79 protein-coding genes, 4 tRNA genes, 1 rRNA gene, 1 pseudogene and 1 riboswitch are annotated in these 86,507 nt (G+C 42.1%); of the genes and pseudogenes, 56 read left to right on the top strand and 29 right to left on the bottom strand.

The window, feature by feature from the left end:
* Positions 1-28: 28 nt before the first annotated feature.
* From rrf to E0H82_RS14125, 3 genes and pseudogenes are all read left to right on the top strand, one after another.
* Positions 29-143: ribosomal RNA gene (rrf, locus tag E0H82_RS14135) — 5S ribosomal RNA — on the top strand.
* A 167-nt stretch (positions 144-310) separates the two neighbouring features.
* Positions 311-569, top strand: a pseudogene (locus tag E0H82_RS16705) (aromatic acid/H+ symport family MFS transporter); the annotation flags it as partial.
* 756 nt (positions 570-1,325) lie between these two features.
* Positions 1,326-1,823, top strand: a complete 498-nt coding sequence (locus E0H82_RS14125; RefSeq protein WP_131265389.1) for a hypothetical protein — start codon at positions 1,326-1,328, stop codon at positions 1,821-1,823.
* A gap of 160 nt (positions 1,824-1,983) precedes the next feature.
* Here the strand turns inward: E0H82_RS14125 and E0H82_RS14120 are convergent, their stop codons facing one another.
* Complete coding sequence (locus tag E0H82_RS14120) at positions 1,984-2,523, bottom strand: NADPH-dependent FMN reductase (RefSeq protein ID WP_131265388.1); 540 nt, start codon at positions 2,521-2,523, stop codon at positions 1,984-1,986.
* A gap of 246 nt (positions 2,524-2,769) precedes the next feature.
* Here E0H82_RS14120 and E0H82_RS14115 point away from each other — a divergent pair, with 246 nt between their 5' ends.
* The 3 genes from E0H82_RS14115 to E0H82_RS14105 all read left to right on the top strand — a co-directional run bounded on the left by E0H82_RS14115 (position 2,770) and on the right by E0H82_RS14105 (position 7,697).
* The gene (locus E0H82_RS14115) at positions 2,770-4,143 is read left to right on the top strand and encodes an MFS transporter (protein WP_131265387.1); all 1,374 of its coding nucleotides are present in this window, start codon (positions 2,770-2,772) and stop codon (positions 4,141-4,143) included.
* 273 nt (positions 4,144-4,416) lie between these two features.
* Positions 4,417-6,828 carry a YgiQ family radical SAM protein gene (locus tag E0H82_RS14110; protein WP_131265386.1) on the top strand — a complete coding sequence of 804 codons (2,412 nt, stop codon included), beginning with the start codon at positions 4,417-4,419 and terminating at the stop codon, positions 6,826-6,828.
* Positions 6,829-7,151: 323 nt separating this feature from the next.
* Positions 7,152-7,697, top strand: a complete 546-nt coding sequence (locus E0H82_RS14105) for a DUF2726 domain-containing protein (RefSeq protein WP_131265385.1) — start codon at positions 7,152-7,154, stop codon at positions 7,695-7,697.
* A 40-nt stretch (positions 7,698-7,737) separates the two neighbouring features.
* Here E0H82_RS14105 and E0H82_RS14100 read toward each other — a convergent pair whose 3' ends face one another.
* The 4 genes from E0H82_RS14100 to mdtD all read right to left on the bottom strand — a co-directional run bounded on the left by E0H82_RS14100 (position 7,738) and on the right by mdtD (position 11,942).
* A complete protein-coding gene (locus E0H82_RS14100) occupies positions 7,738-8,094 on the bottom strand; it encodes a RidA family protein (RefSeq protein ID WP_131265384.1) in 357 nt (118 codons plus the stop codon).
* 420 nt (positions 8,095-8,514) lie between these two features.
* Positions 8,515-9,570 carry a DNA polymerase IV gene (dinB, locus tag E0H82_RS14095; RefSeq protein ID WP_131265383.1) on the bottom strand — a complete coding sequence of 352 codons (1,056 nt, stop codon included), beginning with the start codon at positions 9,568-9,570 and terminating at the stop codon, positions 8,515-8,517.
* 133 nt (positions 9,571-9,703) lie between these two features.
* A complete protein-coding gene (locus E0H82_RS14090; protein ID WP_131265382.1) occupies positions 9,704-10,474 on the bottom strand; it encodes a GH25 family lysozyme in 771 nt (256 codons plus the stop codon).
* 76 nt (positions 10,475-10,550) lie between these two features.
* Positions 10,551-11,942: a multidrug transporter subunit MdtD gene (mdtD, locus tag E0H82_RS14085; protein WP_131265381.1), complete on the bottom strand. Its 1,392-nt coding sequence runs from the start codon at positions 11,940-11,942 to the stop codon at positions 10,551-10,553.
* A 324-nt stretch (positions 11,943-12,266) separates the two neighbouring features.
* Between mdtD and E0H82_RS14080 the strand changes: the two genes are divergently transcribed.
* Complete coding sequence (locus tag E0H82_RS14080) at positions 12,267-13,232, top strand: hypothetical protein (RefSeq protein WP_131265380.1); 966 nt, start codon at positions 12,267-12,269, stop codon at positions 13,230-13,232.
* Positions 13,233-13,306: 74 nt separating this feature from the next.
* Here the strand turns inward: E0H82_RS14080 and E0H82_RS14075 are convergent, their stop codons facing one another.
* Positions 13,307-13,927, bottom strand: coding sequence for a TIGR00730 family Rossman fold protein (locus E0H82_RS14075; RefSeq protein ID WP_131265392.1), 621 nt, complete (start codon positions 13,925-13,927; stop codon positions 13,307-13,309).
* 330 nt (positions 13,928-14,257) lie between these two features.
* On the opposite strand from E0H82_RS14075, the gene E0H82_RS14070 reads away from it, so the two are divergent.
* The 6 genes from E0H82_RS14070 to E0H82_RS14045 all read left to right on the top strand — a co-directional run bounded on the left by E0H82_RS14070 (position 14,258) and on the right by E0H82_RS14045 (position 22,934).
* Positions 14,258-15,841: a TerC family protein gene (locus E0H82_RS14070; RefSeq protein ID WP_131265379.1), complete on the top strand. Its 1,584-nt coding sequence runs from the start codon at positions 14,258-14,260 to the stop codon at positions 15,839-15,841.
* 73 nt (positions 15,842-15,914) lie between these two features.
* Positions 15,915-16,382: a YchJ family protein gene (locus E0H82_RS14065; RefSeq protein ID WP_131265378.1), complete on the top strand. Its 468-nt coding sequence runs from the start codon at positions 15,915-15,917 to the stop codon at positions 16,380-16,382.
* Between the two features lie 63 nt (positions 16,383-16,445).
* Entirely contained in the window at positions 16,446-17,090 is a 645-nt protein-coding gene (locus tag E0H82_RS14060; RefSeq protein WP_131265377.1) for a trimeric intracellular cation channel family protein, read from the top strand.
* A 214-nt stretch (positions 17,091-17,304) separates the two neighbouring features.
* Positions 17,305-18,624, top strand: coding sequence for an MFS transporter (locus E0H82_RS14055; protein ID WP_131265376.1), 1,320 nt, complete (start codon positions 17,305-17,307; stop codon positions 18,622-18,624).
* A gap of 262 nt (positions 18,625-18,886) precedes the next feature.
* On the top strand, positions 18,887-21,106 hold the full coding sequence (parC, locus tag E0H82_RS14050) for a DNA topoisomerase IV subunit A (RefSeq protein ID WP_131265375.1): 2,220 nt from the start codon (positions 18,887-18,889) through the stop codon (positions 21,104-21,106).
* Between the two features lie 151 nt (positions 21,107-21,257).
* On the top strand, positions 21,258-22,934 hold the full coding sequence (locus tag E0H82_RS14045) for an AMP-binding protein (protein WP_131265374.1): 1,677 nt from the start codon (positions 21,258-21,260) through the stop codon (positions 22,932-22,934).
* 53 nt (positions 22,935-22,987) lie between these two features.
* Here E0H82_RS14045 and E0H82_RS14040 read toward each other — a convergent pair whose 3' ends face one another.
* Positions 22,988-23,374: a hypothetical protein gene (locus E0H82_RS14040; protein WP_131265373.1), complete on the bottom strand. Its 387-nt coding sequence runs from the start codon at positions 23,372-23,374 to the stop codon at positions 22,988-22,990.
* A gap of 108 nt (positions 23,375-23,482) precedes the next feature.
* Here E0H82_RS14040 and E0H82_RS14035 point away from each other — a divergent pair, with 108 nt between their 5' ends.
* Together E0H82_RS14035 and ppa are read left to right on the top strand one after the other, a co-directional pair.
* On the top strand, positions 23,483-23,881 hold the full coding sequence (locus tag E0H82_RS14035) for an MAPEG family protein (protein ID WP_131265372.1): 399 nt from the start codon (positions 23,483-23,485) through the stop codon (positions 23,879-23,881).
* A 112-nt stretch (positions 23,882-23,993) separates the two neighbouring features.
* Positions 23,994-24,518: an inorganic diphosphatase gene (ppa, locus tag E0H82_RS14030; protein ID WP_131265371.1), complete on the top strand. Its 525-nt coding sequence runs from the start codon at positions 23,994-23,996 to the stop codon at positions 24,516-24,518.
* A gap of 103 nt (positions 24,519-24,621) precedes the next feature.
* Here the strand turns inward: ppa and E0H82_RS14025 are convergent, their stop codons facing one another.
* Positions 24,622-25,908, bottom strand: a complete 1,287-nt coding sequence (locus tag E0H82_RS14025; RefSeq protein WP_131265370.1) for an OprD family outer membrane porin — start codon at positions 25,906-25,908, stop codon at positions 24,622-24,624.
* A 1,239-nt stretch (positions 25,909-27,147) separates the two neighbouring features.
* On the opposite strand from E0H82_RS14025, the gene E0H82_RS14020 reads away from it, so the two are divergent.
* On the top strand, positions 27,148-27,918 hold the full coding sequence (locus tag E0H82_RS14020) for a TorF family putative porin (RefSeq protein WP_131265369.1): 771 nt from the start codon (positions 27,148-27,150) through the stop codon (positions 27,916-27,918).
* 72 nt (positions 27,919-27,990) lie between these two features.
* Here E0H82_RS14020 and E0H82_RS14015 read toward each other — a convergent pair whose 3' ends face one another.
* Positions 27,991-29,478, bottom strand: a complete 1,488-nt coding sequence (locus tag E0H82_RS14015; protein WP_131265368.1) for a YifB family Mg chelatase-like AAA ATPase — start codon at positions 29,476-29,478, stop codon at positions 27,991-27,993.
* A gap of 66 nt (positions 29,479-29,544) precedes the next feature.
* Entirely contained in the window at positions 29,545-29,772 is a 228-nt protein-coding gene (locus E0H82_RS14010; RefSeq protein WP_131265367.1) for an accessory factor UbiK family protein, read from the bottom strand.
* A 278-nt stretch (positions 29,773-30,050) separates the two neighbouring features.
* Here E0H82_RS14010 and glnK point away from each other — a divergent pair, with 278 nt between their 5' ends.
* From glnK to E0H82_RS13975, 7 genes are all read left to right on the top strand, one after another.
* Positions 30,051-30,389, top strand: coding sequence for a P-II family nitrogen regulator (gene glnK, locus E0H82_RS14005; RefSeq protein WP_016168502.1), 339 nt, complete (start codon positions 30,051-30,053; stop codon positions 30,387-30,389).
* 58 nt (positions 30,390-30,447) lie between these two features.
* Entirely contained in the window at positions 30,448-31,851 is a 1,404-nt protein-coding gene (locus tag E0H82_RS14000) for an ammonium transporter (RefSeq protein ID WP_131265366.1), read from the top strand.
* Positions 31,852-31,991: 140 nt separating this feature from the next.
* Positions 31,992-32,453, top strand: a complete 462-nt coding sequence (nrdR, locus tag E0H82_RS13995; RefSeq protein ID WP_116762406.1) for a transcriptional regulator NrdR — start codon at positions 31,992-31,994, stop codon at positions 32,451-32,453.
* A gap of 8 nt (positions 32,454-32,461) precedes the next feature.
* A complete protein-coding gene (gene ribD / locus E0H82_RS13990; RefSeq protein ID WP_131265365.1) occupies positions 32,462-33,547 on the top strand; it encodes a bifunctional diaminohydroxyphosphoribosylaminopyrimidine deaminase/5-amino-6-(5-phosphoribosylamino)uracil reductase RibD in 1,086 nt (361 codons plus the stop codon).
* Positions 33,544-34,833 (top strand): DNA adenine methylase, encoded by a 1,290-nt coding sequence (locus E0H82_RS13985; protein WP_131265364.1) that lies wholly within the window; start codon positions 33,544-33,546, stop codon positions 34,831-34,833. The genes ribD and E0H82_RS13985 overlap by 4 nt, the downstream gene beginning before the upstream one ends.
* 27 nt (positions 34,834-34,860) lie before the next feature.
* Positions 34,861-35,520, top strand: a complete 660-nt coding sequence (locus E0H82_RS13980) for a riboflavin synthase (RefSeq protein ID WP_131265363.1) — start codon at positions 34,861-34,863, stop codon at positions 35,518-35,520.
* 108 nt (positions 35,521-35,628) lie between these two features.
* Positions 35,629-36,177, top strand: coding sequence for a VTT domain-containing protein (locus E0H82_RS13975; RefSeq protein ID WP_131265362.1), 549 nt, complete (start codon positions 35,629-35,631; stop codon positions 36,175-36,177).
* Positions 36,178-36,223: 46 nt separating this feature from the next.
* Here E0H82_RS13975 and E0H82_RS13970 read toward each other — a convergent pair whose 3' ends face one another.
* The 4 genes from E0H82_RS13970 to E0H82_RS13955 all read right to left on the bottom strand — a co-directional run bounded on the left by E0H82_RS13970 (position 36,224) and on the right by E0H82_RS13955 (position 39,078).
* Positions 36,224-36,442, bottom strand: a complete 219-nt coding sequence (locus E0H82_RS13970) for a hypothetical protein (RefSeq protein WP_131265361.1) — start codon at positions 36,440-36,442, stop codon at positions 36,224-36,226.
* Positions 36,443-36,571: 129 nt separating this feature from the next.
* The gene (locus tag E0H82_RS13965) at positions 36,572-37,207 is read right to left on the bottom strand and encodes a hypothetical protein (protein WP_228258668.1); all 636 of its coding nucleotides are present in this window, start codon (positions 37,205-37,207) and stop codon (positions 36,572-36,574) included.
* A gap of 22 nt (positions 37,208-37,229) precedes the next feature.
* On the bottom strand, positions 37,230-37,637 hold the full coding sequence (locus tag E0H82_RS13960) for a DNA polymerase III subunit chi (RefSeq protein ID WP_131265359.1): 408 nt from the start codon (positions 37,635-37,637) through the stop codon (positions 37,230-37,232).
* Entirely contained in the window at positions 37,630-39,078 is a 1,449-nt protein-coding gene (locus E0H82_RS13955; RefSeq protein ID WP_131265358.1) for a leucyl aminopeptidase, read from the bottom strand. Before E0H82_RS13955 ends, E0H82_RS13960 begins: the two co-directional genes overlap by 8 nt.
* Before the next feature lie 159 nt (positions 39,079-39,237).
* Between E0H82_RS13955 and lptF the strand changes: the two genes are divergently transcribed.
* The 4 genes from lptF to E0H82_RS13935 all read left to right on the top strand — a co-directional run bounded on the left by lptF (position 39,238) and on the right by E0H82_RS13935 (position 44,269).
* Positions 39,238-40,338: an LPS export ABC transporter permease LptF gene (gene lptF, locus E0H82_RS13950; protein ID WP_131265357.1), complete on the top strand. Its 1,101-nt coding sequence runs from the start codon at positions 39,238-39,240 to the stop codon at positions 40,336-40,338.
* Position 40,339: 1 nt separating this feature from the next.
* Positions 40,340-41,410, top strand: a complete 1,071-nt coding sequence (lptG, locus tag E0H82_RS13945; protein ID WP_131265356.1) for an LPS export ABC transporter permease LptG — start codon at positions 40,340-40,342, stop codon at positions 41,408-41,410.
* A gap of 121 nt (positions 41,411-41,531) precedes the next feature.
* The gene (gene gpmI, locus E0H82_RS13940; RefSeq protein WP_131265355.1) at positions 41,532-43,079 is read left to right on the top strand and encodes a 2,3-bisphosphoglycerate-independent phosphoglycerate mutase; all 1,548 of its coding nucleotides are present in this window, start codon (positions 41,532-41,534) and stop codon (positions 43,077-43,079) included.
* 23 nt (positions 43,080-43,102) lie between these two features.
* Positions 43,103-44,269, top strand: a complete 1,167-nt coding sequence (locus tag E0H82_RS13935) for a S41 family peptidase (RefSeq protein WP_131265354.1) — start codon at positions 43,103-43,105, stop codon at positions 44,267-44,269.
* Here the strand turns inward: E0H82_RS13935 and E0H82_RS13930 are convergent, their stop codons facing one another.
* Genes E0H82_RS13930 through E0H82_RS13920 form a run of 3 tightly spaced genes read right to left on the bottom strand, consistent with a single transcriptional unit; the run spans position 44,270 to position 47,935 of the window.
* The gene (locus tag E0H82_RS13930) at positions 44,270-45,679 is read right to left on the bottom strand and encodes a sigma-54-dependent transcriptional regulator (protein WP_165492960.1); all 1,410 of its coding nucleotides are present in this window, start codon (positions 45,677-45,679) and stop codon (positions 44,270-44,272) included.
* A gap of 24 nt (positions 45,680-45,703) precedes the next feature.
* On the bottom strand, positions 45,704-47,263 hold the full coding sequence (locus E0H82_RS13925) for a sensor histidine kinase (protein ID WP_131265352.1): 1,560 nt from the start codon (positions 47,261-47,263) through the stop codon (positions 45,704-45,706).
* A 36-nt stretch (positions 47,264-47,299) separates the two neighbouring features.
* On the bottom strand, positions 47,300-47,935 hold the full coding sequence (locus E0H82_RS13920) for a response regulator (protein ID WP_131265351.1): 636 nt from the start codon (positions 47,933-47,935) through the stop codon (positions 47,300-47,302).
* 218 nt (positions 47,936-48,153) lie between these two features.
* On the opposite strand from E0H82_RS13920, the gene pbpG reads away from it, so the two are divergent.
* From pbpG to E0H82_RS13905, 3 genes are all read left to right on the top strand, one after another.
* Complete coding sequence (pbpG, locus tag E0H82_RS13915; protein WP_131265350.1) at positions 48,154-49,212, top strand: D-alanyl-D-alanine endopeptidase PBP7/8; 1,059 nt, start codon at positions 48,154-48,156, stop codon at positions 49,210-49,212.
* A gap of 150 nt (positions 49,213-49,362) precedes the next feature.
* Positions 49,363-49,983: a DUF6915 family protein gene (locus E0H82_RS13910; protein ID WP_131265349.1), complete on the top strand. Its 621-nt coding sequence runs from the start codon at positions 49,363-49,365 to the stop codon at positions 49,981-49,983.
* 27 nt (positions 49,984-50,010) lie between these two features.
* Positions 50,011-50,793 carry a hypothetical protein gene (locus tag E0H82_RS13905; RefSeq protein WP_131265348.1) on the top strand — a complete coding sequence of 261 codons (783 nt, stop codon included), beginning with the start codon at positions 50,011-50,013 and terminating at the stop codon, positions 50,791-50,793.
* A gap of 62 nt (positions 50,794-50,855) precedes the next feature.
* Here the strand turns inward: E0H82_RS13905 and thrC are convergent, their stop codons facing one another.
* The 4 genes from thrC to xerD all read right to left on the bottom strand — a co-directional run bounded on the left by thrC (position 50,856) and on the right by xerD (position 55,335).
* A complete protein-coding gene (thrC, locus tag E0H82_RS13900; RefSeq protein WP_131265347.1) occupies positions 50,856-51,995 on the bottom strand; it encodes a threonine synthase in 1,140 nt (379 codons plus the stop codon).
* A 65-nt stretch (positions 51,996-52,060) separates the two neighbouring features.
* Positions 52,061-53,365 carry a homoserine dehydrogenase gene (locus E0H82_RS13895; RefSeq protein WP_131265346.1) on the bottom strand — a complete coding sequence of 435 codons (1,305 nt, stop codon included), beginning with the start codon at positions 53,363-53,365 and terminating at the stop codon, positions 52,061-52,063.
* Positions 53,366-53,489: 124 nt separating this feature from the next.
* Entirely contained in the window at positions 53,490-54,305 is an 816-nt protein-coding gene (locus E0H82_RS13890; protein WP_131265345.1) for a DsbC family protein, read from the bottom strand.
* Positions 54,306-54,417: 112 nt separating this feature from the next.
* Positions 54,418-55,335 carry a site-specific tyrosine recombinase XerD gene (gene xerD / locus E0H82_RS13885; RefSeq protein ID WP_131265344.1) on the bottom strand — a complete coding sequence of 306 codons (918 nt, stop codon included), beginning with the start codon at positions 55,333-55,335 and terminating at the stop codon, positions 54,418-54,420.
* A 171-nt stretch (positions 55,336-55,506) separates the two neighbouring features.
* Here xerD and E0H82_RS13880 point away from each other — a divergent pair, with 171 nt between their 5' ends.
* The 5 genes from E0H82_RS13880 to ftsW all read left to right on the top strand — a co-directional run bounded on the left by E0H82_RS13880 (position 55,507) and on the right by ftsW (position 60,624).
* A complete protein-coding gene (locus tag E0H82_RS13880) occupies positions 55,507-55,770 on the top strand; it encodes a FeoA family protein (protein WP_131265343.1) in 264 nt (87 codons plus the stop codon).
* Positions 55,767-57,623, top strand: coding sequence for a ferrous iron transporter B (gene feoB, locus E0H82_RS13875; protein WP_131265342.1), 1,857 nt, complete (start codon positions 55,767-55,769; stop codon positions 57,621-57,623). The genes E0H82_RS13880 and feoB overlap by 4 nt, the downstream gene beginning before the upstream one ends.
* A 20-nt stretch (positions 57,624-57,643) precedes the next feature.
* Positions 57,644-57,898, top strand: coding sequence for a DUF6587 family protein (locus E0H82_RS13870; RefSeq protein ID WP_131265341.1), 255 nt, complete (start codon positions 57,644-57,646; stop codon positions 57,896-57,898).
* A 159-nt stretch (positions 57,899-58,057) separates the two neighbouring features.
* Entirely contained in the window at positions 58,058-59,404 is a 1,347-nt protein-coding gene (gene murD / locus E0H82_RS13865; RefSeq protein WP_131265340.1) for a UDP-N-acetylmuramoyl-L-alanine--D-glutamate ligase, read from the top strand.
* A gap of 23 nt (positions 59,405-59,427) precedes the next feature.
* Positions 59,428-60,624 carry a putative lipid II flippase FtsW gene (gene ftsW, locus E0H82_RS13860; RefSeq protein WP_131265339.1) on the top strand — a complete coding sequence of 399 codons (1,197 nt, stop codon included), beginning with the start codon at positions 59,428-59,430 and terminating at the stop codon, positions 60,622-60,624.
* A gap of 92 nt (positions 60,625-60,716) precedes the next feature.
* On the opposite strand, the gene gluQRS is transcribed toward ftsW, so the two are convergent.
* The 6 genes from gluQRS to E0H82_RS13830 form a co-directional block, all read right to left on the bottom strand.
* Entirely contained in the window at positions 60,717-61,637 is a 921-nt protein-coding gene (gene gluQRS / locus E0H82_RS13855) for a tRNA glutamyl-Q(34) synthetase GluQRS (RefSeq protein WP_171458299.1), read from the bottom strand.
* A 2-nt stretch (positions 61,638-61,639) separates the two neighbouring features.
* Positions 61,640-62,167 carry an RNA polymerase-binding protein DksA gene (dksA, locus tag E0H82_RS13850; RefSeq protein WP_131265337.1) on the bottom strand — a complete coding sequence of 176 codons (528 nt, stop codon included), beginning with the start codon at positions 62,165-62,167 and terminating at the stop codon, positions 61,640-61,642.
* 211 nt (positions 62,168-62,378) lie between these two features.
* The gene (gene cpdA / locus E0H82_RS13845; RefSeq protein ID WP_131265336.1) at positions 62,379-63,188 is read right to left on the bottom strand and encodes a 3',5'-cyclic-AMP phosphodiesterase; all 810 of its coding nucleotides are present in this window, start codon (positions 63,186-63,188) and stop codon (positions 62,379-62,381) included.
* A 10-nt stretch (positions 63,189-63,198) separates the two neighbouring features.
* On the bottom strand, positions 63,199-63,819 hold the full coding sequence (locus E0H82_RS13840; RefSeq protein ID WP_131265335.1) for an NUDIX domain-containing protein: 621 nt from the start codon (positions 63,817-63,819) through the stop codon (positions 63,199-63,201).
* Positions 63,820-63,894: 75 nt separating this feature from the next.
* Positions 63,895-65,790, bottom strand: coding sequence for a phosphomethylpyrimidine synthase ThiC (gene thiC, locus E0H82_RS13835; RefSeq protein ID WP_131265334.1), 1,896 nt, complete (start codon positions 65,788-65,790; stop codon positions 63,895-63,897).
* A gap of 108 nt (positions 65,791-65,898) precedes the next feature.
* A riboswitch (TPP riboswitch) is annotated at positions 65,899-66,017 on the bottom strand.
* A gap of 119 nt (positions 66,018-66,136) precedes the next feature.
* Positions 66,137-67,195: a hypothetical protein gene (locus tag E0H82_RS13830; protein ID WP_171458298.1), complete on the bottom strand. Its 1,059-nt coding sequence runs from the start codon at positions 67,193-67,195 to the stop codon at positions 66,137-66,139.
* 249 nt (positions 67,196-67,444) lie between these two features.
* Here E0H82_RS13830 and E0H82_RS13825 point away from each other — a divergent pair, with 249 nt between their 5' ends.
* Together E0H82_RS13825 and phoU are read left to right on the top strand one after the other, a co-directional pair.
* The gene (locus E0H82_RS13825; protein WP_131265333.1) at positions 67,445-68,767 is read left to right on the top strand and encodes a TolC family outer membrane protein; all 1,323 of its coding nucleotides are present in this window, start codon (positions 67,445-67,447) and stop codon (positions 68,765-68,767) included.
* A gap of 107 nt (positions 68,768-68,874) precedes the next feature.
* Positions 68,875-69,597 carry a phosphate signaling complex protein PhoU gene (gene phoU, locus E0H82_RS13820; RefSeq protein WP_131265332.1) on the top strand — a complete coding sequence of 241 codons (723 nt, stop codon included), beginning with the start codon at positions 68,875-68,877 and terminating at the stop codon, positions 69,595-69,597.
* A 447-nt stretch (positions 69,598-70,044) separates the two neighbouring features.
* On the opposite strand, the gene E0H82_RS13815 is transcribed toward phoU, so the two are convergent.
* Positions 70,045-70,317: an oxidative damage protection protein gene (locus tag E0H82_RS13815; protein WP_131265331.1), complete on the bottom strand. Its 273-nt coding sequence runs from the start codon at positions 70,315-70,317 to the stop codon at positions 70,045-70,047.
* Between the two features lie 11 nt (positions 70,318-70,328).
* On the bottom strand, positions 70,329-71,759 hold the full coding sequence (gene argH / locus E0H82_RS13810; protein ID WP_171458297.1) for an argininosuccinate lyase: 1,431 nt from the start codon (positions 71,757-71,759) through the stop codon (positions 70,329-70,331).
* Here argH and E0H82_RS13805 point away from each other — a divergent pair.
* From E0H82_RS13805 to E0H82_RS13715, 19 genes are all read left to right on the top strand, one after another.
* Positions 71,750-72,871 (top strand): sensor histidine kinase, encoded by a 1,122-nt coding sequence (locus E0H82_RS13805; RefSeq protein ID WP_131265330.1) that lies wholly within the window; start codon positions 71,750-71,752, stop codon positions 72,869-72,871. The two genes, argH and E0H82_RS13805, sit on opposite strands and share 10 nt — an antisense overlap.
* Positions 72,872-72,927: 56 nt before the next feature.
* Entirely contained in the window at positions 72,928-73,665 is a 738-nt protein-coding gene (locus E0H82_RS13800) for a LytR/AlgR family response regulator transcription factor (protein ID WP_131265329.1), read from the top strand.
* 105 nt (positions 73,666-73,770) lie between these two features.
* Positions 73,771-74,688 carry a hydroxymethylbilane synthase gene (gene hemC / locus E0H82_RS13795; protein WP_131265328.1) on the top strand — a complete coding sequence of 306 codons (918 nt, stop codon included), beginning with the start codon at positions 73,771-73,773 and terminating at the stop codon, positions 74,686-74,688.
* Between the two features lie 3 nt (positions 74,689-74,691).
* On the top strand, positions 74,692-75,471 hold the full coding sequence (locus E0H82_RS13790; RefSeq protein ID WP_131265327.1) for a uroporphyrinogen-III synthase: 780 nt from the start codon (positions 74,692-74,694) through the stop codon (positions 75,469-75,471).
* Positions 75,468-76,322 (top strand): hypothetical protein, encoded by an 855-nt coding sequence (locus E0H82_RS13785; protein ID WP_131265326.1) that lies wholly within the window; start codon positions 75,468-75,470, stop codon positions 76,320-76,322. Before E0H82_RS13790 ends, E0H82_RS13785 begins: the two co-directional genes overlap by 4 nt.
* A gap of 1 nt (position 76,323) precedes the next feature.
* The gene (locus E0H82_RS13780; protein WP_131265325.1) at positions 76,324-77,517 is read left to right on the top strand and encodes a heme biosynthesis protein HemY; all 1,194 of its coding nucleotides are present in this window, start codon (positions 76,324-76,326) and stop codon (positions 77,515-77,517) included.
* An 8-nt stretch (positions 77,518-77,525) separates the two neighbouring features.
* On the top strand, positions 77,526-77,954 hold the full coding sequence (locus E0H82_RS13775; protein WP_131265324.1) for an acyl-CoA thioesterase: 429 nt from the start codon (positions 77,526-77,528) through the stop codon (positions 77,952-77,954).
* A 152-nt stretch (positions 77,955-78,106) separates the two neighbouring features.
* Positions 78,107-78,433: an H-NS family nucleoid-associated regulatory protein gene (locus tag E0H82_RS13770; RefSeq protein WP_116763490.1), complete on the top strand. Its 327-nt coding sequence runs from the start codon at positions 78,107-78,109 to the stop codon at positions 78,431-78,433.
* A gap of 165 nt (positions 78,434-78,598) precedes the next feature.
* The gene (gspN, locus tag E0H82_RS13765) at positions 78,599-79,342 is read left to right on the top strand and encodes a type II secretion system protein N (protein ID WP_131265323.1); all 744 of its coding nucleotides are present in this window, start codon (positions 78,599-78,601) and stop codon (positions 79,340-79,342) included.
* Positions 79,342-80,172 carry a type II secretion system protein N gene (locus E0H82_RS13760; RefSeq protein WP_131265322.1) on the top strand — a complete coding sequence of 277 codons (831 nt, stop codon included), beginning with the start codon at positions 79,342-79,344 and terminating at the stop codon, positions 80,170-80,172. The genes gspN and E0H82_RS13760 overlap by 1 nt, the downstream gene beginning before the upstream one ends.
* A gap of 42 nt (positions 80,173-80,214) precedes the next feature.
* Positions 80,215-82,473 (top strand): type II secretion system secretin GspD, encoded by a 2,259-nt coding sequence (gene gspD / locus E0H82_RS13755; protein ID WP_131265321.1) that lies wholly within the window; start codon positions 80,215-80,217, stop codon positions 82,471-82,473.
* 74 nt (positions 82,474-82,547) lie between these two features.
* Positions 82,548-83,219: an FHA domain-containing protein gene (locus E0H82_RS13750; protein ID WP_131265320.1), complete on the top strand. Its 672-nt coding sequence runs from the start codon at positions 82,548-82,550 to the stop codon at positions 83,217-83,219.
* 70 nt (positions 83,220-83,289) lie between these two features.
* Positions 83,290-83,961, top strand: coding sequence for a phosphoglycolate phosphatase (locus E0H82_RS13745; RefSeq protein WP_131265319.1), 672 nt, complete (start codon positions 83,290-83,292; stop codon positions 83,959-83,961).
* A 115-nt stretch (positions 83,962-84,076) separates the two neighbouring features.
* Positions 84,077-85,570 carry an anthranilate synthase component I gene (trpE, locus tag E0H82_RS13740; protein ID WP_131265318.1) on the top strand — a complete coding sequence of 498 codons (1,494 nt, stop codon included), beginning with the start codon at positions 84,077-84,079 and terminating at the stop codon, positions 85,568-85,570.
* A 99-nt stretch (positions 85,571-85,669) separates the two neighbouring features.
* Positions 85,670-85,745, top strand: a tRNA-Thr gene (locus E0H82_RS13735).
* A gap of 54 nt (positions 85,746-85,799) precedes the next feature.
* Positions 85,800-85,883, top strand: a tRNA-Tyr gene (locus E0H82_RS13730).
* A gap of 36 nt (positions 85,884-85,919) precedes the next feature.
* Positions 85,920-85,995, top strand: a tRNA-Gly gene (locus E0H82_RS13725).
* Positions 85,996-86,007: 12 nt separating this feature from the next.
* Positions 86,008-86,082, top strand: a tRNA-Thr gene (locus tag E0H82_RS13720).
* Between the two features lie 147 nt (positions 86,083-86,229).
* Positions 86,230-86,507 (top strand): GTP-binding protein (locus E0H82_RS13715; protein ID WP_131265317.1); only part of this gene is annotated, 278 nt, incomplete at its 3' end.

Here is an 86,507-nt window from a genome sequence, read left to right as displayed (position 1 = left end):
ACCATAACGAATAGTCATAAACAGTTGTGCTGGCGACAATAGCAAGAGTGAACCACCTGATCCCTTCCCGAACTCAGAAGTGAAACCTCTTAGCGCTGATGGTAGTGTGGGGTTACCCATGTGAGAGTAAGTCATCGCCAGCTCATTATTCAAACACCCCCTAACCAACGTTAGGGGGTGTTTCTTTATTACACATTATAAAATAATGGATGATCAAAGTTTCTTTTAAAATAAATGATATTTTAAATTCGTTTAATTAGACTAATGTTGGGTTTTTATGACTCTATTGTCGGCGGTGGTATGTTAGCGGATTGTTATGAGCTTAATCGGCTTGCAGTTGAATCAATTGCTACTTTATATTTTAGTGTTCTTGGCTGGTGCAGCATCCATTGGCTCGTAAATGTTTCTAGCTCAGTACTATCCACTTACTGTGCATTCTACAGGGACTACCGACACTCATTATTGCAATTGCTGTAGCTTTAATTATGGATGAAGATGAGTCAGAAAAAATTAGCGCAAATAATCCAGTGGTAGTTCAAGCCCAATTTTTAAATCTAGAGTTATGCTGAGTATGAATATGTCTATCTAGGTGTTCAGCCTATTTTGTGATACCCCTAACCATTCAGTTCGGGGTATTTTTTAATAGACTATTTGGTTTTTATAAGCGCTAAGTTTTAAAAATAGTGTTTAAAATGTAAACAAATTTAAAATAATACCGTCAATTATAGGGTCATACGGCATATTTTATCTATGTTGATAGGTATAGATCACAGATATATCCAAAACCTAGTCATGGTCTGACTTTGACTCCATTATACCTGCGTTCTATAGTAATTTTATCTTGATTAAAAGGTAGACAATTTAAGCAATTCTGAGAGGAAATAGTTCGATTATAAGTATGGTTAGAACTTCAATCTTTAAGGAGGCAAGCCTGTCATCTAACAGAAAAACCTAAAATTAACATCGTAATTATCTGAGTTTGTAGACATCAATTAAATTTAGTAATTGACTCAGATTCAGGGTAAATGATGATTTGGTCATTCGTTCAGGAGGATGTGGTAGGATCAAAAAAAAATTAAAAATCTAAGATTAATTGGTCATGCTTCATGAGACGAAGGAGGTAAAGTTCTATTTTAATTCAAAATTTTTCTGTACGTAATTTTAAAAATTTAATACATGAGTTCCTTATTATTGAATCACATTATTGTTTAAGAGGTCATGCCGTCATGACCTTTTAAACATCAACTTAAGGAGTTGGTTATGAGACGATATGTACTTTCTTTAAGGATTTTAGTATTTGAAATCAGTAAGGTGAGGCTATTCCCATGGGCACAACATTAACACTAAATTCAAGATTACTCGCGATTATCGCACAGCGAAATCCTAGCATTTATGACATTGTTATACCGCGTTTTACTTATCCATCTGCTGAACCTTGGATCATCGGTAAATATTCTCCAGTTGCAGTGAATCCGCAACCGCTGCCACCTTCTGAATTGGGTGCACTCGTTGCCTCTGAATTTATACAGATGGTTTGGTTTGCAAACCGTTTTGGCTTGGATGCCAGCTTTATTTTGGATGATCTGGATGATTGGTGTCCGACCTATCCAAAGTGGCCAAAAAAAATACCATGGTTAACACCTCAGATTGATCTCCCAAGACAACCTTTTCCAGAACCTCCGCCAGACTGGCTGTTAGATTTTCATCTCGGATTTGCCGCAAGGTTAGCCACAGCTCAACTAGAAGAGAGCATGATTAGTGAGATCGTAACTAAAGCATTCGAACGATCTGCTGCAGTGATTGAATCTGAAAAAATTATGTAAAAATTATGGTGAAGTCACGCTCAATCTCATTCACTTTTTATAATCCTTTAACGTTTTAGAAGTATGTATATTCTGTGGTGTACTCTCCAAGAAATCCTGTTGGGTGCAGGGTTTCTTGGATGTGAAAAACACCATGAAGCACAGATGATCATGCTGTGCTTCATAATTGATAGTTGATGAGTTTATTGATCATTAACTTCAAACCATCTATTTCAAATTCATTGGCTGCAAATGTTTCTTCTTTATTGCGTTTAAAAATATCGCGAATTTCGAGCACTGCATTGGGATCAACCATGCCTAAACTTGAGGTCACTTGACGAATTTGACTGATAGAGCGAGAGCCATTGGTAGATCCATAACCGATAAAAGCGGCGGGTTTACTCTGCCACTCTTTACCAAGATAATCCAAGGCATTCTTAAGGGCGGGGCTATAGCCATGATTATATTCAGGGCTAATAAAAATAAAGGCATCGGCTAAGGCAATTTTATCTGCCCATTGTTGTTGTTTGGGTTGATCATAAATACCTGTGGCAGGAGGATGCGAACCTGAAAACAAAGGTAAATCCCAATGTTTTAAATCAATGAGTTCGATATCAATGTCATGCAGGGCAAAATCAGAAATACAATCTGTGATCCAGTGGGCGACTTTAATGGCTGTGCGGCCTTCTCGGATACTACCAACAATAAGATATATAAGCATGAGGGTTCCATTTTTTATTCTTGTATTTAAATTAACCATTTATGGCATGTTTTCCCAGTCAAACTTTGTTAAGACCTGGTATATGGTTTGAATGCTTATATCTTAAAGATGATAAAAGCATGAATAATGAAGTAATTGCATACCTTTGTGGCATATCTATATATGCAATCGGTTTTGGACAATAAAGCAGCTTTACCGCATTGTGTAAATCTATTTTAGGATGATTTCACAAGTTGGAGGTGAAGCGTGAGCACACAAACTTTAAATATAAATACGGTGGTCGATGAAGCCAAATTTACTCCTTTTCATTGGAGTGTTTTGATTTGGTGTTTACTGATTATTATTTTTGATGGTTATGATTTGGTCATTTATGGCGTTGCCTTGCCTTTATTGATGCAAGAGTGGGGGCTGAGCGCGGTACAAGCAGGTTTACTCGCCAGTACGGCATTGTTTGGTATGATGTTTGGTGCCATGAGTTTTGGTACGTTGTCTGATAAATTAGGTCGTAAAAAAACCATTATGATCTGTGTAGCAATCTTCAGTGGGTTTACCTTTTTAGGCGCTTTTGCTTCCTCACCTGTTGAATTTGGCATTTTAAGATTTCTTGCTGGGTTGGGTATAGGGGGGGTCATGCCAAATGTGGTTGCCTTGATGACTGAATATGCACCAAAACGTATTCGTAGCACTTTGGTTGCCGTCATGTTTAGCGGATATGCGATTGGTGGGATGACTTCCGCTTTATTGGGGGCATGGCTGGTGACAGATTACGGCTGGAAAATCATGTTCATTATTGCAGGGATTCCATTCGTGGCTTTACCTATTATTTGGAAGTTTTTACCCGAATCTTTAATGTTCTTAACCCAAAAAGGTGAAACTGCACAAGTGGCGCAGATTGTGCAAAAAATCAGCCCTGAACAAAACATACATACAGAAACACGCTTTGTATTGAATGACGTCATCGCAGGCGATGAAGCACCCTTACGTGCCTTGTTCCAACAAGGTCGCATGTTCAGTACTCTGATGTTCTGGGTCGCCTTTTTCATGTGCTTACTGATGGTTTATGCACTGGGTAGTTGGTTGCCAAAATTGATGATTCAAGCAGGCTATTCACTCGGTGCGAGTATGTTGTTCCTGTTTGCCTTGAATATTGGTGGCATGGTCGGTGCGATTGGTGGTGGAGCTTTGGCTGATCGTTTTCATCTTAAACCTGTATTGAGTATTATGTTTACTGTAGGCGCTTTAGCCTTGATTTTACTTGGTTTTAATAGCCCACAGGCGGTGTTGTACACGTTGATTGCACTGGCAGGTGCAGCAACCATTGGTTCACAAATTTTACTCTACACCTTTGTAGCACAGTTCTACCCAACCGCAGTACGTTCTACAGGTATGGGCTGGGCATCAGGAATTGGGCGTATTGGCGCAATTGTGGGACCTATTTTGACAGGTGCATTATTGACCTTGCAGTTGCCGCATCAAATGAACTTTATGGTGATTGCAATTCCCGGCATTATTGCTGCCTTAGCGGTATTTATGGTGAACCTAAAAGCTTCTGTCGATGGTAGTACACAACAAGAACAGCCAAACCTAGAGACAGCAAAGCGTTCAATCACAAGCTCATGACCTAAGCTGCATAAAAGAAAAGCTGATTTTAAACACCACCTGATCGAAGCCAAGGCGATAGAAAGGGTGGTGTTTTAATGATCTCAGGCAGCCGCATCAACATGCAGATGTTTAATCTGCATGATTTTGATTTCACAATAAACATAAATTTTTAGATGCTTGTTTTTGTATATATTTTAATCAAGCAAGATGAGTGAAATTCATGGTAAAATGATCGGCTTTCATCTTTGATCTATTTTGGATCTTCCATCTGCCAGCCGAGAATTGCTAGCCATGTCTACTGCTTATACTATGCAGACTGCGCCAAAAGCGTTGTTTGATTACGACAAATATTGGGCGTCATGTTTTGAACCTGCGCCATTTTTGCCGATGTCGCGTGAGGAAATGGATCAACTCGGTTGGGATAGCTGCGACTTTATTTTGGTGTGTGGTGATGCTTATATTGATCATCCCTCATTTTGTTCGGGCATTATTGGTCGTACTCTAGAAGCACAAGGTTTTCGTGTCGGCATTATTTCGCAACCTGATTGGACCAATGCTGAAGCATTTCGCGTTTTGGGTAAACCGAATATCGCTTGGGGTGTGACCGCAGGGAATATGGATTCGATGATCAACCGTTATACGGCTGACCGTAAAATCCGTTCGGATGATGCCTATTCACCAGACAATGTGCCGAATAAACGTCCAGATCGTGCAGCGACAGTCTATTGCCAACGTGTGCGTGAAGCATTTCCAGATGTGCCTGTTTTATTAGGTGGCATTGAAGCCTCTTTGCGTCGTATTGCCCATTATGATTATTGGTCAGACAAAGTCCGTCGTTCAGTATTAATGGATTCTAAAGCGGATTTATTGATGTATGGTAATGGTGAGCGTTCAATCACTGAAGTGATGCATCGTTTAGCCAAAGGTGAAAAAATCCACGAAATTACTGATGTTCGTGGCACGGCATTTATTATTAATAAGCATAACCGCGCATCTAAAGCTAAATTTGTCGAAATTGCATCGAATGATGTGGATGCCATTGGTCGTGTTGATCCGATCATCAATCCTTATGTCATGACTGAAGATTTAGATGGCTGTGAAATTGAAAAAGATAAGGGTAATTCTTTAACCCAATACCAAAATTTTCAAAAAGAACTGGTTGCCAACCCGATTATTCGTGAAGGCGATCAGTTGGATGTAGATACGCAAATTGTCCAGTTAAAAGCAGCACCATCTAAAGCGATTAAGCACAAATTACCACCGCGTGAGTTGGCTGTGATTCGTTTACCTGCATTTGAAGAGGTGGCAGACGATCCTGTTTTATATGCACATGCCAACCGTATTTTGCACTTGGAAACCAATCCGGGCAATGCACGTGCTTTGGTACAAAAGCATGGCGAGCGTGATGTTTGGTTAAATGCACCACCAATTCCGTTAACCACGGAAGAAATGGACTATGTGTTTGATTTACCGTATGCACGTTTACCACATCCGGTGTATGGTGATGCGCGTTTCCCTGCATTTGACATGATCAAGTTTTCTGTGAACATCATGCGGGGCTGTTTTGGTGGTTGTACCTTCTGTTCTATTACAGAACACGAAGGACGCATCATTCAAAACCGTTCAGAAGAATCAATTTTACGCGAAGTTGAAAAAATTCGTGATACCGCACCGGGCTTTACTGGCATCATTTCTGACTTGGGTGGGCCAACAGCAAACATGTATCGTTTGCATTGTAAAGACCCTGAAATTGAAAAGAACTGTCGTAAACCATCGTGTGTTTATCCAGGTGTATGCCAAAATTTACACACAGACCATGCACCTTTAACGCAGTTATATCGTAAAGCACGTGCCATTAAAGGCATCAAAAAGATTCTAATTGGTTCGGGTCTGCGTTATGACTTAGCGGTACTGAATCCTGAATACGTCAAAGAGTTAGTGACACATCACGTAGGTGGTTACTTAAAGATTGCACCTGAACATACCGAAAAAGGTCCATTGTCTAAGATGATGAAACCGGGAATCGGGACCTATGACCGTTTCAAACAAATGTTTGATCGTTTCAGTAAGGAAGCGGGTAAAGAGCAGTATCTCATTCCGTACTTCATTGCTGCACATCCGGGTACAACCGAATACGATATGATGAACTTGGCAATTTGGTTGAAAAAGAATGGTTTCCGTGCCGATCAGGTACAGACCTTCTATCCATCTCCAATGGCTACTGCAACGACCATGTATCACACAGGTAAAAACCCGTTGGCCAAAGTGGCGCGTTATACAGAAAACGTTGATATTGTGAAAGGCGAAAAGCGTCGTCGTCTGCACAAAGCATTCTTGCGTTATCATGATCCAAACAACTGGCCGCTACTTCGCGATGCTTTAAAAGAGATGGGCCGCCAAGACTTGATTGGTAACTCTAAGCAACATTTGATTCCAACCTATCAACCGCAAGGAACCGAAGGTCAGTATCAGTCTGCACGTAAGAAAAACTCGACGGTGGATGGTGATTCGCAAAAGCGTAATGGGGAGAGCCGTAATCAACATGCGGAAAATCAATCACGCCCATCGAACACCAAGAAACATCCTGAACGTGGTCAGATTTTGACGCAACATACAGGTTTACCACCACGCGAAACGGGTGAGAAACGTCCTTTTAATGCAACTGCATCAAAGAAAAGAAAAAATCCGAAAGCACGTGCTTAAGATCGGTAAAAAAGACGCTTCGGCGTCTTTTTTTAGGCTTCAGTTCGTCGGAATTTTCCTGTTCAAGACTTAAGATGAATTGCATCTTGCTTGAGGATTAGGCTAAAGTAATTTTATTCAATTTATGTATGTATAAAAAACATACGAGTTAATTGGCTCGCGTCAAGTGATGTGTGGTCGGTTTTTATAATAATTTCGTCAAGATAAATATCGTTTTTTAACTTGAACGCTTGAATAAAAATAGAGGCGCTATAATCGATTAATGACAAGAAAAATCGATATAAAGCCCTAGGATTATAAGAATAGATTAAAGGAATTAATTTATGAGTATATATTTACTGATTGGACTCCTATTGTTGTTTAGTTTTATGATTTTTAAAAGTTTTAATAATCAATCAAAACAACAAGATAGTGTGCTTAAGCGGCGTGCAGTTTTTAGTTTGAATCAGCAGTTGACCTTTGCACGTTTAAAAGAAATTCTCCCAAGCTACACCATTTTGGCCCATGTGTCTTATGACGCATTGATGACGACCAAATATAGTCGTACTCGAAATAAGTATCGTAATTTATTGGCAGATTTTGTAATTCTCGATGCATCCCATCAGATTGTGGCGATTATTGGTTTAGATGATCCGAATGCATTAAAGCGCTTTCAGCAAACACAGTATAAAGATGCGTTATTAGATATGGCTGGTTATCGTGTGATTCGTTATGACGAAGTGCCGAGTTATCAGCAAATTCGACGGGACTTTTTAGGGGAAATTCGCAAAGAGTGGCGAGAGCCAGATACTCAAGAGTTGGATACGTCTTTGAAAAAGTATAACTTTTATCACAATCATGAAAAACGTAAGTTGAAACTATGGGGTTAAAATCAGCTTGAATGCATGTTCAAGCTGATTTAAGTTCAGATTATTCTGGACGGACGGCAGTCACGGTCATTTCAACCAGTACATCAGGTGTGTACATTTTTGCTTCAACGCAGGTGCGAGGCAGCGCTTGCATATCTGCACACCATGCATCCCAAACTTCATTCATGCCTGCATAATCATTTTCAATATCTTTCAAAAAAATCATGACCGACAAAATATGGCGTTTATCTGTGCCTGCATCGGCCAGAAAACGATCAATAATGTCTAAAGTCTGTTGGGTTTGTCCTTTAATATCGAGACTGGTATCTGCTGCAAGTTGACCTGCAAGATGAACCAAGTTACCTGAAATGGCAATTTCAGAAAAACGCTTTTCGACATGTAAACGTTGAACCGTCATGTGATTTCCATGATGTAAAGAGAACGGTCAGTTTACGTGATCCGTGATGATCTGCAAATGGTGTTTTGTATGACCTATAAAGCAAGCGAAGGGGCAATTTCTTTGCGGAGTCATTGGAAAATATGGTTTGAAAGTGTGAATAACAATAGACAGAATAAGGTTGATACAGTTTGATTTCTTATTGTTTGAATCAGAAGAACAACAAAACCCATGTAATATGTTCAGAATTGCCCTGTAATACTCGGATTGGATCGTCGCGTTCACCACAGGACAACATGCTAAAAGTAAAGGTGATTTTTAGCATTTCAGCGTTTACATGGATAATGTACCGCGTGAAATAGGTTAACCTAAAAATAAAAAAAGTGTGGGATTAATTGTTGTATTTTTATTCTTTTGTTTAAAAAAGACACAAAATTGGACTTACCAGAGACTTAGTTGGGGTAGATCATTAGCAGGGTTTAATTGGTAGACACCCACACCGATCAGGCGGAATTGATATTCGGCAGGAATATACATTTCACTGAGTAACAGGTCTAAAACTTGGGTCAGTTCTGCAAGATTATTTAAAGGCGTTTTAAAACTTTTGCTGTGCTGAAGAACCTGAAAGTTTTTTAATTTGAGTTTGACGGTTACTCCGCGTGCCATAAGCTGTTTTTTATTTAAACTTTCCCAGACCTGCGCCGTGAGTTTTGCCCAATAGGGTTGGCATTGTTGTAAGGTAAAATCATCATCAAATGTGGTTTCTTTGGAAATTTGCTGCCGTTCACGCTCCACCTGTACAGGACGTTCATCAATGCCTTGTGCATATAAAAATAATTGGTGACCATACTTACCAAAATGATGAGTCAGGGTACTTTCCTCAATTTTCTGTAAATCGCCCAAGGTTTCCAAATGCAGTTGTCGCAATTTTTCTTGAGTAACTTTTCCGACGCCTGGAATTTTTTTGAGGGCCAAATGCTGAATAAAGCTTTGTACTTGGTTGGGTTTAATGACACAGAGCCCATCAGGTTTATTCCAATCCGAGGCAATTTTTGCCAGAAATTTATTCGGTGCCACCCCAGCCGAAGCAGTTAGACCCGTCTTTTGGAAAATTTCGGTACGGATACGTTGCGCCACTTCGGTTGCACTAGATAAACCATATAAATTTTCGGTAACGTCCAGATAGGCTTCGTCTAAAGATAATGGTTCAATCAATGGCGTATAGCATTGGAAAATTTGGTGAATTTGTACGGAAACTTCACGATATTGATTAAAGTTGGGTTCAATCACCACGACCTGCGGGCAGAGTTTTCTCGCTTGGGTCATGGACATGGCGGAACGTAGCCCAAATTGTCGTGCGGGATAAGAGGCTGCGGCAATGACTGCACGCGGATGATGCGATGAAATCACCACAGGCAAGTGTTGCAGATCGGGACGATCACGTAATTCTACCGATGCAAAAAACGCATCCATATCAATATGTATGATTTTTCTCATATCACCCAAAACTAATGCACCACTGTTCAAGAGTATGGCATGCCCCAGCAAAGCTGTGTAGCACTACAGCAATTAGCACGACAGAATATGACGGCGAATAGCGCTAATCCGTGAATGGGTCATAAAAAAGTTTTTAAGGTGTGGTGGGCGTAAGCGGTTGAATCCCGTTCTTTTGTAAGAAGATACTCCAGTCATACACTGAGCCATGAAAGACGTTCATATCGACGGGTTTGCTGATGCCCTGAATTGTGCCCTGATTGGTATGTTGCCAAAAGGTCCATTGGGGATTGCCTTTAAGTTCAGGTTGTCCTTGATATTCACGCACCCAAAGCGGTGTATTTTTAAATTCACCTGCTAAAACAATGTTATAGAAAGTTTTTGAAATATAAAAAATTGGTTGTTTACCATAATGCTGTTGTAGCTGATCATGCATAATTTGAATTTCAGTCAGTAATTGTTCTCTGGTATAGGTATTAATACAGCTGCTGTCATATTCCAAATCAATCACAGGTGGCAGGGCATCGGGTTTATTGGGTACAGTTTCAATAAAATTCTGTGCCTGAATTTTGCCATCACGGCAGAGACGATAAAAATGATAGGCTCCAACCAAAAAGCCATGTTCACGGGCTTGTAGCCAATTGTCCTGAAACTTGCGGTCTTTAAAATCGCCCCCTTCGGTGGCTTTTAAATAGATAAACTGGAACTTTTTATGTGGAACCTGTTTCCAGTTAATTTCGCCTTGATGATGGGAGACATCGAAACCCTGTACAGGAAATTCTTGTGCGGAAGCAGTATTTTGATGAAAAATAAAAACATAGAGTATCACAGCAAGACAAACAGTCCCTACGCCAATGCAGGAAGCAATAAAGGAACTGGATTTTGTTATGCGTGTTGATTTGGTCATGCGTGTTTTAATCTCATCAAGTGGCACTATGATAACGCGATCATAAAATTGACTCCATGTGCGTTTTGCAAAAGTACTATAAGCTGCTGTTTTTGGGAATTTTCCAGAAAATTGCAGCAGTGATGATATTGATGGCACCCAGACAGATAAAGGTCATTTGAAAAGCCGTCGTGACCTGTGCAACCCCATAATGTGCGGTAAAGAGGTTAATTAATGTGCCTGCAAGTGCGACCCCAATACTCATAGAGAGCATCATGATCATGGACAAGAAACTGTTTCCACTGCTGGCATTTTGTTGAGACAAGTCTTTCAAGGTAAAGGTATTCATGGCGACAAATTGGGTTGAGTTCAACATGCCACAAATGAAAAAGTGTAGTGTTCTTAGCCATAGAGGTGTATCCGCCGTGGTCAACGCGAAACTGGCGAGGGCACTCCCTACGAGTATGGTATTGACGACCAGTACGGTGCGATAACCAAATTTTTGAATCACAGGGCGTACAATCGGCTTGGAGATCAATGAGCCCAAGACCAAAGGAATCATCATCAATCCTGTGATGAAGGGTTCAAAATGAAACGCCACTTGCAGCATTAAAGGCAGTAAAAATGGAAATGCATTGCCACCTAGTCGTGCAAAAAAATTGCCTAAGATACCAATCGCATAGATGTTGTTTTTAAATAATCGGCTGCGAAACAGGGCATTTTGATGGGTGTGGGCATGATAGGCATAGATGGCTGAGCTGCATAGTCCAAGTCCAATCAAAGCGAGTCCTTGCCAATGACTATGAGCTGTACTGGCAAAGCTTTCAATGCCTAAAGACAGTCCGACCATGGCGATGACTAACCACAGAAAACCACTAAAATCGAAGGCTTGTACGCTGGGTTCAGTGGCATTCGGTAAGGCTTTTAAGGTCACTAAAATGCCTAAAATGCCCATCGGTAAATTAATCAGAAAAATCCAGTGCCAAGTGGCGACTTCAACCAACCATCCGCCTAAAGTTGGTCCAATTAAGGGGCCAATCAAACCCGCCAGACTCATTAAACTCATAGCCGATAAAAATTGATCTCGTGGAATCAGTTTGAGCATGGCTAAGCGACCGACAGGCAACAGCAATGCTCCTCCGATGCCTTGAATAATACGAAATACCAGCAGTTGATTTAGGCTTTGAGATAGACCACAACCCAGTGAAGCCAGCGTAAAAATGATAATGGCTGCTAAATAGGTGTTGCGTACCCCAAAACGATCGGCGAGCCAGCCACTTAGTGGAATGCACGCGGCCACAGCCAAGACATACGCCACCACCACACTGTGCATATTCAGTGGGTCTTCGTGTAAATGTATGGCCATGGCGGGAATGGCAGTGTTGACAATCGTGGTATCTAAAGCTTGCATAAAAAAGCCAATCGACACCAGTAAAACCAAGAGTCGGTATTCAGGTTGTAAGGCGCGATGTGAAATGGCTTGGCTCATAGATTAGAAATGGAATTGATTAATACGCTATGAAAGTCATCATAGCAAAGCAAAAGAATCAGTACTGAAAAAATCACATAAATTAGCAATCAAACTGGTGTCCCCAGATGTGAAAACGAGATTTTGGGCGGTCTGAATATTGGTCAGCTTACTTTTTATGACCTGAAGATGAGGAAATAATCTAGTTAAATTCAATGAGAAAGCTCTCATTCATTCAGAGGCGTGTGCTGCTTGTCACACCAATGTCATTAAAATGAAATAAAAATGTCATAATTTAAGCGCTACCCCACAAGGGTAGATTTTTTTGATAAAGGCTTAGGTGTTATGACAATTGAAATTTTGATGATTGTAGGTTTCTGTTTAGCAGCATACTCAATTGTCGGAAATGATGTGCCACAAACTTTAGGGACCTTTATTTCCTCCAATGCTCACCGACCTTGGTGGGTACTTTGGTTGTATACCAGTAGTATTCTGGTTGTGGTGTTGCTGTATGGCTGGTTTGCTTCAGGGACAGGAGACGCTTCTTATGGACGTTTAGACACCATTCCTTTCCCAGAGACAGGCATTACCTGGCTGTATATTGTTCCCCCTATTTTATTGATTATTTTGACCAAATATGGGATTCCAGTCAGTACCACTTTTTTGGTGCTCACGATTTTTTCTCCGAGTAGTTTAAGCGCTATGCTGACCAAATCGATGATGGGTTACGCCGTTGCGTTTGTGGTCGCGATTTTGGTTTATCGCTTTGTGATGAAAGGGATTAGCATTTATTTAAGTAAAACCCGTCACAAGGAACCTTCACATATTTGGATTGGCTTGCAATGGGTGTCGACCGCATTTTTGTGGAGCCAGTGGCTCATTCAGGATTTAGCCAATATTTTTGTCTATGTCCCACGCCAAGTGCCATTTGAATTCTTAATATTTGGCATTTTGGTGTTTGTGGTATTGCTCGGTTGGATTTTTTACCGTCGCGGTGGAGCAATTCAAAATATCATTGATACCAAAACTGGGGTGGCGGATATTCGCTCAGCCACGATTATCGACTTTATGTATGCCATCATTTTGTTGGTGTTTAAAGAGTGGAGCAATATTCCAATGAGTACCACATGGGTATTCTTGGGCTTGCTGGCAGGCCGTGAGTTTGCGTTGTCCATGCATTTGGCTGAAGTGAATAAATATCGGACTTCACGTAATGTCAGTAAAGATGCCATGAAATTAATGTTTGGCTTGGCCATCAGTGTACTGTTGGCCACAGGATTACCTTGGTTATATCAACACATTTCAGGTTGAAATTTACGCTAAATATTGGCTCAAGCCAGAAAAAAGCGAGCATGAACGGCTCGCTTTTTTCTGGCTAAAATCGATTAAATAACGAAACGCGCAGGAGCTTGTAAGTTCTTTAAGGCATTTAAAATTTGATCTGCATGATTACACACAATCAGTTTGGCGCGATGTTGCGGAGGTAGAAAACCTTCTTGTACAGCATGATCCAGTTGTGCAATCAGGGCATCATAAAAGCCGTTGACGTTATATAGCATCATGGGTTTTTGATGTTGATTAAGTTGTCCCCAAGTGGCAATTTCTAAAATTTCTTCAAATGTGCCTAAACCACCAGGCAAGGCAACAAAGGCGCTGGCACGCTCTGCCATCATAGCTTTACGTTCATGCATGGTTTTGACCACATGTAATTCCGTCAGTCGGTTATGTGCAATTTCATAATCCAACATAAATTCAGGAATCACGCCTACGGTATCACCGCCATGTCCCATCACGGTATCGGCGACTTGACCCATTAACCCAATACTGGCACCACCATAGACCAGACCGAAGCCTTGTTCCGCAATGGCAGTTGCCAGTGCAATTGCCTTTTCTTTATAAATAGGATGATTACCAGAACGTGAACCACAGTAGAGTGCAATGAGGGCTTGAGAAGTTTTCGTTGTTACTTTTTCATGTTCTACATTCATTTTTAATACGCTATTCATCATTCTCTGTTTTACCTTATCACTTTCTTGTTGGCTGCTCTAGCTTATGCAAGAAATATGACAAGACGATGTTGTGTCCTGTTGGTATTTTTGCCTTTATATTGTTGCACCGTGAGACAAAGGATGAACTGTCTGAAAAAAAGATGAATTTCGTGCTGATCTTGCCTATACTGAGCTTCTGTTTTACAACAAATGAATCAACATGAGTCGTGGTTGTTGCCGCATTAGACGAACACACATTTTTGCCATAATAAGAGAGAAGATGCAGAGCCAATCTGCACTTAAACCTTACCTTATTCATCCTGAAATCATGATGAAGGAGAACATTCAATGATTTTTGAGTGGATGTCTGATCCTTCTGCATGGGTAGGCTTAGCCACCTTAGTGGTGCTTGAAATTGTATTGGGGATTGATAACCTCGTCTTTATTGCAATTTTGGCAGAAAAATTACCACCAGAACAACGCAATACCGCACGTATTCTCGGGCTTATTTTAGCTTTAGGCATGCGTTTGATTCTATTGGCATCGATTGCATGGGTGGTGACTTTAACCAATCCGTTATTCCATATTTTCGAACATCCTTTTTCTGGGCGAGACTTAATCTTGTTGCTGGGTGGGGTCTTCTTGCTGTTTAAAGGCACCATGGAATTACGTGAGCGGATTGAAGGCAAGCCTGCCTTAAAGGAAGAAAATCCTGTACATGCGACCTTCTGGATGGTGATTGTCCAAATTGTGATTTTAGATGCAGTGTTCTCCTTAGACAGCGTGATTACCGCTGTGGGCATGGTGAAACATCTGTCTGTGATGATGATTGCGGTCATTATTGCTGTGGGTATTATGTTGTGGGCATCCAAGCCGCTCATGGACTTTGTGAACAGACATCCGACCGTAGTGATTCTGTGTTTGTGTTTCTTGATGATGATAGGTTTCTCTTTGGTGGTCGAAGGTTTTGGCTATCATATTCCGAAGGGTTATCTGTATGCCGCGATTGGTTTCTCGGTCATGATCGAGTTCCTGAACCAAACGGTGAAGAAAAATCAGGAAAAAATGGTCACCACCAACGATTTGCGTTATCGCACAGCTTCAGCGGTGCTGCGTATGTTGGGGGGGAAAAATGCCAGTGATGCACCTGAACATCAAAACGAAGATGTCTTGGCAACCCGCGCTTTTGCTGATGAAGTTTTTGCTCAGGAAAATGGGGTGTATCACAGTGTCATGGTGCAAGGGGTATTGGGGCTTTCCGAACGTCCAGTCAAATCGGTCATGACTCCACGTCCTGAACTGGAATGGCTAGATTTAGATGAAGATGAAGCAGCGATCAAACAGCAATTGTTGAGCATGACCCATTCTCGTTTGATTGTGGCACATGGTGAGCTGGACAATATTGCAGGTGTAGTCCTGACCCATAAAGTCATGAATGAATATATCGAAACTGGGGTATTGAATTTCGAGAAGCATTTACGTGACCCTGTGATCGTCCATGAAAATGCACAAGTATTGATGGTGATGGAACAATTGCGTCAAGCGCCATTACAGTTGGCGATTGTGTTAAATGAATATGGTTCAATTGAAGGGATTGCCACACCAATTGATGTTCTTGAAGCGATTGCAGGTGAATTCCCCGATGAAGATGAATTGGAAACCGCAGCAGAAAGCCTAGAAGATGGCAGTTTGATGTTGGAAGGCTCGACCGATATTCGCCATGTTTCTTTGTTATTGGGCAAAAACTTGGTGGATGACTCAGAACAGTATTCAACTTTATCGGGTTATTTACTGTTCCATTTAGGCCGCTTGCCTGAAAATGGTTCCAGTATTGAAGCCGATGGTTTTATTTTTGAAGTGGTGACGATGGATGGTCATAAAATTGAGAAAGTTCATGTGATTCCAAAACACATCATGGAAAAAGATGATTAACGCTGTAGAAATCCGCGTTTAAACTTCAGTTAAAATAGCCCGCAATGTTCGGGCTATTTTATTGGGAAAATGTATGTCAGAAGAACAATGCCCTTGCGGTTTAGGATTATATGCCGAGTGTTGTCAGCCTTTGCATTTAGGGCAACGGACTGCGCTCAGTGCGGAACAGTTGATGCGTTCGCGTTATAGTGCATTTGCCAAACAGCAGATTGATTATATTGTGCAGACGACCGCATTAGGGCAACAGCAGGCTTTAGATGTCCCTGCCATTAAAGCGTGGAGTGAATCTAATCAATGGTTAGGTTTAGACGTGGTACACGCTCAGGAAAAACTGGACAAGAGCCATGCCCAAGTGGAGTTCAAAGCGCATTATCATGATGGGCAACAAGCTCAAACGCATCATGAAGTTTCACATTTTGTGAAACAGGCAGGGCACTGGTATTTCCTTGATCCGACCACGGAACAAGTGCTGACCATGAAGCAACCCTGTATTTGTGGTTCGGGTAAAAAATTTAAGCAATGTTGTGCACAATTTTTATAACGTTCAGTTTGGATTTGGCTTAGAATAGCCCGCATCTTAACCCTTCAACGGAAGAGCAGGGCGATGTTGCTGACCATAATTTATATTATTGCGATTACGGCTGAGGCCATGACTGGAGCATTGTCTGCGGGTCGACGTAGTATGGATTGGTTTGGGGTGATTCTGATTGCCTGTGTCACAGCACTCGGTGGTGGCTCAGTTCGCGATATGTTACTCGGACATTATCCTTTGACTTGGGTCAAGCATCCTGAATATTTGGTTCTGACTTGCTGTGCCGCGTTGTTTACCATTTTAATTGCCAAGTGGATGCGCCATTTACACAATATTTTCTTGGTGTTAGATGCTTTAGGCCTGATTGGCTTTACCATTATTGGTTGCCAAATTGCCTTGTCGATGGGACATGGTTTTGTGGTTTCCGCGGTGGCAGGCATTATGACAGGGGTATCTGGCGGGATTTTGCGTGACATTTTGTGTAATGATGTGCCATTAGTGTTCCGTCGTGAGCTCTATGCCAGTATTTCATTTGTGGCGGTGATTTGTTATTGGGTCTGTCTAGAAATTGGACTATCTCTAGAGTTGACGGTGATTTCTACCTTAATTTTTGGTTTTTCTTTGCGTCTAATTGCGATTTATTTTGGTCTGGAAATGCCGAAATTTATTTATAAAGATGATGATGCCGATTCTGCCTCTTCAACCGATAAGCATTAATCAACGATTGCAATTTTACCAAAATTTAAAATGACGGTGCCCAAAGCCAAATTTGGGCATATACTTAAAATATAAAATAAATTTCATTTCCCCATCCCTCAACAGAATTTATTAAAATAGACTGCGCGGTATTTTTTCTTCTGCAACAACATGAACATTGCAAAGCAGTACGTTCAGGGTTGTTGTTTTTCTCATCTTTGCTTGAGTCATCGCTATGGATTTAGTTTCACGTGTACAACGTTTACCTGTTGGAAAGTTCCACTATACCTTGTTGTGGGTGATTGGCTTAGGCTGGATGTTCGATGCGATGGATACTGGACTGATTTCCTTTATTCTGACCAAAATGGCAACCGAATGGAGTTTGAGTCCCGCAGAAAAAGGTTGGGCGGTGTCGATTGGTTTTGTCGGTATGGCGATAGGAGCCGTCTGCTCAGGAGCATTGGCTGACCGTTGGGGACGCCGTAATGTGTTTGCTGTGACTTTGGTCACTTATAGTATTGCCACGGCGTTGTGTGCCTTTGCCCCAAATCTGACATGGTTGCTGGTATTTCGTTTTATTGTCGGCTTAGGGCTTGGCGGACAGCTCCCTGTTGCGGTGACTTTGGTCAGTGAATACATTCCTGCACAGGTACGTGGACGATTTATTGTATTGCTAGAAAGTTTTTGGGGACTGGGTTGGTTAGTGGCTGCTTTAGTGTCCTATTTTGTGATTCCAAGTTATGGCTGGCATGTCGCGTTCTTAATTGGCGGTTTGCCTGCACTGTATGTGTTCATGATTTTAAAGAAAGTCCCTGAATCGATACCATATTTAATTAATCGTGGACGGATTGAAGAAGCCCATGCTTTGGTGCAAAAACTGGAGCGTGAATGTGGCGTGGAAGTCATTCAGCAGATCGAAGTAAAACCAGTTGCCGCCAAGCAAAGCGTATCTTTTTCACAACTGTGGTCAAATCCTTTTGCAAAACGTACCTTAATGCTGTGGCTGATCTGGTTTGGCATTGTCTATTCTTATTACGGTATTTTTACGTGGTTACCCAGCCTGTTGGTCAAACAAGGTTATAGCATTGTGCAATCCTTTGAATATGTACTGGTGATGATTTTGGCCCAACTGCCAGGGTATATCGCGGCTGCTTGGCTGGTCGAAAAACTCGGACGTAAATGGACATTGGCGGGTTTTATTGGCTTTTGTGCCTTATCTGCTTATTTCTTTGGACAGGCGAATACCGTCACGCTCATTATGTTTTGGGGCTGTCTGATGTCCTTCTTTAATTTGGGGGCATGGGGCGTACTTTATACTTATACCCCAGAACAGTATCCGACCAATATTCGTGCCTTTGGTTCGGGTTGGGCCTCTGCGATTGGGCGTATGGGCGGCATCGTGGCACCGTTGGTAGTGACGCAAATGATGGTACAGAGCAATGGCTTTAATCATGTGTTTATGATGTTTACCGCAGTCTTGCTTGCTGTAGCATTGGTCATTTTGGTTTTAGGCGAAGAAACCAAAGGCAAAACTTTAGAATCAATTGGCATGTAGAATTGGCAGATAGTTTGAGCGGCAAAATTGTCGCCCTTCTATATTTTGGCTTATTGGCTGAATTTGTGTTAAACCTATTGTTGTGAAAATAAAAAATTATAAGTTGATCATTTATTTAAAAGTGGATAATTTTACGACATCAGAGACCCATTAAGACACAAATTGTCGTAGTAGTAGATGGCACACCCTTGTGCAGTCACAGTCTGAGACTTAGCATAAGAACTTAGATAAAAAAACGATTTGATTAGGATGAAAGGTTGTTATGACTAACCTTGCGCATCACGCAACAGAAAACCGCTCCGTCGCAGAATTTACTGAACGCGCTTACCTCAATTATGCCATGTACGTGATTATGGATCGTGCTTTGCCTCACATTAGTGATGGTTTGAAGCCTGTTCAACGCCGTATTGTGTACGCCATGAGTGAATTGGGGTTGAAACACAGTGGTAAACCGAAAAAATCTGCGCGTACAGTGGGTGATGTGCTCGGTAAATACCATCCCCATGGTGATTCGGCATGTTATGAAGCCATGGTGTTGATGGCACAACCATTTAGCTACCGTTATCCATTTATTGAAGGTCAGGGCAACTGGGGTTCACCAGATGACCCTAAGTCCTTTGCTGCCATGCGTTATACCGAAGCCAAGTTGTCACAGTACAGTGAAGTTTTATTGGCAGAATTGGGACAGGGCACTTGTGACTGGCAAGATAACTTTGATGGGTCATTAAAAGAACCTGTAAATCTGCCTGCACGTGTACCCAACATTCTCTTGAATGGCACCACTGGGATTGCGGTCGGTATGGCGACTGACATTCCACCGCATAACTTGCGTGAAGTGATTAAAGGCACCATTGCCCTAATTCGCAATCCTAATTTAACCGATGAGAAAGTTGCAGAATATATTCCTGCGCCCGACTTACCGACCAAAGCTGAAATTATTACCCCACCAAATGAATTACTCAAAATTCAGACCACAGGTCGTGGTAGCTACCGTATGCGTGCGGTGTACAGCATTGAGAAAAATGAAATTGTAATCACAGACTTACCCTACCAAGTGTCAGGGTCAAAAGTGATTACGCAAATTGCCGACCAGATGCAAGCGAAAAAATTGCCGTTGGTTAGTGATGTTCGTGATGAATCGGATCATCAAAACCCAACCCGATTGGTCATTGTGCTGCGTTCGAACCGAATTGATGCAGAAGCGGTGATGAGTCATTTATTTGCCACCACTGACCTAGAATCCAGCTATCGCGTCAATATGAATATGATTGGTGCAGATGGTCGTCCACAAGTGAAATCGATTCGACGTATCTTGTTGGAATGGATTGAAATTCGTAAAGGAACAGTCACACGTCGCCTGCAATACCATTTAAATAAAATTGAAAAACGCCTGCACATTTTGGCAGGTTTACTCATCGCGTATCTAGATCTTGATACTGTGATTCGGATTATTCGCGAAGAAGACCATCCCAAAGCTGAATTGATCTCGCACTTTGGCATTGATGAAATTCAAGCCGAAGCCATTTTAGAATTGAAATTACGTCACTTGGCGAAATTAGAAGAAATGGAAATTCGCCGTGAGCAAGCAGAATTAGAAGCCAAAGCTGCCATTATTCGTGAACAATTGGCGAATCCAGAATCTTTAAAAACCTTAATTATTAATGAACTTAAAGAAGATGCGAAACGTTTCGGTGATGATCGCCGTTCGCCAATTGTACAACGTGCCGAAGCAACTGCCATTAGCGAGCAAGATTTGATGCCCGCCGATCCTGTCACTGTGGTGCTTTCAGAAGCTGGGTGGATTCGTAGTGCCAAAGGTCATGATGTTGATGCCGAGAACCTGAATTTCCGTGCGGGGGATCAGTACCGCAGTCATGCACAAGGCAAGTCCAATCAAAAAGTCTATATTTTGGATCAGACGGGGCGCAGTTATGCCCTTGCAATTAACAGCTTGCCTTCCGCCCGCGGTTTAGGTGAACCTTTAAGTTCCAAGCTTGCACCTGTGAGCGGTGTTGGTTTCCTACAAGTGCTGATTGAAGAAGATGAATCAGAAATTTTGGCCATGAGCAGTAAAGGCTATGGCTTTAAAACGCAGGCGAAACAACTTGATACCAGTGCCAAAGCGGGTAAAGCCTTCTTGACTGTGCCTGACGATGCCAAACCATTACCGTTATATCCTTTACAGCAAGCGACCCATTTGGCTCTATTGAGTTCAGCTGGACGTTTACTGATTATCGATTTGTCAGAATTGCCAATTCTGAATAAAGGTAAAGGTAATAAATTGATACAACTTGAAGATAAAGATCAAATTATATCTATGACAACACTAAATTTAGATGAAATAATTCAAGTGGTTGCAGGACAACAACAACTTAAAATAAAAGGTGATGATTTACAAAAATACATGGGCAAGCGTGCGACAAAAGGGCAACTGTTACCACGTGGATATCAAAAAGCAAATAGACTGTTGGTTCAGAGATAAAACTAGCATGTATTTGTCGAAATAAGTTATATATGAGGCAGTGTTCGTGAAAATGGATACGGGAATGTGCATTAACAAGCTAAATAAACACACACAAACCCGAAAAAAAAGCTGCATATTTTAAGGACTATAGATTGGAGAGATTGGGATTATGGAAAAGATTTGGTTCGCTGAATACCGCAAGACAGGAATTCCTGAAACTGTAGAATTACCCCCAGAGAACACTTCTTTGGTAGATGTATTTGAGCGTAATTTCCAAAAATTTGGTTCACGTGATGCCTTTATCTTTATGGATAAAGCACTGACTTTTAGTGAACTTGACGAAGCGAGTCGTAAATTTGCTGTTTATCTACAAAGTTTAGGTTTGGCGAAGGGTTCTCGTGTAGCAGTCATGATGCCAAACGTTCTCCAATATCCAGTGGTTGCCCTTGGTGTATTGCGTGCGGGTCTGATACTCGTGAACGTCAACCCGTTATATACTGCACGTGAGCTTGAACATCAATTAAATGATTCGGGTTCTGAAGTTTTAGTGATTATTGAAAACTTCGCCACGGTTTATCAAACCATTATGGGTAAAACACCCGTAAAACATGTCATTGTTGCTTCTGTTGGCGATATGTTAGGGACGTTAAAAGGAACTTTAGTCAACTTTGTATTGCGTTCAGTGCGTAAGCAAATTCCCGCGTGGAATATTCCTGGACATATCCGTTTTAATGCGGCAATGTCAAAAGTCAGCTCAAGCAACTATAAGCGCCCAAATTTAACACTTAGCGATACGGCTGTTCTACAGTATACCGGTGGAACCACAGGGGTTTCTAAAGGTGCGGAGTTAACCCATCGTAACCTTGTAGCCAACTTATTACAGTGTGATGGTATTTTCCAAAGTAAATTTGGTGCTCAAGATGGTCAGCCAGATGACCGTATTTTCTGTGCTTTGCCGCTGTATCATATTTTTGCGTTTATGGTTTGTGCTATGTACGGTATGTATAAAGGTCAAGCCAATGTTTTAATTCCGAACCCGCGTGATTTACCTGCGGTGATGAAAGAATTACGCAAGTATCAACCAACGTTTTTCCCAGCAGTGAACACTTTATTCAATGCTTTGGTCAATAATGAAGAATTTAAACAGCTCGACCACAGCAAGCTTAAAATGGCAATGGGTGGTGGTATGGCTGTACTTCCTTCGACCGCAGCAGCGTGGAAGAAAGTTACGGGCACGAACATTATTGAAGGTTATGGCTTGTCTGAAACTTCACCAGTCGCAACGGCAAATCCACCTGCTTCAGATGAATTCAGCGGTACGATTGGTATTCCATTACCGTTAACCGACATTGCAATTTTAGATGATGATGGCAATCCAGTTGCGTTGGGTGAGCAAGGTGAAATCTGTATTCGTGGCCCACAGGTTATGAAAGGTTACTGGAACCGTCCAGATGAAACAGCCAAAGTGATGGTGAATGGTTTCTTCCGTACGGGTGACATCGGTGTAATGGATGATCGTGGCTACACCAAAATTGTAGACCGTAAAAAAGATATGATTTTAGTGTCTGGTTTTAACGTCTATCCTTCTGAAATTGAAGAAGTAATTGCAAAGCATCCGAAAGTTCTTGAGGTTGCTGCGATTGGCGTCCCTGATGAAAAATCAGGTGAAGTACCAAAATTATTTGTTGTGAAAAAAGATGCCTCTTTAACTACTGAAGAAGTTCTTGAATTTGCGAAAGAAAACTTAACGGGTTACAAACGCCCACGTTATGTTGAGTTTATGGAAGAATTACCAAAATCGAATGTAGGTAAAATTTTACGTAAAGATTTACGTAAAACTGCATAAGATTCCGCCTGTCTAAAAAAAGCGCCTTGGGGCGCTTTTTTTATGGCATTTACTTATTTTTTCTTCATCAGCCAGCGGTCGAAATAAGGGCGTCCTACACCTACAATACCAATAAAAATAAAGATGGTGCCGAATTGGCGGCTAAAACCTGAACGGTTAAAGCTGCTATAACTCAGGAAATTATCGACCAAACAATAAATGAGGGTAATCAGGACCCAATGCCATAAGGGGAGGTGACGAATGCCCACAGCCCAAAAGGCAACCCAAAGTAAAACAAAGGTACATACCGTCGACCAGATGTTCATGTTGGCACAAATGACGGTCAGTAAAAAAGCAACAATAGGGAACACAATAGCGAGTACACGGTCCATCTGCCGTTGATGTTGGCGTTGTTTTTCCAGTTCATCGAACAGTTTGTGCTGCTCCGCATTAAATGACATAGATATTCCCGAATGGCTTGGTAATCAAAACACTATATTTAACAAAAAATATTCTAAAATTGCCATGCTATGATAAGGCTAATTAATACTCTCACGAGAACTCAATTGATGCACAGTATTAGCGGTATTGTCTATCTCATCTTAATTGCATGTTTATTACCTTATGTTTTTAGTTTTATTGCCAGACTTACGAGTGGTTTTCGGGTCAAAGATAATCATTATCCGCGTGAGTTTTTGAACAATTCAACAGGTATTGCTGCACGTGCCAATGCCGCACAACAAAATAGTTTTGAAGGCTTACCTTTATTTATTGCTGCTGTTTTAATGGCGGAATATATGGTCGTGTCACAATCTGTGATTATGACTTTTGGTATTGCTTATTTGGTCTTACGCGTGATTTATGGGGTCTGTTATTTGGCCAATTGGGCGACATTACGTTCAATTGTCTGGTGTTTGTCCTTATTGTGTCCAATTTCATTATTGATCTTGGTGATCAAACTCAGCTAATGAACGTGCATATTCCCTATTTTTACGAGGCAGATGTATAATCGCTCCGTGATTAAACCGAAGACCTTAATTTCGGTTTCAATATAATTTAAATCGTTAAAGAGTTGATGCTATGAGCTACAGCAATATCCCAGCGGGTAAAGATGCACCAAATGACATTTATGTCATCATTGAAATTCCTGCAAATGCAGCACCAATCAAATATGAAATTGATAAAGATTCTGATGCTTTATTTGTAGACCGCTTCATGGGTACAGCAATGTTCTACCCAGCGAACTACGGTTATGTACCAAATACTTTGTCTGAAGATGGTGACCCGCTTGACGTACTTGTCGTGACTCCACATCCAGTTGAGCCAGGTTCAGTCATTCGTTGCCGTCCTGTGGGTAAATTGAACATGGAAGATGATGGCGGTATTGATGCGAAACTTATCGCTGTACCACATGAAAAATTAACTCCAATCTATAAAGATGTTCAGGAATATACTGATCTTCCTCCGCTTTTAATCCAGCAAGTGGAACATTTCTTTGCTCACTACAAAGATTTAGAGCCAGGCAAATGGGTGAAGTTAACAGGTTGGGAAGGTTCTGAAGTTGCTAAGCAAGAAGTGCTTAAAGCCATCGAAGCTGCAAAATAATCCTCTCAAGGATTGAGGTTGAACTTTATTTTGTAAAGTTTAACCCATAAAAAAACCTGCACATTGTGCAGGTTTTTTTTAGATCTCTGAAAACGTCTTCAAATTAGAAGAATTTTACAGGGACATCTAACCAGATACGCCATTCGTTGGTGTCACCGATGTAGTTGCTTTGGTAGTTGTCACTTGCACGGTAGTATGAGTGACGTAAACGTAAGCTTGCATCTTTAGCAAAACCAGATTGAACTGTGTATTTCACTTGGTTAAAGAATTCACGTTCTTGTTCATTATCACTGATCATAGTTCCTTTATTGTCAGTTGCTTTGATGTCCCAACCATAAACGAACGCAGTTGTCCAAGTTAAACCAGGAACATTCATACCAGCAAAGTCATAGGTGTATTGGAGTTGAGCCGATTTTTCATCGTTACCAATAAAGTCAGAAAGATAAGAGTTAGGTAGGTAGATACTTTGACCACCATCAGCATTCTCACCGTAGTCATAACCAGTATTGCCACTGTTTTGTTGGTAAGCCAACATCACGTTGTGGTTGCCAGTGTTGTATGTACCAGAAACTGCGAAGATATCGTTTTTACGATCAGAAAGATCATCAGTAATTTGTGAATACGTATTGCCTTCTTTATCCCACTCAGTGTGATAGCCACTGAAGTCGTATGTTAAAGAGCTATTATTTGCCAAAGCTTGTTTGTAATTGGCATTCACATAATGGCGTTCAAGTGCATTTTTGCTATCTAAGCCATAGTAAGATGCATTTAATTGATCATTAAACTTATATTTAGCACCCCAAACGACAGCGCTGTCTAAGTGACGACCATCAGTTTCGATTTGGTCTGAATATTGGTCTTTAGTGAATTTACCCGCAGTTAATTCTAAACCGTTAATTTCACGGCTAGTCGCTAATACACCTTCAAAGTATTCAGGGACTAAACGAGCAGTATTACTTGCAAGTACAGGTAAGTCGAGTACTTGAGTACCATAACGGACTTCAGTGTTAGAGATACGTGCTTTTACGATACCGCCACCACGACCCCAATGGTCATAAGCAGAACCATCGTTATGCTTAGGAATCATTTGGTTGCCAGCATTTTTGTTTTCGCCCAATTTGAATGAGCCATCACCAATCACGCCCACACCAAAACCGACAATACCTTGGGTATAACCAGATTCAATTTTAACCATGGCAGTTTGAGCAGCTGAGCTGGTATCTGCTACGCCATGTTTTTTGTCACGAGATAAATAACCAGTGCGGAACAACACTGATCCTTCAGCATCTTCGACAAATCCTTTTGCTTCACTTTGTTCGCTTGCATAAGCTGTAGTAATAAGGGCAGCCTGAATTAATACTGCTAATGTAAGTTTTTGCGCCTTTGGCATAAGAAACAACCTCAAAAAAAGATAGATTCAGAATTTCGTTTTTTGGCATAACTCGAAATTTTAATAAATTGTATAATTAATCTATAAAAAAGATAGATTTTTATTAATTTTATTTCATTCTTGTTACCAGCTACTTGACGAAATTGCATTATTGTTATCTAGGAAAGGATAACCATATTTTATATATAAGCTATTCATTCATAATAAAATTATATTTTACTGAATGGGAAATTATTCTGTTTTATGTTTCGATCAAACATAGAAAAATCACATATTCTTTTGTTTATTTTTTCTTCAATATCGACCTGATTGATTGTTTTTTATGCAAATTATGTCTTGTTTTTATGAATCCATTTAACTTCTAAATGAAAATGAGAAATGTTTCATTTAAGTGCAGTGTAATTCTCTCATCATGCTTAGCTTACAATGTTGGAATAAATTGTGATTCATAGCATATTTAAAATTTGGGTGTGATCAGTAATAGTGCGTGTATTTTGTACAACTATTGGTGTGAAACTCAGTTTTTGAACAGAAATGAAGCATTTTGAGCACTCTAGCAGAACCGCTTGATTCAAATTTTGCCAATCCAATGTGTTCTTGGTTGTACAAGCCAAACAGAAATGTGTGTCATCGATCAATGACATCTGGTTTCTGGCTAGAAATACAGTGATTAAAGCGAATCTAGGTCTGTTGAAAAGAATGCGAACGCCATAGCGGTATGGGGCTTACACGACTTTAATAATTGCTAATCTTAAAATAAAGCCTAGATTTTTTATACTGCGATCAACCTTTTTTGAAAGAATCCATGCGTTGCATGATGAGCCCATCTCCTGCACCGAAGCCTTTTAAATGAGTAACAATCCAAACTATCTGGGTTATTACAATGATGCATATTGATATGCTCATTGCGAGTATTTTATGAAGTTTAAAGGATTTGTTTTTATTTAAGTATTTGTTATTTATTATTTTATTTTAAATTTACGATCTTTTTACGTTACAGTGAGATTGAGTTCTTTTATTTTATTGCGGGTAAAGTTTGGAACCTCTTAGACATAGCGTAGGTTTACAAAAATCACGAACAACTAAGATTTATAGCTCGGCATGACGTTTCTCAATATTCGATAGGGAACATCAAGGTTGTAAATATTTTTCTTAAAGTTGGCATAGCGCTTGCTAATAGATTCCTGAGTTTATTAATTACAGCAAAAACGTCGTAATTCGATGTGGGGGAACCTCAGAATGAAATTCACATTAAAAGTATTATCTATGGCGGTTGTTGCAGCGGCTTCAACATTTACCTTTGCAGATGATCAAGCAGCATCACCATTTGGTCTTTCTTTTAGCGGTAATGCAGCAGTAACAACAGACTATCGTTTCCGTGGATTGTCGCAAACTCAAAATGATCCAGCGGTACAAGCAGGATTCACACTTGCACATGATTCAGGTGTGTATTTTGGGCTTTGGGGTTCTAATGTAAACTTTGGTTCGGGGACGCCAAGTTTAGAGTTAGATCCATCGTTGGGTTTTGCAACCACATTGGATAGCTTTACCAGCAAACCTTTATTAGATGTGGGTGTGGTGTATTACAACTATCCAAGTGCATCTGATCTGAATTGGGTCGAGTTTTACGGAAAACTAACTTTTGCAAGTGTGCTGGCTGAAGGGGATAGCATTCTGACCAATGTGAATTTTACCAATGATTATGCAGGTCTAGATACAAACAGTTGGAATGTGAATGCAGGCTACGCTGTTCCATTTGGTTCAACAGGTTTTGGCGGTGTAGCAAGTGTGGGCTATACCGTGGTGGATGATGAAGACAAATATTCATTTGGCGGTGATGATAACTATGTAGACTGGAAAGTCGGTGTTAACTACGCATTTAAATCAATTTCTGGTGCAACCGCTGAATTAGCAGCGGTAGGTACAAACATTGATACAGATAATATGGATGATGCAACAGCACGTGGCGTAGAAACAGGTGCAGTCTTTACCTTAACCAAAACATTCTAAATTTAAGAGTGTTTAAAAACCTCTAGTCTTTAGGACTAGAGGTTTTTTATTTGGCATTTAAATCAGAACTGATTAAAGGCTTTGCTGCCGATAGGATAAAGCTTCACTTAAATGCCCAGTTTGAATTTCAGCGGAATGTGCCAAGTCAGCAATGGTTCTTGCCACTCTTAATACCCGGTGATAAGCACGTGCAGATAAATTTAAGCGCTGTTGAGCCAATTCAAGCATTTTTTTGGTTTGCTCATTCAATCCTGCAAATTGTTCCAGTTGTTGTGGATTCAAAGCATGATTTAAACAATTTTGTCGTTGAATTTGCTGCTCATAGGCTTGAGTCACACGTTGACGTACTTGATCAGAATTTTCAGCAGGTGCATGTGCTTGTAATTCATGTACCGTGAGTGGTGGTACATCAATATGCAAATCTATGCGATCGAGTAGAGGCCCTGAAATTCGATTTTGATAACGTTTGATGGCCTCAGTCGAACATTGACAACGCTGATCTTGATTAAACGCATAGCCACATGGACAAGGATTCATGGCCGCAATTAACTGAAAATTGGCAGGATAAGTCATTTGACGGGATGCCCGAGAAATCACAATTTCTTTAGATTCTAAAGGCTGTCTAAGTACTTCCAAGACTTTGCGATCAAATTCAGGGAGTTCATCTAAAAACAGAACGCCTAAATGCGCTAAGGTAATTTCTCCAGGTTTAGGTTGTGAGCCGCCACCCACCAAAGCAATAGCCGACGCAGTATGATGTGGCGCGCGAAAAGGGCGATGTCCAAAATGATGCTGCGAATTGGCAACAGAATAAATGCTGGCAACTTCCAAATTTTCACTAGAACTGAGCGGTGGAAGAATACTCGGCAAACGCGATGCCAATAAGGTTTTACCTGTGCCAGGTGGACCACGAAACAGTAAGGAGTGACCACCTGCTGCTGCAATTTCTAAAGCACGCCGTGGGCGCAGTTGTCCTTTCACATCAGCCAGATCAAATTTATAGCGATGTAAAGGTGAATCGACAGGCTTTTGTACTGGAGATAACGGTTTGTGTTGGCTTAAGTGTTCGCACACTTCTTTGAGATTTTTTGCTGCATACACATCAAAATGGGGCAGTTGTGCTGCCTCCAATGCATTTTGTTCGGGCAAAACCAATTGGTGTTGCGCTTGCTGACACGCGATGGCAATACTCAGGGTTCCTGTGGTTGGACGTAATTGACCGTCTAGCGCCAATTCCCCAATGAATTCAAGATGATCGATACTTTGTTCTGGGAGTTGTCCAGAAGCAATTAAAATGCCCAAAGCAATCGGTAAATCTAGGCGTGACCCATCTTTGGGCAAATCTGCAGGCGCAAGATTAATCGTGAGACGTTTACTGGGAAACTGAAAACCACTATTAATAATGGCTGAACGGACCCGATCTTTACTTTCCCGAACAGCAGCTTCTGCTAATCCTACAATGGTAAGTGATGGTAATCCTTGACTTAAATGAACTTCGACTTCAATCAGTGGGGCATGCAGACCCAATAGCCCTCGCGTATTTATTTTTGCAAAAGACATGTTGTTGTTCCATTTTGGTGCGTTATTTTTGATCGTTATTGGTTTTTTATTGCACTAATAGTGTGCTTATTTTTTGTTCTGAAATTTTTGTTCGAGTGCTTCGACTTGGAGGAGTAATTCGGTTAAGCGTTGATTAGCATTATTAAGCGCAGTTTTCTGACGTTCAATTTCATCACGAGAAACCAAATCCATTTTAGTCACGGCCTCATTTAATAAGGCTCTTAAATTATGTTCTAAATCAGTTTTAGGTTGTTCTACTTGTTCTAGAATGGCTTGTAATAAAGTTTCAATCATTGTTTTATCCATATTGCTGGAGAAGAGCGGGAGCAGTGTAGCACTGCTTCGACAGAGACTATAGTGCTATCGCAATAATCCTTGATGCGATCTGGCAAAAATAGCCGACTTTTGGCTAAAAATCTCAAATATTAAAGACCTAGGCTTCGATTAAAAGACAAAAATAAGGTATAAATAGAGCTGTGTATCAGGTTTTTATTTCCCTCAACCTTAGAAATCTTGGCACGAAAATTGAACATAAAACCTTACTGGTGAAAAAAGCCGAAGGAAAAACAAACATGAAGCTAGTAACTGCAATTGTAAAACCCTTTAAATTAGATGATGTGCGTGAAGCATTGTCAGAAATTGGTGTTCAAGGGATCACTGTAACAGAAGTAAAAGGTTTTGGCCGTCAAAAAGGTCATACTGAGCTGTATCGTGGTGCTGAATATGTCGTTGATTTTCTTCCAAAAGTTAAAATTGAAATCGCAATTAGTGACGAAATGGTTGATGCAGTGATTGAGTCGGTCACTCGTGTTGCGAGCACTGGAAAAATTGGTGACGGAAAAATCTTTGTGACTAACTTAGAGCAAGTGATCCGTATTCGTACAGGTGAAACAGGTCCAGATGCTGTTTAGTTTGGCATAAAGTTTGCAGAGTATCGAGTAACTCGCAAAATTAGGTTGGGGGACACGAATGAAAAAAATGCTACTCGCGCTGAGTTTATCAGGCGCACTTTTAGGTGGTTCTGTTGCTTGGGCTGAAGAAGTAACAGCATCTGCTCCATCAGAAGAAGTCACAACAACAGTGGAAACGACTGCAGCGGCATCGCCAGATGTACAAGCAGTTGCGACACCTGCTCCAGCTGAAGAAGCTGCAGCTCCTGCGGTTAAAGAACCCACTCTCGATACGGGTGATACGGCTTGGATTTTAGTCTCTACGGCATTGGTCTTGTTAATGACCATTCCTGGCTTGGCACTTTTCTACGGCGGTATGGTTCGTAAGAAAAACGTCTTAAGCACCATGGCACACAGTTTTGTTGCTGCGGCGGTTGTGAGCCTTGCATGGGTAATTGTGGGTTATACACTTGCATTTACTGAAGGAAATGCCTTTATTGGCGGTTTTGATAAAATCATGCTGTCAGGAATTACCACAACAGCATTAACAGGCACCATTCCTGAAATTCTCTTTGTTATTTTCCAAATGACTTTTGCCATTATTACCGTTGCCATTATTAGCGGTTCAATTGCAGAGCGTATGAAATTTGGGGCATTTGTCGCATTTATCGCGATCTGGGTGGTTGTGGTGTATGCGCCAATTACGCACTGGGTCTGGGGTGGTGGTTGGTTATTTAACGATGGCGCACTTGATTTTGCAGGCGGTACAGTTGTACATATTAACTCAGGTGTTGCAGGGCTAGTGGCTGCATACATGTTAGGGAAACGTATGGGTCTAGGCCGTGAATCTATGGCGCCTCATAACCTGACATTAACAGTGATTGGTGCAAGCCTTGTATGGGTTGGTTGGTTTGGCTTTAACGGCGGTTCAGCACTGGGTGCAAATGGTTCCGCAGGTTTTGCATTGGTCACCACACAAGTTGCAGCAGCAGCAGCGGCAATCGCATGGTTAATTACTGAAAAAGTGGTGCGCGGTAAGGCATCTGTACTGGGTGGTGCATCTGGTGCGGTAGCGGGTCTGGTCGTGATTACTCCTGCGGCTGGTTTCGTGACTGTTGGTGGTGCCTTGGCGATGGGTCTGATTGGTGGTGTGGTTTGCTTCTGGGGGATTACAGGTCTGAAACGTGCCCTTAAAGCAGATGACTCATTAGATGCTTTCGGCTTACACGGTGTTGGCGGTATTGTGGGTGCGATTCTCACAGCAGTCTTTGCCAGTGAATTCATCATGGGGGATAAAGCACCTGCAAATATGATGAGCCAATTATGGGTTCAAATTGAAGGTGTACTTGCCACTATCGCTTACTCTGCAGTGTTAACTTTTGTGATCTTAAAAGTGATTGATGTGGTGATTGGTATTCGTGTAGAAGCTGATGATGAGCGCATGGGTCTTGACTTAAGTCAACATGGCGAACGCATTGAATAATTTTTTCGCGATATAATCAATATATTGTGTAAAACAGCCCGAAAGGGCTGTTTTTTTTCCATATCTAGCGTAATGCTCTACAAAAACCATAATTTTTGCTACACTCAGAATTCAAAAATGTTTTGTTTAATTCGACCGTCATGCATTGTCCTTTTTGCAACGCCGCAGACAGTAAAGTCATCGACTCGCGCTTAGCCGCTGAAGGCTGTCAAATCAGACGTCGCCGTGAATGTATTAGTTGCGGTGAGCGTTTTACCACATTTGAAAGTTATGAAGTGGTCATGCCACGTGTAATTAAATCAGACGGTAAAAATGAGCCTTTTGATGAAGCCAAGCTACGCCGCTCGTTAATGCATGCATTACAAAAGCGTCCAGTCACGCAAGAACAAATTGAAGCTGTGTTGAGCGATATTCAACTGCATATCCGCCGTTTAGGAGAACGTGATGTCAAGTCGCGCACTATTGGGGAAATTGTTATGCAAGCTTTATTTGCTTTGGATCATGTGGCTTATGTGCGTTTTGCTTCGGTCTATCAGGACTTTCAGGACGTGGAAGCTTTTCGTCGTCAAATTGAACAAATGCAACAACGTGAACATGAATGAGTGTGCCCATGTCTGAGTTAAACCAAGACCAAGTTTGGATGCAGCGCGCTATTCGCTTAGCACAGCAGGGGCAATACTCCACCAAACCTAATCCGAATGTTGGTTGCGTGATTGTCAAAGATGGACAATTGGTCGGTGAAGGCTTTCATCCACGTGCGGGACAACCTCATGCGGAAGTGTTTGCCATGCGCCAAGCAGATGGCTTAACACATGGCGCAACTGCTTATGTCACTTTAGAACCTTGTGCACATTATGGTCGGACTCCACCTTGTGCCAAAGGCTTGGTTGACGCAGGAATTGCACAAGTTGTCGTTGCTTGTGCAGATCCTAATCCTTTAGTGGCTGGGAAAGGTATTCATATCCTTCAGGAAGCCGGTATTCAAGTCAGGACTGGGGTGTGTGAGGCTGAAGCCGCGACCTTGAATCGAGGCTTTCTCAAGGCGATGGCAACAGGTTTGCCTTATGTGCGCTTGAAAGTTGCCTCTAGTTTGGACGGTCGAACTGCAATGGCATCCGGTGAATCGAAATGGATTACTGGCGCAGAGGCTCGATTGGATGTTCAGCACTGGCGTGCCATTTCAGGGGCAGTGATTACAGGCATTGATACGGTTTTGGCAGATGACTGTTTATTAAATGTGCGTCACTTACCAGACCTTGATGACATCAGTACGGTGGTGCAACCCAAACGCGTTATTTTAGATCGACAAGGTCGTTTACCTTTAGATACCCAGATTTTACAACAGCCTGATACCGTCATGGTGATGGGGCCCTTCCGTCCTGAACTGGCGCAGTTGGGCGTGATACAGCTAGAAATTCAATCTTTAGAAAGTTTGTTAAGAACCCTAAAAGATTTTCAAATTTACGATGTGTTGGTCGAAGCGGGCGCAACCTTATCCAGTGCTTTTCTCAAGCAGGCATTGGTTGATGAACTGATTAGTTATGTTGCACCCACCTTATTAGGTCAATCTGCACGTGCGATGTTTAATGCGGAATTTACGCATTTGGCAGAGCAACTTCGATTTAAGCTCATCGATGTTTCCCAAGTGGGAAATGATGTGCGCTTAAGGCTAACACCCATTCAAGAGTCTATATGAATCAAGAGTCTACGGTTTATCATAAACGACGTCATGCGGCACGGACCACAGACGAATACTTATTTCATCAATTGGTTCCTTACTTAGGAAACAAGCGTCGTTTATTACATCTGATTTTAGAGGCACTTGAGCAGACAGGAACCTTGAATGCCAAAGGTCGTTCGCCTATTTTTGCTGACTTTTTTGCAGGTAGTGGCGTGGTTTCCCGTTTGGCGCGCCAGAATGGTTACCGTGTCATTGCCAATGACTGGGAACCCTATAGCCATGCCTTAAATCATGCCATTCTGGCCTGTACAGATGCGCCTGCATTTAAAGAGTTGGGCGGCTATCAAAAGGCGATTGATTATTTAAATCGGTTGCCAGAAGTAAAGGGTTGGGTCACGCATAACCTATGCCCACGTAACGATGAAATTTACGATCCTGCCCGTGACCGATTGTTCTTTAAACGTCGTAATGGCATGCGGATAGATGCGATTCGTCAGCAAATTGCCACTTGGCAAGCGCAAGGCGCGATTGATGATGTGGAAATGAGTGCTTTGTTGGCGCCGTTGTTGTATTCAGCCAGTTTTGTCAGCAATACCAGTGGTGTCTTTAAAAGTTTTCATCATGGTTGGGGCGGTAAAACCCAAACCGCATTGGAGCGTATTGAATCCTTGCTCTGGCTGACCCCAAGCCGTTTTTGTGAAATAGGCGATCCAAAACGCCCTGCCGCAGAAATGTGGTGTGTCGACGCACAGCATTTAGCCAATCAGATGAGTGGTTTTGAAGTGGATGTGGCGTATTTAGATCCGCCGTATAACCAACATGCTTATAGCAGTAACTATCATGTGTTGAATGCGCTGACCTTATGGGATCAGGTGGATTTGCCAAGCCCAGACACCAAAGGCTTTAAGAGTGGAATTGACCGCGCGTGGCGTAAAGAGCGCCCAAGCCCTTACAATTCTTCTAAGTATGCCAAGGAAGCCTATGAAAAATTACTGTCGACCATCAATGCGCGTTATATTCTGACCAGTTATTCAACCGATGGTAATATTGAAGCTGCCGATTTACTCAAAGCCAATCTTGAGCGTGGACGTGTCACGCTGTTAACCCAAGATGTACCGCGTTATCGGGTCAGTAAGCAACGTCAGTCGGAGCGCGCACGTGTGTTGGAATTTATTGTGATTACTGATACCCATGCCAAATCTGGTCCGCCATTACGTCAGTTACTTGGTCAACTGTATCATTTCGCAGAATTGGGTGGAGTCGATACCTCAGGTGTAAGTACCCAGTTGGCATTGTGGTAAGTCCAAATTCAGGAAAGAGAAAAGATTATGTTTACAGGAATTATTGAAAGCCTTGGTCGAGTAGAAAGCTTGCAAAGTGTGGGCGGTGATGTACGTTTACGTATTCAAACGAATTTGGACATGTCAGATGTACACTTAGGTGACTCAATTGCCACCAATGGGATTTGCTTAACGGTGATTGAATGGGGTGACAATTGGTATGCCGCCGATGTGTCACGTGAAAGTTTAAATCGAACGACGTTGGGGCACTGGAAAGTTGGTCAACCAGTCAATGTAGAAAAAGCCATGTTGCCGACCACGCGTTTTGGTGGGCATATTGTCAGCGGTCATGTTGATGCTGTTGGTGAGATTACCTTGGTTCGTGAGGATGCGCGTTCACTTTATTTTGAAGTGACGGCACCTGTAGAAATTGCCAAGTATTTGGCCGAGAAAGGGTCGGTGACTGTAGATGGCGTCAGTTTAACCATTAACCATTTACGCGGTAATATCATCAGCCTGAACTTAATTCCACATACGGCAGAACGGACCAATATTGGGACGTGGAAAACGGGTTCGAAAGTGAATTTGGAAGTCGATGTCTTGGCGCGTTATATCGAACGTTTATTGTTGGGCGATAAAGCCGCAGAGACTCAAGCACAGTCAAAAATCAGTATGGATTTCTTGGCGGCAAACGGCTTTTTAAAATAAAAAGTATATATCAGATGCGAAAACAGCCTAAACTACAGGGCTGTTTTCGTTTCTATTCGAGTGAAATAAAGCACGTGATACTTAAATTGATTAGCGTAGATTTATGTAATGCTTGATTTTTTTCTAAATCTAGAACAAACACTGCCGCTTCTATTGTCGCAGTATGGAGTCTGGATTTACGCCATTTTGTTTCTGATTATTTTTGCAGAAACGGGCTTTGTTTTTATGTTTTTTCTGCCTGGCGATAGTTTATTGATCGCCGTAGGTGCGTTGTGCTCATCCTCTGCCATTATTCAACTGCATAGCATGGGAACATTACTCATGATTGCCGCGATATTGGGTTACGCCGTGAATTATTACACCGGAAAAAAGCTGGGCTTTAAGTATTTACATCGTCATTCACGTTGGATAAAGCCAGAGTATTTAAGCAAGACGAACCATTATTTTGTTAAACATGGTGGTAAGACCATTATTCTGGCGCGGTTTATTCCCTTTGTACGTTCATTTGCCCCTTTTGCTGCGGGTGCAGGCGAGATGAATTTTTCCCGTTTTATGTGGTACAACACCATTGGAAGTTTCATCTGGATTGGTATTTTACTGAGTATTGGTTATGGCGTCGGTAATATCTTTTTTGCAACCCTTGAGTTTATAGAGTGACCCGTTTAAACAAGTCACTCGACTTTACCGGGCGAATATTTAAAGGTTAATGCTTAATAATGGTCACGACAGGTTCATCATGCCAAGTCGCACTGAATCCTTGTGGGGAGAGGCTAAAAAGTCCTTTTTCCGACTCGCGCGAGAGAAACACCGAAAGTGATTGAAAATCGGCGCGGCTAAGCAGTAGTTTTTGAGCAGAAACAATCCATTGTTCGCCTGAATCGAGAGCAGCAATGCGGTGAGAAACGTGGTTCAATAGGTCCATTTTTTCTTCCTAATTTATTGATATGTCAATTTTTGGCGTCAACACTTCAACGTTTTGTTTTAAAGTGATGACCATATTGTGACATTTGTGTGTCAGTTTCATGACACACATAAAATTGAAGTAGAAAAATTAAACTTTTGGTTTTAAATCAGAAAAATTAGAATTATGTAATATATATTCAATTTCTTCTTGTGCTGCGGTACGTAATTTATTACGGAACTTACTCACCGCTTGTTCAATGTGGGCTTCAGCTTCAAGCTCTAAACGTAAACGTACCGTTTCTAATTCAGACAAAATTTGTTGATCTGAAACATGCACCATGCCCGGGGCAAAGTTCAGATTTTGATGACTATCATTGACATGATAGCGTTCGGTATAGTGCAGTGTTTCTTGTTCAATATGCTGGCGCAAGTGGTCTAAGGTTTGGGTTTGCTCAGCAAATTGGCGTTGTTCATCCGCAAAGAGTTGTTGTGCATATTGTTCAGCAGCCGCACGTTTATTGGCCAAGGACAGTTCTAAAGCCAATTGACGACGAACTCGTGCTTCTTCAATCAGGCGTGCTTTTAGATCGGCATAGGCTTGTTCAACAGTTTGCTGGGCTTGCTGTTGGGCTTTCTGATCTGCTGCGAGCCAGAGCTGTGTCTGTGTCTCGGGCTGTAATAAATCACAAATATGATTCAGGTCATCCATAAATGTCTGACGTACAGCTTCAGGCGCTTCTAACCAGCGCTGTTTAAAATCTGGACCGACATTTAATGCCACCATATTTCTCCCTAAGGTTGAACAATTAAAGCTTGAAAGTCTGAGGTTCAATGCCTAAGCGTCGATATTGTTTAAATTTTTCACGACCGAGCTGTTTGGCTGAATCATTATTCTCAATAATTTCTATAATTTGGCTAAATTCATTAAATTGATCAAGTGCCTGATTGTTAAAATTAAACACAATCCAATCATTTTCTGTGGGAAAGCGTGCCGAGATACAGAGGCTGGCATGCTCTTGGTCAATGCCATGTCCAATAAAGCTGGCTGCATCGAAACTCCATAGGCGTTCATCCAATTGCTGCTGCAATGTGGCATCGGGACAATACAGCCAAATTCGTTTCGATTGACGCAGAATTTTCCGGCATAAACGGCAAGTACTTTCGACTTGCCGCTCTGGACTTTTTTCAAACAGATAAAAGCGAACTTTAGCCATTCGTGTTAACGCGGTTGGCCAAGAATTGCATTAACAACGGTACTGGACGACCTGTTGCGCCTTTGTTGCTGCCCGAAAGCCATGCTGTCCCTGCAATATCTAAATGCGCCCAACGATATTCACGAGTAAAGCGTTGCAGGAAGCATGCAGCGGTTACGGCACCTGCTTTTGGACCACCAATGTTGCCAATATCTGCAAATGGTGAGTCGAGCTGCTCTTGATAATCATCAATCACAGGCATACGCCATACACGGTCAAAGCTGGTCTGACCTGCGGCATTTAATTCAGCAGCCAGTTCATCATCTGGGGTAAACATGCCTGTTAAGACTGAACCTAATGCCACCACACATGCGCCAGTTAAGGTTGCAATGTCAATCACCAATTCTGGGTTAAAGCGTTTGATATAAGTCAAGGTATCACAGAGTACCAAACGGCCTTCGGCATCGGTATTTAAGATTTCAACCGTTTGACCACTCATGCTGGTGACAATATCCCCAGGGCGGGTGGCGTGACCAGACGGCATATTTTCTGCAGCAGCAATTGCACCGACCACATGAATGGGTAGTTTCGCTTCACATAAAGCACGTAAGGTGCCGAGCACCGAAGCCGCTCCGCACATGTCGAATTTCATTTCGTCCATGCCTAGACCGGGTTTGAGTGAAATACCACCTGTGTCGAAAGTCACGCCTTTACCGACCAAAACAATCGGTGCTTGATCTGGTTGACCTTTGTATTCCAAAGTAATAATACGACCCGGACGGTTTGAACCACGGCTGACCGCTAAAAAGGCAAACATACCTAGATCAGCCATTTCCTGTTCATTGATCACGGTAACTTTGAGTTGCTCTGGGTATTGCTGTGCCAAAGCCAAAGCTTGATCGGCTAAATATTCAGGGAAACAGATATTGCCCGGACGGTTGCCCAAATCACGTGCATAATCCTGACCTGATTGAATGGCTTGAATCAGGCTTAACTGTGAATGATTTAAAGGGCTTTGTGCGGCAATCAGACCAATGTCATGAAGTAAAAAATCGTTCTTTTTCGATTTAAATTCATCATAGCCATAAGCTGCTTGAGTCAGGCTTAATGCAAATAAATAATGCAAGGCTTCAGGTAAAGCATTCAGATCGACTTGAATCTGCTGATATTTTTTTTGTGAAGATTTGATAATGCTTTGTGCAATTTTTGCTAATTTTGCAGGCTGTAAATCTTCAACTTTGTCGAGTCCAATTAGAACCGTGTGAGCAAAGCCAGGAATTTTTGCCAATAAGGGCAAGGTTTCATTTAATCCGGCTTTAAATTGCGTCGCTTGTGCAATCTGTTCTAAGTCATTGATTTGATATGTTGATGCGATCTGAGCAAGCTGAGCATTGTCGGCTAAAATGAATAAAGCCTGATCGGTAGCGGGAGCGGGTAGTGCGGTATTCAAGCTGAGTTTCATAGGGGGTCTTCACGCCTTTGAGGGTTTTAAGTCATTCAACCATTGAAACATTTTTATGGTTCGAGTTTCAATGCAGAAGCAGGGGAATAGGTTTTATATTTTTAACATTCGGGTAAACTAACGGTAGTTTTTACTCTTTTTGAAATTGGAAGAATCAATTTGATTATTCGGCGTTATTTAGTCAAGCAAGTGGTGTCTAATTCATTGGTTGTGATTGGCTTATTGACCTTAATCATGATGGGTGGCCGATTAATCAAGTATTTCGGCATAGCTGCTCAAGGTCGTTTAGATGCAGGCATTTTATTCAGCATTATTGGTTATCGTTTGCCTGAGTTTTTAACGCTGATTTTTCCTTTGGGTTTCTTTATTGGTCTCATGCTGGTGTTTGGTCGTTTATATGTCGATCATGAAATGGCAGTTCTGAATGGAAGTGGCATCAGCCGACATCAACTGGCACGAATGCTGATTCCATTGACCTTGGTGTTTATGCTGTTACAGAGTGTGTTAATGCTGTGGATGTCACCTTGGGGCTTACGTCAGTTTGAACAGCTGACCACCAGTCAGGCCGTACGTACGGGTTTCGATTTGGTTCGCCCTAAAGAGTTTATTTCCTCGGGTCGATATACCATCTATGCCGGTGATTTATCAGAAGATCGGCGAAACCTGAAAGATATTTTCTTTTACCAACGTGCAGAAAAAGAAGGTAAGCCAGACGTCATGATTCTGGCCAAAGAAGCAACACGCGTTGAAGTGGCCAATGACAGCGCCAATGTGGTCGATTTGATACAAGGTCGTCGTTATGAAATCTATGCAGGTCAACCGAAATATACCCAAGCCGAATTTCAAAGTTATCGTTTGCGTTTAGAAAATGATAAAGAAGCTAAATTTGAAAGTGCTGAGGTTGAAGCCTTAACCACAAGTAAATTATGGCAAAACCGCAATGATCCAATTGTGGCCAGCGAATTAGGTTGGCGGATGTTTGTTCCACTGGTCATGATTGTGGCATTAGCATTGGCTGTGGCTTTGTCTGAAGTGAGTCCACGTCAGGGACGTTATTTAAAACTGTTTCCTGCACTGTTAATTTTTGCCAGTTTAATTGTCGCGATGATGGCGATTAAAACGCGGGTCAGCAAACAGGAAATTGGAATTTGGGCCTATCCGTTGGTGCTTTTTGTCTATGCAATGGCAGCCGCGATTTTCTCTCGTAAGCAAAAATTAGCCCCAAAAATTAAGAAACAGATTCAGCGAGTGAGGTCTTAAAATGTTTGCACGTCGTATTGTCGCGAAACATGTGACTAAGACCACAGCCTATGCCATGTTGGGGGCGACAGCGGTCTTGTCGGTATTACAAATTCTATTTACCTATTTGGGTGAATTAAGTGAGCTGAATGACACCTATACCGCTTGGCAGGCCCTGATTTATGTCTTATGGGGTGCACCACGCTATCTGTATGAGATTTTACCAATTTCTGCTTTAATTGGCGCGGTGTTGGGCTTAGGCACCATGGCATCTAATAGTGAATTGATTGTGATGCGTTCCATCGGGATTAGCCTGTGGCGTATTGTGGGTTGGGTGATCCGTTCGGCTTTAATTCTGGTGATTTTATCCTTCGTATTAAGCGAATGGGTGATTCCCTATACCAATGAACAGGCCAAGAGCGTGAAAAGTCACCGGAGTGTTGCGGCTTTAGGTGAAGTAAAAGGCTATTGGACGCGTGAAGGGCAGCGCTTTATTTATATTGATTATGCTAACTCACAAGGTCAATTGCGTAATATTCAAGTGGTCGATTTTGACCAAGAATACCGTTTAAATAGTGTATTGAATGCCGAGCAGGGACAGTTTGTTCAAGATGGTCGTTGGAATTTAAAAGACACTGAACAGGTAGAAATTCAGGATGCAGGTAATGCAGTCAAACGCGATGCAGCACAACAACCTTTGGCTTTGGCATTACAACCGAAATATGTCCATATGGTCACTATTGATCCTGAAGATTTATCGCCGAGTCAACTGGTCAGCTTTATGCGTTATATGCATGAATATAGCCAAGTGCCTAAAACTTACCAATTGGCATTCTGGCAAAAAGTCGGTTCTCCATTTGCATTAATTGCGTTGGTCTTGATTGCCTGTTCTTTTATTTTTGGACCATTACGCCAACAATCGATGGGCTTTCGTTTGGTGATTGCTTTATTTATTGGACTAGGTTTCTTCTATTTACAGGATTTTCTGGGTTATGCCAGTTTGGTTTATAGCCCATCCCCGGCTTGGTTTGTATTTCTACCGATTGTGTTTATGTTTGTGGTGGGTGGCTATTTATTGCGCCGTGCCCGCTAAGAATTTGTACAGATTGCAGAAAACAATCTGTACAAGTGAGTTTAACCCTGTCGCATACATGGAGTCTTGAACGAAAATTCGGTAAGATATAGCGACCAATTTATAGACAAGAGTGTAAATCATGACGGATGCAACTGCTGGCAAAGTCCCCCACGTATTGGTAATTATGGATGGTATTGGACATCGTGAAGCGGTTAAAGATAATGCTTTCCTTGCAGCACAACGACCAAACTTGACTGCTATGCAACAAAAGCATCCACATGGATTAATCTCTGGTTCTGGTGAAGATGTTGGCTTGCCAGATGGACAAATGGGCAACTCAGAAGTCGGTCATATGAATTTGGGTGCAGGCCGTGTGCTGTATCAAGATTTTACCCGAATTACCAAAGACATCCGTACAGGTGCTTTTTTTGAACAGCAAGTATTGATCGATGCAGTTGAAAAAGCCAAAGCCGCTCAAGGTGCAGTCCACATTATGGGCTTACTCTCCGAAGGTGGTGTACATTCACACCAAGACCATATTGTGGCAATGGCAGAGTTAGCACTCAAACGTGGCGTTCAAGTATATTTACATGCCTTCTTGGATGGTCGTGATACTCCACCTAAAAGCGCGCAGCCTTCATTAGAAAAACTCGATGCTTTATTTGCACAATATCCAAATCAAGGACGTATTGCCACCCTCATTGGTCGTTACTATGCCATGGATCGTGATAATCGTTGGGATCGCGTTGAACAAGCTTATCGTCTATTAACAGAAGGTGAGGCAGTGCGTACAGCTGCGACGGCAGTTGAAGGCTTAGAGCTAGCATATGCAGCGAACGAATCTGATGAGTTTGTTAAAGCCACACGCATTGGTGATGTGGCTAAAGTTCAAGACGGTGACAGCATTGTCTTTATGAACTTCCGTGCTGACCGTGCGCGTGAAATTACCAAGGCTTTTGTAGAGCAAGATTTTGCTGGCTTTGAACGTAAAGTTGTACCTAATCTGTCTATGTTTGTGATGTTAACGCGTTATCAAGCAACCATCGATGCGCCTGTAGCCTATATGCCTGAAGCATTGCATAACTCATTGGGTGAATACCTTTCTCATTTAGGTAAAACACAGTTGCGTATTGCGGAAACTGAGAAATATGCACATGTGACTTTCTTCTTTAGTGGTGGTCGTGAAGACGAATATCCAGGTGAAAAACGTATTTTAATCCCATCACCAAATGTTGCGACTTATGATTTAAAACCAGAAATGAGTGCTTATGAAGTGACTGATGAATTGGTCGCGGCGATTAATTCGGGTGAATATGATCTGTTGGTGGTGAACTATGCCAATGGTGACATGGTCGGACATACTGGTGTATTCCAAGCAGCAGTAAAAGCCGTAGAAGCGGTGGATACCTGTTTGGGGCGTGTGTACGATGCTGTGATGGCAAACAAAGGCCATATGCTGATTACTGCCGATCATGGTAATGTGGAGCAAATGCAAGACTATGTGAGCGGGCAAGTTCATACTCAACATACAACAGAATTGGTTCCATTTATTTATGTGGGTCCAACGCAAGCCACTATTGCAGAGGGTGGTGTATTAGCAGATGTTGCACCAACCTTATTACATTTGATGCAATTGCCTGTTCCAGCAGAAATGCAAGGGCGTAATCTTATTACCCTACAAGCCTAAGTCGCTTTTTCACAGGTGAATCAATGACACAACACTTGAAATTTGTTATTCCCTTAACAGCGTTATTCATGTGTTGTGGTCATGCGATAGGTGCGGTGAATGAGACTGACACCGCGCCAGATTTTGACGAAGTTGAACAAAGTTATCCCGAAGTCCCTGTTGAATCGATTCAGCAGTTTGTGCAGATTTATGGCATTGTCAAAGACAATTACGTCGATAATAAAAATGATGAACAACTCTTCCAACAAGCCATTCAAGGTTTGGTGAGTGGTTTAGACCGTTATTCTCGTTATTTATCACCCGAAGATTATAAGCAGTTGGTGCAATATACCGATGGTGACTTGGCTTCGGTCGATTTTAATTTAAGTTATGACAATCAGCGTCAATGGACCATTCAAGGACTTAAGCCAGAAGCCGATGCCTATAAGCAAGGCTTACGCAATGGTGTTTCAGTTTTTAAAATTGATGATCAAGAATTAAAAAAGCTGAACCGTGAACAGGTCAATGCTTTGTTGTATGGTTCAATTGGCTCGACTTTAAGTGTGCAATTGGGGCAGACCACCAAGCCCATCAGTTTGGTTCGGACCAAGAAAATTGAAACAGACATTGAGGCACAACTGCTACATAACCAAGTACTGTTGCTTAAAGTTCGCGTGTTTCAACAAGATACAGCCAATGAAATTAAGCGTTTAATTGAAGAAAATAATCCATCCCGTCTTAAGGCGGTGTTGATTGATTTACGAAATAATCCAGGTGGTTTATTGTCTGCAGCGGTGGAAACGGCAGACCTGTTTTTAAATCAGGGCATTATTGTCACCACCAAAAGTCGCTCAGAAGGCAATCAGCAATTTCAAGCTTTACCTAGTTCGGAATTTCAGAATCTTAAAGTCGGTGTATTAATTAATGCTCGATCTGCATCTGCGGCAGAAGTTTTTACGGCTGCGATGAAAGAGCATCGTCGTGCTTGGGTGATTGGGGAAAAAAGTTATGGTAAAGGCGTGGTCCAGAAACTGTTCCCTTTGTCGAATGGCACTGCGCTGCAAATGACGGTATCCCATTATTACACGCCATCAGGGAAGATGATTGAAGGCATTGGCATTCAACCCGATCAGCAATATCCCTTGCAACATGATATGAAGGAAGAGACCTATCTAGAGCATGCTGCAGAGATCATTGCTAATCGCCGTTAATTATTCATCAGTATCCAGTCCAAACTTTTTCAGGCGATAACGCAAAGAGCGGAAGGACATCCCCAGTTTTTTGGCAGCCAAAGTGCGATTCCAATGCGTAATATTCAATGCATTGAGCAGAATCTCTTTTTCAATATTTTCTAAATACAACTCTAGACCTTCATCTGGTAATTTTCGAGGTGCTAGCGTTAATTCTGAAGGCGTTGTCAGCATTTGCTCGATTGATGATACTGGTGTGTAGACACTGCGGCGTAAGGGTGCACTTTGTAAATGCTGAACATCAATATAATCCTCATCACTTAACGTAATGGCCCGCTCGATGATGTTACGCAGTTCACGGACATTACCCGGATAGTACTGTGCCAATAAGAAATCTTTCGCGCGAGCGGTTAATGCTTTGACTTCAATTTCCCATTCACTGCAGACTTTATGAATAAAATGTTGCGCGAGAATTAAAATGTCTTGACCACGTTCACGGAGAGGCGGCATAACCAAATCCATCACATGAATGCGGAAAAATAGGTCTTGGCGGAATTTACCTTGCTGAACTAGAGATTCGAGGTCTTGGTGGCTAGCACTGATCACACGGAAATCGACATCAATTTCAGTATCTGAGCCAATTGGACGAATGGTTTTTTCCTGTACCGCACGCAGCAATTTGACTTGCATATTCAAAGGCAGTTCGGCAATTTCGTCTAAAAATAAACTACCGCCATGTGCAGATTGAATCAGACCTTGTTTATCTTGTGTTGCGCCAGTAAAGCTGCCTTTTTTGTGCCCAAATAACTCACTTTCGAGTAGATCGGAAGGAATCGCACCACAGTTAATCGCAATAAAAGGGCCTTCGTTACGATTACTGAGACGATGGACCAAGTTGGCAACAACTTCTTTGCCTGTGCCAGATTCACCTGTAATAAAGACTGGCGCTTGTGAGCGAGCAATCTTTTTTAAGGTGACACGGAGTTGTTGGATGGGTACGGACTGACCAATCAGCATGCGTTGTTCAAGTGCGTCTTCGCTAGAAGCCTGTTGCTGCACAGGATTGTTCAGAGCCTTTTGTAACAGCTGTTCCAGATGGGTTTGTTTAATCGGTTTACTGACAAAGTCAAAAGCCCCCGCCTTGAGCGCGGCAATCGCAATATCCATATTGCCATAGGCCGTCAGCACTGCGACAGGTAACTGCGGATATCGTTGAGAAATTTCCTCAACCAATTCCAAGCCACTCCCGTCAGGGAGATTTAAATCCGTAAAACAAACATCATAGTGATGTTCAGACAACATTTTTTTGGCCTGTGCTAAACGATAAGCCACATGCGTCTCGATCCCCATACGGCTGAGCATCATTTGCATCAGCGTACATAGGTCTTCTTCGTCATCTACAAATAAAACGAGTGGTTGTTGCGCCACTATAACACCCCAGTAAAAATTGAATTATTAAGTCAGCTGTCGGCATTGAATGCGAAAGCAAGCTCCCTGTTGTTGTTCTACATAGCTTAAGAGCGCTTGATTAGCTTCGCAAAAGCTATGTGATAGATATAATCCTAAACCCGTTCCTGTAATCGCGGTACTAAAAAACGGTTGAAACAGGTGGGCTTGATCGTGAATCGCCACGCCTTCCCCAAAATCACACACATCAATGTGAATGTTTTTATCCTGCGTATAGCAGTGGAGTTCTATTGTACTGCGTTCAGGTGAATTATGTCGGACTGCATTGCGAATTAAATTAATTAATACCTGTCTAAATTGTGCCTCATCAAAGTTCAAACTGAGCTGTGGGGCAATATGGCATAGAATTTTAGTTTTCAGATCGGGCAGATCTTCTTGAATAAAAATGGGGATAAAACGATCTAATTGTATGCTAATCGGTTGAGTGCCTTGATTCCGGACCATACTTAAAGTGTCTTGCACAATTTTGTCAATTCGTTTGGTTTGCTTGCTAATCATTTGGCTCAGTGTTTGCTGCTGATCAACCGTACTGTTCGGCAGTAATTCATTGGCTTGAACAATAGCGGCCAAGGGGTTGCGAATTTCATGTGCAATACTGGCTGAGAGTTGCCCCAGCGCAGCCAATTTTAATTGTTGTACCTGTTGATTCATCTTCTGTCCATCTTGGATCACCAAAAGTGTCAGTACCTGTTGTGGGACAATCAGTTTTTGCACTTCAATATGCAAATAATAGCGACTGAGCTGAGATTCAAACTGAAATTTCTCCCCATTTTGCACCTGATCAAAGTCCAGTAACTCAAACAAATCAGGTTGTAGTTTATACAGCGGATATTTATCAAAAGCATAAAATGGTGCAATGCCTAATAAAGCACAGGCAGCAGGGTTACTTAAAACAATATGACAGTTTTCATCTAAGACCAGGTAGCCTGTTTCAATTTGCTCTAAGATATAGCGATTAATATTTTGCAGACGTTTCAGTTCTTGTGATTGGGAGAAATTGACATGATCGAGCAGCTGGAAACGACGAACCGCAATTTGCCCACAGGCATAAAAGACAAAAAATAAAACTGCCAAGATCACACTATTCCCCAGATTCTGGAATGAATGTTGGGTCAGGAAGCTGATAAAGAATTGTTGGTAAATAACCGCAATAACCGCAATTAGCGTAATAATTAAGGCTTTTTGTGTCTTGAGGAGTAATGATGCTGCGAAAATGGTGGTTAAGAACAGGATACTGATACTTAAATTCGGACCATTGGTGGCGATGGTGAGTAAGCTTAAGGCAATAACATCGACTATAAAAATGAATGCAAACTGCTGAGGAATGTGCTGTTTAAAATGTTTGAGATTAAAGAGTTGTACGCAGTTAATGAAAAAATAGCCCCACAGTACATAAAAATACAGTTGAGGAAACTCGTAGTTGGTTGAGAGTTCATCTTGGGTCAGAATAAAAATTAACACCAAACAACTGGTGATTAATAAGCGGTAGGCGGCATACCACAGCCCAAAAAAGTATTGATTTAATTCGAAATATTGGGAATTTTGCATGCTGCAAACCGATTAGATGATGAAAGTTTTTGTTATTTAAGGTTTGATGAGACCGTAACGAATCGCTAGATGGGTCAGTTTGACATCACTATCAAGGTTTAATTTTTCAAAAATACGGTAACGATAGGTATTGACTGTTTTTACACTCACGAAAAGTTTATCTGCAATTTCTTGCGCGCTGATACAATTCACCACCATCATGGCTACTTGCATTTCACGCTCAGACAGAGCATCAAATGGTGATTGTTGTGTGTCGGATAAATAAGAGCTTGCGAGTTGTTCTGCAATATCGGCACTAAAGTATTTGCCCCCTTGCATGACTTTATTAATGGCACGAACCATTTCACTGACAGGAGCGCCTTTGGTGATATAACCTTTGGCACCAGCTTTCAGTAACAAGGATGGGTAGGGTTCTTCGGCCAAGCCACTCACAGCTAGAACTTTGGTTTCAGGAGCGGTTTGTAATAGGCGGCGAGTAGTTTCTACTCCACCAATACCTGGCATGTTCACATCCAGCAAAACCACATTAGGGTGATGTTGGCGAACCAGGTTAATCGCTTCTTCACCAGATTCTGCCTGACCAATGACTTGTACATCTGCGTGATCTTCTAGCATACGGCAAATACCAGTACGGACTAATTCATGGTCATCCACCACTAAAACTGTAATCACCGATTTCTCCCTCTGGCTAAAAAAAATTACATCATTTTTGTTACATAAAGCAAAATAAGCTTGCAATGAAACGACAAAATTAGCAATCCTATTCTTATTCCGAAATTAAAAGTTTTGCACAATAGCGCGAACAGAAAATTCCCGTTGCTGTGTAAATGTAAGGCATATTTGAGGTAATACGCAAATGTATCTTACCTCCCTGAGTTGAGTAAACGATTGTGAAAAATTCTAAGAAGTCATTCATGCATGTGTTGAGTATGTCTATTCTACTCAGCCTGAGTTCAACAAGCTTTGCTGAACTCGTCATTAATCCTTCCTCGGGGAGTGTTGGTCAGGCTTCAATGAACTGGTCTTCAGAGGAAGCGAGTCAATTATTAAATAGTGATGTTTCTTCACTGGTTGAGGAAGTGTCTCCGCAAGGATCAACCAAAGTCACCACGACGGTTCGCAGCTCAAATGGGGTACCTTCCTCTTCTGCACCGAAAACGGTTCATATTATTGATACCTCTGCGGGTTATAGTAGTCAGCCTTCTGTAAGTGCCCGTGCCGCGCTGGTCATGGATGCACAAACAGGTGAGGTGCTTTATAGTAAAAATACCAATACAGCATTACCCATTGCTTCTATTACCAAATTAATGACAGCGGTAGTCATTGCCGATGCACGTTTAGACATGTCTGAGGAAATTACCTTACAGTCGATTGATTTTGCAGGGGCAGGTGGTAAAAATTCGAGTTCAACGCTACGTGCAGGGGATAGCATGAACCGTGCAGAAGCGTTGCTTTTTGCTTTAATGAAATCGGAAAATCCAGCGGCAGCAGCGTTAGCGCGAACGTATCCAGGAGGACGTAGTGCTTTCATTTCTGCAATGAATGCGAAGGCACGTGCATTGGGCATGAGCTCGACACATTATGTTGAATCTACAGGCTTAGATCCGCACAACGTTGCGTCGGCACGTGACTTGGGTATTTTAGTCAGCACCGCATCGCAATATGGTTTAATTCGTCAGTTTTCAACCACAGCCAGTTATGATTTTAATCTCGGTTATCGGATGTTAAAGTCTAATAATACCAATGCTTTAGTTCGTAATGGTGGTTGGAATATTAATCTGTCAAAAACAGGGTATATTAACGAAGCTGGTCGCTGTGTGGTGATGCATACCACATTAAACTCGCGCCCAGCAGTCGTAGTCATTCTAGGTGCAAGTTCATCCCAAAGTCGGACTGAGGATGCAACCCGTTTAATGACGTGGGCAAGTCAGTTGCCAAAACGAATTTAATTTTTTCCTTTAAAAAAACTCTTCTTGATGAAGAGTTTTTTTATGCCTATAGGCTGCGACACAGCTTGTCTTAAAGCATATTTTTTGACTATTTTTTGGATACAGAATGCGTATGATAGCGACATAACAAGATAACAACTGGGTCTGACTATGAATGCGATGCAACATGCTCGAATTTCAGCGAAACGGTGGGGTGGGGAGCCAGAAGATTATTATGAATTACATGCATTTATTGATAGTACCAAAAGTTTGTGTAGTGATGCTCGGCATCGAATTTTACATACCCTTTGGGGAATAAATTCAGTCGTTGTACCAATATTTGGACATAGTCTTGAGAATAGTGCGGGCAAATCGATTGATATAAAAGACTTATGCGAACGTGATCATTTATTGGTAGATTATCAGCAGCGATTTATTCCCACGTTAAGTGACTTTGTTCATGCCATTGATGCAAGCCGATTACCTCAAAATTTAGAACGACATTTAGAACAGTTACACCAAGTCTACGCCCAAAACCCAATTGCATCCCAATTAATGCTTTCACCTTTGGCACAAACAGGGAAGTTGCATTCTTTACTTTTTACGCATAACAGTTGGTTTATTTACGAGATTTTACCGCGAATAGGTGTATTACCGAATTTACAGAATATTGTCTATAGTCCAGATGACATCTTCCACGCGATGCAGTTTGAATTGTGGATGGATAATGGCATGGCAATTCCGCAAAGTGCACAAGCATTACATCAAAGAAAACAACAAAGCTTCGTTTAAGCGTAGCTAAAAAATCAGGAGATGAATATGACCACCTACGTTATTCGTGCAAAATACTTCGGCTATAACGATGAAGTTTTTTACGTCACAGGCAATCGCATTAGCAATGTTTTTCAAGATCAGGCTGAAGCTGAAGCGGTCTATCAGAAGCTTGAAGTTGAGGGCGCACGAGATTTTGCCTTGTACGAGGTAGAATCTCTATTTGATGCAGATGAAGCCAAGTTGAAACAATTAGATGAATTTGTTTTTTCACGTTGTGGCGAGCATATTTACCAAGATGGCGAAGTTTCGCGGGATGTGCTGCCAAGTAGTCTAAGTGATGCGGATACTTATAGCTTTGTACAAATGGCTGAAATGCAAAAATTTCAACTGGTTAGCTTTGAACATGAAGTTAAGTTCTATGGTTTGTGGTCGACCCAGAAGCAGCAATGGCTTGAAGAGCATGACGAGTTTTTTGCAGGGCTAATTTATGCTGAAAGTCCAGAATTACTCAAAGGCAAAATTGAATCTATCTTTGCGGATTACGATTATTCAGATATTGAATTAGCAGGTTCATTGGAGTCTTTATCGGAACAGCCTATTTTATTAAAAGCGCTCATTCAGGCCGAGTACGGCTTAAGTTATGATGAAGATAAACAAATTTTAAACATTGGCCTGTGGCAAAATGAGGCTTTATACGCAGTGAATGCGTTACTCAAACAGCCTTTATTTGAGATTAAGCAAATTGAGTTAGCAGAAATTCAGCGTCTGGAGAAAGAACTCGCAAAAATGCATAGTTATGATGAAGATTATGAATATGATGAGGAATAATCTTTGACATGAAATAAAAAAACCAGTTGCAAGCAACTGGTTTTTTAAATGCAAGTGGAAACTTACATATTTGAAAGGATAGAGTCTTTTACTTGAGACATGGTTGCATCAATAGACAACATTACGGCATCAGCACATTGCTTGATGGCAGTGTCTGGATCTTTTAAGCCATTGCCTGTTACAGTACACACAATCACAGAACCTTCAGTAATTTTACCTGCTTTAATATCACGGATTGCACCACCGATAGAGGCAGCAGAAGCTGGCTCTACAAAGACACCTTCATACATAGAAAGTAAACGTTGTGCTTCTAAAATTTCAGCATCGGCAAGTTCATCAAACCAACCTTTAGAGTCACGTACTACCGCTTTGGCATGGTTCCAGCTTTGTGGGTTACCAATACGAATGGCTGTTGCAACCGTTTCTGGATGTTCCACCGGTGCACCACGTAAGAAAGGTGCAGCGCCATCAGCTTGATAGCCGACCATGATCGGTAAGCCTTCTGGTTTAGGACCTGTGAATTGATCTGTCGCAGCATCGTAAATGACTTGTTCAAACTGATCTACAGGCTGGTTTGCTACAGCTTCGGTATAACCCATCCAGTGTGCAGTAATGTTGCCCGCGTTACCTACAGGTAAGCAGTGATAGTCTGGCGCACGACCCAAAGCTTCAACGATTTCGTAAGCAATGGTTTTTTGGCCTTGTAAACGATACGGGTTGATTGAGTTAACAATCGTTACAGGCGCTTGATCAGCAACTTCTTTTACAAGACGCATACCATCGTCAAAGTTACCACGAATTTGCATGGTAATCGCACCATACATCATCGCTTGAGCCATTTTACCCATGGCAATTTTGCCTTCAGGAATTAACACAAAGGCTTTGATGCCAGCACGTGCTGCATATGCAGCAGCCGCAGCAGAAGTATTGCCTGTAGATGCACAGATAATTGCTTTTGAACCGTCTTCAACCGCTTTGGTCACAGCCATAGTCATGCCGCGGTCTTTGAATGAGCCTGTCGGGTTCAAGCCTTCGTACTTCACATAAATTTCAACATCTTTACCAATAATACGTGGAATATTCTCCAACTTAATGAGCGGAGTATTACCTTCGCCCAAAGAGATTCCACGAGTAGTAGCAGACACTGGTAAACGGTCACGATAACGGTCAACTAAACCAGTATAACGATTGGCATTCGACATGATGATGTTCCAATTATGGGTAGAGCTTGGTGAGGGAGAAAACAAGGGTCTTTCCCTCAACCCGATTAATTATCAAGCGATTCTAAACGAATTCGCACGATTTCGCCATGAATGACGGGTAAGGCTTGAATTTGAGCAAGAGCCTCATCCATTTTCGATTCTTTGACTGGATCAGTCAAAATCACGATCGGAATCAGGTCTTTTAGGCGTGATTGCTGCATGATGGCATCAATACTGATACCTGCACGGCTTAAAATCGTGGTGACGTCAGCGAGCACACCAGTTTGATCTTCTGCATTAATACGGATGTAGTAACCTGTGGTCATTTCTTCACGTGGCAGAATTGGTAAGTCTGCTAAAGCTTCAAAAGCCAATTGAGGAATTGTACCTGCACCATCTTCGGTATAAGAAATATCACGTACGATATCGATCACATCGGCAACGACCGCAGAAGCTGTAGGACCAGCGCCGGCACCTGCACCGTAATACAAGGTTGGGCCGACAGCATGTGCTTGTACCAAGACGGCATTTTTTACCCCATTGACATTGGCAAGGAGTTCTTCAGCGGGAATAAGCGTTGGATGAACACGTAGTTCAATGCCTTTTTCTGCACGACGTGCAATACCCAAATGCTTGATTCGGAAACCCAGTTCTTCAGCATACTTCACATCTTGTGCTGTAATTTTGCTGATGCCTTCGGTATAGACTTTGTCAAACTGTAATGGAATACCAAATGCACAAGAGGCTAAAATTGTCAGTTTATGTGCAGCATCAATCCCTTCAACGTCAAAGGTTGGGTCAGCTTCGGCATAGCCTAATTCTTGTGCTTCTTGTAGCACGTCTTCGAAGGCACGACCTTTATCGCGCATTTCAGTTAAGATGAAATTGCCTGTGCCGTTAATGATACCTGCTAACCAATCAATTTTATTGGCAGCTAGGCCTTCGCGCATCACTTTAATGATGGGAATGCCTCCTGCAACCGCAGCTTCATAGGCGATTTGTACGGCATTGTCTTCTGCCGCTTTAAACAATTCATTGCCATGTTCAGCCAGTAAAGCCTTGTTGGCAGTGACGACTTGTTTGCCATGCTTGATGGCTTCCATAATCACATCATAGGCAGGGTGAATACCACCCATTACCTCTACCACAACATCGACATCGGGTTGACGTACGATGTCCATCAGGTCTGCACTTTGTTTTACAGAGGCTGGAAGATCAAGGTCTGGACGCGGACGACGAGTACCTACGTGGGTAATTTCAATTCCTCGACCGGTGCGACGTTTAATCTCCGCAGCGTTTTCTTCTAGTAGTTTAAGGGCACCACCACCCACAGTACCAAGACCGAGGATTGCCAGACGAACTGGTTTCACGTCACACTCCATTTATTTCTTCAATTTTACGCGAGTCTAGATCATAGCTAAAAAAACGCTCAGACTCTAGGGTGGAGCGAAGATAATCTCCACCTATAACTAATAGTAAAATAACAAATAAAAATTAGTTATTTAAGCGTTGCTCTAATTCTTCAGGGCTGAGGTATCCACCTAAATAAACACCTTCGGTATTGTAGATCGCAGGTGTGCCATTCACGCCCATGTTTAGCCCCAGTTGATATTGATCGCGGACAGGGTTTTTACAGGTGGCAGGTGGCAATTGAGCTCCTGCTACGGCTTGATTAAACGCAGCTTGGCGATCGGCACTACACCACACACTTTCCATTGCTGGCATAAACTGCTCGCCACGTGGCCAAGCAATATAACGAACTTCAATGCCCTTAGCGGTAATCTCAGGAATATGCTCATGTAATTTGTGGCAATACGGACAGCTTGCATCGGTAAATACATAAACGACATGCTTGGTTTTACCTTGCGCTGGATACACCAACAGGTCTTCTGTTTTTAAGCTGGCTAAATGCTTTTTATTGGCTGCGGCTTGTAAGTTCTCACTGACATTATGTAGCTTTTTATCACCTAAGCGAATGACATCGCCCTGAATTAAGAATTTACCATCGCTAGTGGCATAGACTGAACTCATGCCTTCTAAGTTAATCCAATACAGATTCGGGACTTCGGTTGTTTTTACATCTACAATTTTGGCATTAATACCCGCAGTTTTAAAATGTTGCTCTAAAGTTTTAATCAGGCGCTGTTGTGCATTGCGTTCAGAGAGATTCGATGCTTCTCCAGTGGCAGGGGCACTCGCCGTGAGCGTATTTTGCTTTTTGTCATCATTATTTGAATTGGAACATGCCGTGAGGGCTAAACTGCCTGCCAAGGTACATGCAATAAATAATTTTGTGCGGGTAAATGACATATAAAACCCTTTCTTTTAGGTATAAAAACAGGAGGCTAGCATAGCAAAAAAACTTTGTAGCGTGGTATTTCTTGGTGTGGACTCTGTGAAGCAGATCTAGCTTTATGGCTTTTTAGGCTCTTGGATGGAACTCGGCATGTAGTTGCTGCATACGGACTTGTGCCACATGGGTATAAATTTGCGTGGTAGATAAATCACTATGCCCCAATAACACTTGCACCACACGTAAGTCCGCGCCATGGTTGAGTAAATGCGTCGCAAAAGCGTGACGCATGGTATGTGGTGAAAGTTCGGCTTGAATGCCTGCCTGTAGCGCGTAGCGCTTAATCGCATACCAGAAGTTTTGCCGACTCATAATCCCGCCTTGTTGGGTCAGAAAAACATAGTCGGTTGCAGATTTATAGAGGCTGGGTCTGGCTTGTGCCAAATAGGTTTCAATCCATTGACAAGCCACTTGTCCTAAGGGCACTAAACGTTCTTTATTGCCTTTACCCACAATACGTAAATAACCTTGTTTCAAATTGATCAGTTCTAAGCGTAAATTTAACAATTCTGATACACGCAGACCACAGGCATATAAGACTTCAAACATAGCACGGTCGCGTAAACCCAATGCGGTATGGGTATCTGGTGCAAGAATGAGAGCCTCAACGTCTTGTTCTGAAAGGTCTTTAGGCAAAGCACGTCCAATTTTAGGGGTGCGATGACTGGCCACAGGATTGTCACTGCGAAGCTTTTGTTCTCTTAAAAATTTATAAAATGAACGTAAGGCAGAAAGACTACGTGCAATAGATCGTGGGCTTTTGCCTTGCTGAGTTAAGTTGAGAAGTACATCTGCAATATCATCACTTTGCCAGTCGATCAGGGCTTTGCTGTGGCATTCGCTACATTGAATCAGATCAGAAAGATAGGCATTCCGCGTGTGAGGGCTGACGGTTTGTGCAATTAAATAGTCACGGAAACCCTGAAGAAAGCTGAGTTTTTCTGGAATTTGGACAGGTGTAGGTATTCTAGGTTTTTTATTTAACATTACTGCTTCGAATTCAGGAAACCGATTTAGATTGTCCATCTTAACTAATTTTACAACATTTTTCTGGGTGGACCTTGTGGTATAAAGTGAATGCGAATAGGAATCTAACCTTATTTGGTAATTATTCTCATTTGCTTGTATACTACAGAAAATATTTTAGGGTTTAGTGCGGTGCTTTTATCTGATTTGAAAGTCAAGCAAACAGCCATTATTCGTAACGTCAAACGTCATGTGGATGGTAATGCAGCTCAGACTGACCTAATAGCCAGTCGTTTGGAAACTTTAGGTTTTGTGCCTGGTACTTCCGTTCAGGTGGTGACAAAAGGTATTTTTGGTGGCGATCCGATTTTAATTCAGGTCGGATTTACCCGTTTCGCACTAAGAAAAGCTGAAGCAGAAAAAATTGAAATTGAGATGGAAGGAGCACCTGCATGAGTGATGCGTTGCGTATTGCCCTTGTCGGGAATCCTAACTGCGGTAAAACCTCTTTATTTAACCATTTAACAGGAACCCGCCAGAAAGTTGCTAACTATGCTGGGGTAACGGTCGAGCGTAAAATGGGGCAGTTTTCCCTGCCTTCAGGAAAGGCTGTTCGGGTCTTGGACTTGCCAGGAACTTATAGTTTAGATGCAACCAGCCCAGACGAAGCTATCACCCGTGATGTGGTACAAGGTAAAATTGTAGCAGAAGGACATCAGGATGCATTTTTATGTGTGGTGGATGCCACCAACTTAAAACTGCATTTAGGTTTAGTTCTGGAAATGATTGAATTGGGCCGTCCAATTCTGTTGGTTCTGAACATGATGGATGAAGCACGCCGTCGTGGGATGCAAATCAATACCCAGAAACTGTCTGAACGTTTAGGCATTCCTGTTGCTGAAACAGTTGCGGTGCGTAATGCAGGCATTGAAAACTTGTTGAATGCTTTAGATCAAGCCAAATATGCAGTGCCCCATACGGAACTGAGTGGCTTAAAAGGTTCGCATCACCAAAAAATCGCGACGATTTTGCATGATGTTGTTCAGTATGCAGACCAAGAAGATAAACGCTCCGATTTCCTTGATCGAATTTTTTTACATCCCGTATTCGGCTTGGTGACGTTGGCTGTGATGATGTTTGTGGTTTTCCAAGCGGTTTTTGCTTGGGCAGCCCCATTTATGGATGGGATTGAAAGTTTATTTGGCTGGCTGGGTGAAGTGATTGGCGCATCCATTTCGCAGCCTTTATTGCATAGCTTAGTGGTTGACGGGATTATTGCGGGTGCTGGCGGTGTGGTGGTGTTTTTACCCCAGATTATTATTCTGTTCTTCTTTATTTTGGTTTTGGAAGAATCGGGCTATTTACCTCGTGCAGCGTTCTTGCTAGATAAACTGATGTTTAAAGCAGGTTTGAGTGGACGTGCATTTATTCCCTTGCTGTCTAGTTTTGCTTGTGCGGTACCCGGAATTATGGCAACCCGTAGTATCAGTGACCCACGGGATCGTTTGACCACTATTTTTGTGGCACCTCTGATGACCTGTTCAGCACGTTTGCCTGTATACGCCTTGTTAATTGCAGCTTTTATTCCTGCGCAGACCGTGTGGGGAATTTTTAATTTACAAGGTTTGGTGCTGTTTGCTTTGTATATGGCGGGCATTGTCAGTGCATTGATCGTTTCATTTGTATTGAAATTTTTCCAAAAAGATAAATCGCAACATGCTTTGCTGATGGAACTACCGAGTTACCGTTTTCCTGACTTAAAAAGTGTTGGAATTGGTTTGTTGGATCGTACCAAAATCTTTATGAAACGCGTGGGTGGGATTATTTTTGCGCTTTCAATCTTGTTGTGGTTCCTGTGTACGTTTCCTCAACCGCCAGTGGGCGCGACCATGCCGGATATCGATTATTCCTTCGCAGGAATGTTGGGGCATGTCATGCAACCGATTTTTGCACCCTTAGGTTTTAACTGGCAGATTTGTATTGCGTTAATTCCTGCCATGGCAGCGCGAGAGGTTGTGGTTGCAGCATTGGGTACGGTCTATGCCTTATCTGCGGTGAATGATGATGCAATGTCGCAAGGATTGGCGGCAATCATTAGTGGCAACAGTGATTTAGGTTGGTCTTTAGCAACTGGTTTGTCTTTACTGGTTTGGTTTATTTATGCACCACATTGTTTAGCGACTTTGGCGACTGTACGTCGTGAAACAGGTTCATGGAAAACTGTGAGCTTTATGACCGCGTATTTGTTTGGCTTAGCGTATTTGATGTCATTCCTGACTTATCAAATTGCGTCGCACTATTTCGGTTAATCTGCAAGGAGACTCTGAATATGGTTGAAATTCTGATTGTTGCTGCCTTGGTACTGTGGAGTACCGTGGTGGTGTTTAAGAAAGTGTTTCCGAAAACGTCCAATAAAACCTTTGGCGCATTGGCTGGATTTACTGAAAAACAGGGTTGGAACACGGTATCTAAATGGCTGAAGCCTACGCCTGTTGCAGGCTGTGGTGGTGGTTGTGGCTGTAGCCAAGACGATGCACCGAGTGTGAATAAAAATGCTGAGATTCAAGCGGTGAAGTGGAAATAAGCAAATTTCCCCTAATCACAAAAAAGCCGTCAAATTTGACGGCTTTTTTACGCGCTGACACAAAAAAACAGAGAGAAAGTCAAAACAGAAAAAGCATTCAAAACAGCAAAGTGCTAACATTTTGTCAGTTTTACCAATCAACCAAAACATGGGGCAAAAATGTTAATACAGCGTGGTGGATTAAAAGTCGTTGCAGGACTGGGAATTTCAGGTGTTGCAGCAGTAAATTTCTTACATGAGAAGGGCTACCGCGTTGCAGTAACAGATTCACGAGCAACCCCTCCGGGACATGACCAGATTCCTGCTGAGGTGCAAACCAGTTTTGGTCAATTGGATCAAGAACTCTTATTACAAGCCGAAGAAATTATTGTGAGCCCAGGGTTGGATCTTAAGCTTCCAGAACTTCAAGCGGCCTTTGCCCAGCACATTCCAGTGGTGAGTGAAATTCAGGTGTTACGTCGTAGCACCGATAAACCGATTGTGGCAATCACTGGCTCGAATGCGAAAAGTACAGTCACGACTTTAATGGGTTTAATGGCGCAAGAAGCAGGCAAGAAAGTCGCAGTTGGGGGGAATTTAGGACGTCCAGCATTGGATTTAACCAAGGATGATCCTGAACTGTATATTCTAGAATTGTCTAGTTTTCAGCTCGAAACCACATCGAATTTAAATGCAGCGGTGGCTGTAGTCCTGAATATGAGTGAAGACCATTTAGACCGTCATGGCGATATGTGGGGCTATCATCAAGCCAAACATCGTATTTTCCAAGGCGTGAAAAAAGTGGTGTACAACCGTGATGATTCATTGACGCGTCCTTTGGTCCCCGATGTAACGCCATTACAGAGTTTTGGCTTAAATGCACCAGACCTGAATCAATATGGCATTCTAAAAGATGCGGACGGTACGATATGGTTGGCACGTGGTCGTGAGCGTTTATTGAAAAGTTCGGACATGTATATTCAAGGCACGCACAATGTTGCCAATGCACTTGCATGTTTAGCCTTGGGCGAAGCGATTGGCTTACCACTCGAGTCGATGCTGAATACTTTGAAGCATTTTAAAGGTTTGGAACATCGCTGTGAGTTTGTGAAAGAAGTGAACCAAGTCCGTTACTATAATGATTCGAAAGGCACCAATATTGGCGCAACTTTGGCGGCTATTGATGGTTTAGGCGCAGCGATTGAAGCTCAGCAAGGTAAGGTGGCAATTATTTTGGGTGGACAAGGTAAAGGACAAGACTTTACGGCGTTGAAAGATTCACTGGCAAAATACGCTAAACTGGCAGTGCTGATTGGGGAAGATGCCAATCTGATTGAGCAGGCGATTGCAGGAACGACAACAATTTTGCATGCTGCAACACTCAAACAAGCGGTAGAACTGTGCCAAGCACATACGCAGGCACACGATGTAGTGTTATTGTCTCCTGCATGTGCAAGTTTTGATATGTTCAAAAGTTATGGTGATCGTGGTCATCAGTTTGTCGATTGTGTGAATGCTCTAACTTAAAAGAATGATAAGGAGAGAGTTGTATGGCGAGTTTAGCTCAGACAACGATCAATAAAGCTCAGCAAGTCTATCAACGTATCAGCCCGCGAATTCCTGCCGAATTTACGGCACGAAATGTTCTGATTTTTTGTGTGATTGCTTTGCTGTGTTTAGGTTCCATCATGGTGGCTTCGGCTTCCATGCCTTATGCTGATCGAATGCTGGAGAATCCTTTCCATTATGTTGTACGGCATGCCATTTCAATTGTGGTGGCAGGTATCGCTGCATTTTTGGCTTATCGGGTTTCCTTGAATATATGGTTCAACAATACCTTTCCTCTGTGGCTGATCACCATCGTATTGCTCGCTGCTGTACTGGTGATCGGGACGGAGGTGAATGGTTCGACACGTTGGATTCGTATTGCAGGCTTTACTTTACAAGCTACAGAAGTTGCTAAAGTCATGATGGCCATCTTCACGGCAGACTATGTGGTGCGCCGTGCGGCAGAAGTCCGGAACACTGTTAAAGGTTTGGTGCGACTTGCGGCAATTATGATTTTAACGGTTGGTTTGATTATTGCGGAACCCGATTTGGGGGCAACAGTGGTCATCGTGCTGATGATGTTAGGGGTGTTCTTTTTAGCAGGTGCACCTGTCATTCAGTTTGGTATCGCCCTTGGCGCGATTCTAACCGCCTTCTTCTTTCTCATTGTATTTGAACCCTATCGTTTTGAACGTCTGATGTCGTTCTCTAACCCTTGGAACGATCCTTTAGGTGCAGGTTATCAGCTTTCTAATGCGTTGATGGCCTTTGGTCGTGGCGAATGGGCAGGCGTTGGCTTAGGTCATAGTATTCAAAAAATGTCGTATTTACCCGAAGCCCATACCGACTTTATGTTGGCAGTACTGGGAGAGGAATTCGGCTTTTTAGGCATTACTGTGGTGTTGCTGCTGTCGTTTGGTATGTTGGTGTGCTGTATTAAAATTGGTCATCGCGCGTTACGGAATCAATATCTACGTGCAGGTTATTTGGCCTATGGCATCAGTATTATCTTCTTGCTGCAAATCTTGGTCAACGCAGGCATGAATATGGGCATGCTACCAACCAAGGGTTTAACTTTGCCTTTTATTAGTTATGGTGGTTCGTCTTTAATTATGTGTGCAGTCATGATCAGTTTGATTTTGAAAATTGATGCAACCACACAAGACATCAACCCAAGTAAAGAAGAATCAAGCTTCTAAGCCTATTGGGTGTGTCCCCCAATGAAGCAGCATATATTTTAATTTACAAACCTCTCGTCTAATCGGATGAGAGGTTTTTTATTTCTCTCGAATTAGAGGTAATGCCTTTCCAATTCGATGCTGTGCGGAATCAGGTTGGTATTCCACTGTAATACGGCTTGTTGCAGCATGATTTCAGGTTGGTCTAAATCTACTGCTGGCTGGTGTAACGCAAGCAGTGCTTGCTGTAATAATTTAGGGGCTTGCGTAGGGTCTAAGGCTTGTGCAAGGTTTTGTTTCGAGAGTTTTTGCCCTTGAGCATTCATTGCAAGAGGCAGATGCATATAGCTTAATGTCGGATAACCTAGCAATTGTGCGAGCCAAATTTGCCGTTCGGTATTATCCAGTAAATCTGCGCCGCGAACGACATGAGTGATACCTTGCAAATAATCATCAACCACGACTGCTAATTGGTAATTGATGATGCCATCACGACGTTTCAACACAAAATCACCCAAATCTTCTTTTAGATTGGAACAATGTTGACCTTGTAGGCGGTCTTGAAAGCAGATGGATTGATCTGCGACTTTAACGCGAATGGCTTGCTGTTCAAAGGGTAGCGCTAAATCACGGCAGGTACCCGCATAGATGTGATTAGAACCGAGCATTTTTCGGGTGCAGGCACAGGCATAGACTTGACCCGCAAGGTGTAACTGATCAATCACCGCTTCATAAAGGTCTAGGCGATCTTTCTGGAAAATAATTTCAGCATCAGGATAAAGCTGAAAGGCATCTAGGCATTCGAGAATATGTTGTTCACTGCCAGGATAAATACGAGGAATGTCGGTATCTTCGATACGAACGTACCATTGTCCTTGTTGTGCCTTGGCATCGCAATAACTCGCAACGGCTGTGAGTAGTGAGCCAAAATGTAAAGGGCCGGTTGGCGATGGCGCAAACCGACCCACATAAGCCATCCTGTTGTCCCCCTTCTGTTGTAAGGAAGGGGTTAGGGGAGGATTATTGAATAACATAGTTAACCGTTGTTTTGCTTCTCTTTGATTTCAGCCAAAGTTTTGCAATCGATACAAAGTGTCGCGGTTGGGCGTGCTTCTAAACGGCGTAAACCAATTTCGATACCACATGTTTCACAGAAACCGTAATCATCATTCTTGATTGCTTCAATCGATTGTTCAATTTTACGAATCAATTTGCGCTCACGGTCACGTGTTCTTAATTCAATTGCAAATTCTTCTTCTTGCGTTGCACGGTCATTGACGTCAGGCAATGCTGTATTTTCATCTTGCATGGTGTTGAGGGTACGATCAACTTCAGACATAAGCTCTTTTTTCCATGCCAATAAAATCAGGCGGAAGTGCTCAAGCTGTCCTTCAGACATGTATTCTTCATTCTTTTTTGGCTGATAAGGTTCAATACCAAATAAGCTTGCAGTAGAACCACCTTCAGTTGCCTTCGGCTTTGCTTTACGTACGCGCTTGGTAGATTTGTCATCTACAACATCTGTATGTTCATCCAAGACTTGGGTTTGGTTGTCATTCGCCATATAGGGCATTCCTCATCATATACGTACATCTATACGCAAAAAATATGGTGATATGCAAGTGTTTTTATCTACCGCCCATGCGGAGATTGTTCCACAGGGGTCGTCATCATATAGACTTTTTTCAATTCTGGATAGTCTTTGATGTTTCGATTTAAGCTATCACCTTTTATTTAGCAGCCATAACATAATGGAAATAAAATGAAATGAAAAGTTAGTAGCCTGTAATTTCAATATTTATTTTTTTCTGTATGGGCTGCGTACGATGAACTTGAGTTGTAAACTCGCCATTGGCTTTTAATTGTACGACGCGATAGCCAGGGGCTTCATCATCGAGCGCAAAATCATCACTATGAGGTTTAAATTGTACACAGGTAGAAGGGGTGGATAAAAAGTGGATGCCATGCCATTGATTTTCCGAAGCTTGATGTACATGACCACATAATACCAATTTGACATTCGAGTGTTTCGCCAAGACATCTGTCAGATGTTCGGTATTTTTTAGAATATGCTGATCAATCCAACGGGACTGCATTTCAAAGGGATGATGATGGCAGGCAATTAAAATATATTGCTTGGCATGGAGACTGAGAATGTGATCCAGTTGTTTCAGTTGTTCCGTATCAATCCAGCCATCAATTTTTCCTTTGACGGCACTATTGAGCAGCACCAAACACCAATTTCCCATAGGAATGGCATGTACTTTGTTTTTCTGGTCATGAAATGGAAAGAATTCCTCATTATCATGGTTGCCGGGTACTTGATAGTGTTGGAACCCCGTGGTTTGCATAAAATCGAGGTAGCGTTGATAGGTTTCAGGCACAGGAATCTGCGCCAAATCACCCGTATGAATCAGCGCATCTGCGTGTGGATATTCATGTTGAATTTGAGCCATCACGCGATGAAAACTTAGTTCAGGATTCATATGCACAAATTCTAAATCATCCTGATTCATTAAATGTGTATCTGAAATTTGTATGATGGTCCAGTCTTGCTGTTGATCATGCGGTTGTTTCAAAGTCATGTCCGTCCCCTTAGACATTCCTTATAGTTTTAATATGTTGTTCTAACCATTGCAATGCAATAATGACAGGCGCATTTCTGAGTCGACCGTTAGTCAATAGGCTACGTATGTCGGCATAATCAAGAATATGTAATTGAATATTTTCACCTTCATCCGGAACGCCAAATATTCCGCCTTGCTCAGGAAGTTCTGCTTCTGCGCTATAGAGATGAAAAAGTTCGGCACATGCTCCAGCAGAAGGATAAAAGCTGAATAGATGCTGTAACTGTTGTAACTCACAGCCAGATTCTTCAAGGCTTTCACGTCGTATACAGCTTTCAGGCGATTCATCGCCGTCGAGTACACCGGCAATAATTTCAAGTTGCCATGGCGAATCTTGGTCATCCATTGCACCAATACGAAACTGTTCAATTAGAGCGAATTTTTGTTGATGATCATTATAAATTAAAACCCCTGCCGCTTCAGGACGTTGAATTAATTCCCGATGAATAACAGAGGTGTATTGGCTTTGTTGAAATAAACGATGTTTAAGACTGACTTTTTCAACCTGAATAAAGCCGCGAAATAAATATTCTCGAGAAAGAATGTCTACTTCGTCGCTATTATACGTTGCTCGTTTAATAATATTCATAAAGCTCGGTCAGGATGAAAATGACTATTTCATCCTAACGGAGTTTTTTCTGAACACCAATATTTTTTTAGCTAATTACACTTTGTGGTACAATTTTTGACCATGTTCGTGGTAGGCATTTTTCATGGCTTGCAGACCGGATTCTACTTCTGAATCAACTGTTTCTGCTACTGAGGCATTTTTTTGATTTTGTGCATAATCTCGCACATTCTGGGTGATTTTCATGGAGCAGAATTTTGGTCCACACATCGAGCAGAAGTGGGCAGATTTATGTGCTTCTTTTGGCATGGTTTCGTCATGCATGCTACGTGCTGTGTCAGGGTCTAAAGCCAAGTTGAATTGATCTTCCCAACGGAATTCAAAACGTGCTTTAGACAAAGCATTATCACGGGCTTGAGCACCGGGGTGACCTTTGGCCAAGTCCGCAGCATGTGCCGCAATCTTATACGTGATAATGCCGTCTTTCACATCTTTCTTATTTGGTAAGCCTAGATGTTCTTTCGGTGTGACATAGCACAACATGGCTGTGCCGTACCAACCAATCATGGCTGCACCAATTGCAGAGGTAATGTGATCATAACCTGGTGCAATGTCAGTGGTCAGTGGTCCAAGCGTATAGAAAGGGGCTTCTTTACAGACTTCCAGTTGTAGATCCATATTCTCCTTGATCATATGCATAGGCACATGTCCCGGACCTTCAATCATCACCTGTACATCATGTTCCCAAGCACGGTGCGTCAGTTCACCTAAGGTTTTCAGTTCACTGAACTGTGCTTCATCATTGGCATCTTGTACGCAACCCGGACGTAACCCATCGCCTAAACTGAATGAAACATCATAAGCTTTCATGATTTCACAAATTTCATCGAAATGTGCGTACAAGAAATTTTCTTGATGATGGGCTAGACACCACTGCGCCATGATTGAACCACCGCGCGACACAATGCCGGTTAAACGATTGGCAGTCATCGGCACATAGCGTAGCAATACACCCGCATGGATGGTGAAATAGTCTACGCCTTGTTCTGCTTGTTCAATTAAGGTGTCTTTAAAGATTTCCCAAGTGAGGTCTTCAGCGACACCGTCGACTTTTTCCAGTGCTTGATAGATTGGAACAGTACCGATAGGAACGGGTGAGTTACGAATAATCCATTCACGTGTTTCATGAATGTTTTTACCCGTTGATAAGTCCATGATGGTATCGGCACCCCAACGGGTTGCCCATGTCATTTTTGCCACTTCTTCATCAATGCTAGAACCTAGCGCGGAGTTACCAATATTGGCATTAATTTTGACCAAGAAATTTCGACCAATAATCATCGGTTCAATTTCTGGATGGTTAATATTGGCAGGAATAATGGCGCGACCCGCTGCAATTTCTTGACGGACAAATTCTGGGGTAATTTCACGTAGATTTTGTGCCCCGAAGTTTTGACCTGCATGTTGACGCATATCCACGCCTTCACGTTGGCGCTGATTTTCACGAATTGCAATATATTCCATTTCAGGCGTAATGATGCCTTGCTTGGCATAATGCATTTGCGTGACATTTTTGCCTGTTTTGGCACGGCGTGGGTTTTGAATGTGGGCAAAACGGATATCGGCTGTACGAATATCTTTTAAGCGTTCTTGACCAAATTTTGAAGTCAGACTGGTAAGGGCTTCAGTATCGTCACGTTCTTCAATCCAAGTTTGACGCACCCAAGGTAGACCTTTATTCAGATCAATTGAAACATTCGGGTCGGTATAGACGCCAGAGGTGTCATACACGCGTAAAGGCAGATTATGTTCACCACCTAAACCAGTTGGGGTATCAGTTAGGCTAATTTCACGGAATGGAACACGAATATCAGGACGTGAGCCTTCAATATAGACTTTGTTTGAAGCTGGTAAAATTCGAGTTAAATCTTTTGCGTCTTGCTCATGTTGAGCTGAAACTTCGGCAGGGGAAAGATTCGTTAATTGGTTCATAGCATGATCCTTATGAATGACATCAACGAATCAAGCACGACCAAAACTTGGCTGGTCTTCTGGTTTAAATTCTAGTAGTAAATTCACCAGATAGACGGAGGGCGACAGTTTTAGGGAGCGCTTGATTCCTACGCAGGTGTTAACCTGATCAGGTTCAACGGTACTTGTGCTCATGTTTAGAACTACACAATCTCAGCGAGGGATTACTCGCGCTCCGTCAAGCTAGGGCAAATGTTAGCATGCAATCTGGAAAATGCCCATGCATATTTCATGACATTCGTCAGCAAGAAAAAGGGCATATTTTTTTGCGGGTTGTATTAAAAAAAGAATGAAAAAATGGCGCAGATTATTTTTCTGGTGGTAGACAAATCGCATCTCTGAAACAGTCGCGAAGTGAACGAGTATTCAGTTCAGGCAGATCTAAAAATTGATCCAATTGTTTTAACGTCTGTAAATTGCTTTGCCCAGATTGTTTTTGCTGTGGGCTCAGTTGTACAGGAATTTGGGCATTGCGCTGCTGTTCCGATAATTCTAGAAATTGCAGAAAGCGTTGTGCTTGCCAGGCCAGATGGGAGTGTTTGAGTTTCGCCAGTTTTTCAATTTCAAATAGACTGCTACTGTTAATGGCATTTTGATCGTTATAACTTTCTGAGACTGGAGCGTTATTCATGCCTTTAAACAAGAAATGCGTGTACATCTGTAAGAGATACTCTGCGTCATGTCGATAGCTACTGCGTGGATATTGCTGTAGATAATTTTCCCAGAATAAGGCACGGATAACGATTTCTTGAGGGTCAATGGTGAGTGCTCCATCAAGAAAAGGTACTTGTGTATTTTGTTGTGCCAGTTCAGTCATAAACGCTTTTTCTGCTTCGGGCATATACGGCGCAAAGACAATCGCTAAATATTGAGGGCTACGACGATAGCTTAATAATCCTTCGCCTTGGTCCATTAATTCAATATATGCCTGTCCTTGATGCTTTATCAAATATTGGTCGCGCAAGGAGAATTGTTCAAAATGACTTTGCTGGATGGTTGGGTGTTGTGCCATATCAAAAGCATATTGCTCAAAAGCCAATTGCTGTTGTGGCGTGCGGTCAACTTGCAAAAAGTTGTCGTACATGGTGCCAGAAAGCTCCATCAACTCTTTTTGTTCACGTAGTTTCAAAAGGGGGAGGCAGACTTTTAAATCTTGATTAATTTCTTCGAGGGCAAAAGTGGTCCGTTGATTATTAATTTCTAACATACTTTTTTTCAAGTTTTTGCACATTTCAGTTAAATCAACTGCAATTTCTTGTTGTTGCTGCTTGGGCGGTTGTTCTTGAGCAACTTGAGATTCTGGTTGCTGGCAACCAAAAAGCAAGATGCTACACAACAAAGCAAAACAGGGTTTGAATAAAAGCATAAACTTGAATTTCACAGCCGTTAGAATGTAAATCTAAAAGATAAGCAGGGAGAAAGTCTTATTCTAAGCCGAAATATTGCTTTAGGTTTGTACTATTGTGAGGGAGTTTGGTTACTAAACCTGAGCTGTTTTAGCAGGTCATTACGGTTAAAACCCGTGCAAAATTGCAGTGATCACGTTAATTTAGCAGAGTTTGCAGGGTCTTAGGGCTCGACATACAATATGAAACGGTTTGAATCAGGGATAAGAATGAAGAAACTTTGGTTGCTCGGTTTGTCTTTAAGCCTCTGCATGGCTGAAGCACATGCTTTGGATTTGGTGCAAGCATATGCGAGGGCGCAACAGACCGATCCAAATTGGCAAGCAAATAAGCTGCAATACGAAGCAGATCAGCTCAATTTAGGCATTGCCAAAGGCAATTTATTGCCAACGATCACGGTTTCAGCCAGTAGCACCCGAAAATCACAGCAGAATTCTGATACATCACAATCTTCCTTAGAGATTCCTTCGGCCACCACGACTCATCAGGTTGCAGTCACTGCCCGACAGCCGCTATTTCGTTGGGATGCATGGCAAGGTTTTAAACAGGTCAAAACTTCGGTCAATTTAAGTGAAGTAACCTTAAAATTACAGCAACAACAGCATATTTTAACGGTGGCAGAAAGTTATTTTGATGTGTTGCGTCAGCAAAGTTTAACGCAAGCATATTTACAAGAAGAACAAGCCCTGTTGCAGCAATTGAATATGATGAATGCCAAGTTGCGAGAAGGTTTGGTGGCTAAAAGTGATGTCAGTGAAGCGCAAGCGCAGTATCAGAATGCACGAGCAAACCGCATTGCAACCCAAGTGCAATTGTTATTGGCACAAGAACAATTACAGCAGTTGATTGGTCCGTATCGCGACAAGCTTGCGGTCATTCGGGATGATTTTGTCTATCAAAAACCGCAACCCGCCCAATTGACAGCATGGGAAGATTTGGCCCGCAGCCACAATTTAGAAATACAGCAAGCACGTTTACAACAACGCTATGCCGAAGATCAAAAACGGGTGGAAAAAGCGGCGCTCTATCCGCAACTCGAAGCTGTCGGGACCTATGGTTATAATCAGCAGCAGCCTTCAAGTGTGCTGTCAAATGACGGTCAATTTGACCAGATTGGCATTGAAATGAATTGGAATGCCTTTACAGGCGGACGAACACAGCGTTCTATTCAAAAAGCAGCGGTGAATGTACGTAAATCTGAAGCGCAACTCGATGCTGCTATTCGTAAAGCGCAAACTGAGGTGAAGAAAGCGTATTATCAGGTTGAAACCGATCAAGCCAAACTCGAAGCCCGTCAGGCCGCCATGCAATCTTCCCAAGTGGTGTCAGAGGCTTCTCAGGCACAATATCAGGAAGGTCTAAAAACCATGGTCGATGTGCTGTTGGCACAACGCAATGCATTTTCCACCAAGCAAGACTATGTAAATGCTAAATATGATTATGTGCTGAATGTGTTGCGTTTAAAAGCAGCCGTTGGGCAATTGAATGAACAAGAATTACAGCAGATGAATGTTTGGTTGGTCGAAAAATAATAAGCAACATACAGCTTGTTTTTGGTTGTCATCAAATGTTCATAATAGGTATGCTTTAATATTGAGCGAAAGCGTTTGTCTTTAACTGCTGTTGTGGAGTGTGCATTTTGAGTCCAAGTAACCCCGTTTTAACCCATCATATTTCTTCGCAATTTAATGAAGATTTGCAGGCTGTAAATACCAAATTTATGACCATGGGTGGTTTGGTTGAACAACAAGTGGCGAATGCAATCCACGCGTTGCTGGATACGGATGCGAACTTAGCAATAGATGTGCAATATCAAGACAATACCGTCAATCGTTATGAACGTGAAATTGATGAAGCCCTGACTTTAATTTTAGCGCGTCGTCATCCTGCGGCCATTGATTTACGTATGGTGATTGCCATGAGTAAAGCCAATACCGATTTAGAACGTATTGGTGATGAAGCAGCAAAAATAGCCCGCATTGCACAAAGTCTTTGTGAAGAAGGTGGCTCCCCGCGTGGTTATATGGAAACCCGTCATATCGGGAATCAAGTCCGTGTCATGATTCATGATGCCTTGGATGCCTTTGCACGTTTAGATGTGGATCAGGCATTACGAGTTATGTTGGCGGATGCCGATATTGACCGTGAATACCAGTCGGCAACCCGTACCTTAATGACTTATATGATTGAAGATCCACGCCATATTTCTCGTGTCATTAACGTGATGTGGGTTTTACGTTCTTTGGAGCGTATTGGTGATCATGCCCGTAATATTTCCGAGCAAGTGATTTATATGGTCAAAGGTTTAGATGTCCGACATACCAGTGTCGCCGAAATTGAAGAAAAAGTTCAAGAGCGTTAAGTTTTACTTCATATTGAAGTAATTCAATCGTTTTATCGCAAGTTGCTAAAGGCTTATGTTGAACCGACATAAGCCTTTTTTTATTGCGGTATGTGCCGCAGAACTTGAGGTGAAAGTGCCAATACAAGAACCAGTTAAAAAAAATCCCAGATTTTGGGGGAAATCTGGGAATAAAATAAATAGGGGGATATTATTTTAATATTTAGAGATGTCTCCATCTCCATAATTGTCATTATAGTGAGATGCCCCACATGACTCATGTAGGATATTGTGTGTAAATGTAGCCTTATTTATGAATATGTAGTTTTTTATATCTCAAACCTTGAAATTGAATGCGCCATCCCAAAGCTTACTTCTAATATTAATGAGTCTGATAAAATTCAATGATATAAGGTAAAAAGACCAGCTCAATTGGCTGGTCTTTTCATTTTTTAGCGTTCAAAATGCTTAAGCTTCTGGCTTCCAGCCTTCGGCAGTTTCAATACTGCTGTCATTGCTAAAAAACTTTTCACGCTGTTCTTCTAAAAACTTCTTGGCTTCAGGCTCAAACACATTTAAACGCTTTTCATTGATTAGCGTTGTTTGGTGTTTTAACCATTCTTGCCATGCTTGTTTGGAAATGTTGTTGAAGAACTCTTCGCCTTTAACACCAGGAAATGGCGCAAAGTCTAAGCCTTCCATTTCTTTTTGATATTTACGGCAGAATATTTGTCGAGACATTACGAAACCCCTTAAGCGTAAAGTTTTTCTAAACGAACATGGGCGCGAGCAATCGCAGCTTCAACTTGCGCTGGTGCGGTACCGCCAATGTGGTTACGTGCATTTACTGATGCTTCTAAAGTGAGTGCTTTTTCAAAAACATCGGCTTGAATGAGGTCGGAGAACTGTTGAAGTTGCTCAAGTGTCAATTCAGATAAATCTTTTCCTTCTTGTACCCCAAGTGCAACTGCTTTACCTACAATTTCGTGTGCATCACGGAATGCCACACCATTTTTTACAAGGTAGTCTGCCAAGTCAGTCGCGGTTGAGAAACCACGAAGAGCTGCTTCGCGCATAATCTCAATGTTTGGAACCAATGCAGGAATCATGTCAGCAAATGCCATGAGTGAACCACGTACGGTATCAATCGCGTCAAATAAAGGTTCTTTATCTTCTTGATTGTCTTTGTTGTACGCCAAGGGTTGACCTTTCATGAGGGTCAGTAAACTCATTAAGTCACCATAAACACGACCAGTTTTACCACGAACTAATTCAGGCACATCTGGGTTTTTCTTCTGCGGCATAATGGAAGAGCCTGTGCAGAAGCGGTCTGGAATATTGACGAATTTAAACTGAGCAGAAGTCCACAAAATCAGTTCTTCTGACATACGAGATAAGTGCATCATAATCAGTGATGCTGCGGCGTTGAATTCAATGCCGAAATCACGATCCGATACGGCATCGAGAGAGTTCTCAGAAACCGCTTCAAAACCAAGAAGCTCAGCCGTATAAGCACGGTCGATTGGGTAGGTGGTCCCTGCAAGTGCAGCCGAACCCAACGGCATACGATTCACACGTTTACGGCAGTCAATTAAACGTTCAGAGTCACGAACCAGCATTTCAAACCATGCCAATAAGTGATGCCCAAAAGTCACGGGTTGAGCCGTTTGTAGATGGGTAAAGCCCGGCATAATTGTGCCAGTATTTTTTACGGCTAAAGACAGAATGCCTTTTTGCAGTTTCGCCAAGAGTTCTAAAATGGCATCAATTTCATCACGAACGTAGAGACGAATGTCCGTTGCGACTTGGTCATTACGGCTACGACCCGTATGTAATTTTTTACCTGCAATACCGATACGTTGAGTCAAACGCGACTCAATGTTCATATGCACATCTTCTAAGTCGATACGCCATTCGAAATTACCTGCTTCAATTTCAGCTTGAATGGTGCGGAGACCTTCGGTAATCGCATCACGTTCAGATTCAGTTAGCACCCCAACTTTTGCTAACATAGTTGCATGGGCAATTGAGCCTGCAATATCTTGTTTATAAAAGCGTTGGTCAAATTGCACAGATGCGGTAAATTCTGCAACAAACGCGTCAGTCGCTTCAGTAAAACGACCGCCCCACATGCCAGAAGTCTGGGCTTGTGACGGATTAGAGGAATTAGAAGATGTGGTCATGTCGGCTCAGTAAAATAAAAAATCGGCAAATTAAACAGAGTATAGCAAATTCAAAAGCAGTTGCCGAAGCCCCAGCATCCTATTCTTATTTTTTTAGTACCGCGGGACGGTGGCAAAATTTAGTCGAGTTGTGTATTGCAGGTAATATTTTAGCCATTTTGTTGGCTTTGGCAGAAGCACATTCATGGCAAGCCCTGAGTGGAACGCAAGTGCTGTTGTTTATGCTTTATATCAATTGGGTCTTGTTATGTTTTACGGCAATCGTTGAGCGCCTGCAACCTCGCTTAGAACATTGGGGACTAACTTCAATGTTGCTGTTGGGTTTTGTGATCTTACAAAGCACGATTTTTTGTACCAGCTTGATTCTCAATATTTTTGTTTTTTTTGGGCAAAACTTTAGCTTTAAAGGTTTAGATCTTTCGACAGCATTGCAAGGTGTAGTATTGCATTTAAGTTATGGGGGGCTACTGGGGGCATTTTGTTTTCGATATTTGTATATTCGAGAACAATGGATGCGACAGCAACACAGTGAATTGAATGCACGTATTCAGGCGATGCAGGCCCGAATTCATCCGCATTTTTTATTTAATAGCTTAAATAGTGCCATCAGTTTAATTGTTGTTGATCCTGATAAAGCTGAACAAATGCTGTTAGATTTATCGCGTTTATTTCGTGCCAGTTTCCAAGAGTTAAAGCTGGTGAAATTGCAAGATGAAATTGAATTGTGCCAACGTTATTTGGCGATTGAGCAGATTCGCCTAGGAAATCGGTTACAGGTTGAATGGAAATTTGTGCATCCTGAATTATTTTCACAGGCGCAAATTCCGTTGCTCACTTTGCAACCTCTCCTAGAAAATAGTATTTTTCATGGGGTTGAGAAAACATTATCAACCAGTATAGTGAGCGTATTGGTCGAAATTACACAACATCAAGTCAATATCGTCATTACAAACCCGTACACACAGGATAAAATAAATTTACGACAAGGACACGGTATTGCCATTGATAATGTAAAACAGCGTCTCATGGCGTATTATGGGCGCGCAGTCATCTTCCGAACTTTTGCGGGGGATGGAATGTATACCACTGTGGTGCAATATCCGTATAAATAAAACAGTGGCGGTTAACTTATAAAAATAATCCACGTTAACTGAACGAAGGAGGAATAATGGACATCCTGATTTGTGATGATGAGCCTCTTGCAGTAGAGCGTTTATCCAGATTGGTCACGCAAATGGGGCATCAAGTTATTGCAACAGCGGCTTATGGTCAGCAAGCAATTGAAATGGTGCAATTTTATCAACCCGATGTGGTGCTTTTAGATATACAAATGCCAGAAATGGATGGTTTAACCTGTGCACAGTATTTGCGTCAGATGGAGCCATCACCGGCCATCGTATTTTGTACGGCTTACGACCAACATGCCTTGGATGCGTTTAAATCGCATGCCGAGGGCTACTTGCTAAAACCGATTATGCAACAGGAATTGCAACAGGTTTTAGACCAACTGACCAAACTCACGCAAGCGCAAATGAGTAACTTAAAACAAAAAGAAGATATGGATAATCAAGCACAACGCCATCAAATTGCGGCAAAGACCTATCGTGGGGTAGAACTGGTCCCCGTAGAAAATATTTATTATTTTTTAGCGGATCAAAAATATGTCACGGTACGTCATAAAAATGGCAGTGTACTGATTGATGAGACCTTAAAAGATTTAGAACTGGAATTTGGTGAACAGTTTATTCGTATTCATCGTAATGCTTTGGTTTCGGTGCATTATCTTGAAGGGTTGGAAGTGATTAACTCTGGACAATACCAAGTGCGTTGCCGCGAATTAGACGAGCGTTTATCTGTCAGTCGACGACATTTACCAAATTTACGCGAACGAATTCATAAACTTTGAAGTCAAATGAATGATTTCATGCAGTGAGCTGGTAATTCTACTTGCATTTTAAAGTTAGCCAGTTAAGTTTAGAATAACTGACCTTATTCAATGTATCTAAAATTTATGAAAACTTTGAAGATTGCAACACGCCAAAGTCCCCTTGCTTTATGGCAGGCAGAATTTATTCGTTCCTGTTTGGAAGAACGCAATGCTGATTTGAAAGTGGAGTTGGTTACGTTTGTCACTCAAGGCGATAAAATTTTAGATACTCCGTTGGCGAAAATTGGCGGCAAAGGTTTATTTGTCAAAGAGCTGGAAGCAGCGTTGTTGGATGGTCGAGCCGATTTAGCGGTACATTCTATGAAGGATGTGCCTATGGCACTTCCAGAAGGTTTAAGCTTGGCGGTGATTTGTGAACGTGAAGATCCGTTTGATGCTTTTGTTTCAAACCACTATGCAAATTTTAACGATTTGCCACAGGGTGCTAAAGTAGGCACATCAAGCTTGCGCCGTAAATGCCAAATTTTAAAGCAACGCCCAGATCTTGAGATTATTGATTTACGCGGTAACGTCGGAACTCGTCTGTCAAAATTAGATGCAGGTTTATACGATGCCATTATTCTAGCCAGTGCAGGACTTAAGCGTTTAGGGCTTTCAGAACGCATTCGTCATACCTTGCCAGCCAGTGTTAGTTTGCCAGCAGTTGGACAAGGGGCATTGGGGTTGGAATGCCGTGAAAAGGATCAACAGGTTTTAGATTTAATCCAACCTTTGTTGCATGTAGAAACCTCGGCTTGCGTCCGTGCTGAACGTGCCTTTAATGCTTATTTGGAAGGTGGTTGTCAGGTGCCGATTGCAGGTTATGCCACTTTACATGCAGATGAGCTGCATATTGAAGGGCGTGTCGGCAGTGTTGATGGTGCAACTTTACTGGTCGCTGAATTACGTGGACCAGTGGTAGAAGCCGAGCAGTTAGGTGAAGCTTTGGCACAACAACTACTCGAGTTAGGTGCAGGAGAACTGCTCCAAGCTTTGCATTAATTCATGTTATTTATTAATACCCGCCCGAATACTCGTGCGACCGAACTCAGCTTAAACATTCAACAAGCTGGCATTCCAGTCTTGGAGCTTCCATTGTTGGTGTTGGAACCGTGTGCATGGTCATTAGAATTGCAGGACTTGTATCAACAGTTACCCAATGCGACCTGTATTGTGGTGGTGAGTCCTTCAGCGGTTGAATTTGGGATGCAGGGCTTAAAGCAAAGCGGTGTGTCATTACAAGCCTTGAGTAAGGTGCAGTGGATTGCAGTCGGTGAAAAAACGGCACAAGCACTGACCCAATATGGCTTATCTAGTCATGTGCCTGAGGTTGAAACATCAGAGGGGATGTTGCAGATTCCATTGTTGCAAGATCTGTCTCCATCTGCTTGTGTGGCTTTTTGGCGAGGACAAGGTGGGCGTCAATTTATGATGGAGACTTTGCAACAGCAAGGTGTTTCTGTTTTAAATTTTATTTTGTATCAACGACATTGCCCAGCGCAGACAATCCAAAATTTTGATCAAGTTGTCGCACAGTTGCAACAACATCAGCACTATAGTGTGCTGATTAGTAGTGAAGCCAGTTGGTTAAACTGGTTAGCGTTGATGCAAGCCCATACAACGTTGCTTGCACGGGGGCATTTTATGGTGTTAGGTAAGCGACTTTATCAATTGCTGTTAAATACCCAACGACAACAGCATTTACCATTTCATCTCTATCAATTATCTGATTTAAATACAGCAACAATATTGCAATGCCTTCAAGCGATGTCGAGAAATGCATGAAAAAGTTTTTAATTGTTTTAATTTTGGTTTGTGTGGCATGGATTGCCAAATTAAGTTATGACATTTTTCAGTTAAATCAAACACAAGCTGGAATACAGAGCACGTTACAGCAGCTAGAAACCCATAGTGCCAATCTGAATGATCAAATTGTCGCTTTGCAACGTCAAACACCACAGCCGTCTGAGCCAGTCGCATCCAAAGCGGCAGCCACTTCTGGAACAGGCGCACAGGTATCGACTGCAACGTTGCAAGTCGATCCTATGGTTTTGATTCGCCAACAATTGGACTTGGTTGATTTTGCTTTGCAGCAACAGCAATACCATTTTGCCTTGGAAAAGTTGGCACAACTGAATATCAATATTGAGCAATATGCTTTGGCACCGAGTTTGAAGCAAAGTTTGCATCAGGTGATGGGTAAAGACCAACACTTGATACAGCAAACTGTACAGGCGCGTACCGAGCAGCAGCAACAAATTCAACAGCTGTTGCAACAGTTGGACGTTGTATTAACACAAGAAATTAAACAAGCCCAAATGAAACCCGTCCGTGGGGAAGATCGCCATTTTTGGCAGCGTTGGTTTGAATTGCAGCCAGCCAAGCAACCAGCCACACAACTGATGCAGCGTGCGATTATTATGAAAGAAGTACAGTTGCGCCTCTTGGTTGCACGTGAGGCATTAAGTCGGGGACAGTACTTAGAATATCAAAAGGACCTCAACGAGATTATCCAGATTTTATCGACTTTACCTGATGCACAAGCGCAAAAACTGCGTAAGCAAGTCGAGAAGATTAAAGGGTTCAGTATTATTCCGATGCCAGTTTTAAATACACGTGCATTGTTAGGATCTTAATATGAAGCAGATTCTTTTAGCCTATGCTTTTATATGCCTGCTTGTCATTGCTGTGATTAGCGTGTTGAGTTACGGTTTTGGTGCAGGCTATGTTTATGTGTATTGGCGCGAATGGCAGTTACAGAGTAATGTCTGGTTTATGTTTGTGCTTTTGGCTGTGCTGGGCTTTATTTTTCAGTTGGTTTGGTTGTTGCTGAAACGCTATTTTACTCGCGCGCAAAGAAAACAAACCGAAATCTATGACTTCAAAACCTTGCATCCTTATGAGCAACTAGCTGTCATTTGGTTGTTAGACGCAGGTCGGGAACAACAGCAATTTATTCAAAATGCATTTACCCAGTCTGGTTTGTTACGTGGTGTGATTGATTCAAGGTTGTATTTAATGCAGCAGGAATATCCACAAGCGTTGTCAGTTTTAAATCAGAGTCATGCGATGGCATTTGAATTGGCGGAAATTCAACGGATTCAGGTTTATCTGGCACAGCAGGACGGCGAGCAGGCACTGACACATCTTGAATTCTTAACACAACATGAATTATCCCCTTGGTTGAAGGATGTACAAGCCGCGTATGAGCAACGTTTGACCGAGCTGTGGGGTGTGTTTGCGGTGCAGTTTCCTTGGTTGTATTTACGTTCTATGCAATATGGACATTTAGATGAAGCCACCAAACAAGCATGGTTAGAGCAACTTTTACAACAGTTTGACCAAGCCAGTGTCGAAAACTTGCAAGATTTGCAACAACGTTACTTAGATTTATCGACTGAAATCGAAACCCGTAGCTATCACATTAAGATGCTGTGGTTAAAACTATTATCGCGGTTACCTGACTTGAGTCAGCAGCATGAAACTTTGGCTTTACATTTACTAGATCAACAGTTTAATGCTGAGGTATTTTATTCGTGGTTCCAACAACAATTGTTGAAGCAGGTGCCAAATTATAGCGACGTAGAGCAACATATTCAGGATTGGGAGTTGAAATATCCATCTTTACCTGTTTTGACCTTTGCAAAATGGCATATCTACGAAGCGACTGATCGGTTAAATAAAGCAGATGCATTATTAACTTTATATCCTGATAATGTGCTCATGAATTATTTAAGGATTAAAGCAACGTTGAAAAATCGGGAAGATTTGATTCATCAGTTAAATTTGATCTTTGAAAATAATGCGAATTTTATGAAAATTAAGATTTAAGGGAATATATGTTGTTATTCAATGAATATCCAATTGTGTATGAGCAAAATGTTGCATGGGGGGATATGGATGCTTTTGGGCATGTAAATAATGTGATGTATTATCGCTATATTGAAAGCGCGCGTATTCAATATTTTGATGCATTAAATATATTTGAGCAAAGCGTATTGACGGTTGTTGCATCAAATCAGTGCAAATATTTACGACCTGTATTTTATCCAGACCAACTCAAAATTGCTGTTCGTGTGGATGAATTACGGAATAGTGCAATGCGTATGAGTTATCTATTATTTAGTACAACACAAGATGCAGTGGTTGCGATGGCAGAAGCGGTGATTGTTTGTGTTGATCAAGACAATATGCAAAAAACCGCAATACCTGATGATATTCGTGAGAAGATTCTCAAAATGGAACAGCGTGTTGGAAACTTAATTTAATTTTTGATCATTAATTTAATATTAAATTATGAAAACCTGTATTAACTGTTCGAATCTTGTAGTTAATTTAAATATAAGTGTTGAATAATCGAATTAATAAAAATATGATAATCCCGTATGTAAGAAATTAAATCGTATTTAATGGAGTTAATATGATGCCGGACATTAGTAATTTATCTGTAGAAGAGTTAAAGCGTTTACAAGTAGAAGCGGAAGCCTTAATCGTTTCTAAAAAAGACCAAGCAATTGAAGATGCATATACTCAGATTATGGATATTGCTGATAAAGTGGGTTTGAGTATTGAGCAAATCTTAGAGTTTGGTGCAACTAAACGTAAGAAAAGTACTCGTAAATCTGTAGAACCACGTTATCGCAATAAATCAGATGCATCAGAAACTTGGACTGGTCGTGGTAAACAACCACGCTGGTTAGTGGCTGAATTGGAAAAAGGCGCAAAACTTGAGGATTTTCTCATCTAGCCTTCATTAGATTGTCATGCAATCTGATTAAATTATTTAAACCAAGCAAAACTGCTTGGTTTTTTTATAGCGATGAATTGGCGATGAGAAAAAAGTGTGCATAATGGGTGGCAAAGATAAAATACATATTCAAGGAATAAAAATAGTGATGTTGGTTGTGTTGGGATGACAAAAAAAAATAAGCACCTTGCATGGTGGATTTTTGCGTTAAGTACATTTTTATTTTTTGTAGTGCTGCAAATTCCTGCAGCATGGCTCATTTCTAAATTTTATAAAAATAATCAAGCTTTACAAAATGTTAGTGGTAATATTTGGCAAGGGCAAGCGGATTGGCATCAGGGTACTTTAAAAGGCTCATTGAATTGGAAGGTGCGCCCTTTAGATTTATTGTTGCTTCGTTTAGGTGCTCAAGTTGATGTCCACAGCGGGCGAACCCAATTGCAAGGCATTGTGGGATATGGTTTGGGTCAACGTTGGACTGTGAAAGCTGCATCTGGTGAAATTGCGCCAGAAACATTAAAACGGATTGTAGATTGGCAATGGCCCAGTAATCCGATTCAAGTTCAAGATCTACAGTTTAAATATCAAAAAGAACAAGGCTTTCAACAAGCAGAAGGCACCGTGCAGTGGGTTGGTGGTGAGCTGACTTATCGCTTTGCACAACGTCAAGAGCAAATGAATATTCCTTCAGTAAAAGGAAGCTTCAGTGATCGAGATCAAGTGTTGATGGTTGATGTACGAGATCGGCGTGATCAAAAAATGATAAATCTGCTCTTGGATAAGAATTTCATGCTTGATGTACAGATGACTCAACGCATGCTGATGAATGTGCCGTCGTATCAAGGTAAAGCGGGTTTAGATACGTATGTCGTGAGTTCTCGCCAGCCCCTGTTGAAAGGTGGTATGTAATGAGATCGGTCAAAGAGAAGTTACATCATTTAAATGGCGCACAATTCAATCGTTTTGCACCGTGGTTATTGGCAGCATTATTGACATATTTAAGTTGGAAATTGGCCAGTATATTTTGGTTATGGGTTGCGCCGCCAATGCCTATGCAATTAGAACGTGTAGAGTTAGGTTCACAGCAACCCCAAGTTCCCAGTATTTCGGCATTTTCTTTATTTCAGGAAAATAATGTTTCGAGTGGTGCAACACTTGCCAATTTTGTTTTACAAGGGGTGGTGGTGTCCTATCCGAGTCAATATTCCTCAGCAGTCATTAAAGTCAATGAGGTGGCTGACCGTTATCGGGTCGGGGAGACACTAGCAGGCACAGCTTATCAATTGGCCGAAGTGTATTGGGATCATGTGGTGCTACGGGACCCCACAGGACAAAGCCAGCAAGTTGCATTTAATCGAATTGCGAACGGTTTAAATCAACCGATTGTTCCACCTGCGGCTGCAGCAGCATCGCTACCAACGGCAAATTCACCGCAATCTACCCAAAATGCTTTGGGGCAAGCCGTGCAACAAATGCAGCAAAATCGTGACCAGTTTTTGGCGGATATGGGGGTGGGAGCAGCCACGAGTGAAGGTTATGAAGTCACCAGTAAAACACCTTCAGCTTTACGGAATACGCTTGGATTACAACCCGGAGACCGAATTTTGTCCTTAAATGGTCAAGGTGTGGGGCAGGGACAGAATGATGCACAATTACTTGAACAAGCCAAACAAGCAGGCCAAGTCAAACTTGAAATAAAACGTGGTGATCAGGTGATGACCATACAACAAAATTTTTAAATGATGAGAAATCGCCCGTAGGGTTAGGAAACACAGAAGTATATGGCTTTATTTCATAATAATCGTCCAGTTTGGGCTTTGCTCGCAAGTGCACCTCTGATTGCTGCCGTGAGTAGCAGTGCCTATGCGCAAACATGGAAAATCAACTTACGTGATGCGGACTTAACGGCGTTTATTAATGAAGTGGCCGATATTACAGGGAAAAATTTTGCGGTTGATCCTCGCGTACGCGGCAATGTGACGGTGATTTCCAATAAGCCACTCAATAAAAGTGAAGTTTACGATCTATTTTTGGGTGTACTTAATGTGAATGGCGTGGTGGCCATACCATCAGGCAATACTGTGAAAATCGTTCCTGACAGCAACGTGAAAAGCTCGGGCATTCCCTACGATGCTAAAAATCGTGCTCGGGGTGATCAAATTGTCACACGTGTGATTTGGCTGGAAAATACCAATGCCAATGATTTAATTCCTGCCTTGCGTCCATTAATGCCGCAGTTTGCAAATCTATCGGCAGTACCGGGCGCCAATGCGCTGATTGTGTCAGATCGTGCCAGTAATATTTATCAACTAGAAACCATCATTCGTAATTTAGATGGTACCGATCAACATGATATCGAAGCAATTACGTTGCAATCTAGCCAAGCCGAGGAAATGATTGGCTTATTGGATTCCATGACGGCAACAGGTGCAGCCAAAGATTTAAAAGGCGCGCGAGTGCGTGTGATTGCGGACAATCGTACCAACCGCATTTTAATTAAAGGTGATACGGCAACACGCAAACGTTTGCGTCAATTGATTGAAATGTTGGATGTGCCTGCGGCAGACCGATTGGGTGGTTTGAAAGTTTTTCGCTTAAAGTATGCTAGTGCAAAAAATTTAGCCGAAATTTTACAGGGTTTGGTCACGGGGCAAGCAGTATCAGGGTCTGATGGTCGTGCGAACAGTACATCCAATGCCAACAATAATATGATGGGTAGTGCGAATACGACGACAAGCAATGGTTCTTCATCCTCAAGTATTTCGACACCTGCAATTAATTTAGGGGGCAGTTCTACTGGGAATAATCAGAACAACATCACCAGTTTTAATGCCAACGGGATCAGTATTATTGCCGATAGTTCGCAAAATGCGTTGGTGGTCAAAGCAGATCCACAGCTGATGCGAGAAATTGAGTCTGCGATTCAACAGCTCGATGTCCGCCGTCAACAAGTGTTAATTGAAGCCGCAATTATTGAAGTAGAAGGTTCCGATGCCGATCAATTGGGTGTGCAATGGGCTTTAGGTGACCTTAGCAGTGGTGTGGGTTTAATCAGTTTTGATAACGTAGGTTCAAGCCTGGCCAGTCTAGCTGCGGGTTATTTGAGTGGCGGGGCTTCAGGTCTGGGACAGGCCTTGACGGGTGCGGGCAGCTCAGTGGTGTTGGGTGATTATAAAGAGGGTAGTGATGGTTCACGTCGACTTTATGGCGCACTGATTCAGGCACTCAAAGAAAACACCAAATCCAATCTGCTTTCGACTCCTTCAATTGTCACGATGGACAACGAAGAAGCATATATTGTGGTGGGTGAAAACGTTCCTTTTGTGACAGGTTCGGTGAGCACCAGTAATGGCACAGTGAATCCCTATACCACCATCGAACGTAAAGATGTTGGTGTAACGCTGAAAGTGATTCCACACATTGGGGAAGATGGCACGGTACGTTTGGAAGTCGAACAAGAAGTTTCTGGGGTTAAAAATAGTAAAGGTCAGGCTTCGGACTTGGTGACCAGCAAACGGGCAATCAAAACCTCAATTTTGGCAGAGCACGGTCAAACAGTCGTTTTGGGTGGCTTAATTTCAGATAACTCGATTTATAGTCGTCAATCCGTTCCGGGTCTAGGTGCGATTCCCGGAGTAGGCCGTTTATTTAGATCGGACTCAAAAACGAATCAGAAACGCAATTTATTGGTCTTTATCCACCCAACCATTGTGGGTGGAGGTGATGATGTTCGTCGTCTATCTCAACAACGTTATAGTCAGCTTTATAGCTTACAGTTAGCGCTTGATAAAGATGGGGGCTTTGCCAAGCTGCCTGAACAGGTGGATGATGTCTACATGCAGCGCTTACCCGTGAAGCCGGGTGCACCGCGTACCAGTCCTTACCAAGCAGTTCCATCAGGGGCACAGATCTCTAATGCCACGACTGTAACAACACCTGTGGCAATTGAGCCGCCAATCACCAGTAGCCCTTTGCCAAAATCAGAAGTAGAAAAAACCAAAAACACAGTAACCACAATCCGTGTGCATCCAGCTTCGTAATGCCAACAAGGTATCCAAATTGAAATCTATAAGTTGCATGGTATGATGAAGCAAAATCATAAAGAGATAATGTGATGACTTGGAAGATACAGGCAATTACAGGCGAATTTACGGGGCAAGAAATCAATATCGACCGCGATATGTTGGTTGGGCGCCATCAAGATGCAGACGTATTGTTACAATCGGCAGAGGTGTCACGTAAACACGCAGCACTGTTGTTAAAAGAGCAGGCGTTATGGGTGCAGGATTTAAACTCATCGAATGGCACTTTTGTAAATGAATTAAAAATTGAAAATGAAAGTCAGTTGCAGGATGGGGATATTGTCCAGTTTGCAAGCTTTAAATTTTCAGTCTTTGCACCCGCGTCAGCAGTAGAGATAGTTGAGCAAGAAGAGATTGAAGTGCAGCAACCTGCCGAAGCTGTTGCACCGTCTGAAACAGCAGCAGAGAAATCAGCAGCACAACACATGAATGAACAGGGTATGCCAAGCTTGACAGAGCGCGATGGCAATGTGCAGTTAACTCGTGATGGAATGCCACAGAGTGTTTCTGTGCCAAAGCCTGCACCAATTCCAGAAGGGATAGATTTGTCTCAAGTGACCCCAGAGCCTGAACCCGTTCCTGTTGAGCAACCAGTTTCTCGTGTAGAAGAAGAACGCACACAGCAGAAAAATGCCTCACTGGGTTTAATCACGATTATTGTTTTGGTGATTTTGGCAATCCTCGCTTGGGTGATGTTTAAATAATCTGGGAATTGCCTACAATAAGGGTATGCTGCGGCATGCCTTTTTTATATCTGAATCATTCGAGCTGCTTATGAATATTGCACAATTAGATCGCCGTGAACTCATTTTATTTGATTTGGATGGAACCTTGGTCGATTCAGCGACTGATTTATATCGTGCGATGAATATGAGTCTTAATGTACTTCAACTTCCTTTGGTGACTGAACAGCAAGTTCGCGTTTGGGTGGGCAAAGGCACATCCATCTTTTGCCACAGTACGTTGCAATATCTCACGGGTGAGGTTGATCCTGCACAGCACAGACAGCTGCTCGATACTTTTTTAAAAATTTACAATGCAGAACCATGTGTCGAAACACGTCCATTTCAAGGCATCCTGGAGTTTCTGGAATGGGGCTTACAACACAATAAAAAAATGGTGTGTGTCACCAATAAGCCTGAGCAGCCTGCACGTATGATTGTCGAAGTTTTGGGGATGTCTAAATACTTTGTCGATGTGATTGGTGGTGACCGTTTTGAAGAACGCAAGCCACATCCACGTCAATTGTTACACTGCGTTGAAGAATATCAATTTGATAAATCTCAAACCTTAATGGTTGGTGATTCAAGTAATGATGTTGAGGCGGCGCGGCGTGCGGGTATTGATTGTATTGTCGTAAGCTATGGTTATAATCATGGTGAAGATATACAGGATTGCCAGCCACAACAAGTGGTGGATGATTTAAGAGAATTAATCAAAACGTAATTTGTAGATAAGGAATAATGCCACATGAGTCGTTGTAAAGCTTTTCGATGGCGTCGCTCAGTCTGATGTAACGAAAAATTGAATTGACCCCAATCGAAAATTTAGAGAGAACCTCATGACGACTCAAGTGCAATACGAGCAATTAAAAGCACAAGGCTATAACCTGATTCCTGTTTACCGCCAACGTTTGGCAGACACAGAAACCCCACTTTCTGTTTTTGCACGCCTGAAAGACCATCAACAAGCCTATTTATTTGAATCGGTTGAAGGTGGAGAAAACTGGGCGCGCTATTCCATCATTGGTTTGGGCGAATCGACCGTATTTTCTTGTAATGCGGGCAAGCTCACCATTCAACATGCGGATGGCACGCATGAACAACAAGACTGTGCTGATCCCTTCGAATATATTCGTGCTTTCCAAGCACAGTTTAGAGTGCCTACACAAGCCGATTTACCAAATTTGCCAAGCTTTACGGGTGGATTGGTCGGTTATTTTGGTTATGATGCGGTGCGTTACATTGAGCCCCGTTTAAACAATGTACCTGAGGCAGATCCAGTCGGCTTACCTGATATCTGGATGATGCTGTCTAAAACAGTGATCGTGTTTGATAACTTAAAAGACACACTATTTTTGATTGTACATGCGGATGTGAGTGATCCAGAGGCGTATTTTAAAGCACAAACACAGTTGGATGCCTTAGAGCAGTTGCTTGCGACTCCTGTGAGCCTGCAAGCGAAAAAGCACAGCGCACCACATTTTGAGTCACTCACGGGCAAACAGAAATTCCTAGAGTCAATTGAAACGGTCAAAGAATATATCCGTGCAGGAGATGTGATGCAGGTGGTACCTGGACATCGCATGGTCTCCGATTTTGATGGAGAGGCTTTACAAGTCTATCGTGCGTTGCGTCATTTAAATCCATCGCCATATTTATTCTTGGTACAAGGGCAGACCCTGACAGATCAAAAGCCATTTCATATTGTGGGTTCTTCACCCGAAATCTTGTCTCGTTTAGAAAATGGGATTGCCACGGTTCGTCCTTTGGCAGGCACACGTCCACGCGGTAAAACCAAAGAAGAAGATTTAGCCTTAGAAAAAGATCTACTTTCAGATGAAAAAGAAATTGCAGAACATTTAATGTTGATTGATTTGGGACGTAATGATGTCGGTCGTGTCTCTAAAATTGGCAAAGTACAAGTGACTGATCAAATGGTGATCGAACGTTATTCACATGTCATGCATATTGTCTCTAATGTGCAAGGTGAAGTTCGTGATGATGTAGATGCTTTGGATGTTTTTAAAGCCACTTTTCCTGCGGGGACTTTATCTGGAGCCCCAAAAATACGTGCGATGGAAATTATTGACGAAGTTGAGCCGGTAAAACGTGGTGTTTTTGGTGGTGCTGTTGGTTATTTAGGCTGGCATGGCGAAATGGACATGTCGATTGCAATTCGCACCTGTGTCATTCGTGAAAATAAGGTCTTTGTTCAAGCGGGAGCAGGGCTGGTTGTAGACTCAAATCCTGAGTCTGAGTGGAATGAAACGCAAATAAAAGCTCGCGCAGTGATCAAAGCGGTTGAATTATCATCAAATGGATTGATTTTATGAGTTTTTAACGTTTTTTTTGAAAAAAACACTTGCAAGGATTCTAAGTTTTGCTAAACTGCACACCGTTCCGATACGAAACGTACGAAACACTAAGAAAGAGCCGGCATAGCTCAGTTGGTAGAGCAACTGACTTGTAATCAGTAGGTCCACAGTTCGAATCCGTGTGCCGGCACCATCTCAAGAGTGTGTAGTTGTGAAGTGAAGAACAACACTGAAATAAGTGTGAAGTGGTGAGGTTCCCGAGCGGTCAAAGGGGGCGGACTGTAACTCCGCTACGAAAGTTTCGAAGGTTCGAATCCTTCCCTCACCACCATTAACTTCGATTGAAGTGGTTAATTGCCAACATTAAGCGGGAGTAGCTCAGTTGGTAGAGCGGTAGCCTTCCAAGCTACATGTCGCGAGTTCGACCCTCGTCTCCCGCTCCATCGAAGAAGATTGCTCTTATAGCTCAGTGGTAGAGCACTCCCTTGGTAAGGGAGAGGTCTCGAGTTCAAATCTCGATAAGAGCTCCAGATACAGTTTAGTAGATATTCTACAAAGATTTTAAAAAGCAGGCTTATTAGTCTGCTTTTCAAGTATTGGGTGTCTGCTTTTTTAGGCGATATGTCGATGCTGAGCATTTCTCAGAATTGTGTTCGACGTAAACGAGGAATATAAACATGGCTAAGGCTAAGTTTGAACGTAATAAGCCACACGTAAACGTGGGCACAATCGGTCACGTTGACCATGGTAAAACTACTTTAACTGCTGCGATTGCAACTATTTGTGCAAAAACTTACGGCGGTGAAGCGAAAGATTACTCACAAATCGACTCTGCTCCTGAAGAAAAAGCACGTGGTATTACAATTAATACTTCACACGTAGAATACGATTCTCCAATCCGTCACTACGCTCACGTAGACTGCCCGGGCCACGCCGATTATGTTAAAAACATGAT

It is taken from the genome of Acinetobacter sp. ANC 4910, from assembly GCF_004331035.1.
In the GTDB taxonomy this organism is placed as follows: Bacteria; Pseudomonadota; Gammaproteobacteria; order Pseudomonadales; family Moraxellaceae; genus Acinetobacter.
Note: the sequence above shows the minus strand (reverse complement) of the source record. Positions and strands in the feature narration are given on the sequence as shown.

Coding starts and splice junctions, on each gene's coding strand:
- lptG (WP_131265356.1), top strand. CDS start 40,340: ATGTTTGCACGTCGTATTGTCGCGAAACATGTGACTAAGACCACAGCC.
- E0H82_RS14035 (WP_131265372.1), top strand. CDS start 23,483: ATGCACAGTATTAGCGGTATTGTCTATCTCATCTTAATTGCATGTTTA.
- hemC (WP_131265328.1), top strand. CDS start 73,771: ATGAAAACTTTGAAGATTGCAACACGCCAAAGTCCCCTTGCTTTATGG.
- dksA (WP_131265337.1), bottom strand. CDS start 62,167: ATGGCGAATGACAACCAAACCCAAGTCTTGGATGAACATACAGATGTT.
- thiC (WP_131265334.1), bottom strand. CDS start 65,790: ATGAACCAATTAACGAATCTTTCCCCTGCCGAAGTTTCAGCTCAACAT.
- E0H82_RS14080 (WP_131265380.1), top strand. CDS start 12,267: ATGACAATTGAAATTTTGATGATTGTAGGTTTCTGTTTAGCAGCATAC.
- E0H82_RS13935 (WP_131265354.1), top strand. CDS start 43,103: ATGACACAACACTTGAAATTTGTTATTCCCTTAACAGCGTTATTCATG.
- ppa (WP_131265371.1), top strand. CDS start 23,994: ATGAGCTACAGCAATATCCCAGCGGGTAAAGATGCACCAAATGACATT.
- E0H82_RS14105 (WP_131265385.1), top strand. CDS start 7,152: ATGAGTATATATTTACTGATTGGACTCCTATTGTTGTTTAGTTTTATG.
- E0H82_RS14060 (WP_131265377.1), top strand. CDS start 16,446: ATGTTGCTGACCATAATTTATATTATTGCGATTACGGCTGAGGCCATG.
- argH (WP_171458297.1), bottom strand. CDS start 71,759: ATGACCACATCTTCTAATTCCTCTAATCCGTCACAAGCCCAGACTTCT.
- gspN (WP_131265323.1), top strand. CDS start 78,599: ATGACAAAAAAAAATAAGCACCTTGCATGGTGGATTTTTGCGTTAAGT.
- E0H82_RS14020 (WP_131265369.1), top strand. CDS start 27,148: ATGAAATTCACATTAAAAGTATTATCTATGGCGGTTGTTGCAGCGGCT.
- dinB (WP_131265383.1), bottom strand. CDS start 9,570: ATGAGAAAAATCATACATATTGATATGGATGCGTTTTTTGCATCGGTA.
- xerD (WP_131265344.1), bottom strand. CDS start 55,335: ATGTTAAATAAAAAACCTAGAATACCTACACCTGTCCAAATTCCAGAA.
- E0H82_RS13840 (WP_131265335.1), bottom strand. CDS start 63,819: ATGAATATTATTAAACGAGCAACGTATAATAGCGACGAAGTAGACATT.
- E0H82_RS14010 (WP_131265367.1), bottom strand. CDS start 29,772: ATGATTGAAACTTTATTACAAGCCATTCTAGAACAAGTAGAACAACCT.
- murD (WP_131265340.1), top strand. CDS start 58,058: ATGTTAATACAGCGTGGTGGATTAAAAGTCGTTGCAGGACTGGGAATT.
- E0H82_RS14075 (WP_131265392.1), bottom strand. CDS start 13,927: ATGAATAGCGTATTAAAAATGAATGTAGAACATGAAAAAGTAACAACG.
- E0H82_RS13965 (WP_228258668.1), bottom strand. CDS start 37,207: ATGGTGGCATTAAATGTCGGTCCAGATTTTAAACAGCGCTGGTTAGAA.
- gspD (WP_131265321.1), top strand. CDS start 80,215: ATGGCTTTATTTCATAATAATCGTCCAGTTTGGGCTTTGCTCGCAAGT.
- E0H82_RS13785 (WP_131265326.1), top strand. CDS start 75,468: ATGAAAAAGTTTTTAATTGTTTTAATTTTGGTTTGTGTGGCATGGATT.
- E0H82_RS13830 (WP_171458298.1), bottom strand. CDS start 67,195: ATGCTTTTATTCAAACCCTGTTTTGCTTTGTTGTGTAGCATCTTGCTT.
- E0H82_RS13910 (WP_131265349.1), top strand. CDS start 49,363: ATGAATGCGATGCAACATGCTCGAATTTCAGCGAAACGGTGGGGTGGG.
- gpmI (WP_131265355.1), top strand. CDS start 41,532: ATGACGGATGCAACTGCTGGCAAAGTCCCCCACGTATTGGTAATTATG.
- E0H82_RS13925 (WP_131265352.1), bottom strand. CDS start 47,263: ATGCAAAATTCCCAATATTTCGAATTAAATCAATACTTTTTTGGGCTG.
- E0H82_RS14100 (WP_131265384.1), bottom strand. CDS start 8,094: ATGACGGTTCAACGTTTACATGTCGAAAAGCGTTTTTCTGAAATTGCC.
- gluQRS (WP_171458299.1), bottom strand. CDS start 61,637: ATGTTATTCAATAATCCTCCCCTAACCCCTTCCTTACAACAGAAGGGG.
- thrC (WP_131265347.1), bottom strand. CDS start 51,995: ATGTCGAATGCCAATCGTTATACTGGTTTAGTTGACCGTTATCGTGAC.
- feoB (WP_131265342.1), top strand. CDS start 55,767: ATGAGTGATGCGTTGCGTATTGCCCTTGTCGGGAATCCTAACTGCGGT.
- E0H82_RS13975 (WP_131265362.1), top strand. CDS start 35,629: ATGCTTGATTTTTTTCTAAATCTAGAACAAACACTGCCGCTTCTATTG.
- E0H82_RS13905 (WP_131265348.1), top strand. CDS start 50,011: ATGACCACCTACGTTATTCGTGCAAAATACTTCGGCTATAACGATGAA.
- E0H82_RS13890 (WP_131265345.1), bottom strand. CDS start 54,305: ATGTCATTTACCCGCACAAAATTATTTATTGCATGTACCTTGGCAGGC.
- E0H82_RS14065 (WP_131265378.1), top strand. CDS start 15,915: ATGTCAGAAGAACAATGCCCTTGCGGTTTAGGATTATATGCCGAGTGT.
- E0H82_RS14070 (WP_131265379.1), top strand. CDS start 14,258: ATGATTTTTGAGTGGATGTCTGATCCTTCTGCATGGGTAGGCTTAGCC.
- E0H82_RS13770 (WP_116763490.1), top strand. CDS start 78,107: ATGATGCCGGACATTAGTAATTTATCTGTAGAAGAGTTAAAGCGTTTA.
- E0H82_RS13790 (WP_131265327.1), top strand. CDS start 74,692: ATGTTATTTATTAATACCCGCCCGAATACTCGTGCGACCGAACTCAGC.
- E0H82_RS14120 (WP_131265388.1), bottom strand. CDS start 2,523: ATGCTTATATATCTTATTGTTGGTAGTATCCGAGAAGGCCGCACAGCC.
- E0H82_RS13970 (WP_131265361.1), bottom strand. CDS start 36,442: ATGGACCTATTGAACCACGTTTCTCACCGCATTGCTGCTCTCGATTCA.
- E0H82_RS13815 (WP_131265331.1), bottom strand. CDS start 70,317: ATGTCTCGACAAATATTCTGCCGTAAATATCAAAAAGAAATGGAAGGC.
- E0H82_RS13780 (WP_131265325.1), top strand. CDS start 76,324: ATGAAGCAGATTCTTTTAGCCTATGCTTTTATATGCCTGCTTGTCATT.
- E0H82_RS13760 (WP_131265322.1), top strand. CDS start 79,342: ATGAGATCGGTCAAAGAGAAGTTACATCATTTAAATGGCGCACAATTC.
- E0H82_RS13960 (WP_131265359.1), bottom strand. CDS start 37,637: ATGGCTAAAGTTCGCTTTTATCTGTTTGAAAAAAGTCCAGAGCGGCAA.
- E0H82_RS13955 (WP_131265358.1), bottom strand. CDS start 39,078: ATGAAACTCAGCTTGAATACCGCACTACCCGCTCCCGCTACCGATCAG.
- E0H82_RS14110 (WP_131265386.1), top strand. CDS start 4,417: ATGTCTACTGCTTATACTATGCAGACTGCGCCAAAAGCGTTGTTTGAT.
- E0H82_RS13985 (WP_131265364.1), top strand. CDS start 33,544: ATGAATCAAGAGTCTACGGTTTATCATAAACGACGTCATGCGGCACGG.
- E0H82_RS14015 (WP_131265368.1), bottom strand. CDS start 29,478: ATGTCTTTTGCAAAAATAAATACGCGAGGGCTATTGGGTCTGCATGCC.
- E0H82_RS13805 (WP_131265330.1), top strand. CDS start 71,750: ATGTGGTCATGTCGGCTCAGTAAAATAAAAAATCGGCAAATTAAACAG.
- ribD (WP_131265365.1), top strand. CDS start 32,462: ATGTCTGAGTTAAACCAAGACCAAGTTTGGATGCAGCGCGCTATTCGC.
- E0H82_RS14125 (WP_131265389.1), top strand. CDS start 1,326: ATGGGCACAACATTAACACTAAATTCAAGATTACTCGCGATTATCGCA.
- cpdA (WP_131265336.1), bottom strand. CDS start 63,188: ATGACTTTGAAACAACCGCATGATCAACAGCAAGACTGGACCATCATA.
- glnK (WP_016168502.1), top strand. CDS start 30,051: ATGAAGCTAGTAACTGCAATTGTAAAACCCTTTAAATTAGATGATGTG.
- E0H82_RS13745 (WP_131265319.1), top strand. CDS start 83,290: ATGAATATTGCACAATTAGATCGCCGTGAACTCATTTTATTTGATTTG.
- E0H82_RS13800 (WP_131265329.1), top strand. CDS start 72,928: ATGGACATCCTGATTTGTGATGATGAGCCTCTTGCAGTAGAGCGTTTA.
- E0H82_RS14045 (WP_131265374.1), top strand. CDS start 21,258: ATGGAAAAGATTTGGTTCGCTGAATACCGCAAGACAGGAATTCCTGAA.
- E0H82_RS13870 (WP_131265341.1), top strand. CDS start 57,644: ATGGTTGAAATTCTGATTGTTGCTGCCTTGGTACTGTGGAGTACCGTG.
- nrdR (WP_116762406.1), top strand. CDS start 31,992: ATGCATTGTCCTTTTTGCAACGCCGCAGACAGTAAAGTCATCGACTCG.
- E0H82_RS13980 (WP_131265363.1), top strand. CDS start 34,861: ATGTTTACAGGAATTATTGAAAGCCTTGGTCGAGTAGAAAGCTTGCAA.
- E0H82_RS14055 (WP_131265376.1), top strand. CDS start 17,305: ATGGATTTAGTTTCACGTGTACAACGTTTACCTGTTGGAAAGTTCCAC.
- E0H82_RS14090 (WP_131265382.1), bottom strand. CDS start 10,474: ATGACCAAATCAACACGCATAACAAAATCCAGTTCCTTTATTGCTTCC.
- E0H82_RS13775 (WP_131265324.1), top strand. CDS start 77,526: ATGTTGTTATTCAATGAATATCCAATTGTGTATGAGCAAAATGTTGCA.
- mdtD (WP_131265381.1), bottom strand. CDS start 11,942: ATGAGCCAAGCCATTTCACATCGCGCCTTACAACCTGAATACCGACTC.
- trpE (WP_131265318.1), top strand. CDS start 84,077: ATGACGACTCAAGTGCAATACGAGCAATTAAAAGCACAAGGCTATAAC.
- E0H82_RS13825 (WP_131265333.1), top strand. CDS start 67,445: ATGAAGAAACTTTGGTTGCTCGGTTTGTCTTTAAGCCTCTGCATGGCT.
- E0H82_RS13750 (WP_131265320.1), top strand. CDS start 82,548: ATGACTTGGAAGATACAGGCAATTACAGGCGAATTTACGGGGCAAGAA.
- parC (WP_131265375.1), top strand. CDS start 18,887: ATGACTAACCTTGCGCATCACGCAACAGAAAACCGCTCCGTCGCAGAA.
- E0H82_RS14040 (WP_131265373.1), bottom strand. CDS start 23,374: ATGTCATTTAATGCGGAGCAGCACAAACTGTTCGATGAACTGGAAAAA.
- E0H82_RS14025 (WP_131265370.1), bottom strand. CDS start 25,908: ATGCCAAAGGCGCAAAAACTTACATTAGCAGTATTAATTCAGGCTGCC.
- E0H82_RS14000 (WP_131265366.1), top strand. CDS start 30,448: ATGAAAAAAATGCTACTCGCGCTGAGTTTATCAGGCGCACTTTTAGGT.
- ftsW (WP_131265339.1), top strand. CDS start 59,428: ATGGCGAGTTTAGCTCAGACAACGATCAATAAAGCTCAGCAAGTCTAT.